Source organism: Streptomyces sp. NPDC001493 (assembly GCF_053597235.1).
Genome location: NZ_JBSFHV010000021.1, coordinates 55,608 through 143,200 on the forward strand (window position 1 = coordinate 55,608; position 87,593 = coordinate 143,200).

Sequence of the window (87,593 nt, forward strand, 5' to 3'; positions counted from 1 at the left end):
CCGGCCGCACCGATGGTCAGCGCACAGGAGTCCTGACCGGCCTCGTCCTGGAGGGGCTCGTAGGAGAGGACGTCCGCCAGACCGCGTGCGGCGAGCGAGTAGGCGAGCAGTTCGCGCAGCCATTCCACCAGCGCGGAGCGGCTGTCGGCCTCGCCGCAGAGCGCGTGGGCGCGCTCGCACAGGTCGTGGACGCGCTGCTTGAAGACGGCTTCGAGGAGGGCTTTGCGGGTGGGGAAGTGGCGCCGCACGGTCGCCGATCCGACACCTGCCGTACGGGCGATCTGCTCCAGCGACGCCTGGGCCCCCCGGGCCGCCACCTCGGCCTCGGCCACGGCCAGGATGTGCGCGTAGTTGCGGCGGGCGTCCGAACGCTGGCCGGTCATGGTCTCCCCAACAGTGGCGTTGATGTGCGGCGTTGATGTGCGGCATTGATAAGTGGCGGGCCCCGCCGTATTCTAACGGCCACGAAACGGCGGGCCCCGCCGTTTCGGTGTGCGTGACCGCTGAGGAGTTGTACACATGACCACTGCCGCAGCACCGGTTCTCGTCACGGGTGCCACTGGCCGCCAGGGCGGCGCCACCGCCCGCGCCCTGCTCGCGCAGGGAACGCCGGTACGCGCCCTGGTGCGCGACCCGGACACACCGCGCGCACGGGCCGTCGAAGCACTCGGCGCGCGCCTTTTCGTGGGTGATCTCACCGCCCCCGCGACTCTCGGGGCGGCCGTGGACGGTGTGCGGGCCGTCTTCTCCGTGCAGATGCCCGCGTACACCGGGCAGGGGTTCGACTTCGCGGGCGAGGTCAGCCAGGCGGACAACCTCATGACGGCCGCGCGGGCCGCCGGTGTGGAGCAGTTCGTCCAGTCCTCCACCAGCGGCGTGGGGCAGCACGTCGAGGCCCCGGGCTGGGCCGAAGGACGGTGGGCGGTGATGGAAGCCCCGCTCGGCACGAAGGCCGCGATCCAGGACCGGCTGCGCGAACTCGACTTCCCCTACTGGACGTTGCTCAAGCCGTCGTTCTTCATGGAGAACTTCGAGCCGTCCATGCGGTTCTACTTCCCCCGCGGCATCGAAGGGGGTCTGGTCACCGTCGTCCGACCGGGCACGCACCTGGCACTTGTGGCGGCCAAGGACGTCGGTCGGGCGGCGGCGGCTGCCGTGTCCGCCCCCGCCGTCTTCCACCGCGTGGAACTGGAGCTCGCCGGCGACTACCTGACCATGACCGAGATCGCCGAGATCCTCTCCCGCGCCTCGGGCGTCCCGCTGACAGCCCCGGACATGACCGAGGAACAGGCCCGTGCCGCCGGAATGGGAGACATGGGCGCCACGCACGAGTTCGTGGACGTCGTCGGCCAGCCGGCCCGGCCACGGTTCGCCCGTGCGCTGGGCATCGATGTGACCAGCTTCGAGGAGTGGGCGCACGAACACCTGCGGACTGCCGCCTGAGCGGGGAGGTACCGTCGGCGCGTCGCCGCGCGCCTGGCCGGCGCCGGGCGTGGCCGCCGACGCGGCGAAAGGAACGGATCATGGCCAAACGCGCAGCCTGGCTACGAGCGCTGGGTCAGGTCATCGACCGGTCGGGCGACACGAGTCCCGTCGGGTGTCCGGACTGCGGTCACCATCGCCTCGCCGTCAGGTACCTCGTCGATCCCGACAGCCGCACCGGGTACGCACTCTTCTGGTGCGACTCCTGCCTCCACGGGATCCTGGTCTCCCGCGTCCGCGCACCGGACGGGTTCCCGACCTGGCCCCTCGATGATCCGGCATCCCTCGACGGCGTACCGGAGTTCACCCGGCGCGATTCCTGACGCGCGGGCGGGGACGGGTGAACTCCGGGACGCCCCGCCCGCGCCTCCGCCCCGTCCCCGCCTCCGCCCCGCTCACATCCGCCCCCTCCTCACTCCCCCGGCAGCGGCTCCGCGCGCGCCGCGTCCAGGAGCGCGCGCTGGTCCGGGGAGAGTTCGACGTCCACCGCCTCCAAAGCCTCGTCCAGTTGCCCCGGGCTGGAGACGCCGATCACCGGCAGTGCGGCCGGGTCGCCGCCCAGCAGCCAGGCGTACACCACCTGGTTGACGGTGGCGCCGCTCTCCGCGGCCACCTCGCGCACGGCGGCCAGCTGCCGGTACGAGACGGGGTGGTCGTACGGGGCGGGGAGCGGCTTGGCCGGGTTGGAGTAGGCCCCGTCGAGCAGGGCCGTGTAGGCGAGCAGGGTCAGTTCCGGCCTCCGGCGCACTTCGGCGAGGACCGCGTCGTCCGCGTACCGCTGGACCCCGAAGTCCGTACCGGGCAGGGGGCGCAGGTACGTATGGCGCTGCTGGAGCGCGACGGCGTCGGGCAGGCCGAGTGCGGCGGCGGCCTCCTCGGTGGCGCGCAGGCGTGCGGCGGTCAGGTTGCTGACGCCCGCCATGCCGACGGCGCCGCTCCCGATCAGCTCGCCGAAGACGCCGACGGTCTCCTCCAGCGGGGTGTCCGGGTCGTCCACGTGCCGGTAGAGCAGGTCCAGGCGGTCGGTGCCGAGACGTTCGAGGCTGCCCTTGAGGGCGTCCCGTACGGCGGGGGCCGAGAGGCCCTCCAGGACATCGGCCGCACGGTCGTCCGTGACGGCCGGGCCGTCCACGGGCCGGCCGCCGAGCTTGCTCGCGAGGACGACCTCGTCCCGGTTGCCGCGCCGGGCGAACCAGCGGCCGAGTAGCGTCTCGCTCTCGTCGCCCGTACAGCCGTCGATCCAGAAGCAGTAGTTGTCCGCCGTGTCGATGAAGTTGCCGCCGCGCTCGACGAACCGGTCGAGCAGCGCGAAGGACGTCCGTTCGTCGATCCGTGCGCCGAAGGGCATCGCCCCCAGGCAGAGCACGCTGACGTCCCGGTCGCCGATGCGGTGGTAGCGCATGTGTCTCCTCGTGTGCGGGCCGGTGGGCCACGTCTGGGTGGACCCACGCTCACATCCGGAGCGCGCTCCGGATCAAGTCCCGGCGGACCGGCCCCCGTCCGCACCGGCGACAGAATGGGCCGCATGGAACCAGAACCGGCGACCGCCGCGTTGCTGACGCCCGCCGAGACCGCCGCGGAGTCCGGGTTCAGCCTGGACACCCTGCGCTACTACGACCGGATCGGCCTGCTGGGGCCGGTGGCCCGCTCGGCGAGCGGGCACCGGCGTTACTCCCCCGGCGATCTGGAGTGGCTCGCGGTGCTGCGCTGCCTCAGGGAGACGGGCATGCCGATCGCGGACATGCGGAGCTACGCCGAGCTCGCCAGGGCGGGTGACGGGACCGTGCCCGAGCGGCTGGCCGCGCTGGAGGCGCACGACCTCCAGGCCGAACAGCGGCTGGCCGAACTTCTCCGTCAACGTGCGCATCTGAAGGCGAAGATCGCGTACTACCGGTCGCTCGAAAAGGGAGCAAAGGACGTCAGGGATGTGGACGGCTGATGTCGGCGGCGACGGCGTGCAAAACCCGGCCGGACGGACGCGAAACGTCAAGTTGTCGTTACACGCCGTGTGTTGTGAGTAAAGAAACCCGCCGAGCGCCGCTATTCCTCCGGTGGAGATTGCTCCGATCACAGGATGGTCACTAAAGTCAGGGCTCGAACCTTCGCACGATCAACTACCCATCCGGGTGAAAGCGAAGACGCCGTCGTCACCGTGACGTGCCGGGAGCCAGGGATTCAGCTCCCAGCACCCCGGCGGGCGGCTCGATGAGAAGGAGCTCGCTCCGTGGCGTCCCACCGCCGTCCCAAACCGCCGAGTCGTGCCCGCGTGACCGTGCTCACCGCCACCGCGGCCGCCGCTGTCGCCCTGACCTCCCAGGCGGCCCACGCCGACCCGAAGCCGACCAAGAGCGAGGTCAAGGCGAAGGTCGACAAGCTCTACTCGGAGGCGGAGAAGGCCAGCGAGAAGTACAACGGGGCCAAGGAGCAGCAGGACAAGCTCAAGAAGGAAGTCGACGCGATCCAGGACAAGGTCGCGCGCGAGCAGGACGAGCTGAACAGCCTGCGCAGTGAGCTGGGTTCGATCGCCACCGCGCAGTACCGCTCCGGCGGCATCGACCCCTCCGTGCAGCTCTTCTTCTCCTCGGACCCGGACAGCTTCCTCGACCAGGCGTCGGCGCTGGACAGCCTCACGGCCAAGCAGGCCGAGTCGCTGGAGAAGATCCAGGCCAAGCAGCGCTCCCTCGCCCAGGAGCGCAAGGAGGCCCAGGGCAAGCTCGGCGAACTCGCCGAGGTCCGCGAGGCGCTCGGCAAGAGCAAGAAGGCGTCCCAGGCCAAGCTGGCCGCCGCCCAGCACCTGCTGAACACCCTCACCGCGGCCGAACGCGCCCAGCTCGCCGCTCAGGACCAGCGTGCCAGCCGCGGCGCGAGTGAGCGGGTCGACCTCGGCAACGAGGCGCCTGGCTCGGCCGTCGGATCCGCCGCTCTCTCGGCCGCCGCCACCCGGATCGGGATGCCGTACTCGCACTCCGTCACCACGGGCCCCAACTCGTTCGACTGCTCGGGTCTGACCCAGTGGGCGTACCACCAGGCCGGTGTCGAGATCACCCGCACCACGTACACCCAGTTCAACCAGGGCACCCACGTCTCGCAGAGCGCGCTGAAGCCCGGTGACCTGGTCTTCTTCAACGGCAACTCGCACGTCGGCCTGTACGCCGGAGGCGGCCAGGTACTGCACGCCCCCTACCCGGGTGCCTACGTCCGCTACGAGTCGATGAGCACCATCGGCAGCTTCTACGGCGCGGTCCGCATCTGATCGCGCCGGTCACGCCGGTCACGCCGCGGGATCTCGCGCCGTAGGTCCCGCACGGCACGATCTCGCACCGCAGGGCTCTCACCGCAGGATCTCTCGCACCGCGCGATCCGCCCCCAGGCCAGGGACGCGGGGTTCTCCGCGTCCCCCGCCGCATGCGGGGAACGCATACGCCGGGGGGGGGCAGACCATGTGGGGCAGAGGCTGCGGCGTCGGCGCGGTGTGCGGTCTCCTCGCCGCCGCCCTCGCCTGCGTCCTCATCGGCAGGGCCTGGACCACCTGCGACATCGGCGGGGGTTCGTACGCGAACTCGCTGACGCTGGTCGTCCTCTTCGTCCCGCTCTGGCTCGTCGGCACCCTGTGCTGGGTGCTGCCGTACGGGTTGCTGGGGCGGCGCTTCCACGGCGGGTGGGCGGTCGCGGCGGGCACGGCCGCCACCCTCTTCCTCGTCTGGTTCGCGGCCACCTGGCTGGGAATGCCGGACGACTACCCGGCGCCGTTCTGCGCGGACAACGTGCCGGGGTGGTGGCCGGTGTGGATTCCCGCGTGAGTGCGGTGCGTCCGCCCGTACGTGCCGGGTCCGCGCCGGCACGGAGTCAGCGGGTGACCTCGAAGGTGGCCGCGCGGGACACGAACTCCGTGTCGCCGTCCTTCGCCGTCGCCAGCACCGACACGTACCAGGTACCGGCCGTCAGATCGGCCACCTCACTCTTCGACACGGACCGCGTGTAGGTGCAGCGAGAGGTCTCCTCGGAGGTGCTGTCGCAGCTCGCGTCCTCCACGTACCGCAGCTCCTCCGCCGTCGGCTCCAGCTCGGAACTCTTGGGCCAGGCGATGACCTTGAGGCCTTCGACCCCCGAATCGTCGCTCACGTCGGCGGAGTAGGTGAACTTCCCGGCGACCAGCGGAGTCGGGGCGGTGTAGTGGGCCGAACCGTGCTCCACCGCGAGTTCGGTGGCGGACGAGGCCATGGCGTAACCGCCGACGGCGATCGCGCCGAGAGCGACGACACCGATGACGGACGGGACGAGAACGCGCTTGGACATGGTGATCCCCCGGATGTGGAGTGGATGAGTGGGTCGGCCGGTCGGTCGGTCGACGCGAATCGGTCGACGCGAACCGGTCGACGCGAATCGGTCGATGTGCGGGAAAGCGGGAGCCGGGGAAACCCCCGTGGTCTGCCGCTTTCTCGATGGGATCGAGCCTAGGACCGCGCCGTGGCCGCGTCCTCACGCTGCGGAACGATCGGCGCGTCGAACCAGGGGTGCGGCCTCTCCACCCCTGGGTAGAGGGCGCGGTCGTTCTCCAGCCTGAGGACGCCGCTGACCTGCGCCCATAGCCTTTGAGTTGTCATGAAACGAACCGACGAGCGGCTGCTCCCGCTCCTTCTGATCTGCGCCCAGGCCTCGGTGTGGCCAGGGGCGGCGCTGGTCCGTGGGACCGTCCCGGACGGGTCCGCCCTGCTGGTGGCGGCCCTGGTCGCCGGCCTGGTGACGGCGGCTCTCCGCTTCCGCCATGCGCGGCCGGAGGCGGCCCTCGTCGTGGTCGCCGCCGCCTGCGCGCTGGGCGCCGAACCGCTGCCCCCGGGAGCGGTCGCGGTCCTCGGTACGGCGGGTGCCGCGCTGGCCGTCTTCACCGTGGCCCGCGAACGCGACGCGTTCACCGCTCTGTTGTGCACGGTGGCGCTCGCCGCCTGGCAGTTCCTGTGGCACATCACCCTGCACGGGCTCAGCGACCGGAGCGGGCTCGACCGCGTGCTGACCACCACGCTGTACGCGGCCGCCTGCGCGGCCGGGCTGCTGGCCCGCAGGGCCCACCGGGCCCGACAGGTCGCCGAAGAGCGGCTGAAGCGTGCGGAGATCGAGCGCCACCGGCTTCCGGCGGTCGAACGACGCCGCATGGAAAGGGAGTTGCACGATGTCAGCGCCCACCACCTGACGGCCGTCGTCGTCACGGCGGGCGCGGCGCTCGGGCTGCGCGACCGCCGCCCCGACATGGTCGGCGAGGCTCTGGAGTTCGCCGCGGAGACCGGCCGCGAGGTCACCCGGGCGCTGGGCGCCGTACGGGCCCCGGCGCCCTCGCGGGACCAACTACCGTCGCCGCAGGAGCGGTTGCAAGGCCTGGTCGCCGGTTTCTCCCGCCTCGGGCAACGCGTGGAGTGCGTGATCGACCCGCTGCCGGACGGGGCCGTCGCGGACGCGGTGTACGGCATCCTCCGGGAGGCCCTGACCAATGTGGCGCGGCACGCGTCCGGAGCGCCCGCGACCGTACAGTGCCGCTACGGCGACACCCGTACCGAGCTCGTCGTCACCAGCGGGCCCTCGCCCGCCGGGGCGGCGGCGCACGGCGCGGGCCTCGGCTCGGGCCGCGGCCAGGGCTTCCTGCGCTCCCGGGCGCGGGAGGCCGGCGGCACCCTGACCAGCGGCCCGACCGCCGAGGGCGGCTGGGAGGTGCGCGCGGTGCTGCCCGGCCGGCACGCCGCCGCGTCGGCGGAGCGGTCGGCCCCGTGGAGCTACCGTCTCGCCCAGACGGCCGCCGCGGCCGGGCTCGCCCTGCAACCGCTGCTGCCGCTGCTGGTGGTCCACACGGACTACTCCGCGTCGAACAGCCAGCGCATCCCGGCGAGCGTGCTCTTCGCGCTGCTGGCCTCGGCGCAGGCGCTCGTCCTGCTCCGGCGGCACCGCGCACCCGTCACCACCCTGGCCACCGTCCTCGGCCTGGCCGCGCTCTGGCCGGTGGCGATGGTCACCGGCGCGTACACCGGCCCCGCCCTGCTGCCGCCGCTGCTGAGCATGGCCGCCACCTGTGCGGTGCTCGCCTCCGTAGCGGCCGGGGCGACCGCCGCCCGCCCGGCCGAGGGCGCGCACCCCCGCACCCCGCTGGCGAGGTACGGCCCGTTCGCGGCCGTGGTGGTGCACGCCTCGGCCGCCACCGCCGCCGTCCTGCATCGGGACACCGGAACCGGCGTCCCGGTCTGGGCGCTCGTCGCAGGGGCGACGGCCGGCCCGGCCCTCGCGGTCGGCGCGGCCTGGTGGACCGGCGTCCTGCGCGGGCGGCGGCGCCGGGCCGCGAGCAGCTCGCAGGCGACCGGCCTGGCTGCCTGGACCGAGGAAGCGGTACGGGACGCGTGGGCCGAACGCCGCCGGATCGCCGCCGGGCTGGAGACCACGGTGCTGGCCCGCACCGTCGACCTGGTCGCCCAGGCCGAGGCTGGCCGGCTCGACGCCGTCGCCGAACGCGCCCGCGAAGCCCTCACCGCGATGCGCGCCCTGCTCGACACGGTCCGGGACGCGGAGACCGCACCCGAACTCCGGCCGCAGCCCACCCTCCAGGCCCTCGACCTCCTCGCCCACCAGCTCCGGGCCACCGGACGGGACGTCGAGATACGCATGGCCGACCGCATGCCGAGACGGCTGCCCACCGATGTCGATCTTGCTGCCTACCGCGTCTGCGAGACGGTACTCGCGGCCGGCGACGACGGGCCCATGGTGGTCGCACTCGACGTGGACGGCGAAGCGCTGACGCTCTCGGCGACCGGCGTACCGGACACCGCCCGCGCCCCGCTCGGCCGCCGACTGGCCGCGCGGACCACGGTGATCGGCGGAACCTGCATCACCGACCCGCCGGGCCCGGTGCTCGTCCGACTGCCCCTGCCCGCGGCTCCCGGCCTGCCTGCCGGCAACGCCATGCAGCCCGGCAACACCACGCAGCCCGACAACGGCACGCAGCCCGACAACGGCACGAAGCCCGACGCCGCCACGAAGCCGGACGACAAGGAGGGACAACGATGAGCCTCAACGTGCTGGTCGTCGACGATCAGGGCATCGTGCGAGCGGGGTTCGCCGCGGTCATCGACGCCGAGGACGACATGACGGTCGTCGGCGAGGCCGCCGACGGCGCGGAAGCGGTGCGCCTCGCCGCCGAACTCGCCCCGGACGTGGTCCTCATGGACGTCCGTATGCCCGAACTGGACGGCATCGCCGCCACCCGGATCATCACCAGCAGCCCCGACGCGCCCCGCATCCTGGTGCTGACCACCTTCGACCTCGACTCCTACGTCTTCGACGCGCTGCGCGCCGGAGCCTCCGGCTTCCTCCTCAAGGACGTGCACCCGGACGAACTCCTCCAGGGCATCCGGGTGGTGGCCGCCCGGGAGAGCGTCCTCGCCCCCTCCGCGACCCGGAGGCTCATCAACCACTACGCGTCCGTGCCGGGCAGCGGGCTCCCCGGCGGCAACACCCCGCGCGAGCTGAGCCACCTGACCGCCCGCGAAATCGACGTCTTCACCCTGATCGCGGCCGGGCTCACCAACACGGAGATCGGCGAGCAGCTCGGCATCACCGTGGGCACCGTGAAATCCCACGTCAACGCCCTGCTCCGGAAGCTCGGACTCCGTGACCGGGTCCAGGCGACGATCCTCGCCTACGACCTCGGCCTCGCCCACCCGAACCCGCCCCACTCCCCCGCCTGAGCCCCCGCCGAAGCCCTAACCGAGCCCCACCCGAGCCCGCGTGAGCCTGGTTTGTGCCCCGCTTGAGCCCCCGGGGCCGGCCCGGCCGGACCAGATCGCCGTTACCCCCGTTACCCCGGGCCGTCACCCGTATCCCGTATCCGTACCTCTCGTCGAACAGCCGCGCCGCGGCCGTCCCCACCCAGGAGTCCACCACCATGGCCGGTCCAGGCCGCTCCCTGCTTCGCTCCGTGCGCCAGGCCCTCGGCACCCTCGCCGCCCGCGTCTACCTCGTCGGCTGCGCCCTTCTGCTCGGGTGGGCGATCGTCGCGTCCGGCGACGGGTCGATGGCGGCGGTCATCCCGCTGGGCGCCACCCTCCCCTCCAGCATCGTCCTGCTGCTCACGCTGCCCGACAGCGACGTGGTCTTCCTCCTCTCGATCGTCCTCGGCGCCCTGATCAACGCCCTGATCATCGGCTGGATCGCCCGCGCCCTGCGCCGGGGCAACCGTCCGGACCCGACCTCCTGACCCGCTCCACCCCGAACTTTCCTCACTCCGCCCGCTCACGGCGCCCGGTAAGGCGCCGCGATCCGGCACGCCCTGTTCAGGCGTCCCACCACATCGCTAGGAATTCGATGAACCGCTCCCGTCACCTCGCCAAGCTCCGCCGCGGTGCCGCGGCCACCGCCGCCCTCACCGCCGCCGCGGCCTCGCTGCTCTTCGCCGGTTCCGCCCCGGCCGGGGCGGCCGGCACCTCCGGTTCCGTCACGAACTACGTCGCCCTCGGCGACTCGTACGCCGCCGGTACGGGCGTGTCCCCGGTGACGAACGCCGCGTGCGACCGCTCCTCGGGCAGCTACCCGGGCTGGATAGCCGCGACGTACAAGCCTGCCGTGTTCAAGGACGTCACATGCTCCGGAGCGACCACGCGCTCGCTGTGGAACACGGAGGGCTCCGCCGCACCCCAGGTCAACGCCCTCACCAAGGACACCGACCTGGTGACCGTCACCCTCGGCGGCAACGACCTCGGCTTCACCGACGTGCTCACCACCTGCGTACTCTCCGGGCTGACCACGAAGGAGGGCACCCCCTGCCGCGACAGGCTGGCCGGCGGCAAGGACCTGGACGCCGACTTCGCCAAGCTGAGCCCGCGGCTGACCGACATGCTCACCGACATCGAGCGCCGCTCCCCCAAGGCCCGTGTGGTCGTGGTCGGTTACCCGAACCTCTTCCCCGCCGACGGCGGCATCTGCGGCTCCTCCGCGCCCCTGGCCAAGGGCGACATCACCTGGCTCAACCAGACCACGTACCGGCTCAACTTCATGCTGGAGATGTCGGCCCACCTCAAGGGGGCCGAATTCGTCGGCCTGACCGACCTGTTCCAGGGCCACGACATGTGCCAGTCCGCCTCGCCGTGGATCAACCCGCTGCTTCCGGTGACGCCCGGATCCGCCCACCCCAACGCCTTCGGACAGCTGGTCATCGCCGAAGAGGTGTACAACCGGATCAACAACTAGCGGTACGAACAAGCGAGTCGGCCCAAAAGCAAGCCAGTCCGGAAGCAGGTCAGTCCGGAAGCAAGCCAGCTCGGAAGCAGGTCAGTCCGGAAGCAAGTCGGTCCGGAAGCGCTTCAACTCCACCTCCACAAGCTCCTCGACGTAAGGCGAATCGCATGTCCATAGATGACTACACCGGCGGCCCGGCCAAGGGCTCGGACGTCCTGGTCGTGACCACCAACGACGTACCGGGCCACGAGGTGAAGCAGGTGATCGGCGAGGTGTTCGGCCTCACCGTGCGCTCCCGCAACATCGGCTCCCAGCTGGGTGCCGGCCTGAAGTCGGTGATCGGCGGCGAGCTGAAGGGCCTGACCAAGACCCTGGTGCAGACCCGCAACGAGGCCATGGCCCGCCTCATCGAGGCGGCCCGTGCGAGCGGCGCCAACGCCGTGCTCGCGATGCGCTTCGACGTGACGACGGCCGCGGACATCGGCACCGAGGTCTGCGCCTACGGAACGGCCGCGGTCATCGCCCCGAAGGCCTGACCCCGAGAGCGCGGACGACGGGGGGAGCCATCGCCTCCCGCCGTCCGCGGTTCACTCCCCGCGCGCACCTCGGGTCACAACTCGCGTACGAGCCAGACCAGTTCGCCCCGCCCGTCCGTCGTGGTGCGGTCACGGACGAATCCCAGCCGGTCGAGCACCCGGAACGAGGGCTCGTTCCACGGCCGGACCGTGGCCCAGATCCGGGTACGGCCGGTACCGGCCACCGCGTCGACGACGGCCCGGGCCGCCTCGGTCGCGTACCCGTTGCCGTGCGAGCGGCGGAAGAACTCGTAGGCGATCTCCGGCTCTTCGAGGCTGGAACGCCCGACGATGAGCCCGCAGTAGCCGATGAGATCCCCCTCGCCGCCTCCCCCGCCACCCGCCTCGCGCAGGCGGACCGGCAACAGCGCGATGCCGTCCGAGGGGATGCGCTCGATCATGGCGCCGATCAGCCCCCGGACGTACGCGAGCGACTCCGCCTCCGTACCCCGTTCGGCGTGCAGGGCGCGCAGGGCGGGCGCGTCCGACGGGGACCAGGGCCGCAGCGTCAGCCGCTCGGTCTCCAGGCGGGAGGGCATGGGCGGGTACGTGGTCATGGCGGCCAGCATAGGAAGACCACCGCCTGCCGGGGCCGGCCGCGCACCACTCCGGCATGGCGCCCGACCGCAATCCGAAGGCGCCAACAGCCGCCCAGGCAGCCCGCGTTCACCGGAAGCGCTTCACCTCGACGCGCGTTTGAGCAGCACATCGTCGAAGGCCTTCGAAGCTCCCGTCGAACGCGCCGTCGAACCTGCCGTCGACGCCCCGTCGAACGAAACAAACCCTGTCCGCCGTCTTGTCACCCTCTCCCGGCCGCCCCTACAGTCCCCCCGGATGGGAGCGCTCCCACGACTGCCCCACCACCTTCCCCCACTGCCCGAAGGGACATGATGCGACACCGTGCACGCACCCTCCTGACAGCTCTGACGCTGATGCTGGGTACGACCACCGCGCTGCTCACCGCCGGCCCCGCCACCCAGGCGGCCACGCAGGCCACCGGCCAGATATGCGAGCAGTACGGCTCCACCACCGTCCAGGGCCGCTACACCGTCCAGAACAACCGCTGGGGCACCAGCGCCACCCAGTGCATCAACGTCACCGACAGCGGGTTCACCGTCACCCAGGCGGACGGCTCCGTCGCCACCAACGGCGCCCCGAAGTCGTACCCGTCGATCTTCCTCGGCTGCCACTACACGAACTGCTCGCCGGGGACGAACCTGCCGAAGCGGATCGACACCATCGCGGCCGTACCGACCTCACTGACGTACGGGTACGTCAGCAACGCCACCTACGACGCGGCGTTCGACATCTGGCTGGACCCCCAGCCGAAGACCGACGGGGTCAACAAGACGGAGATCATGATCTGGTTCAACCGGGTCGGCTCCATCCAGCCCATCGGGTCCCCCACCAGCACCGCCACCATCGGCGGCAAGACCTGGGAGATCTGGACCGGGAACAACGGCGGCAACGACGTGATCTCCTTCGTCGCCCCGTCCGCGATCAACAGCTGGTCGTTCGACGTCAAGGACTTCATCGACCGGACCGTCAGCCAGGGCATGGCCGCCAGCAACTGGTACCTGACCAGCGTCCAGGCCGGCTTCGAGCCGTGGATCGGCGGGGCGGGCCTCTCGCTCTCCGCCTTCTCGTCCTCCGTCACCGACGGCCAGGACACCAACGGCAACGGCACCGGAGGCGGCACGACCGAGCCCGGCGGCGGCACCACGACTCCGCCGGCCGGACAGGCCGCCTGCCAGGTCGAGTACACGCCCAACGTGTGGCCGGGCGGGTTCACCACCAACGTCACCGTCAAGAACACCGGCACCACGGCCGTCAACGGCTGGAACCTCGCCTTCACCCTCCCCTCCGGCCAGCAGGTGACGCAGGCCTGGAACGCGACGGTCAGCCCCACCAGCGGCGCGGTCACGGCACACAACACCACGGCCAACGCCGTCATCAGCCCCGGAGCCACCCAGAACTTCGGCTTCCAGGGCACCTACACCGGGACCTACGCGGAACCCTCCGCCTTCACCCTCGGCGGAGCCGCCTGCACGGTCGTCTGACCGGGGCCGGAGCGCGGTGACGCGCCACTGGTGACCCTGCCGGGAACGCCCGCATCCGGCAGGGTCCCCAGGGGCAACCTCACCGCCGACGCTCACGACGCCCCCGCGACAGGCCTGATGCGATCCAGCGGCACGTCCCATTCGGCATGATCGGACTGGACACGGTCGAACTGGGCGTCATCCCGTTCACAGCGTCAATGGAGATCGTCCCCGCCAACGGCTTCTGAATCCTCGACGATCGCCTGGTGGTGGCGGAGGACTGGCACGCCGAACTGTGGTTGAACGACGCCGACAACATCGCCCTGTACACAAAGGTGTGGAAAACCCTTCAGACGTCGGCCGTGTACGGCACCGAGGCCCACAACGTGATCAACGCCGCCCGACGCGCGCTGGACCCGGGCCGCACCGCGACCCCCTGAGCGCTTCTCGGACGCACCCCGTCCGGCGGTAGGTTGAATGCCCCCGCACCGAGGAACAGAGGGATGCCCATGCCCACCGCACCGGACCGCTTCAAGGACACCGGGCCCGGGCGGCCCCCGCGCCGCACGGTCTTCGGCGAGGTGGCCGAGGTGTACGACCGTGGGCGTCCCGGGTACGCCGACGAGCTGGTCACCGAGGTGCTGGAGTACGCGGAGCTCGGCGACCGTACAGCCCTGGAGGTCGGGGCGGGCACCGGCAGGGCCACCGGGCTCTTCGCGGCACGCGGCGTACCGGTCGTCTGCGTCGAACCGGACGCCCGGATGGCCGAGGTGCTGCGCCGCAACACGGCCGCGTACCCCCATGTGCATGTCGAGCCGGGCGACTTCGAGGAGTGGAGCCCGTCGGGGCGCCGCTTCGGGCTGCTGTTCGCCGCCACCTCCTGGCACTGGGTGAACCCGGAACGCCGCTGGGACTTGGCCCACTCCGTCCTCGAACCCGGCGGCGCAATGGCCCTGTTCTGGAATCCGGTCGCAGTGATCGACCCCGAACTGTTCGCCGGACTCCGTGCCATCGACCGTCTCCACGGCGTGGAGGAACCCCCGCACGACGCCCTCGCCTCCCGTTACGGCCCGGAGGCGGGCACCCTCGACGGCGTGGAGGGCCCGGGCTGGCCGGTGGACGAACTGCGGCGCGACGGGCGCTTCACCGACCTGCGTACGGTGCGCTTCCGGCAGACCATGCGGTACGACACCGCCCGCTACCTCGCCTTCCTCACCTCGGTCTCCGCCTACCGCATCCTCCCCGAGCGCAGCCTCGCCCAACTCCTCGTCGACACACGCCGTTTGCTGGACTCATGGGGTGGCGAGGTCGACATGCTCCACATCAACGACCTGGTCCTCGCCCGCGCTGTCTGAGCGATGTCCGCAGCCCGGGACCGCCCGGTCGAACGCGCTGTCGCACAATGGCCGTGGCAGCGGAATCGGCAGTTCAGCAGTTCGGCGGCGGAGGGACAGGGCTCATGGACCGGAGCGAAGACGGCAGCGGGGACGGCTACGGGGACGCGCACGGCGACGACCGGACCGAGGACCAGGTGCTGGCGGAGGCGGTGAAGTGGATGGGCATCCGTTCCAAGCCCGACGGCACCTTGACCGGGCTCCGGGCCAAGCTGCTGAGGAAGACCGTGCGGGAGCTCGACCTCGTCGTCGAGCTGCCCTTCGACGACGCGGTGCGGCACGTCACCGGAGTGCTCGAAGAGGCGGGGACGCCGACCGAGCCGGCCGCCGCCGGTGGCCGGCGGGCGGTCCGCGTGGTCGCGCCCGGTGGTTCCGGCGGTCTGAATCCGGTCGTGGTCACCGCGCTGCTGACCCGGGGCCCGGGGCACCGTACGAAGGTCGGGCTCCGGGCCGTGGCGGTGGAGGGGCTGATCAACCAGCGGTCGGCCGAGAAGGCCGCCGCCGGTCTCGCGGAGCTGCTGACCGGAAGCGGAAGCGGGAGCGGGAGCCGGTAGGTGCTCAGGCGTCCGTCAGGACGACCAGCCGCTGCGTCGCCCGGGTCATCGCGACGTAGCGGTCCACGGCCCCCGCGATCCCCGTACCGAGGGACTCCGGCTCGACCAGCACGACGAGGTCGAACTCAAGTCTTTTGGCCAGCTGCGGAGTCAGCGACCGCACCCGGGGGGTCGCCCGGAACGCCGGGTCGCCGATGACGCAGGCGGTCCCGTCCGGGTGGGCGTCGAGCCAGTCGCCGAGGACCGTACGGAGGCCGGCGACGGGACCGTACGTGACGGGGATGCCGCTGCTGCGGATGGAGGTCGGCACGTTGGCGTCCGGCAGCGCGGCCCGGACGACCGGTTCGGCCTCGGTCATGATCTCTGCCGGGGTGCGGTAGTTGACGCTCAGCGAGGCCAGTTCGATCCGGTCGAGCCCGATCCGCTCCAGGCGTTCCCGCCAGGACTCCGTGAACCCGTGGCGGGCCTGGGCGCGGTCGCCGACGATGGTGAAGCTGCGGGACGGGCAGCGGAGCAGCAGCATCTGCCATTCCGCGTCGGTGAGTTCCTGGGCCTCGTCGACGACGATGTGCGCGAACGGGCCCGCGAGCAGGTCCGGGTCGCCTCCGGAGAGCGCCGACTCGTCGGTCAGGGCCTCGCGCATGTCGCCGACACGCAGCATCGTGATGACGCCCTCGCCGTCGTCGTCGGCCTCCAGCAGCGCGTCGACGGTCTGGGCCATCCGCGCGTTCTCTGCGGCGATCAGCGCCTCGCCCCGGCGTTTGCGGCGCGCGGCCCCCGGGTCGCCGAGCCGCTGCCGGGCGGCGTCCAGGAACGGCAGGTCGGAGACGGTCCACTCCTGGGCGCGGGCCTCGTCGCGGCGCAGCAGGCGCCGGTCGTCGGCGTCCAGCCAGGGGGCGCACCTGCGCAGGTAGGCGGGTACGGACCAGAGGTCGCCGACCAGGTCGGCTGCGTCGAGCAGCGGCCAGGCCCGGTCGAAGGCCGCGAGCAGCTCGTGGTTCTTCGCCAGGGACGCGGTGAGCCGGTCGGTCGGGGTGTCCTCGTCGTGCTTGTCGACGAGGAGGGCGACGAGCTCCTCCCAGACCTGTTCGCGGGCCTCGTTGTGCGGGGTGCCGGGCTCAGCGGCCGCGAAGGCCGCCGCCCACTCCTGGGCGCTCAGCCGTACGTCGGCCCAGTGGGTGGTGACGGTCATGCCCCGCGCGGGCGGCTCCTCGTAGAACCGGACGGCCGCCTCGACCGCCTCCGTCACCAGCTCCCGGGACGCCTTCAGCCGCGCCGCCTCCGGGTCCCGCTCCACGGAGGCCCGGGCGCCCTCGGCGACGAGGTCGCGCAGTACGCAGGTCTGGACGCCCTCCTCGCCGAGGCTGGGCAGGACGTCGGCGACGTAGTCCAGGTACGGGCGGTGCGGGCCGACGAAGAGCACCCCGCCCCTGCGGTGGCCGAGCCGGGGGTCGGAGTGGAGGAGGTACGCGGAACGGTGCAGCGCCACGACGGTCTTCCCGGTGCCCGGGCCGCCGTCCACCACGAGGGCGCCGCGCGAACCGGCGCGGATGATGGCGTCCTGGTCGGCCTGGATGGTGGAGAGCACGTCCCGCATCCGGGGCGAGCGGCTGGAGCCGAGGCTCGCGACGAACGCGGACTGGTCGTCGAGCGCGGCGTGCCCGTCGATCCCGTCGGCGGTGAAGACCTCGTCCCAGTAGTCGCTGATCAGGCCGTCGGTCCAGCGGTATCTGCGGCGGCTCGCCAGGCCCATCGGGTTGGCGTGGGTGGCCCCGAAGAACGGTTCGGCGGCCGGGGAGCGCCAGTCGAGCAGCAGCCTGCGGCCCGTGCTGTCGGTGAGGCCGAGCCGTCCGACGTACACCGGGTCTGCCGCTGCTCCCGTCCCCGTCCCCGCCTCTGCCTCCGCCCCCGTCCCCGCCTCGCCGACCATCCGCCCGAGGCAGAGGTCGAGGCCGAAGCGGCGCAGGGTGCGCAGGCGGGCGGTGAGACGGCGGATCTCGGTGTCCCGGTCCATCGCCTGCCGGCCCGCGCCGCCGGGCGCCCTGCGGGCGGCGTCGAGCTGTGCGGTCAGCTCGGCGACCGACTCCTCCAGGGCCCCCGCGACGGCGGCGAAGTGCTCCTCGTCGCGGGCGATCAGCCGGGGGTCGGCCTTCGCGGCGAGGCGGTCGGGCAGCGCGAACGCGGTGGTGGCCGGGGCTGCGCTCAGGGAGGCCGGGGAGGGCTGGGACGGCATGCGGGCGGCTCCGGGGTGGGGGTGGGACGCACGGAATTCCGAGGTCGGCCGCCGATTGTGCGCCACCGAGGGGGCCTTGCCGCAAGGCCCCCCTTGCGCTATATGTTGAGAGTGGAAAGAGGTGGGTACACCCTCTTCCTCCTCCCCTTCTCCCTCCAGCGGTCGCCTCGGGTCTCGCCGACGCCCCACTGCCGCGCCCACCGCAGGGATGTCGACCGGAACACCTTCCCGCGGAAATTCTGAGAAATTCTCAGGAATCCCGGATATTCACTCAGGGAATTCTCATATTCATCCCTGTGCATTCCCGTTATTTCACCTGTGCATCTCGGAGCAGAGTCAACAGGATTGTTGAAGATTTGCTGGACGATGGCATAGGTTCGAAAGCGCAGAAGCAATGCAGCACCCGCGTAGTCGTCCAGCACACGCGGCAGTTGCAAGCGATCGTTGCACGCGCGGCAGTTCCGGCTGCCGTAAAAGGAGAAATCCGTGAAGCACAGGGCAGTGAAACGCAGGACCGTCGTCGTGGGCCTCGGGTCGGTCGCAGGAGCGGCAGCCGTCGGGGGATTCGCCGCGAACGCCCAGGCGGAAAGCCGCGGCTCCTCGCAGAATGCGGGGAAGCCGGGAAATTCGGGGGCCCTGATCTTCGACCCGGGCGCGTACACCGAACTGACGACGACCATCACGACCGACGCCGGCGACAAGGAGGTGACCTACCACTTCTGGAAGGCGATCACCTACGTCTCCGCACCGGTCGACGCCGAGCACCAGAGCCTGGTGGTCAGCGTTCCCGTCAGGATCGACGGCAAGGCCGTCGATGCGACGAACGCGCCGATTCTCTTCTCCAATTCCGTGGGCGGCTATTTCCCCGCGAGCGTGGCCGCCGCCGCCGGCGTCGGTGAGGCCGCGATGGAGATGGGCGACCTCGGCGGGATGGGCGGCGGGACGGGCGCTCCCCCGGCCGGGACGGGTACGGGTACGGGTACGGGTACGGGAGCAGGCACCGGCACCCCGACAACCGGCACCGGCACCGCCGAAGCGCCCTCCGGCTCGAACGACATGCTGAACGGCATGGGCCAGATGGTCAGCCTGCCCGAGCTGGGCCTGGCGGCCGGGTACGTCGTCGTGGAGCCGGGCTGCCGGGGCCGTACCCTCACCGATGCGAGCGGTACGTACTACGGCACCGCGCCCGCCGCGATCGTGGACCTCAAGGCGGCGGTCCGGTACGTCCGTTCCAACCAGGGCCGCATCCCCGGCGACACCCGCCGCATCGTTTCCACCGGCACCAGTGCGGGCGGCGCGCTCTCGGCGCTCCTCGGCGCTTCCGGGGACAGCTCGCTCTATACCCCGTACCTCAGGGAGTTGGGTGCGGCCGAGGCGAGCGACGCGGTCTTCGCCAGCGGCGACTGGTGCCCGATCACCGACCTGGAGCACGCCGACGGCGCGTACGAGTGGAACTGGGGCACCAACACCCCGCAGAGCGGCACGCTCGACCAGCCCGTGTCCAAGGAGCTGCGGGCCCAGTTCGCCGAATACCAGGCCTCCTTGCGCCTGAAGGGCCTGAACGGGTTCGGCCCGCTCACCGCGCGCAACTACGACGAGTACCTGCTGGAGACCTACGTCCGGCCCGCCGCGACCACCCACCTCAAGGGCCTTGCCGAGGCCGACCGTTCGGCGTACCTGTCGGCCAACCCCTTCATCACGTGGAAGAACGGCCGGGCGGCCTTCACCTGGGCGGACTACCTCGCCCACGTGGGAGCGCGGAAGAAGACCGCCCCGGCCTTCGACACGTTCGACCTGTCCGGCGGCGAGAACAACGAGTTCGGCACCGGCACGACCGAGGCCCGCCACTTCACCGCGTACGGGCAGCGCCACGACACCACCGGGCTCACCGCAGGCCGCGTGGACAGCGACATCCCGGCCCTGCTGGACCTGATGAACCCGATGTACCACCTGGCGCGCCACAACCCCGGCCGTTCCAAGCACTGGTGGATACGCGTGGGCACCAAGGACACCGACACCGCGCTGACCGTCGTCGGCAACCTCGCCGCGACCCTGCACGGCCTCGGCGACGACGTGAACTCGCTGATGTACTGGGACCAGGGGCACGGCTCCAACACCGACGCCGCCGACTTCATCACCTGGGTCGCCCGGGTGACCGGCCACCGGAAGTGACCACGGCACGACGGGCCCCCGGGGCGTGCTGCCCGGGGGCCCGTCGTGTGTGCGCGTACCGCCGTGCCCTCCCCCTGACCGGTCGGGCGTTCCGGTACGGCGGGCCGGTCAGACCGGCCGGTACTGCCCCAGATCCGCACCTGCCGCGACCAGGTCGGTGACCTGTTCGCAGGTGACGAACTCGACGCCGCGCGAGGCGACTTCGTCGAGCCAGTGTTCCAGGGCAAGGAGTCGGTGGCCGCGGCCGATGACCTCGGGGTGCATGGTCACCGTGAGGACTCCGTCCTTGAAGTCCCGCACCATGTAATCGAGATCGGCGGTCCAGCTCGCGAACATCTCGCGCGGGTCGCGGAGTCCGGGCATCAGGCCGGACGCGGTCCGCAGGAACTCCAGGTACGGGAAGTCGTCCAGGGACCAGGCGACCGGGATCTCCAGCAGCCCGGCGGGCTCGCCCCAGCGGACGCCGGAGTCGTGCGGGACGTCCGGGGTGCGGCAGGGGTACGGGGCGTAGTCGTGGCCCATCAGGCTGCTGTCGTAGCGCAGTCCGTGTTCCACGAGCAGTTCGACGGAGGCGTCGGACAGGTCCCAGGCGGGCGCCCGGAAGCCGCGCGGCAGAGTACCGGTGACCTCCTCAAGGGCATCCAACGACCTCTGCAGCACGGCGCGTTCGGCCTCCGGGTCCAGGGCGGCGACGTTCTCGTGGGCGTGCCCGTGGACCGCCACCTCGTGGCCCCGGGCGATGAGCTCACGGGTCAGCTCGGGGTACGTGAGGGCGGTGTGCCCGGGTACGAACCAGGTCGCGGGGATGGACCGGGACTCCAGGATGTGCAGCAGCCGGGGTACGGCGACGGCGGCGAACTCGCCCCGGGAGAGCGGGGTCGCGGTCAGCATGCCCCGCGCCATCCAGGAGGAGATCGCGTCGAAGTCGAAGGTGACGCAGACGTATCCGCTCCGTGCGGACCGGGAAGCCGGCGTGGTTCCCGAAGCCTGCGTGGTTTCCGAGGCCGGCGTGGTTTCCGAGGCCGTCGTGGTTTCCGAAGTCATGGGTGTCGTCGCTCCGCTCAGCTCAGCGGCAGTGCGGCGTTGCCGGTGCCCGCACCGCCGTCCACGGAGAGCGAGGCGCCGGTCATCCACGAGGCGTCGGGGCCGCAGAGGAAGGCGACCGCTCCGGCGATGTCCTCGGGGACACCGGCGCGGGGCCAGGGCTGTCCGCCGCGGATCTTGCGGACGTACTCCTCGCCGAGCGGGTTCACCTCGCTGTCTACCTCGATGAAGCCCGGGGAGACGGCGTTGACGTGGATGCTGTGCTCGGCGAGCTCCAGGGCGAACGCCTTGGTGAGCATGTCCAGGCCGGCCTTGGAGGTGCAGTAGTGCGCGGCACCGCGGCGGGCGCGGGCGGAGGCACCGGAGCTGATGTTGACGATGTGGCCGCCGTGGTCCGCGTCCACCAGGCGCCGGGCGAAGGCCCGCGACAGGGAGAAGACCGCGGACAGGTTGACGTCCATGACCTGGTCCCACTGGTCGTCGCGCATCTCCAGGAGCGGGGCGCTCGGGTAGAGGCCGGCCGCGTTGACCAGGATGTCCAGGCCGCCGAACACCTCCCAGGCGCGGTCCACGAAGCCCGGCAGCGAGGCGCGGTCGGAGAGGTCGACCTCCAGCGCGGCGAACGTACCGGCGCTCCCGGAAGAAGAGGCCTCGGCGACGAGCGGGGCGAGGCGGTCGGCGCGGAGGTCCGCGAGGATCACCTTGACGCCGTCCTCGCTCAGCCGCCGCGCGACGGCCGCCCCGATGCCTCCGGCCGCTCCGGTGACCAGCGCGATCCTGGGCTCGTTCCGCGCGGGGGTGCTCTCGGGGGTGCTCACAGTTCTCCTTCTGTCCCACGCACCGTGTCGTGGGTCGTGTCGTCGTGGACCGTGTCGTCGTGGACCGGGCCGTCGTGGACCGGGCCGTCGTGGACCGGGCCGTCGTGGACCGGGCCGTCGTGGGTTCCGTCGTAGTGGGTCAGGCCGTCGAATCCGGCCCGCAGGCCGGCGTACCGGTCGGCGGCGGACCGCTCGTCCGGCTCCGCGCCGCCACGGGACGCGCGCCGGGCGAGGGTGTCGTGCGCCCCGGCGGCGCCGTCGGCCAGCAGGTCGATGACGCACCAGGCCATCAGCACGGCCGGTTCCAGGGCGGCGAGGACGTGGTCGGTGACCAGGTAGTCGACGCTGTGCGCGTCCCCGGTGGCGCCCCCCGTGAAGGGGTGCAGCACCGGCATGACCGCGCCGAGGTCCCCCATGTCGGTGGAGGCGCCGAGGTGCCGGCCGGGGACCACCGCGTCCGGCCCGTGGAGCGCGGTGCCGTTGGCCCTGGCCAGCTCGACCAGGGCCGGGTCCTGGTGGTGCGGGAGGTAGTTGAGGGTGGTCTCCACGCTCGCGCGGGCGCCGAGCGCCACCGCGCCCGCCCGGGCGGCCCGGTCGACGACGGCGCAGGCGCCGCGCAGGGCGTCCAGGGTGCGGGCCCGGATGACCACTTCGAGCTCGGCGCGGTCCGGTACGGCGGTGGGCGCGTCGCCCCCGTGCGGCAGCACGGCGTTGACGCGTACCGCGTCCTCGTCGCGGAAGGTGTCCCGCTGGGCGTCGATCGCGCTGATCGCCAGCATCGCCGCCTTCAGCGCGTTCACCCCGTGCCACGGCGACGAACCGGCGTGGCTGGACCGGCCGGTGAAGACGATCCGCTTCACCACCGACCCGTTGTGGCTGTCCCCGACGCTGAGCCGGACGGGCTGCCCGGTCGTGTGGACGAGCATCGCCATGTCCACATCGTCGAAGGCACCCCGCGCCAGCAGGTCGGCCTTGCCGACCAGGTGCTTCAGTTCACCGGCCCGTACCCGTGTCCGCCGCCACTCCAGCTCCACGCTCTCCTCGGCCGGTACGGCGAGGAACGCGACGTCCCCGTCGAGGTGCTGCCGTACGGCGGCCAGGCCGATCGCGGCGCCGATCATCGACGCCACCTGGGCGTGGTGGCCGCAGGCGTGGGCCGCGCCCGTCTCCGGGTCGGCGAGCGGGTGGCGGGGCAGCACCAGGGCGTCCAGTTCGCCGAGCACGGCGACGGTGGGACCCTGCGTGCGCCCGGACATCCGCGCCTTCACCCCGGTGAGGGAGAGGCCGCTCTCGAAGGGGAGCTGGAGCTCCGTGAACCACCGGGCCACCGTCGCGGCGGCCCGGTGCTCACGGAATCCGGTCTCCGGGTGGCGCTGGAGGTCCTCGCTGAGGTCCAGCAGGCGCTCCCGGTAGCCCTCGATCGCCGCCCGCGCCCGCTCCTTGAGCTCTGCGACGGGCACGGGGCCGGGCGCGGGGCCGGGGCCGGAGCCGGTACCGCTTCCGGGTACGGACGCCGTCACGCGGCGCCCACCGCGACGGGCTCCGGGGCGGACTCGGGCTCCGACAGCTCCAGGTGGCGGCCGAGGCCGGCCCGGAACGCCTCCGGGGTCTGCGGGGTGACCAGCGCGCCGACGATCGCCAGGACGCAGCCCGTACCGAGGAAGGAGAAGGCCACACCGTACGAGAAGTGCTCCGCGAGGAAGCCCATCACGAACGGCGAGATCGCACCGGCGAGCTGGCCGCCGAAGTTCACCATGCCGCCGCCGACACCCGCGTACTCCGGGGGCAGCATGCGCAGCGGCAGGCCGAAGATCTGCATGTACGCCAGGTACATAACGAGGGTCGCGCAGGTCTCCCAGGCGATGAACTCGCCCGCCGACCCGGCGCGCACCATCATCACCAGCAGGCCGCCGAGGACCACCATGACGGGGACGACCACGCGCCGGTGGTTGCCCTTGAGGAAGCGGTCGAAGAGGTAGCCGCCGATCATCATGCTGATCGCCGCGGCGACCCACGGGACGCCGGAGAGCAGGCCCACACCGGTGAGCGAGACGTTCTTGTTCTCGCGGAGGTAGGACGGCACCCAGGACACCAGGCCCCAGCCGATGATGTTGAACCCGCACATCATCAGGGCGAAGCGCCACATCATCGAGGACTTCAGCAGGCCCATGGCCTGGCGCAGCGACACCTGGGCGACCGGCTCCGGGGCCTCCGACTGCCCGGTCGCGGCGGCGAGCTCCTCGGTGGTCAGCGGCTTCGGCATGCCCTTCCACAGCACGATCACGATGAGCAGGCCGAGCACGGACACCGACCAGAACGCCCCGCGCCAGCCGAAGGCCACGATGAGCGGTGCGGCGACGATCGGGGCGATCGCGGAACCCAGCGGGTTGGACGCGGACATGATGCCGTTCGCGGTCAGCCGCTGCGCCGGGGTGGTGCGCTCGCTCAGCGCCTTCATGGAGGCGGCCGGGTACATGCCCTGGAAGATGCCGAAGACCGCGCGGATCACGATCATGGTCGTCAGGCCGATGGCGATCCCGCTCGCGGCGGTGAAGACCGTCCAGCCGCCGGCCGCGATCAGCATCGCGCGGCGGGCGCCCTTGGTGTCGGCGAGGATGCCGCCGGGGATCTGCATCGCCGCGTAGGTGATGAAGAAGGCCGTGAGGATCAGGCCCTGCATCGTGGTGCCGAGGCCGAACTCCTCACCGATGTCGGGCAGGGCAAGGGTGATCACAAGCCGGTCGATGTAATCGATCAGCCAGGTCATGAAAAGCACGGCGACGGCGGCCGTGGCCACTCGCTTGGCTGAGCGAACCCGGGAGCTCTTGCCCTCTGTCATCTTCCACCTCCACGCGGATACCGGTCGATCACGACCCGGAACCTGTCGTCGGATCGTGGTCAGCAGTGTGCAAACTGGACGTACTCCCACGGTTTGTGGACGACGAAGAGGTTTTCGGCATTTTCTCGTGCTCCGCGACAAACGCGTTCGGCCCGAGGGCGAAGAGCTGTACGGCGGCGTTCAGCCGCTCGTAAGGATCGCCCAGGTCGAGCCCGGTCAGCTCACGTATCCGGCCCATCCGGTAACGCAGTGTGTTCGCGTGGATGTTCAGCTCCCGGGAGGCCGCGGCGGTGTCCCCGAAGGCGTCCAGATAGGCCGCCAGGGTCTGGGTGTACGCGGTGCCGCGCCGCAGATCGTGCGCGCGCAGCCGGTGCACGGGCCCGTCCTGGAGCCGCCGGTCGGCGGTGACGGCCTCGCCCAGCACCAGCAGGTTGACGGTGCCGCGCACGTCCTCCAGGCAGGCGCTGCGGACCTCGCCGCGCCGGGCCAGGGCGCGTACCACCAGCTCCGCCTCCATCCGGCTGGCGGGCAGCTCCCCCAGGTGCGGTACGCAGAGACCGATGCCGGTACGCGGCCGGGCGCCGACCGCGTCGGCCACCGCGGCACCGACCGCGTCCGCCGCCCGCCGTATCCCGTCCGGGTCGACCGGGCCCACCAGCGCGACGACGACCCGGGACGGGCCGGTGGTGGCCAGTGCGCGCCACCGGTAACCGGCGAGGCGGCGCAGCGCCTCCTCCTTCGCCCGGTACAGGTCGGCGGCGCCGAGCCCCGGGCCGTGCGCCGACAGGTCCGCGATCAGCACGGTGACCGGAGTCCCCGGGTCGACGGCCAGATGGGAGGCGGCGAGACGCGGATCGACGTCGCCGAGCAGGGCCCGGCCGAGGAGCTCCTCGTCGAGGCGCCGCCGGGCCACCTCCTCCTGGTCAAGGCCGAGGAGCACGCTCACCGCGACCGTCGCGGCGTCCGCCAGGAGCACGGCGGCGTTCGCGGCGAGCGGTTCGCCGCCCTCGGCCACCCAGATCGAGCCGAGGTTCTCCGTACCGGCGCGCACCGCCGCCGCGAGCCGGCGCCCCGCGCCGAACTCGGGGACCGCCGCCACGTCGACCACCTCGGGGCTGGACCACAGCCGCCGGTAGACACCGAGTTCGACGAGGCGCGCCCGGTACCCGACCGGGCCGTGCTGGTCGAGTACGGCGGCCCGGCGCATCTCGTCGTCGCCGGGGCCGAGACGGGAGGCGGCGAGCAGCTCCTGACCGGGGGTGAAGATCATCACCGAGCCGTTGACCAGCCGGGAGAGGGAGTTGGCGAGGCTCACCAGGTCGTGCCGGCGCCCGAACATCGCGGCCCGCCGCGTCCCGGGCCCCACCCGTACCGCCAGCAGGGCGCGCAGCCGCCCGATCAGGTCGGTCCAGTCCTGGTCGGGCGCGAGCGCCAGGACCGCGACCCCGTGCTCCGTACCGAGGGCGCTCGCCTCGCGCAGCGCACGGTCCCCGCCGTCCTTGACGATCACGGCACCCGCCCCGGCCCCGACCGCCGCCCGGATCAGCCCGCCGGGCTCGCCCCCGGCCCCGATGCCGAGCAGGAGCGGGCTGGGGGGTGATGCGCTCGGCCGTTCGGGCCCGGCCGGTTCCGGCGCTGCCCCGGCGGGGTCCGGGCCCGGCGCGCCCTCGTGGACGGCGAGCGTACGGACGGGCACGCCGAGACCGTGCGGGGCGGCCCACACGGCGACAGTGCCGGGCCCCAGGCAGTCCACGACGGTGGCCAGCGTCACCGGGGTGTCGGCGGCGGGCTGCGGGGTGGCGTCGGCTCGCCCCGGTGAACCGGCCGGCCCGGCGGCGCCCACGTGCTCCGGGTTGTGGTCGGGCACGGCGGATCAGCTCCAAAACTTGGCGGGTCACACAAACTTTCGCATGTCGGGGCAGAGCAATCATGCAGAGGCGTATCCCCACGGAAGCCGCGCCAAAGGAGTCCCGCCGTGCCCGCATCCCAAGTCCTCGACCCGCGTGACCTGTTGCGCCGCCTCACCGAAGACACCGACGCGATGGTCACGGATCTGGAACGGCTCGTACGGGCCGAGTCCCCCTCCTCCGACGGCGACGCCCTCCGCGCATGCCGGGACGTACTGGCCGAAATCGGCACCCGCCTCCTCGGTACCGCCCCCACGGTGCTGCCGCACGACCCCGGCAACGGCCGCCCCGGCGGGCTGCTCTGGCGCCTCGGCCCGGCCGACGTACGACCCGTCCTGCTGGTCGGCCACTTCGACACCGTGTTCCCCATGGGCACGCTGAAGCGCCGGCCGTTCCTCGTCGACGGCACCCGGGCGACCGGCCCCGGCGTCTTCGACATGAAGGGCGGCCTGATCCAGGGCCTGTACGGGCTGGCCCGGCTGCGCGAGCTGACCGGCGAGTACCCCGCCGTCGCGTTCCTGATCACCGCCGACGAGGAGATCGGCTCCCCCGCGGGCGCCGAGATCGTCACCGAGTGGGCACGCAAGTCCCGCGCCGCGCTGGTCCTGGAGGGCGCGGCGGACGGCGGCGGCCTGAAGCACGCCCGCAAGGGCTGGTCGTTCTACGACATCCGCGTCAAGGGCATCGCCGCCCACGCCGGCCTGGAGCCCCACAAGGGCTCCAACGCCCTGACGGACCTGGCCAGGATCATCGTCGCGCTGGAATCCCTCGCCGCGTACGACGACCGGGTCACCGTCACACCGACGGTGGCGAGCGCGGGCACCACCCAGAACACCGTCCCCGACCGCGCCCACGTCACGGTCGACGTCCGCGTCCCCGACGTCCAGGCGCAGAAGGACATCGACGCCGAGCTCCACCGCATCGTCGCCGACGTGGCACGGCTCCCCTACGAGATCACCGGCGGACCCAACCGCCCGCCCCTCGAAGAGGCCTCCGCCACCGGCCTGCTGGAGACGGCCCGTACCGCGCTCGCCGAACTCGGCCTGGAATGGCCCGGATCGGCCGCCGTGGGCGGCATCTCCGACGGCAACCTCTGCGCCGCGGCGGGCGCCCCCACCCTGGACGGCCTCGGCGCGGTGGGCGGCGGCCCGCACGCCGACCACGAGTGGACCGACGTGACCCGCATGCCGGAGCGCGCGGCACTGCTGGCGCGGATGGTGACGCTGCTCCAGGAGGGGTGAGACCCGGGGGCCGTGGGCCGGTTCGGGGGGGGCTGGGCGCGGGGGCCGGTTCGGGGGGCCGGTTCGGGGGGCCGGGGGCCGGTTCCGTACGGGAGGTACAGGGGTCCTTCCGTACGGAACCGGGGCCGCGTTCTCTCGGCTTCAGCCCTGTTCCGCGTCCGGGCCGCCGAGCCCGGCGAACATGTCCAGCAACGACTGCGGGGCGTTCGGCGCGAAGATGGCCTCCAGCCCCTCGGCGGTCTCCAGCGCCGTCCGCTCGGCGCGCGGGAAGAGAAGCTCCTCGTACTCCGAGAGCGCCGCCTCCGTGTCCCCCGGGTGCGCGGCCAGGCAACGGCCGAGGTCCGCCCCGTCGATCAGCGCGAGGTTCGCGCCCTCCCCGGCGAACGGCGACATCAGGTGCGCCGCGTCCCCGAGCAGCGTGACGCCCGGAACCCGGGACCAGCGGTGGCCGACGGGCAGCTCGTGGATGTGCCGGGGCACCAGCGGCCCGTCCGCCTCGGCGATGAGCCCGCGCAGGCTGGGCGCCCAGTCCTCGAAGTGCTCCAGGACGGCCGCCTTCGCCGCCCCGGAGTCGGTGAAGTCGACCGTACCCAGCCAGCTTTCGTCGGTGCGCAGTGCCACGTAGACGTGCAGGCTGCCATCCGTCTCACGGTGGCCCAGCAGCGCCTTCTCGTCGCCGAGCCCGAAGAACATCCCCCCGCCGAGCAGCGCCGCGGCCTCGGGGTGACGGGTGTCCGCGTCGAACAGGTCGACCTCCACGAAGGAGACCCCGGTGTACGCGGGCACCGCGTCGGACACCAGCGGACGCACCCGCGACCAGGCGCCGTCGGCCCCGACGAGCAGATCGGTGGTGAACACCGACCCGTCGGCGAGCGTCACCTCGTACCGGCCGCCCCGGCCCCCGTCAGCGCCCGTCGCCCGGCACGCCACCACCTTGGAGTTCCAGCGGATGGTGCCCTCCGGGAGGGAGGTGAGCAGCAGGTCGCGCAGGTCGCCCCTGTCGATCTCGGGGCGCTCGCCGGAGCCGTCGTCCTCCTCCTCCCGGTGGACGAAGCCGTTCTTGTCGAGCAGCCGCATCGCCTGACCGCCCGGGTGCACCTTGGCCAGGAACGCCTCGTGCAACCGCGCCTCGCGCAGCGCCGCCTGCCCGGTCTCCTCGTGGATGTCGAGCATCCCGCCCTGCTTACGGGCGTCCGGCGAGGCGTCCAGGTCGAAGACCGGCACGTCGATGCCGTGCACGTTCAGGACCCGGGCGAGCATCAGGCCGCCGAGCCCGCCGCCGACGACGGCTATGGGGTGGTGGAGGGTGGGAGTGGATGACGTGGATGACGTGGATGACGTGGATGGAGTGGTGGTCGTCATGGCGTGGCTCCTTCTCGACGTACTTCGTACCGGCGACGGCGACGGCGCCGGATCGGATCAGTTCGGATCAGGTCAGATCAGGTCGCGCGGGGTGGTCAGCGCACCGTTGACGACCACCCGGAACATCCACCCGAGGCGCTGCGGCGGGGCCCCGGAGAACAGGTCGTCGCCGAGCGCGGCGATACGCGGATACGTGTCGGCGGACGCGGCACGCAGCGCTCCCACCAGCGCGTCGTGCTCCTCCTCGGCGGAGTCGGTCTCCGAGCGGGTGCCCTGCTCGGCAGCGGCGGCGGTCGCCAGCTGGAGCAGTACGTCCACGCCCCAGGCGGCCTGCCCCGGAGGCACCCCGCCCTCGTCGAGCAGGGCGAGGATCGCCTCCACCAGCGCCAGGTAGTTCGCCCCGGTGGGCCGCGCCACGAGCGCGGAACGCGCCAGGCTCGGGTGCTCGAAGAGCACCCCCGTGTACGACCCGAGCACCTGGACGAGCCGCTCCCGCCAGTCCTCCCGGACCTCGGCCGGGGCCTTCGCGGGGCTCAGGTCGACCGCGCCGAGGTACTCCTCCAGGATCGCGGCGTGCAGCTCGGCCGTGTTCCCGAAGTAGACGTAGAGCGAGGCCGGCCCGGTGTCCAGCTCCGTCGCCAGCCGCCGCATGGTCACGCGCTGAAGCCCTTCGGCACGCATGATCCGCACGGCGGCCTCGACGATGCCCGCATGACTGAGCGCGGGCTTGGCGGGCCGCTCGCGGCGGCTGCGGGGGGCGGGAGGTGGGGTGGCTGGTGTCATACGACGAGCGTAACGAACATGTTCGTAGCGAACAAGTACTTCACGAACATGTTCGTTATGGACTCTCGGGGGATCGATCCGACACTCCCTCGAACACCGCGCAGCACGTCACGCACCAAGGCGCGCCCACCGCGTAGCACCCTGTAGCACCCAGTAGCACCCGCCGCTAGACTGAGTCCCATGAGCGCTCAGCCCGAAATCAACCAGCGGGACCTCCGCAATCGATCCCGCGAGATCATGGACGCCATACAGGGAGGCCAGTCCTTCACCGTCACTCGTGACGGACACCCGATCGGTGAGCTGATCCCGCTGCGTCGCCGCCGCAGATTCGTCTCGCGCCACGAGTTCGCCGCCATGTCGAAAACCGCTCCGGACCTTGACCTCGACGCGTTCCGGGCCGACCAGGACGCCACGTCCGACACCTACTTGGACGACCCCTATGCCCGCTGACCGTCCGACATACCAGCAGGGACTCCTGGACACCAACGTCGTAATCCTGCGCAGGTGGGTGGCCCCCGACGAACTCCCGGACGAAGTCGCGATCACCGCCATCACGCTGGCCGAGCTGTCCGCCGGCCCGCACGAGGTGAAGCGAAACGAGGAACACAGCGGCTACGACGAGCACGCCGAGCGCGCCCGCAGGCTCGACATCCTCCAGCGCGCCGAGAACGAGTTCTCCCCCATCCCTTTCGACGCCAATGCAGCTCGCATCTACGGCCGCATCTGCGCCGCCGTCATCAGTGCGGGTCGCAAACCGCGCCGCAGGGTGGCGGATCTGATGATCGCCGCCATCGCCGTGGCAGAGGGCCTCCCCCTTTTCACCACCAACCCCGACGACTTCAAGGGGCTGGATGAGCTCCTCACGGTGGTACCAGTCACGCGCCCGGCCGCACCCCACGAGCACTGACTCCCTCGTGCTCGCGCGTCGCCAGCAGGAGACCACGCGCATACGACTGGGCGGCACAGCAGGATGACTACCGCCATCCGGCCATCACAGGGGCTGTCCCGCACGCGCGGGGAGCACTGACGCACCGAAAGCGCGCCCAGGACTACGGAGGGACCATCCCCGCACGCGCGGGGAGCACGCTGCAGCATGCCCGGGCAGGAAGATCCCGCGGGGACCATACCCGCACGCGCGGGAGCACTTCGACGTGCCGACCATGGACCTGGGGGGCCCGGGACCATCCCCGCACACGCGGGAAGCACGACCCGACGAACCCGTTGCCGCCGTACTGCCCGGGACCATCCCCGCACGCGCGGGGAGCACGCAGGCCGCACAAATGAGGGAAACCGGCCCTCGGGACCATCCCCGCACGCGCGGGGAGCACTCCGTGTCGTCGGGGAACAGCCACGCCAACGCGGGACCATCCCCGCACGCGCGGGGAGCACCCTCCCTGACCTGCGGGTTCATCTCGCCGAAGGGCCGGATTCGACCAACTTCACCGACTCGGACATTTCACCCACCCCCAACCGACACGCGCGCCGCCCCCACCACTCACCGCACCCGCCAAGTCAACAGCACCCGCCCCACAGCCCGCCGGAAAACCGGCCCTCAGTCATCCAGCTCCCCTCAACTCCCGCTCCCCTCCCTGCTGTCAGTCCCCCATGCTTGGCTCTCCCCATGGACGACGCACCCAGCACGGGCACCCAACCGCAACACAGCGAACCGCACGCACCCACCCCGACCCCCACCGCACACCCTCGCCAGGGCACCCCACCCCCTCCCCCCAACCCCGAAATCGCCGCCCTCCTCTCCTCTCTGCGCGCCCAGCGTCGGCACGTGCTCGGGATACTCGACGGACTCGACGCCGACGCCCTGCGCAGGCCCGCACTTCCCTCGGGGTGGAGTTGCCTGGGGCTGGTGCGGCATCTGGCGCTCGATGTCGAACGGTTCTGGTTCCGGGCCGTGTTCCTCGGCGACACCGACGTCATCCGGTCACTGGACGGCATCGAGGACGCCTGGCAGGTTCCGGCCGACGCCTCGTCCTCCGACGTGCTCGGCGTGTACCTCTCCGAAGCCGAGCGCGCGGACTCCGTCATCGCTGCCGCCGCCTCTGCGGACGCGCCCCTCGCCTGGTGGCCGCGTCACCTCTTCGGGGAGCCGCACCTCCACACCCTGCGGGATCTCCTGCTGCACGTCATCACCGAGACTGCCTGTCACGCCGGCCATCTCGACGCGGCCCGCGAACTCATCGACGGTCGGCGCTGGTTGGTCATCACCTGAGGGAGCGGGGGCCCCGCCTCAACTCCGGATCCCGCGCATGAGGTTACGGATCAACGCGTCCGCGAACGCCAAGTCGAGTGTCTCGTCGGGCAGCAGCAGCCGGTGGTAGCAGGCGCCCCACAGCTGGTCCACGACGACCTGCGGGTCGACGTCGGGGTGGATCTGGCCGAGGGACTGCGCGCGGGTGAGCCGTTCGACCGCGAGGAGTCGGCGCGGGTGGGTGTAGTGCTCCGCGAGGGCGGCGGCCAGGGCGGCGTCGGACTGTGCGGCGCCTACGAGTTGGGCGATCACGTGCCCCGTACGCGGATCGGTGAGCAGGCCGACGAAGGCGTGGAGCTGGGCGGTGAGATCGCGCTCGATGTCCCCGGTGTCCGCGAACGCGAGGGTGCCCTCGACCGCGCTGAAGTACGCCTCGAAGGCCAGGGCGCCCGGCGAGGGCCACCACTTGTAGAGCGTCATCTTGCTGGCGCCCGCGCGGGCCGCCACCTTCTCGAAGGTGATCCCGGCCAGCCCCGTCTCGAAGAGCATCGCGCCGGCCGCGTCCAGTACCGCTTCGCGCACCTCCGTCGCGGGGCGGCGGCCTCGGCCGCGCCTGACGGAATCCTTCGGCTCCTCGGACATCGCCACGCCCCTTCCTTCCTGCTCACCCTCGTGCACCAGGAGGCCCGGCGCGCCGCGTCGGCGGTACACCAGCCCCTGCTTGCAGTATATGGACGATCAGTCTACATTTTTAATGGACGGATAGTCCATTAATGAGCAGGCGAGCGGGAGGCTGATCCCCATGACCGACACCACCCAGCCCCGGACCGACAGCAACACCGACAGCAGCGACACCAGCGGCAACAGCACCCCTGGCACCCCCACCCGCGTCGCCATCGTCACCGGCGCTTCCGGCGGCATCGGCCGGGCCGTCGCCGAGCGGCTGGCCGCCGACGGCATGGCCGTGGTCGTGCACTACGGGCGGGACGAGGCGCGGGCTCAGGAGGTCGTGGCGGCCGTGGAGAAGCTGGGCGGGCAGGCCACCGCGGTCAGCGGTGACGTGGCGGACGAGCACGCGATGGCCGCGCTCTTCGCGGCGGCCGAGCAGGCGTACGGCGGCGTGGACGTGGTGGTGAACACGGCCGGGATCATGCTCCTCGCACCGGTGGCCGAGTTCGACCTCGACGCCTTCGACCGTATGCACCGCACCAATGTGCGCGGCACGTTCGTGGTGTCCCAACTGGCCGCCCGTACGCTCCGGTCCGGCGGCGCGCTGATCAACTTCTCCACCTCCGTGACCCGGCTCCAGCAGCCCACGTACGCCGCCTACGCGGCCACCAAGGGTGCCGTCGAGGCAATGACGCTGGTCCTCGCCCGTGAGCTGCGCGGCCGTGACGTGACGGTGAACGCGGTCGCGCCCGGCCCGACCGCCACCCCGCTCTTCCTGGACGGCAAGCCACAGCAGGTGGTGGACACCATCGCGAGCCTCTCGCCGATGGAGCGCCTCGGCACCCCCGAGGACATCGCCGAGGCCGTCGCGTTCCTGGCCGGCCCGGGCCGCTGGATCAACGGCCAGGTGCTGTACGCCAACGGCGGCGTCGCCTGACGCCCACCAGGTCACCCGGGTCGACCAGGTCGACCAGGTCGACCAGGTCATCGCCGACAGGGCCGGTCCCACCCGTCGACGCGAAATCAACTCGGCGAAGCGAATTCCACTCGGCGGGAACCTTCGGCCGGGTGCCGGACACGTACAGGGCATGGAACTGAACGACGCCGGCCCCGCCATACCGGCCGGAGGGACATCCCTGCCGGTCGGCGGCACGGCCTTACCGCTCGGAGGCCCGTCCGACCGGGAGCTCTGGGCGAGGGCCGTCGGCGGCGACCGGGAGGCCTTCGGCCGGATCTTCGACCGGCACGCGAAGACCGTCTACAACTACCTGTTCCGGCGTACGGCCGACTGGTCCGAGGCCGAGGACCTCACCTCGACCGTGTTCATGCACGCCTGGCGCCGGCGTACGGAGACGGTGCTCGACCGCGACTCGGCCCTGCCGTGGCTGCTGGGCATCGCCGACCGCCTGCTGTCGAACACCAGACGGCGGCTGAGGCGGGCCGAGGCGTTGCTGCACCGGCTCGTCTCGCACGACGAGCCGGTGGGCGACCACGCGGACCGCATCGCCGTCCTCGTCGACGACGAGCGTCGCATGTCGGAGATCCACCGGGCGCTGGCCCGGCTGCCCCGCCATGAACGCGAGGTCGTCGAGCTCTGCGTGTGGTCGGGTCTGGATCAGCAGGCGGCCGCGACAGCGCTGGGGGTGGCCGTCGGGACGGTGAAGTCCCGGCTGCACCGGGCCCGGCGCAGGCTGGGGGCCGTCCTCGTCGACGGAGCCGCGGTACCGGCGTCGTCCAGTTCGAAGAATCCCGTCAACGCGAAGGAGTTCGCACGGTGAACGACATGCCAGGCCTTCCTGCGGCTCCTTCCGAACGTGATCTGCCGAACCACCGGCGGACCCGAGAGGAACTCCTGATGAAGATCGCCCCTGAGGACAACCGCGCTTCGCTGCGACGCAGGTGGGGGGTGCCGCTGGCCGTCGCGGCGGGCGTCGCGACGATGAGCGTCACGGCCGTGGTCGTCTTCGGCGGTACGGGGGAAGCCAAGCCGACCCTCGCCTCCCCCGGGTCGAGCGCCGGAAACCCGACGGGCCCGGCCGCGTCGCCGCGTACGAGCACCACGCCCGGCACGTCGTCGACCGGCTCCACGTCGGGCGGGACCACGTCGGGCGGGACTGCCTCGGCCGGATCGTCGGCCGCCCCGGAGACGGCCACCGTCACCAGCACCGCCACGACCCCGATCGACGCCGGGACCGTGGCGAAGATCCTGGCCTCCTGCCTGGGTTCGGACGCGTCGCGGTACGACGCGGTGCTCGCGGTCCGCACCCCCCTCGCCACCGGGGACACGGACGGAGTGGTCGTCGCGGTCGACTCCGCCGGCCAGTACGTGCAGTGCCAGTCGAACGGCGACAAGGGCATCAGCGCGGACTCGCCGCCCACGTTCATCAACAACCGTCTGTGGGGCACCGGCCGCCTGATCGAGTACTTCGACTCGTTCGGCCAGAGCACGGGCAAGGGGCAGTACACGGTGCTCGGCGCCGGGCACTACGCCTCCGGCGTCGCCAAGGTCACCATCAGCTACGACGACGACCCGAAGGAGTACCCGGCGGCCATGGCGGACGGCGCGTTCGTCTACGCGGCGGCGTTCTCCACCGGTACGTCCAAGCCCGGCCCGCACTTCGCGGGCCCGAACGCCACCGTCCACGCGTACGACGCGGCCGGCAAGGAGATCTACGACCAGGCGAAGGACCCGCAGTTCTCCTCGTAGCGGCAACCCGGCGTTCCCCACCGGCCGCGCAGTGCCCTCGTCGCGGCCCCACCGCTGCCCCCGGCGACCTCGCCGGGGGCAGCGGTGTTCGATGCGGCTCCGAGGGAGCCGAGCTCCGGGGCCGAGCACCGAAAGAAGCGCGCGCCGAAGGAAGCGCGCACCGAAAGAAGCGAGCCACTGACCGGTTTGTATCCTCGGCAGGGTGCCGTCCGGCACCGAGCGGGACCCGCGAGAGGACACACCGTGACCACCGAGCTGAGCTCCGACGCCCTGGGCGCCCCCGGCGCCCCGAGCGACCTGAGCAACCTTGTCGACCGTGCCAGGCAGGACTACGAGGAGCTGGCCGGCCGCGGCCTCTCCCTCGACCTGACCCGGGGGAAGCCGGCGCCGACGCAGCTCGATCTCTCCGAGGACCTGCTGAGCCTGCCGGGCGGCCGGCACACCGCCGCCGACGGCACCGACGTGCGCAACTACGGCGGCCTCCAGGGGCTGACCGAGCTCCGGGAGATCTTCGCCGAACAGCTCCAGGTGCCGGTGGCGCAGCTGCTCGCGGCCGGCAACTCCAGCCTGGAGCTGATGCACGACTCCCTGGTGCACGCGATGCTCAGCGTGCTGCCGGGCGCCGAGTCGCGCTGGGTGGACCAGGGCCGGATCGCGTTCCTCTGCCCCGTTCCCGGTTACGACCGGCACTTCGCCCTGTGCGAGCGGTTCGGCATCGACATGATCCCCGTACCGATGACAGCGGCGGGCCCGGACATGGACGTGGTCGAGCGCCTCGTCGCGGAGAACCCGGCCGTCAAGGGCATCTGGTGCGTCCCGAAGTACAGCAACCCGGACGGCGCGGTCTACAGCGACGAGACGGTGGCCCGGCTGGCCGCGATGGAGACCGCCGCGCCCGACTTCCGCATCTTCTGGGACAACGCCTACGCCGTGCACCACCTCACCGAGGAGCGGGTGGAGATCGCCGACCTGCTCGCCGCGTGCGACGCGGCCGGGAACGCGGACCGGGTGTTCGTGTTCGGCTCCACCTCCAAGATCACCCTGGCGGGCGCGGGTGTCGCGTTCTTCGGCTCGTCCCCGGCCAACGTGAAGTGGCTGCTCGCCAACAACTCGAAGCGCTCCATCGGCCCGGACAAGGTCAACCAGCTGCGGCACGCGATGTACCTGCGCGACGCGGACGGCGTACGCGACCTGATGGACCGTCAGCGTCACGCGCTCCAGCCGAAGTTCGAGGCCGTACAGCGCATCCTCGAAGCCGAGCTGGGCGGTACGGGCCTCGCCGTCTGGACCAAGCCCAAGGGCGGCTACTTCGTGAACCTGGAGGTCGAGGAGGGCTGCGCGAAGGAGGTCGTACGGCGCGCCGGAGCGGCCGGTATCGTCCTCACCCCGGCCGGTGCCACCCACCCGTACGGCGACGACCCGAGCGACTCCGTCATCCGTATCGCGCCCAGCTACCCGACGCAGGAGGAGCTGGAAGAGGCCATCCTCGGCCTGACCGCGTGCGTGCGGGTCGTCGGGTACGAGAAGCGGCTCGCCGCGCAGTAACCCAGTGACTCCGTAACGGAGTTACGCGGTACCTCAGTACCGCAGTACCGCAGCCGGGCCGTACGTCCTCCGGGGCGTACGGCCCCCGGCGTGCCCCCGGCGCGCGCCCTCCCGAGCAGGCCCAGGGGGAAGGACCCCACGCATGACCCGCGACACGCACGTCAACGGCTCCAGGAAGTGGCTGTTCCTCGTCGGTGCGATCGCCTCCGAGGTCGCGGCGACGCTCGCCCTGCGGGCCGCGCTCGACGCCCGGCCGTGGTTCGTGCTGGTGGTCGCCGGTTACGTCGCCGCCTTCACGTTGCTGGCGCTGGTGCTGCGCGAGGGGATGCCGATCGGTGTCGCGTACGGGATCTGGGGCGCGAGCGGCGTCGCCGTCACCGCCGTCCTGGCCGCGCTCCTCTTCGGGGACCCGCTGACCTGGCTGATGGGCCTCGGCGTCGTGGCGGTCGCCGGCGGGGTCATGACCGTGGAGCTCGGCGCGCAACGCGCCGCGGCCGCCCGGGAGCAGGCCGAAGCCGCCCCCGTCTCCCGCCCAGACGCCCCCGACGCCCCCGAGGAGACCACCCCGTGAGCTGGCTCTTCCTGATGGGCGCGATCCTCTGCGAGGTCAGCGGCACCCTCGCCCTGCGCGCCTCCGAGGGCTTCCGCAAGAAGGCGTGGCTGGCGCCGGTCCTGTTCGCGTACGTCGTCTCGTTCGGCTGCCTCGCGCTGGCGCTCTCCCATGGCATGGCGATCGGCGTCGCGTACGGCATCTGGTCCGCCTGCGGGGTCGCCCTGACCGCCGTCCTCGCCCGCCGCCTCTTCGGCGAACCGCTCACCCGGCTGATGGGCCTGGGCATCGTCCTGATCGCCGGCGGCGTCCTGCTGATCGAAGCGGGCGCCCACCCGTAGAGGCCGTCCCGCACCTCCTGCCGGGTGCGCGACGACAGCCCCCGGGGCCCCGCCCGTACGCGCCGCCCGCCCCGCCCGTGCCCTACGGCGTGAACACCAGACGCCGGGCCGGGTCGGCGGGTTCGGTCCAGACGGACTCCACCTCGGACAGCGGCACCGCCCGGGTGGCGACGACGAACGTACCGGCCGCCAACTCATCAACCAGTGACGGCAGTTCGGCAACGATCCCGGCAGCGGTGAGCGATCCCTGACCGCTGCCCATGATGCGCAGGTTCGCCGCGCGCAGCACGAAGGACGGCAGCGTGATGTCCGGCCCGGCCGTGGAGCCGATCTGGATCCAGTCGAGCGGCGTGCTGCGTTCCGCGCGGCGGGTGAGCAGCGCGGGGATGGCGAGTTCGGTGGGGCGGCCCCAGGTGTAGTCGATGACCACGTCCACGTCGGCCGCCGCCTCGCCCAGCCGGTCCGCCGCCTCGGCCGCGTCCCCGGCCAGGGAGACGGTCCGGGTGGCACCGAGACCGGTCAGCCGGTCCAGGCGCTCCGGGTCCCGCCCGGCGGCGACGACCGCCTCGGCGCCGAGGTGGCGGGCGATCTGGACGGCCATCTGACCCGCGTTGCCGGTCGCGCCGAGGACCAGCACGCTCTGCCCGGGGCGGAAGGAGATCCGGCGGCGCAGCGCCACCCAGGAGGACATCGCGGGGTTCATGGCCGCCGCGACGGTGACCGGGTCGGCACCCTCCGGAAGGGGCACGGACCTGCGGGGATCGAGCACGGCCCGTTCGGCGAGGGTGCCGGGCACGTCGTCGTCGGCGACGAAGTAGACGTGCCGGCCGTCGGCCAGCCGTCCCACCCCGTCCACCCCGGGGACCAGGGGCAGCCGCCCGTCGCTGGTGTAGTGGCTGCCGTCTGCGCCCGAGCGCACCCGGGGGTGCAGCCCCGAGGCGAGTACGTCCACGAGGACCTGCCCCTCGCCCGGAACCGGGGTCGGGAACTCCTCGTAGCGGGGCGGGCTGCCGAACGACCGGACGACTGCGGCGCGCATGGCGACTCCTTCGGCTGCTTCTGAGGCTCCTCGCCCCATTAGTACGCGGCACCAACTAAATTAGTTGGTGCCGCGTACTAGGTCAAATACAATGGCCCCATGCCGCACGCCACCCCGCCCCGACCGAGCACCCCCGAGGCGCCCACCACCCCCGCCACCGCCCCTTCCTCTCCCTCCTCCCCCTCCCTGCCCGAGGACCTCGGACTGGTGGACGGACTGGCGCAGCTGAGCTTCGCGGTGCAGGCGGCGCTGGGTAAGGTCGCGGCCGCGCACGGGCTGTCGATCGTGCAACTGCGCATGTTCGGCGTACTCCGCGACCGCGAACCGGGCATGCAGGAGCTCGCCCGCTTCCTAGGGCTCGACAAGTCCTCCGCGACCGGCCTGGTCGACCGCGCCGAACGCCGGGGCCTGGTGCGCCGCTCCCCGTCCCCGCACGATCGCCGCTCCGTACAGGTCGCGTTGACCGAGCAGGGCCATCAACTGGCCCGCGAGGCAACCGTCGAGGCCGGGCAGCACATCAACGCCCTGGCCGCCCACCTCACGGACGCGCAGCGCGCACAGCTCTCCCTGCTGGCGAGCGCCACGGTGGCCGGACCGCCGCCCACCGCCTGACCCGGCCCGGACGGGCCCATCCCCGACGCGGTCCGCATCACCCGGGGCGCGGGGGCAGGAGCGAGGGCGGGAGCCGTGTCAGTCGCGTCAGCCGCAGAAACGAAACGGCTCCAACACGCCACCTCCGACGCCCGGAGGGACGCCACGAAGCTCTACAAGTCCCCCGCCGGCAACGTGTACGCGCGTGAGGGCAGCCACTGGGACGCCCTCTACTACAACTGCCGCGCCTGACCTTCGACCCCGCACCCCCTCCGGAGCCCGGGGGCCAGGCCGGGCCCCAGCCCCGGACCGAACCGACACACGCGAATTACCGTCACACACAAGGGAGTTGGAGCATCATCGCCCAGGGAGGCTGGACTCCCTGGGGGGACCAACCACTACGAACCAGAGCGTCGCGCCGGACACATCCCCGGCGAGACCCAAACACCCCTGATGTCAGTCCATTTGGCGGGAGAGCTCCCGGTAGCACGAACGCCGCCGAGCTCCTTCCGGCGTGTAGGTGAAAGAGTCACGGAAACTGCCGGCTCCCCCGACGCGCACCGCGAGCAGTACGGGCTCCGCGTACTCGGCGGCCCACCCGCTCAGGCTGTCCGGCCGAGTGCCGTTCAAGAGATGGAAGCAGACCATCGGGTCGGCCGGGTTCGCGGTGACGTAACCGAGGGTCTTCCCGAACCGGGGGTTCGACCCGCCGAACCGCACCGAGGGCGGCCCGAACTCCGCCGCCACGTCCGACCAACTCCGGTCCTCCCGCCCCACCCACTCCGGCGCCGCCGCCCGCAGCCGGGCGTACTCCCCCGCGTCCAGCACCCGTACCGCCCGGAGCCAGCCGACCCGGTGCGCGAACTCCCCGTAGAGCGAGACCACCGCGTCCGCCGGTCCGTCACCGTGCAGATGCCGCGCGAAGGCCCCCTTCGCCCCGTTCACCGACCAGGCCCCCGACACCTCCCAGGCCGTCTGCTGCTGATGCCACACCTCGGGGCGGCCCTCCACGTAGAGGAGGTCCTGACACATCACCCGAAGGATCATCTCGTCCCCCCACATCCCCGGTCGTCGCAGAACCGAGTTGAGCCGGTCGACGAAGTGGGCACGGATGTCCGGGGAGGGCACGAGGGCATCGGAAGAGATCACACGGCCAGTGTTTCGTGTCAACGTTCGACGCGCATGCGTACGAAGAATTTCTTGGGAGATTGCCCAGCCCAACAGGCCCGTTGGTCACCGGGGGAACATCCAGCCACTACGAGCAGCTACGGCGGGTGCCTTCAACTGCCTTGTCCTGGGGGTGAGCCGCCGGATGGGGTGTGCTGCGGTCCGACTCCAGCCGCTTGTTGGTGGGGTTGTCCCCGCATGGGCGGGGAGCACGCAACCGTGAGGCAGCTCTCCATGTTGCCGTCAGGACCATCCCCGCACACGCGGAGAGCACAGAGCGCCGGTCTGATACACCGGAGGTAGCTGAGGACCATCCCCGCACGCGCGGGGAGCACGCCAGCCACGCCGAAGCGCGTGCCGTACGGGACGGGACCATCCCCGCACGCGCGGGAAGCACTTTCCACTGTTGCGGAAGATCCGGACTATGCCGGGACCATCCCCGCACGCGCGGGAAGCACGCGGGGTCGGGTTCCCACCACGTCGCCCACACGGGACCATCCCCGCACGCGCGGGGAGCACGAACCCGATGCTGCGCGGGTAGGCCGGCGCGTGGGACCATCCCCGCACGCGCGGGGAGCACCTTCCTCGGCGCTGTTTTCTGCGCGTCGTCCGGGGACCATCCCCGCACGCGCGGGGAGCACTCTTCCTGACCTGCGGGTTCTTCCGGAGAAAGCGGCCCCCCGAGCCAACTTCGCCGACTCGGACCTTTCCGACAAAGCGCCCGCCACATCAGTAGTCCTCTGCTCAACCCCAGTTCATCACGCCCGAAGCCGCCCCGTCAGCCGACTCCAGGCCCTCGACGCCAGCACCGCCCCACGCGCCCGAACGGCGCCCCCGGCAGCTCCACCCCACCCAGCCACCCACCCAGCCGCCTACACCGAACCCACCACCGCCCGCTTGCCCGTGAGCGCGCAGTTCCGTTCGGCTCGTGCACAGTCCTGACGGAGCCCGCGTCCGCGCGACGCATCCCGGTACGTCCGAGCGAGGATGAACCACGGCAAAGCACGGCATCGCGCCGCGCCACAGCCACACACCCGTACACGTACGTACGGCACGCACACCCACGCACGCACGCCCCCACGCACAACCGACGACAGGAGCAACGGCAATGGTGGAGCGCACAGTCCCCCTGCTGCGGACGATGCGGGCCCGGGACCCCGGCGAGGAGCACCGGGCGTCGACTCCCCTGGAGCTGCTCTTCGACCTGACGTTCGTGGTCGCGGTCTCGCAGGCCGCCGCGCAGCTCCATCACGCGCTGGCGGAGGATCACGTGGGCTCGGGCCTGGTCGGGTACGCGGCGGTGTTCTTTGCCATCTGGTGGGCCTGGATGAACTTCACCTGGTTCGCCTCCGCGTACGACACCGACGACGTGCCGTACCGGCTGGTGACGCTGTTGCAGATGGCGGGCGTTCTGGTGCTCGCCGCCGGGGTGCCCGCCGCGTTCCAGGACGGGGACTTCACGGTCGTCGTCATCGGGTACGTCATCATGCGCGTCGCGATGATCGCGCAGTGGCTGCGGGCCGCCTCGCAGCACCCGGAGGGTCGCCGCTGCGCCCTGCGGTACGCGTCGGGCATCGCCGTGGCGCAGCTCGGCTGGGTGGCCCGGCTCTGGGTGCCGGACGCGTGGCAGGCGGCCACCTTCGTGGCGCTCGTACTGGTCGAACTCGCCGTGCCCGCGTGGGCCGAGTCCCGTGGGAACAACACCAGTTGGCACCCGGAGCACATCGCCGAGCGGTACGGCCTCTTCACCATCATCGTGCTCGGCGAGGTCATCCTCGCCTCGCTCGCGGCGGTCCAGTCCGCCGTCTCCGACCACGGTCTGACCACCGCCGTCCTGCTGATCGCGATCGGCGGGCTGGTGCTGGTCTTCGGCCTGTGGTGGATGTACTTCACCGGCGGCGAGATCGGCCTGCCCACCCTGCGTTCCGCCCTGACTTGGGGGTACGCCCATTACGGCGTCTTCGCCTCGCTGGCCGCGCTCGGCGCCGGGCTGGAGGCGGCCGTGGACGCCACCGAGCACCACGCGCACCTGCCCGAGCGGACCGCCTCGCTGGCCGTCGCCGTACCGGTGGCGATCGTTCTCGTCCTGCTCGGCGCCCTGCACCGGATGACCGGCACCGGAGGTGTCGAGCACACCGCGGTGGTGGCGACGGGCGCCCTCGTGGTCCTCGCGCTCGGCTTCGCCGGTCCCGCCCTGGGACTGGGCCTGGGCGGCGCGGTGTTCGGCATGGGCCTGGCCGTCGCCGCGACCGTCGCCGCCGACGCGGCGGTCCTACGGCGACGGGCGGCGGGAAGCCCGTAACGGGAGAGGTCCGCACCGAAGTGGCGCCGTGGCCTCAGGAGGACTGCGGGGGGGCGGGTGCTACGGGACCGTGTCGTGGTCGCGCGAGAGCTGCGGTGGCGGCGGCGTGGGCTCCGTACCGGGGGACGCGGGGCGGCGGGAAAGTACGCCGGCGGTGGCACCGGCCAGGACCAGGGAGGCCCCCAGGATTTGCAGCCACGTCAGCCCGCTGCTCAGCAGCACCGCGCTGGCGACGATGCTCACCACGGGCTCCAGCATGCTGCCGATCGAGGCACGCGTCGGACCGATCAGAGTCATCCCGAGGAAGAAGCAGAGAATCGCGACGACCGTGGAGACCAGGGCCAGGGCGAGCACCCAGAGCCAGCCCCGGAACGTGAAGTCGAACCTCAGGTCCCCCGTGGCCACCCCGTACAGCAGGAAGGAGACTGCCGCGGCCGCCGAGACGCAGCCCGTCATCACCACGGGGTGCACGCTGCCGCTCACCCGGTCGCCGTACATGATGTAGGCGGTGTAGACCCCTGCGGCACCGAGCACCTGCAGGACGCCCACGACGTTCAGCTCCGACCCGATGCGGCCCAGTACGAGTGACACCCCCGCGAAGGACGCCAGTATCGATCCGACGATGGCCAGCGAGGGCCTCTCCCGGCCCACGGCGGCGGAGACGGTGGCCACCAGGGCCGGGTACACGTACAGCAACAGGGCAGCCAGCGCGGGCGAGATGTGTTTGACGGACGAGAAGTAGAGCGCCGACTGAGCCGTGTACATCACCCCGCCCAGCACGACCAGCCTCAGCAGGTCCGCCCGTTTCGGAAGGCCGCTGCCGCGCGCGTGGCGGACCACGTACGGGAGGAAGACAGCGGCCGCGAGGGCGAAGCGGAGGAAGAGCAGCGTGACGACGGTCAGCCCGTCACGGTAGGCGAACGTGGCGAAGACGGTCATGAACCCGAAGCAGGTCGCGGAAAGCCCGATGAGCAGGTAACCCTTCAACATCCGTGAGCTTCCTTCCTGAAGGGCGAGCGTCCGCCGGCGGGCAGCGTGGAGCAACGCCGTGGGCGACAAGGGCTCGTGGGGAGGGCGGGACGAACCAGATTCAACGATGTCCCGCACGACGGCCACAAGCGCCCCCGCACATTTGGCGGCATTCACCACCTCGCGATCCGCCGCGCACCCCCTGCCGAATCCCTCACTCCGCAGGTGGGACGCGGAAGGGAACCTCAGCCACTCCTCATGTAAGGGGCGCAGGTTCCCGCCACCCCCGACATGGGTGGTCTACGGGGAGGGGCGCTCCAGCCCCGCGAGCGCCCGCTCGAAGCACTCGTACGCGTCCTCGTCGAAGAGGACGAAGCGCACCTCGGCAACCGGGAGCCGGACCTCCTCGCGGACCGTACGCAGGGCGAGACGTGCACCGTCGTCCATCGGCCAGCCGTAGATCCCGGTCGAGATCGCCGGGAACACCACGGAGTGCGCGCCCAGTTCGGCGGCCACCCGGAGGGACTCGCGGTAACACGACACCAGCAGCTCCGAACGGTCCTCCTCCCGCGACCAGACCGGGCCCACGGTGTGGATCACATGGTCCGCGTGCAACCGCCCGGCGGTCGTCGCCACCGCCTGCCCGGCCGGCAACCCCTTGCCGTACCGGGAAGCGCGCAGGTCACGGCAGGCATCCAGAATCGCGGGGCCGCCCTTGCGATGGATGGCCCCGTCCACCCCGCCACCGCCGAGCAGCGAGGAGTTGGCGGCGTTCACGAGGGCGTCGGCGTGCTGCTCGGTGATGTCGCCGAGTACGAGCTCGATGGTCGGCTGCGTCGTCATGGGGTCATCCTGGGGCGGCGGGGCGGTGGGGGCAACGCAGATGCGCGGCCACGGGCGGCGGGCGGGGGCATCCCCGCACGCGCGGGGAGCACGACGGGAGGCTGCGCGGGACAGCACTTCGGCCGGGACCATCCCCGCACGCGCGGGGAGCACTGCGTTCTCCAACTGCTCGTAGTCGTCGCAGAGGGACCATCCCCGCACGCGCGGGGAGCACAGCCTGGCCCCCGGTGAGGCGTTCGTGAACGGGGACCATCCCCGCACGCGCGGGGAGCACCCCGATGCGGTGGCGCTGACGAGTCCGACGTGGGGACCATCCCCGCACGCGCGGGGAGCACGCGAAGCGGCTCGGCCTGGACGCCGCGCCCGGGGGACCATCCCCGCACGCGCGGGGAGCACTGCCCGTGGTGCGCCATGGCGGTGTGGTACTGGGGACCACCCCCGCACGCGCGGGGAGCACTGCGTGGTGCCCATCGCCGGGGGCTGCGTCGCGGGACCATCCCCGCACGCGCGGGGAGCACGAGTACACCCGCTGGGCCCACGCCCACACCCGGGGGCCATCCCCGCACGCGCGGGGAGCACCCCTTCTCCGTGGTGACGTCGAGCGAGTGCCCGGGACCATCCCCGCACGCGCGGGGAGCACAGCTCCCAGCCCTGCGCGGTCTTCGTGTTCCCGGGACCATCCCCGCACGCGCGGGAGCACTCTTCCTGACCTGCAGGTTCTTCCGTGAGAAGTGGCCTCCTGGGCCAACTTCGCCGACTCGGACCTTACCGACATAGCGCCCGCCAGCGCCAACCCCGCTGCCATGGCATTCAGTTCACCACGCCACCGCGCCGACAACCCCCAACTCCCGCAACACCGACCACCCAGCCAGTCGCACCTCGCCCCCACCCCGACCCCCGCCCGACCCCACACCGCCTACGCTCCCCCCATGTCCGAGCCCTTCGTCAACGGCGACGTACTGCACCGCGCCTGCGGCATCTGTCCCTCGCGGCGGCTCCCCGTAGGAGAGTTCGACGTGCACGAGCGGCCCACCGCCGCCTGCCCGTTCCGGCCGGCCGACGGCCACCGGTACAGCGCCGACGGCACCCCCGTGTGCGTCCACCCCGAGAAGGTGGGGCTTCCCCCGGCGCGGTACAAGAGCGAGGGAGCACCCCTGCGTGCCGAACTCCTGCTCCCCGCGCAGGAATCCGAGGTCGTTCCCTACCTCCGCTCGCTGCTCTACGGCGCGGCCCCGGTCTTACTCGAAGAACTCCTCGAACGGGCCGGGTCCGAGATCGGCCGGCGCTTCCCGCACCTCGACGTGGTGGCGACCCTGCGCCGCGCCCTCAGCGAGAGCTGACACAGGCCCCTCAGTCCCCCAACTCCCGCTGGAGGAAGACCGACCGGTGCGTCGGTACGTAGCCGAGGGCGTCGTTCACCGCGCGCATCGGGGCGTTGCCGTCGGCCGTGTCGGTCACCAGGCCGGTGAGGGCGGGGTGTGCGGCCAGGGCGGTACGGATCGACTCGGCCTTCATCCAGCGGGCCAGGCCGCGTCCGCGGTGGGCGGGCAGGACGCCGGTTCCGTAGTGCAGGCCCTCACCCGTACCGCCGCCGGGGACGACCAGTTCGGTGAAGCCGACGATCGTGCCGTCCGCCTCGCTGACGGCGGCGACCGTGTGCAGGAGTTCGCCGCGCTGTTCGACGGCGCGGGCGACGGCTCGTACCCGGTCCACGTCCCAGGTCTCCTTGCCGTGGTCCATCTCGTCCATCGGCATGTCGTCCATCGCCCACCGTGAACCGGCGAACGTCTCGGCCAGCTCGTCGGGGACGGTTCCGCTCCAGGCGGTCAGCCGGTAGCCCGGGTGGGGCTCGGCGGCCAAGGCGGCAAGGGCAACCGGGTCGGCGTCGGCTGTCGCCAGGCGGGCGAAGGCCAGGGTGAGGACCACCCGGAAGCCTCGGCCCGTCAGGAACTCCACCGCCACACCGCCGTCACCACCCTCCTGCCCGCCCGCCAGCGCCACCTGGGCGGTCACCGTGCGCCGGCCCTCGGCCCGGGCGCCCGCGAGGGCCGCGTCCAGCAGGCGGGTTCCGATGCCGGTGCGGCGGGCGGCCGGGTGCACGGCGAGGTCCAGTTCGGCGAGGTGGTCCCGGCCGGCTGCGGTGGAGAGCCGCAGGTACGCCGATCCCACCGGGTACGCGGGGGGATCGATGGCCGCCGGGCCGCCACCACCGCCGGGCACCTCCTCCGCGAGCCAGACGAGGCGGTACGAGGACGGGCCGGGGGACGAGTCCGCCGACGGGCCCGCCGACGGGCCATGGCCAGGCTCGGCGAGCGGGGGCTCGGCGAGCGGGGTGATGCGCAGGGGCAAGGGAGTCTCCGTCGAACGGCTGGGTGGCCCGGGCGGGCCGGAGGACCGTAAACCGGGTGCGCGAACGCCCGCAACGGCATTACCGCAGGACCGCGTTACCGGAGGACAAAAGTCCGCAGAACCGCGTTACCGCAGCAGGAACCCCGTCAGGTATCCCAGCGCGTTGGTCGCCCAGTGCAGGCCCATCGGGGGGAGCAGGCTGCCGCTGCGTCGGCGCAGCTCGCAGAAGAGGACACCGGAGGCCCCGGTGAACAGCACCGCGCCGATGTCGGCGACGACCGCCGCGATCACCGTTCCGGCGGAGGAGGTGCCGAAGAACCCGGCGAGCGCGGGTTTGTCGGTGGCCAGGTGCAGCGACGGGAGGATGTGCCACATCCCGAAGAGGGCGGAGGAGACGACGGTGGCGGTGACCGTGCCCCGGGCGCGTACGAGGAGCCCGTACAGCACCCCGCGGAACGCGACCTCCTCCAGCAGCACGGTGCCGATGGGGACCTGGATCAGCATGCGCCAGGCGACCTCGGCGCCGGAGAGGCCGCTGTTGCGCTGGTCCTCGAAGAGGTCGCGGGTGGCGGGGAGCAGCGCGCCGACCAGGTAGACGAGTCCGACCAGGCCGATGAGTACGGCAGCCCAGCGGGCGCCGCGCGCCCAGGTGCCGCGCCCAAGACCGGCCTCGGGCCAGGTGCCGCCGGACCACTTCCACACGCCGAGCAGGATCGCGGTGACGACCAGGGAGACGACCAGGCCCCAGCCGTGGAGGAAGACGTGGTTGACGAGGTTGGTGGCGACCAGGATGGCGATGGTCAGCGCGATCGCCCCGTTCAAGGGAAGCCTCGGGGGCAGCCGCCGCCCCTCGGTCATGTCGCCTCCCGCACCTTCGCCCACTCCCGCTCCCTCCCTCTCCCGCTCCCTCTCCTCACGTGGGTCCACTCTCGGCGCCGCCCCCTGCCCGGGCAACTCGTGCACGAGCCGCACGGGCACCCCACCCCACCGCTCGCCCCCGCGCCCGCCCGCCCACCCACGGATCGTCACCGTCACAGGGTGTCGCCGACCGGTGGCGTACCGTTCCGCCTAGCGTGCCTCTGGAGCGGCCGGGTGACTGCGGCCGAAGCGACCCGGGAGGCCCCATGACCGACAGTGGCGGATCGACCGGCCCGAACGAACCGCCCGGACAGCACGAACCATCCGAGCCATCCGGCCCGACCGAACCCGCCGGATCGACCAGATCGCCCCGCGAGGGCGACCGCCCCCGCCGCGCCGCGCGTCTCGTCCGGCGCCCGGTGGTGCGGCGGCGGCCCGGCTGGGCGGGGGTCCTGGTGGCGGTGCTCTTCTACGCCGCCTCGTTCACGCCCTCGCTCATCCCCCGCTCGTGGCTGGTCCAGTCGCTGGCGGCCGGGGTCACCGCGGCGGCCGGTTACGGCGTGGGGGCGGTCCTGGGGTGGTTCGCGCGGCGCTGCGGGGTGCGGCCGGGCGGGGCGACGCGCCGGTGGGCGTGGCTGATGCTCGTACCGCTGGGGGTCGCGGCGGTCGTCGCGGTGACCGCGCGGAGCGTGCACTGGCAGGGCGACGCGCGGCGGGCGGTCGACATGGAGCCGGGGGTGGTGTGGTGGCAGTGGGCGCTGGTGCCCTTCGTGGCGCTGCTGCTCTGCGGGCTGCTGGTGGCGCTGGCCCGGTCCGTGCGGCTGGGTACGCGGACCCTGGCGCGTCCGCTGGAGCGGCTGGTGCCCCGGCCGTGGGCGCTGATGGTGGCGGCCTCGGTGGCGGTGGTCGTGGTGGTGGGGGTGGTCCAGGGCTTCCTGCTGCGCGGGCTGGTCGACCTCGTGGAGAGCAGCGCGTCGCTGACGAACGGGTCGACCAGCAAGGGCATCGCCCGGCCGCTGCTGCCGACGCTCTCGGGCAGCCCGTCCTCGTTGGAGAGCTGGTCCTCGCTGGGGAAGAACGGCCGGGACTTCGTCGGCCACGCGTCCACCCGGGCGGAGATCTCCGCGTTCACCGGCGCCCCGGCGACGGACCCGGTCCGGGTGTACGTCGGGCTGGAGTCCTCGGCGACCCTGGAGGGACGCGCGGATCTCGCCGTACGGGAGCTGGAGCGGACCGGCGCGTTCCGCCGGAAGGTGCTGGTGGTGTTCGGTACGACGGGGAGCGGCTGGGTCAACGAGAGTCTCGCCAAGCCGCTGGAGTACATGTACGGCGGGGACAGCGCGGAGGTCGCCCTCCAGTACTCGTACCTGCCGAGCTGGCTCTCGTTCCTCACCGAGAGCGAGGCCGCCGTGGCCGGTTCCGCGCTCTTCGACGCCGTGTACGACCACTGGTCGGCGCTGCCCCCGGGCGAACGCCCCCGGCTGCTGGTGTCCGGCGAGTCCCTCGGTTCGTACGCCACCGAGGGTGCGTTCGACGGCGAACTCGCGCGGATGACCGCCCGCAGCGACGGCGCCCTGCTGGTCGGGCCGACGCTGCGGAACCCGATGTGGGAGAAGCTCGGCAAGGCCCGTGACCGGGGAAGTCCGCTCTGGCTGCCGGTCTACCGGGACGGGCGCACCGTGCGGTACGCCCGCCGCGAGCCCGATTTCGACCGGCCGGCCGACGCCGCCTGGGACGCGCCCCGGATCGTGTACCTCCAGAACGGTTCCGACCCGGTGACGTGGTGGTCCCCCGATCTGCTGACATCTCGGCCGCAGTGGCTCGTGGGACCGAAGGCGCCCGACGTCTCCCCCGGGATGCGGTGGTACCCGCTCGTCACCTTCTGGCAGGTGACCTGCGACCTCGCGGTGTCCGACTCCGTCCCGGTGGGGTACGGGCACCGGTTCGGCACCCTCCCCGTCGCGGCCTGGGCCGCCGTGACCCGGCCGCCCGGGTGGACCGGGGAGGACACCGCCCGCCTCGAAGAGACGCTGGAACGGAAACAGGAGGAGCAGGAGGAGCAGGGCGAACAGAAGGAACAGGAGAAGGAGAAGGAGAACGAGGAGGGGTGAGGGCGGGCGGGTCGATGCCCCCACTCGATGCCCCCACCACCCACCGAAGCGTGACAGAACCGCAAGTCGGTGGGCACGATCAGGCACTGACGGACCGTCTACCCTGTTGCTTCCATGTAGTGCACAGGGGGTCGCATGCACAGCGAGGGAACGGCCGACGAGCCGGAACGAGGCTTCGACGGCGATCCCGCAGACGCCCATTCCGGAGAGGCACATCCCGGAGGCGCCCATTCCGGAGACGCGCACCCCGGAGACGCGCACCCCGGAGGCGCCCATTCCGGAGGTACGCACCCCGGAGACGCGCATTCCGGAGGCACGCGCCCCGGAGACACACGCCCAGGAGACCCGCACCCCGCGGACGCCCACGCCGGAGGCGCCCACCCCGCGGACCCGCACCCGGCGGACGGCCACCCCGCAGGCGCGGCGCCCGAGCCTCTCGGGGGCGCCACCGAGTCGGAGCCCGAGCTCCGGCCGCACATGGTGATCGCCGACCGTTACGAGCTCCAACGCCAGCTGGGCCGGGGCGGGATGGGTGTCGTCTGGGAGGCGCTGGACCGGCGTCTGGGGCGGCGGGTGGCGGTCAAGGGGCTGCTCTACCGGGGGGCCGTGGAGCCCGACACGCAGGCGCAGTGGGTCGAGCGGGCGCGGCGCGAGGCGCAGGCCATCGCCCGGATCGGGCACCAGAACGTGGTGGCCGTGCACGACGTGATCGAGGCCGGCAACCAGGTCTGGATCGTGATGGAGCTGCTCAACGCCCGTTCCCTGGCGGACCTGTTGCGCGAGCAGCGCCGGCTGCCGGTGGCCCAGGCGGCCCGGATCGCCCTCCAGGTGCTGCGCGGGCTGCGCGCGGTGCACGAGGCGGGGGTGCTGCACCGGGACGTCAAGCCGCACAACATCCTCTTCCGGCCCAACGGCCGTGCCCTGCTGATGGACTTCGGGATCGCCACCTTCGAGGGTGCCGTCCAGCTGACCAAGTCGCAGGAGATCATCGGCACGCCGAAGTACCTCGCGCCCGAGCTGGTCCACCGGGGCGGCGAGGCGCTGCCGAAGCCGGGCACCTCGGCGTCCGACCTGTGGTCGCTGGGGGTGACGCTCTTCGAGATGGTCGAGGGCCGCGCCCCCTTCAACGGCCTCAGCTCGTACGAGGTGTTCATCGCCGTGTACGAGCAGCCGCTGCCCGCGATGGAGCACGCGGGCCCGCTCGCCCCCGTGATCCGGGCGCTGCTGCGGAAGGACCCGAAGGACCGGCCGTCCGCCCGGGAGACCGAGGCGATGCTGATGGCCGTCACCAGCGATCCCCCGGCGCTCGACCCGCCGACCCACCGCCGGAACCAGCCCCTCCGCCTCCCCCCGCACGACGGCGACGGCAATGGCGCCGGAGACTCCGAGGAGGGCGACGGTCGGGCGCCGAAGCCCCGCCGCCGGCGCACCGTGCTCGGTGTGGCGGCGGTCGGCTGCGCGGTGCTGCTGGCCGGTGGCGGCTGGCTGGCCTGGCAGCACGGGGGCACGCCCGCGCCCACGTACAAGCAGGGGCACGTCGAGCTGAAGATCGGTGTCAAGGACGACCAGCCCGGACTGAGCCAGCGGCAGCCGGACGGTTCGTACGCCGGGTACGACATAGACCTCGCCACCCGGATCGCACGGCGCATGGGCTACGCGATGAAGGACATCCGCTTCGTGCCGGTGAACAGCGAGAACCGGGCGTCGATGCTCTCCGCGGGGCGTGTCGATCTGGTGATAGCGAGCTACAGCATCACCCCGGAACGCAAGCAGCAGGGGATCGTCTTCGCGGGGCCGTACTACACGGCGCTGCGCAGCTTCCTCGTACGCAAGGACAAGAAGCCGGCGTACACCGACGCCGCCGACCTGATCAGCGACAAGGCCCAGGTCTGTACGGTGCGGGGCTCGACGTACGAGGGGTGGCTGGTGGAGGCCGGGTACAACCTCACGAAGCGGCAGAGTTCGTACCAGCTTTGCGTGGACTACCTGTTGGACGACAAGAGCGGGATCTCCGCCGTGTCCACCGACGACATCATCCTCGCCGGTTACGTCGGGCAGGACCCGGACAAGCTCCAGCAGATCAGCAACGCGGGCGGCGCCGAGGGGTACGGCGTGGCGATGGTGCCGGGCGAGCCCGAGCTGAAGAAGGAGGTGTGCGCGGCGCTGCGGGAAATCGTGAACGGCCAGGAGTGGGAGGACCTGTACACCGAGCACCTGGCGAAGCTGATGGCCAACGAGTCCGCGCCGAACCGGCCGAAGCTGACCGAGTGCGAGGACGCCTGAACCACCCGCCGGTGAGAGCGGATTCCGTGCTCAGCACCCGCCGAGCCGCTCCCCGCACTCGGCGCAGAACTTCGGCGCCCGCCCCTCCGGCCCCTCAGCGAGTCGTCCGCACTCCGGGCAGACCCGGTCGAGCGCGCACGGGGCCTCGCCGCCCTCGGGCTCGTTCCGGGAGAGCGCGGGCGGTGCGGGCGCGATCGCGAGGCCGGGGCGGCGGCGGTGGACGGTGAGGTACGCCAGGCCCTCGGGTCCGGACCGGACGGCGCGGCGGGAGGTGCGGGGCAGCCAGGTGACCGTGGTCGGAGTGAGCGGCAGCGCGGTGTCCCCGGTGCCGACCGTCCCGCTGCCCCCGGTGACGATCACCCCACTGCCCCCGGTACCGATTACCCCGCTGCCCCCGGTGACGATCACCCCACTGCCCCCGGTACCGATTACCCCGCTGCCCCCGGTGACGATCGTCCCGCTGCCCGCGAGGACCACGAGGAGCACGTCGAGGGTGTCCTCCTGGTGCTCGCCGACCTCCGCGTCCGGCGGCAGCCGTACCAGATTGGCGTCCAACTCCCGCCCCTGCTCGGCGAGTCGCCAGAGCGCGCCCCGGCCGTCCGGGCCCGCCTGGGCGAGGGCGTCGGCGAGTACGACGAGGTTCCGGGGTACGACGTTCACGCCTCCGAGCGTACGCGGCCCGGGTCGCGCACCGCCCCGATCCCCCTCGTAGGCTGACCCCTTCCCGGCCGCCCAGGAGGAACCGCATGCACCGCGAACCCGGCGCGGGTTACCCGCCCGTCGAGCCGTACGACCACGGCCTGCTCGACGTCGGCGACGGCAACCTCGTCCACTGGGAGGTCTGCGGCAACCCCGACGGGAAGCCCGCGCTCGTCGTGCACGGCGGCCCCGGCTCCGGCTGCAAGCCGTGGGCCCGGCAGCGCTTCGATCCGGAGCTGTACCGGGTGGTCCTCTTCGACCAGCGCGGCTGCGGCCGCTCCCTCCCGCACGCCGCCGACCCGGCGACCGGCCTGCGGCACAACACCACCGCCCACCTGATCGCCGACATGGAGCGGCTCCGCGTCCACCTCGGCATCGAGGCGTGGCTGCTGTTCGGCTGGTCCTGGGGGGCGACGCTCTCCCTGGCGTACGCCGAGGCGCACCCGGAACGCGTCACGGAGATCGTGCTCTCGGCCGTCACCACGACCCGCCCCAGCGAGATCGACTGGCTCTACCGGGGCGTCGGCCGGATCTTCCCCGAGGCCTGGGACCGCTTCCGGGCGGGCGTCCCCGAGGTGACGGACCCCCGGCCGTCGGCCGCCGCGCTGGTCGCCGCGTACGCCCGGCGGACGGAGAGCGCCGACCCGGCCGTACGGGAACGGGCGACGGCCGACTGGTGCGCCTGGGAGGACGCGGTGCTGTCGACGGAGGGGCAGCCGCCCGCGTACACCGGCAGGCCGCCGAGGGACCGGCTGGGGTTCGTCCGGATCTGCGCGCACTACTTCGCGCACGCCGCCTGGCTGGAGGACGGGCAGCTCATCCGGGACGCGGGACGGCTCGCGGGCATCCCGGGGGCGCTGATCCACGGCCGGTTCGACCTGGGCGGCCCGCTGACGACCGCGTGGGAGCTGGCCCGCGCCTGGCCGGACGCGGAGCTGACCGTCATCGGCGACGCCGGACACCTGGGCGGCGCGGCCACCACCCACGCCGAACTCGCGGCGCTGGACCGGTTCGCGGGCATTTCGCCGGCAAGACGAGTAGGGCCTCGAAGGACCACCAAAGCCACCGACAGACTCGATCCACCACAGTTCACCCCTTAAATATGAATAAATCGGACGCATGCCGCACTGGGCGAGCGACTTCAACACCCGTCAGCAAGGCAATTGCTGCCAAACCGCCACAGCAACTGACCGGACACCGGAGCCCACCGCATGCCATCAATCCCAGCGCTTTCACCCCTATACCCCGACGCGCAGGCGCCTTAAGCTAAGGAACGGATCATTGGACCACTCCCCTTGAAAAGCCAGGAACAGAATGAGCAATGCGCGCATTTCGAAAACGATCCGTCCACTCACTAGCGATTGGAACATGGATCGCTATTCAGAAAAGGGGTGGCCACAATTCCTGGATGCAGTCACCATAAGCGGGCTCCGCGGATGGACAGGAGAAACGGTTGAATTTAGGTTCCCCGTAACTGCAATTGCGGGTGAGAACGGCGCCGGCAAGAGCACCGTGCTCAAGACTGCCGCAGCCGCGTACCGCGCCCCGGACAAACTTCCCGCAATGAGAACTTTCTATCCGGATGACTTCTTCCCCAACACTCCATGGGAAGTTGTCGAAAAGGTTAACCTTCACTACCAGTTTCACCTCGGAGTATCTGGAGATTCATACGACCTGCGCAAGCCGAGCAAGCGATGGCGCGGAATGCCAGAGCGAAAGAGCCGCCCAGTATTCTTCCTCGACATCAGCCGAATTCAGCCGATTGACACTCTCATCGGCTACGGAAAAATCGCAAAACAGGCGACATTCCGCGGGGACGAAACCGAGTTTTCAGACACCGACAGGAATATGCTTGCGAGAATCATGAACAAGTCGTACACGGCCGGCAAAATGGCCAAGTACGAACAGAAGCAGATCGGAATCCTCTCGACAGCCGAAGGAGAGTATTCTAATTTCCATCAGGGCGCTGGAGAGGACGCAACCACAGACCTTGTGAATCTACTACGAACGGCGCCGCGAAACTCGCTTGTGATAATTGATGAGATCGAGTCATCTCTCCACCCAAGAGCACAGCGCCGCCTCATGGCTGAATTGTTCTCCATAGCCCACAAACAAAGAATTCAATTCATCCTCTCTACACATTCGCCATATATCCTAGAACAGCTACCCACCGAGGCAAGAGTATATATCCAAGTCGAACGGCACGGTAACCGTGACATCATCTACGGCGTTACTCCAGATTTTGCCATGTCCCTCATGGACGACGTGGATCACACCGAATTGACCCTTTACTGTGAAGACAAAGAAGCGGCAGTCATGATCGACGCGCTCATATCAAATGAGAGCCCCGATCTACGGCGGCGGGTTTCTATCACCCCAGTAGGCCCCGCCAGTACAGTAAAGACTCTCGGGCAGCTCGCAGATGAGGAAAAATTGCCCGGGAAATCGATTGGAGTACTTGACGCCGATCAAGACCTCACGATCGGATGCATAAAAATACCTGGAATTTCTGCGCCCGAGCGAGAGGTATTCGAGAATACGGATGAAAACTATTGGGATATCGTCGCACTTAGGCTCGGCGTCCGAACCGGAAACTTGCTGGACGCAGTCGAGGACGCCAAACGACTTGAAAATCATCACGCATGGTCTAGACGTGTCGCCGAGAATCTAGGGCCGCGCGTCCGCACCGATCGAGTTTGGGAGGATGCGGCTGCCGTATGGGCTCAGGAAGTCGTAGAGTCTGCCGATCGAGCGCAATTCGTAAATGAAATACTCGGGCACCTCGATGGTTAATCGATCCAGCCCGAGTCGGGCGCGATCGCCCATAAGGACTAACTCACAGGCCGCACCGTCTGGCCTTTGAGCGGCGCAACCTCCCGGGCAGCGTGGGCGACTCGCTGTCACTCGCCAGCAAGAACTGAGGAGCGGGGCTCCATCGCCGCCTGCCGCTCGTGGACAGCGACGACGACCGGCAGGCGGTGCCCCTTGCTTCGAGCGCACTCGAAGGCGTTGGGTGGGGAGTCATGAAGTACACGCAGCTCGGACGCACGGGCCTCAAGGTCAGCCGCCTCGTTCTCGGGACGATGAACTTCGGCCCGCAGACCAACGAATCCGACAGTCACTCGCTCATGGACGCCGCACTCGACGCGGGCGTCAACTTCTTCGACACCGCGAACGTCTACGGCTGGGGCGAGAACAAGGGCCGCACCGAGGAGATCCTCGGCACCTGGTTCGCGCAGGGCGGCGACCGCCGCGACAAGGTCGTCCTCGCCACCAAGGTCTACGGGAACATGGGCCCGGACGGCGAGGCGTGGCCCAACCACGACAAGCTCTCCGCGCTCAACATCCGCCGGGCCGTCGACGCCAGCCTGAAGCGGCTCCAGACGGACCACATCGACCTGTACCAGTTCCACCACGTCGACCGGTCCACCCCTGCCGAGGAGATCTGGCAGGCCATCGACGTACTGATCCAGCAGGGCAAGATCCTGTACGCGGGCTCGTCCAACTTCGCCGGCTACAAGATCGCCCAGGCCAACGAGACGGCCAAGCGCCTCGGCTCGTTCGGCCTGGTCAGCGAGCAGTGCCTGTACAACCTGATGGCCCGCGACGCCGAGATGGAGGTCATCCCGGCCGCCCAGGAGTACGGCCTCGGCGTCATCCCCTGGTCGCCGCTGCAGGGCGGGCTGCTCGGCGGCGCGCTGCGCAAGGAGCGCGAGGGCGGCGGTGCCCGGTCCACCACCGGCCGCTCCGCCGAGGGCCTCGCGGACCCGAAGGTGCGCGCCCAGCTCCAGGCGTACGAGGACCTGCTCGACAAGCACGGCCTCGAACCCGGCGAGGTCGGCCTGGCCTGGCTGCTGACCCGCCCGGGCATCACCGGCCCGATCTCGGGCCCGCGCACCCGCGAGCAGCTCGACTCCGCGCTGCGCGCGGTGGAGCTGGAGCTGTCCGAGGAGGTGCTGGCCTCGCTGGAGGAGATCTTCCCCGGCCCGGGCCCGTCCCCGGAGAGCTTCGCCTGGTAGACCGGCGGACCCGGTGAGCGGTTCCCGGTCGGCGGTCAGCCGTCGGCCGGGACGCCCGGGGCGTCGCCGGGGAGGGCGGTCGTCAGTTGCCCACGGCCGCCGCCACGGCGACGACGACGAACATCAGCACGAGAACGGTGGCCATGATGCGGTTTCTGGTCTTCGGATCCACCCGACGAGGTTAACCGCCCCACCGGCCTCCCCCGTCACCCGCCCCGGTCGCTCCCTCCGCCCGCCCGTCCCGCCCCGGTCGCCCTCCCCGCCCGCCGGCCCCGCTCACCGCCCCAGCGGCCAGGCGCGCACCACCTCGTACCGCGGCTGCTCCCCCGGCACTCCGGAGACCGGCAGGTTGCTGCGGACCAGGCTCAGCGTGTCCGCCTCCCACGCCACCCCCTCGAATCCCTCCAGCGCGCCGGTGAACGGGTGCAGGTCCACGTCCGTACGGCTGCGCGCGAGCGTGAGGTGGGGCGCGTAGCGGTGGTGCTCCTCCATAGGGACACCCGCCCGGCGGGCGGCGGCGTGGGCGCGCTCCGCGAGCAGCCGCAGCGCGTCGAGCCCGCCCGCCGCCCCGGCCCACAGCACCCGCCCGTCGAACCGGCCGCCGCCGTGCACCCGGAGCGGGAACGGCTCGCTCCGGTGGGCTGCGCGCTCCAGCCGCGCGTACAGGTCCGGCAGCAGCGCCTCGTCCACCTCCCCGAAGAAGGCGAGCGTGAAGTGCCACCCCGCCGTCCCGCTCCACCGCAGAGCCCGCGCCCCGGGCAGGTCGTGCAGCGGGGCGACGGCGTTCCGCAGCTCCTCGACGGCGGGGGCGGGCGGCAGGACGGCGGCGAAGAGGCGCTGGTGCGCACTGCCGGTGTCGGCTTGCTGGCTGCTCATGCGGGCGAGTCTCGCAGTTGCCCGCGTGCCCGGGAGGCCGTACGTATCGTTGTACGGCGTGGCTGCCCCGACGCAGGAGGCTGCCGGGGAGGAGTGCCACGATGACCGTCGCGGAGACCGACAGGATCGAGATGGCCGAAGAGACCGACGAGCGGACCTTGGACGCCATGTTCGAGTGGCTCGACAGGATGCCCTTCCCCGAGGGAATCAAGACCGAGATCGTCGGGGGAAACATCTGCAGGTCGCCTCAGCGCAACAACCACTGGGACATCATCGCCGATCTCTTCGAACAGCTCCGGGCGACCTACCCACGCACGCGCCTCAAGTCCGACGTACGCGTCGACTTCCCCGGTCATCTCAACGGCTTCGCGGCCGACGTGCTGGCGCTGAAGGAGGGTGCGGCGCGCGACGCGAAGGGGAACTGGCTCTTCACCGGGGTCGAGTTCGTGGCCGAGGTGATCTCCAAGGACACCGCGCGCAACGACTACGGCCCGAAGAAGGACGCGTACGCCGCCGCCGGCGTCCCGGTGTACCTCATCGCCGACCCGTACGACGGGAAGTGCCACGTCTTCCGGGAGCCGCGCGAGGGTACGTACGGCAGCGAGCTGACGGTCGTCTTCGGGACGCCGATCGACCTCACCGCCACCCCCGTCGGCGTGGTCCTGAGCACGGACGAGTTCCCCCGCGACTGAGCGGCGCAAGGACGACCCGCAGAGGCCCGGGCGCGGAAGCCCGACCCGCAGAAGCCCGACCGCACAAAACCGTTCCGCCCTCCTTCCCCCGCGCGCGGGAAGGAGGGCGGAACGGTGTCAGCGATCGCTCGGTCTACGCCGCCGTCGCCAGCTGTTCGCGCGGGACGAAGCGGACGTGAGGGCGCCCCGGGCGGAGGTCCACCTTCACCCTCAGGCCGCCGAGGCGGGCCAGGACGAAGCCGATGACCAGGGCGGCGAGCAGGGATATGCCGCCGCCGAACGCGAAGCCGATGCGGGGGCCGTACGTGTCGCTGATCCAGCCGACGATCGGGGCCCCGACGGGCGTACCGCCGGCGAAGACCATCATGTACAGGCTCATCACCCGGCCGCGCATGGCCGGGTCGGCGGCCATCTGGACGCTGGTGTTGGCGCTGATGTTGGTCGTCATGCCGAGCATCCCGATCGGCACCAGCAGGATCGCGAAGATCCAGACGGCCGGCGAGAGCGAGGCGGCGACCTCCAGCAGCCCGAAGAGGGTGCCCGCCGCGACGACCATCCGCAGCCGTGAGGAGCGGCGCCGGGCGGCCAGCAGGGCTCCTATGAGGGAGCCGCAGGCCATCAGGATGTTGAAGAAGGAGTACATGCCGGCGCCACCGTGGAAGACCTCGTCGGCGTAGGCGGTGAGCCAGATCGGGAAGTTGAATCCGAAGGTTCCGACGAAGCCGACCAGGGCGATGGGCCAGATCAGCTCCGGCCGCCCCTTCACGTACCGCAGGCCCTCGCGGAGCTGGCCCTTGGCGCGGGGGACGATCACCGTCTGGTGGAGCTCACTCGTCCGCATCATCAGCAGGCCGACGAGGGGTGCCATGAAGGACAGGCCGTTGAACATGAAGGCCCAGCCGCTGCCGACCGTGGTGATCAGGACACCCGCGATGGCGGGGCCGATGAGGCGGGCGGACTGGAAGTTCGCGGAGTTCAGGCTGACGGCGTTGCGGAGCTGCTTCGGTCCGACCATCTCGGAGACGAAGGACTGGCGGGCCGGGTTGTCCACGACCGTGACCATGCCGAGCAGGAACGCGATCAGATAGACGTGCCAGACCTGTACGAGACCCGCGAGGGTCAGGGTGGCCAGGGACACGCCGCAGAGGCCGAGCAGGGTCTGGCTGACGAGCAGGAGCTTGCGCTTCGGGAAGCGGTCGGCGACCACGCCGCCGTACAGGCCGAAGAGCAGCATCGGGAGGAACTGGAGGGCCGTGGTGATACCCACGGCCGCGGCGGACCCGGTGAGGCTGAGGACCAGCCAGTCCTGCGTGATGCGGGACATCCAGGTACCGGTGTTGGAGATCACGGCGCCCGTGGCGAACAGGCGGTAGTTGCGGATCTTCAGCGACGAGAAGGTCCCGCCGGTCGAGCTGTCGTGGGTGGCGGTCGGTGCGGGGGCGGAGTCTGCTCCGGATCCCGTACTCAAAAGGGTTCATCTCCTCGGCGTGGGTGAATGCTGGCAGGTGACGAGGGAACGGCGACGTCGAGCGCGGCGGCTGTGGTCCGTCCGGCCCGGGGCGTCACAGGTGGGCGAGCTTCTCGAGCACGGGTGCGGCGACCCTGAGCTTCTCCCACTCGTCCTCGTCCAGGCCCTCGGCGAGTCCGGCCAGCCAGGCGTTCCGCTTCGTGCGGCTCTCACTGAGCATGGCCTCGGCCTGCTCAGTCCGGCTGACCCTCTTCTGACGACGGTCATCGGGGTGCGGTTCGAGACTGACCAGTCCCTTGGCCTCCAGCAACGCGACGATGCGAGTCATCGACGGGGGCTGGACGTGCTCCCTGCGGGCCAGCTCACCGGGGGTGGCCGAGCCGCAGCGGGCGAGGGTGCCGAGCACCGACATCTCGGTGGGGCTCAGCGACTCGTCGACACGCTGGTGCTTGAGGCGTCGGCCGAGCAGCATCACGGCGGAGCGGAGGGAGCTCACGGCGGCGGCACTGTCGCCGTCGTGGATCAGGTCAGGCATGGTCCTTAGGGTATCTCATTACTTTAACTAAAGACCAATCGGTGGTACGCGCGAGAATCTCCTCACCCGAACGAGTGAGTCAGGCGCGGAAAGTCACACCAAAAGCGCGCCGGGGCGGCGACCCTGCTTGGCATGGGATCGACAGTACTCAGCCTGCGGATCGACGGTGAGCTGCTCGACCGGCTCCGGCAGCACGCCGCAAAACGCGGAATGAGCGTCCAGGACTACGTGGTCCGGACGCTCGTTCGCGACGACTTCGACGAACGCTTCAAGTCGGCGGTCGACGAGACGGAGAAGTTCTACGGGCCCCAGGGCCGGCAGGACCCGGTGGACCGGATCACGTGACCGGGCGCCGGGGCGGAAGGCGGGCGGCGGGTCGGGCGATCCGGTCGGCCGGGCCCTCACGCAAGCGGCCCCGCACTCGTTCGTGAGTGCGGGGCCACCGTCGTGGGCAGGGTCGGATCAGGTGAGGCCGAGGGCCGGCATCGCGTAGTAGAAGACGAAGACGGCCGACACCACGTACATGGCCACCGGCACCTCACGGCCCCGGCCCGCCGCCAGCCGCATCGCGCTGAAGGCGATGAAGCCGATGCCGATGCCGTTGGTGATGGAGTAGGTGAACGGCATCATCACCATGGCGAGGAACGCCGGGATGGCGAGGGTGAAGTCGCTCCAGTCGACGCCCCGGACCGAGCTCGCGACGATCAGGAACCCGACCGCGACCAGCGCCGGGGTGGCGGCCTGCGAGGGGACCATGGTCGCCAGGGGGGTCAGGAACAGGGCCACCGTGAAGAGCAGGCCGCTGACCACGCTCGCGAGACCGGTACGCGCCCCTTCGCCGACGCCCGCGGTGGACTCCACGAAGCAGGTGGAGGCCGAGGAGGAGGTCGCGCCGCCCGCGGCGACGGCGATGCCGTCGACGAACAGCACCTTGTTGATGCCGGGGAAGTTGCCGTTCTTGTCGGTCAGCTTCGCCTCGTCGCCGACGCCGAGGATGGTGCCCATCGCGTCGAAGAAGCAGGACAGCAGCACGGTGAAGACGAAGAGGATGCCGGTCAGCACGCCGACCTTGGAGAAGCCGCCGAAGAGGCTGAAGTGGCCGAGCAGCCCGAAGTCGGGCGAGGCGACCGGGTTGCCGGGCCACTCCGGGACGGTGAGGCCCCAGGCGCCGGCCGGCAGGTCCACGGCCGCGTTGATGATCAGCGCGAGGATCGTCATGGCGACGATCGAGATCAGGATGGCGCCCGGCACCTTGCGGACGATGAGCCCGAGGGTGAGCAGCACGCCCAGCACGAAGATGAGGACCGGCCAGCCGTGCAGGTGACCGTCGCCGCCGAGCTGGAGCGGGACGGTGGTCTGGGCGAGGTCCGGGATGCGGGAGACGAAGCCGGAGTCCACCAGGCCGACGAGCAGGACGAAGAGTCCGATACCCATCGAGATGCCCTTGCGGAGCGAGGTGGGCACGGCGTTCATCACGCGTTCCCGGAGCCCGGTGGCGACGAGCAGCATCACCACGATGCCCGCGAGGACGACCATGCCCATCGCGTCCGCCCAGCTCATGCGGGGGGCGAGCTGGAGGGCGACGACGGTGTTGACGCCGAGACCGGCGGCGAGGGCGATCGGCACGTTGCCGATGACGCCCATCAGCAGCGTGGAGAACGCGGCGGTGAGCACGGTGGCGGTGACCAGCTGGCCGCCGTCGAGCTGGTGGCCGTACATGTCCTTGGCGCTGCCGAGGATGATCGGGTTGAGCACGATGATGTAGGCCATCGCGAAGAACGTGGCGAATCCGCCGCGGATCTCACGGGCGACCGTGGAACCCCGCTCGGAGATCTTGAAGAACTGGTCGATCCCGCCCTTGGGCGGGCTGGGGTCGACCTCTGCGGTGGCCGTGCCGGACATGTATGACCTCAGACGTACGTAGGAGCCATGAACAAGGTGGGGGGAAAGCTGGCCGTCTTTGGACTTTTACACGAACAAATCACGCCATTCCCGAACGGATTAAGTATGAATACATAAGGCGAAGATCGCTATCTCCGCGCGTAGACCCTTGCGCCGCTTGGGATCGGGGCACTTATGTACACAGCCCCTACCACCGCCCCGGCCTGCGTCACGGCACCCGTCCGGGTGGCCCATAGACTGGGGCCATGGAGAAGTGGACACCCAAGCACGAGGCGCCCGAGCCCCTGGAGGGTCCCGTCGTCGCCACCATCACCGGCGGCACGATCCTCTGGTTCGTCCTCTTCCTCGTGCAGCTCCCCTTCTACGGCTGGTTCGACGACCACGGCCACCTCTGGTGGGTGTGGACCTGCCTCGCCGGGGCCGGACTCGGACTGATCGGCATCTGGTACGTACGCGGCCGGGACGCCGCCATCAAGCGCCACGCCGCCGCCCGCGAGGCCGAGGCCGCAGCGGCGGCGCGCGACGCCGACCCGGACGCGCCGGGCACCACCGGCTGACCGCACCGGCTGACCGCTTCCTCGGCACACCCGCCGGAGCCCCCTGTACAGCCCCGTTCCACCGGGCTGGCCCGGCGTTCCGCCCGTACCGTCTGAACCATGACGCAGCGGGCCATCGACACCTCCGGGGGGCAGCCCCCCGATCGCTCACCCTCCGCAGAGGCCGCGCCCCCGCCGTACGACCCCCGGGGGCTCTCCACCGCCGAGGTGGCGGAGCGGGTCGCGCGGGGCGAGGTCAACGACGTGCCCGTCCGCTCCTCGCGCTCGGTCACCGAGATCGTCCGCGCCAACGTCTTCACCCGGTTCAACCTGATCATCGGCGTGCTCTGGGTGATCATGCTGGCCGTCGCGCCGATCCAGGACAGCCTCTTCGGGTTCGTGATCATCGCCAACACCGGCATCGGCATCGTCCAGGAGTGGCGGGCCAAGAAGACCCTGGACGGCCTCGCCGTCATCGGCGAGGCGAAACCCACCGTGCGGCGCGACGGGACCGCCGCCGAGATCTCCACCTCCGCGATCGTCCTCGGCGACCTGATCGAGCTGGGTCCCGGCGACAAGGTCGTGGTGGACGGCACGGTCGGCGAGGCCGACAACCTGGAGATCGACGAGTCCCTCCTCACCGGCGAGGCCGACCCCGTGCTCAAGCGCGCGGGCGACCCCGTGATGTCGGGCAGCTTCGTCGTGGCGGGCGGCGGGGCGTTCACCGCGACGAAGGTCGGGCGCGAGGCGTACGCGGCCCAGCTCGCGGAGGAGGCGTCCCGGTTCACCCTCGTCCAGTCCGAGCTGCGCAGCGGCATCTCCACGATCCTGAAGTACGTGACCTGGATGATGATCCCGACCGCGATCGGGCTCGTCATCAGCCAGCTGGTCGTCAAGGAGAACGACTTCAAGGAGTCGGTGGCCCGGAGCGCCGGCGGCATCGTGCCGATGATCCCCGAGGGGCTGGTGCTGCTGACCTCGGTCGCCTTCGCGATCGGCGTCATCCGGCTCGGCCGCAAGCAGTGCCTCGTCCAGGAGCTGCCCGCCATCGAGGGGCTGGCCCGGGTCGACGTCGTCTGCCTCGACAAGACCGGCACCCTCACCGAGGGCGGCATGGACGTGACCGAGGTCCGGCCGCTGGGCTCCGCCGACGAGGCGTACGTGTCCCGGGTGCTCGGCGCCCTCGGCGGCTCGGACCCCCGGCCGAACGCCAGCCTCCGGGCGATCGTGGACGCCCACCCCGACCCGGGCGGCTGGCGGGTGACGGACACCCTGCCGTTCTCCTCGGCCCGCAAGTACAGCGGCGCCGCCTTCCGCGAGGACGGCTCGGCCGACGCCGCCGAAGGCACGGACGGCTCGGCCGGGTCCGACGGCACGGCCGACTCAGTCTGGCTGCTGGGCGCCCCCGACGTGCTGCTCCCCGACGGCGACCCCGAGCTCGCCTCGATCGAGGAGCTGAACCGGCAGGGGCTGCGGGTGCTGCTGCTCTCCCGGGCGCGGGGCGGCCTGGACGGTCCGGACGCCGCCGCCGGGTCCGTACCCACCGCGCTCGTCGTGCTGGAGCAGCGGCTGCGGCCGGACGCCGGGGACACCTTGCGGTACTTCGCGGACCAGCGGGTCGCGGCGAAGGTGATCTCCGGGGACAACGCCGTCTCGGTGGGGGCGGTGGCCGGAAAGCTCGGGCTGCCGGGCGCCGAGCACACGCTGGACGCCCGGCGGCTGCCGGAGGACCAGGACGCGATGGCGACCGCGATGGAGAAGAACACGGTCTTCGGCCGGGTCACCCCGAGGCAGAAGCGGAACATGGTCGCGGCGCTCCAGTCGCGCGGCCACACGGTCGCGATGACCGGCGACGGCGTCAACGACGTGCTCGCGCTGAAGGACGCCGACATCGGGGTCTCGATGGGCTCGGGGTCGGAGGCGACCCGGGCGGTGGCGCAGATCGTGCTGCTGGACAACAGCTTCGCGACCCTGCCGTCGGTGGTCGCCGAGGGCCGCCGGGTGATCGGCAACATCACCCGGGTCGCCACCCTGTTCCTGACGAAGACGGTCTACTCGGTGCTCCTGGCGATCCTGGTGGTCTGCTTCCAGGTGGAGTACCCGTTCCTCCCCCGGCACCTGACGCTGCTCTCGACGCTGACGATCGGTGTCCCCGCGTTCTTCCTGGCGCTCGCGCCGAACAAGGAACGGGCCCAGCCGTACTTCGTCCGCCGGGTGATGCGGTACGCGATCCCGTCCGGGGTCATCGCGGGGGCGGCGACCTTCCTCACGTACATGCTGGCGGGGAGCCACTACTCCGGCCCCGGGGCCCTCGACGCGGAGACCAGCGCGGCGACGCTGACGCTGTTCCTGGTGTCGATGTGGGTGCTGGCGATCATCGCCCGCCCGTACACCTGGTGGCGGATCCTGCTGGTCGCCTCGATGGGGGTGGCGTTCCTGATCGTCCTCGCGGTGCCGTGGCTCCAGCACTTCTTCGCGCTGAAACTGGTGGGCACCACCATGCCGTGGGCGGCGGTGGCCATCGCGGCGGCGGCCTCGGTGCTGCTGGAGTACGTCTGGCGCCTGGTGGGCCGCCGCTTCGGGGCGTGAGGCCGTCCGGGGTGCCGGTGGCTCGATCCCGTCCCGCGAGAGGCCGGGAAACGGCGTAGCCCCGGCCCATGACGGACGGCTAAGGTCGCTCGGGTGACTACCGGGTCGGCCTTGGGCCATGCACGAGTGGGGCTCCCGGCCTCGGCGTGAGCCCGAGGCGGGCCGAGGTCCGCCGGACACCCCCGAGAGGCCCGCCCCCGTTCTCCGCGTCTTCGCTCCCGGCGCCCGTCCTGCGGCGCCCCCTTCCAGCGGACTCACGAGACTCGGGGACACCACTGATGTCGTACGACCAGCAGCACCCGCACGTATCCGGGCTGTCGGCGACCGCCGTCCAGCTGAACCACACGGCGGTCTACGCCACGGACCGGCACCTGTCGGCGGAGTTCATCGCCGCGATCCTGGGGCTGGAGGTCGGTGCCCCGTTCGGGCCGTTCCTCCCCGTCGACCTCGGCAACGGCGTGACGCTCGACTACTACGCGAAGACCGACGAACCGATCCAGTCGCAGCACTACGCGTTCCTCGTTCCGGACGCGCGGTTCGACGCCATGATCGCCCGTCTGGAGGCGGTCGGCGTCACCTACTGGGCCGACCCCCGCCATACCGAACCGGGCCGGACCAACACCCTGTTCGGCGGTCGCGGCGCGTACTTCGAGGACCCGGACGGCCACCACATGGAGATCATGACCCGGCCCTACGTCCGCCCCTGACGGGCCACCCGGCGGCGGTCCGCGGGGCGCTCGTCGCCCGGTGGGCCGCCGCTCCGGGGCGTGAGCGGCGGTGGGGGGGATCCGCCCGTTCCCGGCGTCGCGCGAGCGCGCCGAGGCGGCCGGGAACGGAGAGCCCCGCCGGGGAACTACGTCCAGGCGACGGCGACGACGGCCGCGCCCGCCGTGAACGTCCCCACGGCGTAGAAGGCCCACTGCTGCTTGTTGCGCATGCCTGCCAGGGCTGCCACGGCCACCAGGACGTCCAGGCCCAGCTTCACTCCCATCTTCGCGTCGTCCACCGGGAGGTCCAGGGACGTTCTCGTCCATATGAGTCCCGCGCCGGTGACCAGCTGGACGACCGCACTGGTCACCATGTACATGCCGGTCACCGGGTCCTTCCCCCGCAACTGGAAGAAGATGCCGCCCAGGAGCGCGGCGAAACCGAAGAGGTGGAAGACGAGGAACACGTACCGAATGATTTCCATGACAGTGACCTTCCCTATGACATCGGCGAGTTGGCGGGCCATCGAACAGAACTCCGTCATCCAGGACCTGTGTTCACCCGACGAAGGGCGTGGGCCCGAAGCGGCCCCGGGGGGAAGGCCGCGATGGACGACATCAGCCCCTTGGACGAGACAGCCCTCCGTCCTGTGACACCACCGCGCGAGGAATCGCGGAGACGTGGGTCACAGCGCACCCGGCGGCGCGCCACCCGCCGAACGGACGCGCCTCAGGCAGGACTTCAGGGCGACCGTCAGTTCCGCCGAACCGCTCCTCTCCGGAGCGGGGAGTGCCATGATCGATGACGGCCGGACGGTGCGTGTGGGTGCCGCCGCCGGGTCGTGCACCAGGGATCCTCGATGGCGCCTCGTCGGCGTGGGTCCGGCCGGGCGCCCGGGACCGCAGGGGGGGCTCCGCATGGGCAAGGCCGAGGAGTTCGAGGAGTTCCGGCCGCTGCTGTTCTCGATCGCCTACCGGATCCTGGGCAGCGTGAGCGAGGCGGAGGACGCCGTGCAGGAGAGCTGGCTCCGTTACGACGCCTCGTCCACCCGGCCGGCGTCGGTCAAGGCGTTCCTGTCCACCACCGTGACCCGGGTCTCGATCGACGTCCTGCGCTCAGCTCGGCTACGGCGCGAGCAGTACGCCGGACCGTGGCTGCCCGAACCCCTCCTCGACGACCCGTACGGAGACCCGGCCCGCGCCGCGGAGCTGGCCGACTCTGTCTCGATGGCGGCACTGCTGCTCCTGGAGCGCCTCAGCCCGCTGGAACGTTCGGTGTTCGTGCTGCGGGACGTGTTCGCGTTCGGCTACGACGAGATCGCCTCGGCGGTCGGCCGCTCGGAGGCGGCATGCCGTCAGCTGCTCGTACGGGCACGGCGCCACATGCGCGAGGGACGGCCCCGGTACGACGCCGACAGCCGGAGCCAACGGGAGCTGGCGGAACGATTCTTCCGGGCGCTCTCACAGGGTGACGTGAGCGGACTGCAGAGCCTGCTCTCCTCCGACGTCCAGCTCGTCGGGGACAGCGGCGGCAAGGCCCCGCGGCAGGCCAGGGGCGCCACCGGCGCCCAGAACGTGGCCCGTCTGCTCACCACTGTCCATCCCCTGATGGCACTGACCGGCATCACGTGCGAACCGCGGACCGTCAACGGCGGCCCGGGCGCGCTCTTCCGCGACCGCGACGGCAGCATCCTGCACGTCTTCGCCCTCGACATGGCCGCCGGAAGCATCCGGACCATCCACTCGGTCATCAACCCCGAGAAGCTCGCTCACCTCGGCCCGGTCGCCGATGCCTGGGCCGTGGACCGCGCGGTGAAGCAGGCCCGCAGACGCACGGTGTGACCTCTGCCCCCGGCCGTCGGGAGAAGGCCGGGACCGCACGGGGCCCGCCCCGCCCGCGGGGAGGGCGGACGAACGGACCCCGGTCACCCGCCGGCAGACGGCCGCCCGGCGGTGTCCGGCAGGCGGTTTCGGCAGGCGGTGAGGGGCCGGCCGTACCGGCGGCTCAGTCGAACCAGCGGTCCCGGGCCAGCTCCGCCGTACGGGACGGGTCCTCCAGGAGGGCGGCGACCTCGAAGCGGCGGGGCCACTGGCCCGCCGCCCAGGCGAGTCCGGCCGCCACCCCTTCCAGGGTCGAGGCGTGCACGGTGCCGTCGGGGGCGCGGCGCCAGTCCAGTTCGGCGCCTCCCGCGTGGAGTTCCTCGTGCTCGATGTAGGTCCCGGGCGTACGGTCGCCGAGCAGGACGCGGACGGACTCGGGCACCTCGTGCTCCTCGCCCTCGGTCTCCACCTCCGCCTCGATCGTCTCGCCGAGCCCGCGGACCTGGAAGAGCTCCGCGAGTTCGGCGGCGCGTGCCGGGGCGACCGGCAGCAGCGGCAGTCCTTCGGCGAGCGGGAGTACGTCGGGGGCGTCGGCGACGACGGCGTCCGCCGCGTCGACCACCTCCACCTCGCCGTCCACGACGGCCCGCAACGCGTCGGGCAGGGTGACCTGTTCGGGGTCGAGGTCGGCCAGCGCGGTGTAGAGCGCGTGCAGTTGTACGGCGGTCACCGGCCGGTCCTCGTCGGCGAGACGGCCCAGCAGTTCGGCGGCGCCGCCCGGCTCGTCGAGGAGGGCGTCGACCGTGGTGCGCACCCCGAGGGCGCGGAGCACCTGGGCGTCGTCGAATCCGGTGGCGTCCACCGCGTCGTAGAGGCCGGCCAGCAGCGGGTCGCCGCCCGCCGCGCGGACACCGGCCGGGCGGCGGCCCTCCAGTACGGGGTGGTCGCGCAGCCACCAGGCGGTGTACGGGCGCACCGAGCGGGTCGTACCGTCCGGGAGCAGCACCCGGACGGGCTGGGTCAGGGCGTCGCGGAGCGGCGGCCGGGAGAGCATGGCGAGCGCCTGCGGCCAGGCGTCGTCGGCGACGAGGTCGAGGTCGCGCACGGCGACGATCTCGGTGGCCACCGGCGGTACCGGGGTGTCGGGGAGCTGGTCGAGCAGGTCCTCGCACCAGACGTCGACGGCGTCCAGCAGTCCGGCGTCGTCGGGTTCGGCGAAGTCGCCGTCCCGGGGCTCCAGTTCGTCCGGATCGAGCACCACGTCGGTGGTGCGCACGAGCGCGAAGGTGGCGAGGACCCCGCAGGCGGTGAGCGGCTGCTCGCCCCAGCGGTCGGCCAACTCCTGGTCGCAGAAGGCGAGTTCACCCTCGCGCATGATCCCGGCGAACTCACTTCCAGGCAGCACGAGTTCACCGGCGGGCGCGGTCTCGCCGTCCTCGTCGGGCAGCGCGAGGGCGCCGAGCCAGGGTTCGTCGCCGGGGTTCAGTTCGGCTTCGCGTACGAGGGTGAGCACGGTCTCGACGAGTTCGTCGCCGTCCAGCGCGTCCTCGTCCCAGATCTCGCCCGCGTCCAGCGATCCCGCGACCGCCGCCCGAACCTGAGGGGTGGTCAGTACGGCGCGCGGGGTGGCGGGCAGTGCGCCGAGCTTCTCCAGGAGCGGGTGTGCGGCGTCCGGGTGGGCGACCTTCAGGCCGAGCCGGGCGAGGCGGGCGAGCACCGGGCCGGTCAGCGCGTCGGGCAGCGGCAGCAGCACCTGGCGGGGGCCGATGGTGGTGCGGGGCGGCTGCCCCTCGGGGGCGTCGGGCGCCCCGGCCAGCGGGACGGGCAGCCCGGAGAGGCGGTCCGGGTCGACCCCGGCGAGGCTGTCGTAGAACCGCCGCCACCAGTGCGGTTCGCGCTCCAGACCGGCGAGCCGGTCGATCGCCTCGGTCAGCGGGACCCGGCCCACGCCCAGGGTGCGCAGCTCGGTGCGGCGCTCCAGCCCGGCGGGGAGCAGGCACGGCAGGACCTCGGCGAGCACCCGTACGGTTTCGGCCCCGGCGCCCTCCACGATCTCGGCCTCCACGGGCCGCAGCGCGGCGGAGTCCCGGTGGCGTACGGCGTCCGGGGCTTCCGGATCCGCCCAGTCCTCGGCGGCCCAGTCCTCGGCGGCCCAGCGCTCGGTGACCGCGGCGGCCGGGTCGGCGGGCGCGGCCGGGGCCAGGAAGGCGACCCGGGGCAGCCGCTGGAGGATCGCCCCGCGCAGCGCTCCGTCCAGCGCGCCCTGGCCGAGCGGTCCGGGCACCAGGTCGAGGGTGCCGGTGGAGACGGGGTGCCAGTCGGCGAGGAGCTCGGCGTAGGCGTCGGCGGCGCGCTCCACCAGGAAGTCGGTGAGCGGGCCGGGCGCGGGGTGCCGGCGGGTGGGGTCCAGCGGCAGCGAGGCGATGAGCAGGGCGGGCACGCCGAGCGGTTCGTCGGTGGGCGTCGGGGCGTGCACCACGGGGGCGGTGGCGGGACGGCGGGGCGAGCCGTCCTCGTTCACCGGGACCGCCCAGGTGACCGACCAGTGTGGGCGCAGCCGCTCCTCGACCGGCCGGTCGGCGAGCAGCGCGGGCTCGACGGGCCCGTGATGGAAGACGGTGCGCCAGCGGTTGACGCCGTGCGCGGAGTCCTCGACGTGGATGTACGGGCCCTGCGCGGAGCGCCTCAACGTCCGTACGCCCGACGGGGTTTCGACGACGATCTCGTCGAGTCCGGTCAGGGTGAGGAGGAGTGCGTCGTCGATGGAGCCGAGCAGCCGCTCCACCAGGTCCTCGGCCGTGCCGTCGCGCAACGGCAGCACCACCACGGTGTCGTACCCCTCGGGCGCGGCGCCCTCGGCGGGCAGCGGGAGGCGCAGCAGCGGTACGTGGCCGTCGCGGCGCCGGAGTTCGTCGCCGAGGCCGGGGCTGCCGACGGCCGCGCCCTCCGCGAGGAGGCGGGCCTCGGCGAGGGACCAGCGGACTCCGCCGTGGCGGCCGAGGACGGCGGGCTCGTCGCTCACCGCGAGCACGGCGGCGAAGCCGACGCCGAAGCGGCCGACGGACGTGTCGTGGCCCTCGCGCTTGGCGGAGGCGCGCAGGGTGGAGAGGGATTCGACGCCGGCGGCGTCGAGCGGGGCGCCGGTGTTGGCGGCGGCCAGCACGGTGGGGACGCCGTCCCCGCCGGGGTGCAGGGTGAGACGGAGCCGGCCGGGCACCCCGGCGCGGGCGGCGGCGTCGGCCGCGTTCTGCGCGAGCTCCACGACGAGGCGGTCGCGGTACCCGCCGAGCGCGAGGTCCTCCTCGGCGTTGGCGTCCTCGCGGAACCGGGCGGGCCCGGCACCCCAGGCGTCGAGCACGCCGCGCCGCAGCCGTGCCGTCCCGAACGGATCGGCCCCCTCGGTCGCCTTCATGCTCACGCTTCGACTCCGCTCTGTTCCGCTGACCCGTCGGCCGTTGCCGCCCAGTGTGCGCCCGAACGTACCGCGCGGGGACGACAGCGCGGTCCACGGGAGCGGGAACAGCCGGTGGAACGGGGTGGAGCAGCCCTCAGTGGGGTCGATCGGCCTGGACCGGGCCGGGGCGGGCGCGCGGCACCGCGCGGTGGTCCCGGGCCGGCCGGGGTCCGCCGTGCGGTGCCGTTGCGTCAGGAGTGGCCGAGGTCGTCCGCGTGCGCGTCGGCCTCGTCGGGGACGGAGCCGCCGTCCCGCTCGGGGTGCAGCTGGTACGTGTCCACCCGCATGGTGTCGAGCGCGTGCGGGGCGGGCGTCGGCGGCTTCGGCATCACGGCCGCCTCGGAGTGGCCGCCGCAGCCGTACGCCAGCGAGACGACGTGGCCGTCGGCGGGGCCGAACTCGTTGGCGCAGACGCCGAAGGCCTGCCGCAGCGATCCGGTCAGCGGGACCAGGAACGCGCAGCTCACACAGGTCGCGGGGGCGGCCTGGGCCATCGGCGTCTTGGGGCCGAACTCCTCGTCCCAGCGGTCGGCCGCGGCGTGCAGGCCGTACCGGGACAGCACCCGCGCACGCCGCATGCCGAGCTCTTCGGCGACCGAGGCGATGGAGCCCCGGCCGATCGCGGCGGGCCGCCGGCCCGTCAGCTCGGCGTCCTCGGTGTCCGCGAGGGCGGCCAGCTCCTCGGAGACCTCGGGCGGTTCCGTCTCGTCGACGGTCTCGCCGGTCCAGCCGGGCTCCAGGCGGAGATCCTCGGCCTCGGTGGGCAGCAGGTCGCCGGGGCCCATGTCGCCGGGGCGCAGCCGCTCGCTCCAGGGCACCCACTCCGGGGCGAGGAGGGCGTCCGAGCCGGGCAGCAGCACCGTTTCGTCGAGCGTGACGTTCTTGGCGCGGGAGGCCCGGGCGACGGTCACCGCCCAGCGCCACCCCCGGTACCCGAACATCTCGCACTCGAAGTAGTGCGTGACGACCCGGTCCCCTTCGGCCACCACGGCCACGTGCTCGCCGACCTCGCCGGGGGCAGCGGCCTCCTCGGCCGCGGCGCGCGCGAGATCTACCGCTTCGGCACAGAGCCGGTCGGGAACAGGGGTACGGGCCGTACGGCTTCGCGTCGTCGCAGCACTCACAGGTCTCGCTTCTCTCCTACGCAGTCTCACGAGCGCGCCGATGGCTCCATCGATGTCCGATTTCAGCCATGACGGCTGTGGGCGGAGCGGACCTGGGGACCGCGTCGACGTCCACACCCGTTGTTGCCTGCCTCGGGCGTGCTTCTCGTAACCCATTCTGCGGGATCGCGGAGAGGCGCGCGGCCAAGAACAACCGCCGGTGGCGCGTAACGCACGCTACCCTCTCCGTCGCCCCGCGCCCACCTGCCCGTCCCAAACGCGACCTTTCCGATGCGTGACCCGGTGGATTCTCCGGGGCTCACGGCCGGGAAATTCCCGGCTTCCCTCCGGCTCACCCGCCCCCGGAACCCGTTCCGTACCGCCGTCCGCGCCCCGGTCCACGGACGCCCCGTGCCGTCATCGGTTCGCCGGAGGGAAGCTGGGGCAGGATGACGAAGTGGCTTCCGTCCGGTCGCACGACGTCTCCGGCCCCCTCCGCAGGGCGGGCCGGTCGATGCGGCGCGCGCTGCACTCGGGCTTCTTCGGCACCGGCCGGTCCATCCGCAAGGTGACGCACGCCCACGGTGCCGGTGAGTCCGGGCTCGGCAAGCTGATCGAGCTGCACGCCGTCAACGGCGCGGGCGATGTGATGATCACCGTGGCGCTGGCCTCCACGGTGTTCTTCTCCGTCCCGACCGACGAGGCCCGGGGCCGCGTCGCGCTCTACCTGGCGATCACCATGGCGCCGTTCACCCTGCTCGCCCCGGTGATCGGCCCGCTGCTCGACCGGCTGCCGCACGGCCGCCGGGCGGCGATGGCGGGCGCGATGCTGGTCCGCGCGGTGCTCGCGATCGCCATGTCCAGCGCGGTCGCCACCGGCGGCCTGGAGCTGTACCCGGCGGCGCTGGGGGTGCTCGTCTGCTCGAAGGCGTACGGAGTGGTGCGCAGCGCTGTCGTACCGCGTCTGCTGCCGCCGCGGTTCTCGCTGGTGAAGGCGAACTCGCGGGTCACCCTGGCCGGGCTGCTGGCGACCGGGATCGCGGCTCCGATCGGCGCCGCGCTCCAGATGGCCGGATCGGCGTGGCCGCTCGTCGGCGCCTGTGTGATCTTCCTCGGCGGCACCGTCCTCGCCTTCACCCTGCCGCCCAAGGTGGACTCCGCGAAGGGCGAGCGGCGGGCCCGCCTCGCCGAGGAGCACCGCACGGCCGCGGTGGCCGGCGGGGCTGCCCCCGCCGCCCGTGCCCGGGGTGCCAGGACCGGTTCGACCCTGCTCCGTACCGGGCGTTCCCGGACCAGGCCCCGGCGGCTCCGGGAGAAGCGGGAGCGGCGGGAGCGGCGGCCGGGGCTGCGGTCGGTGGGCGGTTCCGTGCTGCACGGGCTCCAGGCGAACGCGGCGCACCGCGCGCTCTCCGGCTTCCTCATCTTCTTCCTCGCGTTCCTGCTGCGGGACGAGCCGCTGTCGGGGCAGAGTGCCGCCGTCTCGCTCGGCATCGTCGGTGTCGCGGCGGGCGCGGGCAACGCCTGCGGTACGGCGGTGGGCTCGCTGCTCCGGGCGCGCGGCCCGGAGGTGATCGTCGCGACGGTGCTGGGGATCGCGCTGGGAGCGGCGGTGCTGGCCGCGCTGTTCTTCTCGACGGTGTTCGTCGCGGTGCTCGGTGCGGTCGCCGGCTTCACCCAGGCGCTGTCGAAGCTGTCGCTGGACGCGATGATCCAGCGCGACGTGCCGGAGGAGGTGCGGACCTCCGCCTTCGCACGGTCGGAGACGATCCTTCAGATGGCGTGGGTGGTCGGCGGCGGCATCGGGATCGCGCTGCCGCTCAATGGAGTACTGGGCATGTCGGTCGCCGCCGGAATCCTCGCGCTGGGTGCCGCAACGTCCGTACGGGGTCTCCTGACCTCCGCGCGGCGCGGCTCACCGCACCCCCGCGTGGCGTGAAGCGGAGCGACCGATAGCCTTCGGCCCATGACCGTTGCGTTCTTCTCAGGTAAGAGCCGTCGAATCGGCGTCGCTCTTGGTGCCGTGTCCGCGGGACTCCTCGTCCTGTCCGCCTGCGACAAGCCGACGCCGCTCGCCACCGTGACGGTCGGCACGACCTCGGTGTCGACCGAGGCCGCCTGCTACAACGACGGCGATCCCATCAAGGAATCGCTGATCCAGGGCTGCCTGAACAAGAAGGCCGACAAGTCGATCGACGTCGCGATGGACGACCGGGTCCGCTTCGGCGTCGACCCGGAGGTCGCGGACAACGGCTGGACGCTCTTCATCGACGGCCAGCAGGCCGAGCAGGAGCCGTACAAGAAGACCTACCGGTCCATCACCGGCAGCGCGTTCTTCTCCAGCCAGACCGGCGAGACGAGCAACGAGACCCAGGTCAGCGTCGTCGAGACCGACGGTTCGAAGCTCGTCGGCATCTGGCACTTCAAGCTGAAGAAGACCGACTAGTCGGCCTTCCGGCCCCTGTTCCGCCCTCTCACCCCGGACGTCCTCTCGTGCGTGTGCTCGTCGTGACCGCTGTTCCCGCCGAACGGGACGCGGTCACACGCGCGTCCGGGGAGGCTCCGGAGGTGCGCCGGACGCCCGGCGTCGAACTGCACCGCACCGGCCCGCTGGACGTGCTGGCGGGCGGGGTCGGCCCGGCCGCCGCCGCCGCGGCCACCGCGTTCGCCCTGGCCTCCGGCCCGTACGACCTCGTCGTGTCGGCCGGGATCGGCGGCGGGTTCGCGCCCGCCGCACCCGTCGGCTCCCTCGTCGTCGCGAGCGGCATCACCGCCGCCGACCTGGGCGCCGAGACCCCCGAGGGCTTCGTCCCCGTCACCGGCCTCGGCTTCGGCCGGGTGCTCCACGTGCCGCCGCGCTCGCTGGTACGGGAGGTGGCCGCCGCCACCGGCGCGGCGGCCGGCACCGTGCTGACGGTGTCCACCGTGACCGGCAGCGCGGAGCGCGCCGCCGCCCTGCGGGCCGCCCACCCCGGCGCCCTCGCCGAGGCGATGGAGGGGTTCGGGGTCGCCGAGGCGGCCACCGCGCTCGGGCTGCCGGTGCTGGAGATCCGGGCCGTGTCGAACCCGGTCGGCCCCCGCGACCGGGACGCCTGGCGCATCGGCGACGCCCTGGCCGCGCTCACCGGAGCCTTCGGGAAGCTCATCCCCGTACTGGAAGGTTGGACCCACCATGACCGCAACGACTGACGGCGCCGCCGCTACCGGCACGGACGCCGCACTGAAGATCTCCTTCTCCCCCTGCCCCAACGACACCTTCGTCTTCGAGGCGCTGGCGCACGGCCGGGTCCCCGGCGCCACCCCGCTCGACGTCACCTTCGCCGACATCGACATCACCAACGGCCTCGCCGAGCGCGGCGAGGGCGACGTGCTGAAGGTCAGTTACGCGGTGCTGCCGTGGGTCCTCGACGAGTACGCCCTGCTGCCGTGCGGCGGGGCGCTGGGGCGCGGCTGCGGCCCGCTCGTCCTCACCCGTGAGCCGGGCACCGACCTGACCGGCAAGACGGTCGCCGTACCGAGCGAGCGCTCCACCGCCTACCTGCTCTTCCGCCTCTGGGCCGCGGAGACCCTGCCGGGCGGGGTCGGCGAGATCGTCGTCATGCCGTTCGACGAGATCATGCCCGCGGTGCGCGACGGGAAGGTCGACGGCGGACTCGTCATCCACGAGGCCCGCTTCACGTACCAGAACTACGGGCTGCACAACCTCGCCGACATGGGGCAGCACTGGGAGTCCACCACCGGGCTGCCGATCCCGCTGGGCGCCATCATCGCCAAGCGCTCGCTGGGCGCGGAGAAGCTGCACGCGCTGGCCGACTCCATCCGCACCTCGGTCCGGATGGCCTGGGACGACCCGGAGGCCTCCCGCGGTTACGTCCTGGAGCACGCCCAGGAGATGGACCCGGCCGTCGCCGACCAGCACATCGGGCTGTACGTCAACGAGTTCACGGCCGACCTCGGCGAGGACGGGTACGCGGCGATCCGCGGACTGCTGACCCGCGCGGCGGCGGAGGGGCTCGTCCCGGCCCTCGCACCGGACGCGCTGGCCTTCCCCGAAACCGCCTGAAGGGCTGGCGTACGGGGTCGCCTGAAGGGCTGCGTACGGGGTCGCCTGACGGCGCGTCGCCCGGGCCGTGCCCGGGGTTGAGGCGGTTTCCGGCCAGACGTACGAGGACGGCGGTCCCGGGAAGGGACCGCCGTCGTCGGCGTACCGGGTACGTGGCGTACCGGATGCCGTCCGGCTACACGTCGAGCTGGTCGGCGACCGCGCGGAGCAGTCCGGCGATCTTCGTGCCGGACGCCTTGTCGGGGTAGCGGCCCCGCTCCAGCTGCGGCGTGATGTTCTCCAGGACCGTCGTCAGGTCCTGGACGATCGAGGCCAGCTCGTCCGGCTTGCGGCGCTGGGCCGCCGCGACGGACGGGGTCGGATCGAGGATCGTGACGGAAAGCGCCTGGTCACCGCGTTGTCCGGCGACCACACCGAACTCGACGCGCTGGCCGGGCTTGAGCCCGTCGACTCCGTCGGGCAGGACCGACGAGTGCACGAACACGTCCGCGCCGTCGTCACGGGAGAGGAAGCCGAAGCCCTTCTCGTTGTTGAACCACTTGACTTTGCCGGTGGGCACTTCGTCCTCGTCCTCGTCGCTCGTCGATGCGCGGGGAGCCGGTGAACGGCTCCGGATAGCAGGAGAGCGGGCCGCCAGGACCCGCCGATCTTCAGGCTAGTGGCCCCTGAGCCCGGGACAAGACGTCGCCGGGCCATTGTCTGTCAGCGGGAACTACCCTTGCCGGGTGAGCACTACTCCTTCAGGCGCGGGCGACCGACTGGTCCGGATCGGCGCCATCGTCTTCTTCGTCGGCGCACTGGCCACCCTGGTCACGGTGGCCCCACTGTTCCTCGGCACCGACCCCTTCCCGTCGATCGCGTACGCGGTCTGCATGCTCATGGGGGTCGGTTTCCTGATCGCCGCCGCGGGCGTCGTCCGCTCGGTGTGGGCGAACGCGCCGAAGCGGGCGGCGAGCCGCTCGTAGGGCACTCGTAGAGCGTGCGTAGGGCACTCGTGGAGCGCGCGTGGGGCATCGTGGAGCGCGCGCAGGGCACGGAAAAGGGCGGCGAGCCGCTCGTGGAGCCGCTCTCCGCCCCCGTGCGAGGCATGCTCGTTACGACGTGAGCGCGGCGCGCCCGGCCTCGTACCCCTGGAGCCAGTCCGGGAAGGCCGTGAGGTCGGCGAGGACCACGTTCGCGCCCGCCGCCCGCAGCTCGTCGGCGTCGCACGGGCCCGTCGTGACACCGACCGACACCGCCCCGGCGACCTTGGCGCCGCGTACGTCGCCGATGTGGTCGCCGACGTAGACCTGCGCGCCCTCCGCCAGCAGCGCCTCGCCCTTCCCCTCCGCCCAGAGGTTGCCGATCACCAGGTCGGGGGTGAGGCCGAGGTGGGTGAGGTGGAGCTCGGCGTTCGGCTGGTGCTTCGCGGTGACGACGATCGCCCGGCCGCCCAGCGCCTGCACCGCCTCGATCGCGGCCCGCGCCCCGGCCAGCGCCGTGGTGGGGGTGATCGCGTGGCGCGGGTAGTTCTCCCGGTAGTGGTCGGCGGTGGCGGCCACCCGGTCCGCCGGGAACCAGTTCGCCAGCTCGTCCTCGACGGGCGGCCCCAGCCGGCTGACGACCAGGTCGGCGTCGATGGGCACCCCGGTCTCCGCCGAGAGGGCCACGTAGGCGGCCTTGATGCCGGGCCGGGAGTCGATGAGCGTCATGTCGAGGTCGAAGCCGACCGTCAGCGTGTGCGAAACCATGTGCGAAGCCATGCCGTCCATTGTGCCGACCCGCCCGGCCTCGGTGCCGGGGCGGGCCCGGCGGCGGTACTCGGGGGTACGGGGCGGCGGTACGGGGGGGTACGGGCGGGCGGCGTACGGGCGTGCGCCTCGGGGAGGTACTCGCTCCTCAGCCCCGGGCCCGGCGTGCCCGCCACACCAGGTACAGCGCCGAGGCCACCGCCGCCGTGCGGAGCACCACCGGCCAGAGGCCCGTCAGCGCGTCGCCCATGGCGCCCTCGGCGATCGGTTCGCCCCAGCGCCCGCGCACCCGGCCCCAGACCCACACCACCGCCCCGGCCGCGACGGTGCCGGGCAGCCCCAGGGCGACCCACTTCGCCTCGGCCCGGGAGAGCGCGCGGGAGCTGTAGGCGAGGAGCCAGCCGCCCGCGAGGGCCAGCCAGGAGCCGATCACCGCACCGGCCACCAGCAGCGCGGCGGCGACGAGCAGCAGGGGGTGGCCGAGCCGGCGCCCGGCCGGGGCTGCGGGCGCGGCGGGAGCGGGAGCCGGTGCACGCCGGCGCATCCGGGGCAGCGGCAGGCGCCGGCGGGCGGGAGCGGCCGGGGCGTCCTCGGCCGCGCCGTCCTGATCGCCGTCCCTGCCGTCCCTGCCGTCCTCGCTCTTCTTGCCGTCCCTGCCGTCCTGATCGCCGTTCTCGCCGTCCTCGCCGTCCTCGCGGGGGCGGGGCGGGGGCTTCAGCAGGGCGGGGATCTCCACCCCGCCGACGAACCCCGGCACCCGTACCCCGTCGCCGAACTCGCCGAACGGCCCCGGTTCGACCCGCCACCAGTCGCGCTCGCCCACGGTCTCGCCGAGCCGGTCCAGGCCGATCACGTGCGGGGCGGAGGGGTCGGGCCAGTAACCGGAGTCGCTCGTCTCCGCCGCCCAGTCCACTCCGGACGAGCCGGACGCCTCATGCGCCGGGTGCGCCGCGTCCGGCCGGTGTGCGCCGTCCGTATCTCCCGCGTCTCCCGCAGCGTCCGTACCCCGCTCGCCGCCTCCCCTCTTCTTCCGGAACGGCGACGCGCCGCGCCGGGGCCCCGGTACCGGACCTGTCGGGGTGTCACCGGGTCCGGACGCCGTCTCCCGCGCGGAGGTCTCCGTACGCGGCGGCGGCAGCGGGGCAGAGGGCGGGGCGGCGGGCGGGGCGGGTTCGCCGGGGGCCGACTCGGCGGCGGCGGCGACCAGTTCGCCGGGATCGCCGAGGCGCCCGATGATCCGCCGCACGGCGGCGGGCGAGTCCGCCCCGGCCTTCCCGCGCTGTTTCTCGATCTCGTCGCGCACCTGGCCGACGAGCCTCATCCGGGCTCCTGAGGACAGTTGTTGTCGCTGCGCCAGGTCTCCGACACGGCTGAGAAACTCGTAGACGAGCTGGTCGCTCTCGATCCCCACGTGGCCCGTCCCCTCGGTTCCCTCCGGCTGACCTGCTCCGACCGTAGCGTTCCAGGGGCTACCGTGGGACGGATGGGGACGACCACACCACCGCGCACGCTCGCCGAAGCTCTGCGTGCCCGCGGCGACGAAGCGCTGGCCGGGCTGCTGCGCGCCCGTCCCGACCTGCTCACGCCGGTACCGGGCGACATCACCCAGCTCGCGACCCGGGCGGGCACCCGGGCCTCCGTGGTGCGCGCGCTGGAGCACCTCGACCGGTTCGCGCTGCAGACCGCCGAAGCCCTCGCGGTGGCCCCCGACCCGGCCCCGTACGAGACGCTGCTGCGGCTGCTGACCGGCGACGGGCAGGACGACGGCGCCCACCACGACGACGCCGGGGCCGCGATCACCGCGGCGCTGCCTGGCGCCCTGGACACCCTGCGCGAACAGGCCCTGGTCTGGGGCGAGGACGAGCGGCTGCACCTGGTGCGCACCGCGCGGGAGCTGCTCGCACCGTCCCCGCAGCACCCCTCCCCCACCGGTCTCGGGCCGACCGTCTCGGAGGCCACCGCCGGGATGTCGCCGGGCCGGCTCCAGGAGATCCTGACCGCCGCCGGGCTCCCCGCGACCTACGATCCGGTCTCCGCCGTGGCCGCGCTGACCGGCCTCTTCACCGACCGCACGCGCATGGCGGAGCTCCTGGACTCCGCGCCCGTGGAGGCGCTGTCGGTGCTGGACCGGCTGGTGTGGGGCCCGCCGTACGGCGAGATCACGCCGAACCCGACCCCGCCGGTCCGCTGGCTGCGCGACCGGGGGCTGCTGCTCCCGGTGTCGGCGCGCACCGTCGTACTGCCCCGCGAGGCGGCCCTGCACCTGCGGGCCGGGCGTGCCCACCGCGTACCGGAGCCGCTGCCCCCGGTCGTCGAGCCGGTCGCCGAACGTGATCCCCAGGCTGTGGACAGGGCGGCGGCCGGGCAGGCGTTCCTCGCGCTCTCCACCGTCGAGGACCTGCTGAAGCTCTGGAACGGCGGCGGTCCCGCCGTGCTGCGTTCCGGCGGGCTGAGCGTGCGCGAGCTGAAGCGGGTCGCGAGCGCCCTCGACACGACCGAGCCGGTCGCCGCGTTCTGGGTCGAACTCGCCTACGCCACCGGGCTGCTCGCCGCCGACGGCGAGACCGACGAACGGTACGGCGCCACCCCCGCGTACGACGACTGGCTCGAACTCCCCGCCGCCCAGCGGTGGACGCGCCTCGCGCTCGCCTGGCTGGCGGCCACCCGTACCGCCGGACTCGTCGGCGGCCAGGACGCCAAGGGCCGCGCGCTCTCCGCGCTCGGCCCCGAACTGGACCGCTCCGCCGCCCCCGACGTACGCCGCCGGGTGCTCGCCCTCTTCGCCGCGCTGCCGCCCGGCACCGCGCCCGACCCCGCGACCCTGCTCACCCGGCTGCGCTGGGAGCGCCCGCTGCGCGGCGGATCGCGCGGCGACGTCCATCCCCGGCCGGAGGGGACGGGCTCCAGTGCCCCCGGCGACACCTCGGACCTGCGGTCGCGCATCGCGCTGTGGACGGTCAACGAGGCCGAACTCCTCGGCATCACCGGCCGCGGCGCGCTCTCCTCCCAGGCCCGCGCCCTGCTCCCGCGCTCCCCGGAGGACTCCGCCCGCGCCGCTGCGCTGCTCGCCCCGCTGCTGCCGGAACCCCTCGACCACGTACTCCTCCAGGCCGACCTGACGGCCGTCGCCCCCGGGCCGCTGGAACGCCCGCTCGCCGACGTCCTGCACGTCCTCGCCGACGTCGAGTCCAAGGGCGGCGCGACGGTCTACCGCTTCACCCCCGGCTCGGTGCGCCGGGCGCTGGACGCCGGGCAGAGCGCCTCCGACCTGCACGCCTTCCTCGCCGCGCACAGCCGCACCCCGGTGCCGCAGCCGCTGACCTACCTCATCGACGACGTGGCCCGGCGCCACGGCCACCTCCGGATCGGCGCCGCGTCCTCGTACGTACGCTGCGACGACGAGTCCGTACTCAACGAGATCCTGGCCGACAAGCGCGCGGCCGTCCTGCGGCTGCGCCGCCTCGCGCCGACCGTCCTCGCCTCGCAGACCGACCCCGCGTCCCTCCTCGAAGGGCTGCGCGACCTCGGCTACGCCCCCGCCGCCGAATCCGCCGAGGGGGACGTCCTGATCACCCGCGCCGGTGCCCGCCGCACCCCGCCGCGTACCGCCCCCGTGCCCGTGCCCGAGGGCCCGCCGGTCCCTGACGACACCCTGCTCGGCGCGGCGGTACGGGCGATCCGGGCCGGTGACACGGCCGCCACGGTCGTCCGCAAGGAGCCCGCCGCCGACGAGGCCGGCACCCCGTCCGGCACGCTCCCGCGCACCACCCCGGCGGACACCCTCGCCACCGTCCAGGCCGCCGCCATGACGGGGTCCACGCTCTGGATCGGCTACGTCAACGCGGAGGGCGCCGCCAGCCAGCGCGTGATCGCCCCGGTACGGGTGGAGGGCGGCTTCGTCACCGCGTACGACCACACCGCCGACGAGGTCCGCACGTATCCGCTGCACCGCATCACGGGGGTCGCGGAGCTCGCGGAGGAGTAGGGGCTGCCGCCGGCCTCTGCCGGGTGGCCGGAATCCTCACCGCGCTGTTCCCAGGTGGCCGCTTCCGGCGTTGACTCGCCCGGAAGGATGCCGGTTCCGCCCCGGTCCCGGCGCCCGTGCGACCGCGCCCGAGACCGGCGCGGGGCCGCCGGGACGCTCGGGAGGGACGCCTGATGAGTTCTGCGAGTTCTGCGAATTCCGCACAGTCGGCCGACGCCATGACCCCGTTCGACGACACCTACGACCAGCCCGACCCGCGGGCGTTCTTCCGGGGGCTGGGGCCCTGGGGCTACCAGACGCCGCACCACGCCCAGAGCGTCTTCCGCCGCCTGCTCACCGCCCTCGCCCCCGGACCCGGCGGAGCCGATCCGTCCGCCACCACGGTGCTGGACCTCTGCTGCTCGTACGGCATCAACGCCGCCCTGCTCAACCACCACCTCACCCTGAGCGACCTCTACACCCACTACACCTCCGAGGAGGCCGCCGGGCTGACCACCGCCGGGCTCGTCGAGCGGGACAAGGAGTTCTACGCCGCCCACCGGCGCCCCGACGCGGTCCGCGTCCTCGGCCTCGACGCCGCCCCCAACGCCATCGCCTACGCCCGGGCCGTGGGCCTGCTCGACGACGGCTTCGCCGAGAACCTGGAGACCGCGCCCCCGAGCCCGGCCCTGCTGCGGGCCGCGCGGGACGTGCGCCTCATCACCGTCACCGGCGGCGTCAGCTTCCTCTCCCCCCGCACCTTCGGGCCGCTGCTCGGCGGCGCGGACGCCCCGGTGTGGGTGGCCGCGTTCGTGCTGCGCACCGGCAGCTACCGGCCGATCGCCGACTGCCTGGACGCGCACGGCCTGACCACGGAGAAGCACACCGCGCAGACCTACCCGCAACGCCGCTTCACCGGCGAGCAGGAGCAGCGGTACGCCGTCGCCGCCACCCTCGCCGCGGGCGAGGACCCGCTCGGCAAGGAGAGCGAGGGCTCCTTCCACACCGCGCTGTACGTGTCCCGCCCGGCGGCGGAGGCGGCGGGGAGCCCGCTGGGGTCGGTGCTGCATCCGTGAGGTGATCGGGGCGCGGGCGGCACCGCGCTACCCCGTGCGGCCCCTGGAAACCTTGAGCACCTCCACCAGCCGGTCCACGTCGGTCCACGGGTTCTCGGTGTGCCCGCTCGCCGCCCGCTCCCGGAGCAGTTCGGCTCGGCCCCTGGCATGGCCGTGGCCGGGCACCAGCGTCGGGTACTCCAGGTGCTTACGGGTGCTGGAGTAGCCGCATGCGCCGAGCTTCTCCAGCGCGAGCTGTGCCTGCTTCGACGTCAGGTATCCGGAGGCGTCCTGAAAGTGCAGCAGGAGCCACAGTTCGAAGCAGGGGTTGGACAGCGCGACCTCGATGCCGTTGCGCCGGGCCAGCAGAAGCGCCTCCGGCAAGGCCGGGTGCGGGACGGGTGCCTCCACGTCGATGACGCACCAGACCTCGTCGTACGGCGTGCAGCGGTCCGCCGGTGACCGGGCGGCGCGCTCCTTGTGCGCGATCGCGTCACGGACCAGGGACTTGGGCTCGCCGTACCCGCCGCCCAGTTGAATGGTGACCGGCAGGGCACGGAGTTCGGCCTTCAGACCCTTGAAGTACTGGTCCTCCGTGCGCTCCCCCTCGCAGTAGATGAGGAACCTACGCTGCTCCTCGCGTACGCCCTTCGTCCGCCTCAGCGGTTTTCCCCGCTTCACGCCCACCCCCGTGCCGGAAGGCTGCGGCCATCTCCCGCAGCAGGTCGTCCTCCAGATGCGGAACCGCGCCGTACCGGCCGCCCAGGTACCGCTTCTCCACGTTGTCGCCGCGCTCCCTGCCGGAGTCCCGCACGACGAATTCGGTGAGCGGGAACAGCCTGGTGGACAGGGAGTCCGGGTCCTTCTCGGTGAACCAGATCTGGTCCCGGAAGAGTTCCGTCCGCACGTTGCGCCCGAGCAGCGCGGCCTCGTGGGTGCTGAAGACGAGCTGCGCGCCCGCGGTGTTGGTACCGGGCGACTGGAACAGGCCGACCAGCGCGTCGACGAGGTACGGGTGCAGGCGCGCGTCGAGCTCGTCGACGCAGAGCACACCTCCCCCGGTCAGCGCCGTGATGACGGGCCCGATCAGGCCGATCCAGGTGCGCGTGCCGCTCGACTCGTGGGCGAGATCGAGGGAGAAGACCCCCTCGGCCGTACGGTGCTCGATCCGTACCTGCCTACGGGCCGTCTCCTGCACGTGGAAACTGTCCCCCAGCGCCTCACGGACAGCCTGCGCGACCCGTTTGCCGTTCTCCAGGACCTCCGGATCCCACTCCTTGATCTCCAGCCCCGACACCCCGAGGTCGGCGTAGCGGAGCAGCGTCGACATCGGCCCGTCCACGGCCCGTTCCTGATCCGACAGGCACAGGTCCACGGTCTGGTCCAGCCGCAGCGAGAAGTCCTCGTCCGTGGCCATCCGCAGTCCCGTACGGAACCAGTCGAAGACCTCGCCCAGTTGATCGTGGCCCTGGGCGGCGGCGACGGAGAGGTACAGGCTGTTCGGCCGGAGCAATTCGGCGATGACCTTGCGGCGGCCGGTCAGCCAGCGCCCGAAGGAGACCTCCGCATGGGCGTCGCGCTCGTAGAGCCGCCGCTGCCTGCCCTCGGGGTAGTAGTAGAGCCACTCCTCGGTGACCCGCTGGGAATCGACCGAGAAGCCGAACTGGTGGCGGACACCCTTCAGCACGAAGTCCACCGCGAAGGAACTCGGGTGCGCGGCGGTGTCCGCGCGGAGGGCGAACGGCCGACGAGGGACTCCGCCGCGCGGATCCCAGGTGCGGAACGAGGACAGGACCGCGTCCCGCATCCAGCCGATCGCGTCGATGACGTTCGACTTGCCCGACGCGTTGGTGCCGTAGACCGCCAGGACGGGCACCGCTCGCAGGTCACCGGGGGCGGTGGCCTCGGCCCGCTCGGTCCGCTCGTCCGAAACGACGAGCGACAGCTCCTGCTCCTCCCTGAGGGAGGCGTGATTCATCACCTGGAACCGCAGCAGCATGGCAGCTCCTCAACGCAATCGGCATTGTCGTTCAGAACTCTTTCTCGTCGTTTTTCGACGATACAGGCGGTCCAACGGCACTGACCAGACCTTTCACCCGGACGTGATCGGGCAACGCCGGGTGAGGCGGCCCGCCAGCCGCGACACCGGGCCGTGCGGCGTACGGCGCTCAGGTCCGGGGCAGCGGCTGAGGCGAAGGCGTACGGCGTTCAGGTCCGGGCCGGCGGCGGAGGCGTACGGGATTCCCCCGCCGCCGCCCCGCACCCGAGCACCGCCACGCGACGCCCCGCGCATTCCCGCACCGCACGCCCCGCACCTCACACCCGCCGCCACCCCCGCCGGGGGCGGGGATGCGGCACACTGGACGTTTGGCCGCATGGGCGGCCGTACCCCGGAGAAAGGGCCGCAGCGCGTGACCGGACCCCTCATCGTCCAGAGCGACAAGACACTTCTGCTGGAAGTCGACCACGAGCTGGCGGACGCGTGCCGCAGGGTGATCGCGCCCTTCGCCGAGCTGGAGCGCGCACCCGAGCACATCCACACCTACCGCGTGACGCCGCTCGGGCTGTGGAACGCCCGGGCCGCCGGGCACGACGCCGAACAGGTCGTCGACGCGCTGGTGGAGTACTCCCGCTACCCCGTGCCGCACGCACTGCTCGTCGACATCGCCGAGACGATGGCGCGGTACGGCCGTCTCACCCTGTCCAAGCACCCGGTGCACGGTCTCGTGCTGACCAGCACCGACCGGCCGGTCCTCGAAGAGGTGCTGCGGTCGAAGAAGATCACCCCGCTGGTCGGGGCGCGGATCGACCCGGACACGGTCGCCGTGCACCCCTCGGAGCGCGGGCAGATCAAGCAGACGCTGCTGAAGCTCGGCTGGCCCGCCGAGGACCTCGCCGGGTACGTCGACGGTGAGGCCCACCCGATCGATCTGGCGCAGGACGGCTGGTCGCTGCGGCCGTACCAGAAGCAGGCCGTCGAGGGGTTCTGGCACGGTGGTTCCGGGGTCGTCGTGCTCCCCTGTGGTGCCGGAAAGACGCTGGTCGGAGCCGGTGCGATGGCGGAGGCGAAGGCCACCACGCTGATTCTGGTGACCAACACCGTCTCGGCCCGCCAGTGGAAGCACGAGCTGATCAAGCGCACCTCGCTGACCGAGGAGGAGATCGGCGAGTACAGCGGTACGCGCAAGGAGATCCGCCCGGTCACCATCGCCACGTACCAGGTGCTCACCACGCGCCGTAAGGGCATCTACCCGCACCTGGAGCTCTTCGACTCCCGTGACTGGGGTCTGGTGATCTACGACGAGGTGCACCTGCTGCCCGCGCCCGTCTTCAAGTTCACCGCCGACCTCCAGGCCCGCCGCCGGCTCGGCCTCACCGCCACGCTGGTCCGTGAGGACGGGCGGGAGTCGGACGTGTTCTCGCTCATCGGCCCGAAGCGGTTCGACGCCCCGTGGAAGGAGATCGAGGCGCAGGGCTACATCGCGCCCGCCGACTGCGTGGAGGTACGGGTCAACCTCACCGACCACGAGCGGCTCTCGTACGCCACGGCCGAACCCGAGGAGAAGTACCGGTTCTGCGCGACCACCGTCACCAAGCGGAAGGTCACGGAGGCGCTGGTCCGCAAGCACGCGGGCGAGCAGACCCTCGTCATCGGGCAGTACATCGACCAGCTCGACGAGCTGGGCGAGCACCTGAACGCGCCCGTCATCAAGGGTGAGACGCCGAACTCGCAGCGCGAGAAGCTCTTCGAGTCGTTCCGGCAGGGCGAGATCAACGTCCTGGTCGTGTCGAAGGTCGCTAACTTCTCGATCGACCTGCCGGAGGCCACCGTCGCCATCCAGGTGTCGGGTACGTTCGGCTCCCGCCAGGAGGAGGCGCAGCGGCTCGGCCGGGTGCTGCGGCCGAAGGCGGACGGGCACGAGGCCCGCTTCTACTCGGTGGTCGCCCGCGACACCATCGACCAGGACTTCGCCGCGCACCGGCAGCGGTTCCTGGCCGAGCAGGGGTACGCGTACCGGATCGTCGACGCGGACGAGCTGCTGACGGAGAACACCGAGAACCCGGAGAGCTGAGGGTGGGCCGCGGGCGCCCTTACCCACCGGGGGGGTAAGGGGAACGACGACAGCACCGCGGCCCCCGTCGTCGCCCCCTCCGGAGCCACCGGCAAGGACGACCTCGCCATCCCGGTGGGAGCGAGCGACGCCC

General features: G+C 72.0%; 82 protein-coding genes, 1 pseudogene and 2 CRISPR repeat arrays (1 of these 85 only partly in view). Of the genes and pseudogenes, 48 read left to right on the forward strand and 35 right to left on the reverse strand.

Going from position 1 to position 87,593, the window contains the following annotated elements:
- Positions 1–383, reverse strand: partial view of a TetR/AcrR family transcriptional regulator gene (locus ACWCWD_RS26925; protein WP_450776498.1) — the 5' portion only. The gene continues 196 nt to the left of window position 1, outside the view; only the first 383 of its 579 coding nucleotides appear in the window; the start codon lies at positions 381–383; its stop codon lies beyond the left edge, outside the window.
- Positions 384–519: 136 nt separating this feature from the next.
- Between ACWCWD_RS26925 and ACWCWD_RS26930 the strand changes: the two genes are divergently transcribed.
- Both ACWCWD_RS26930 and ACWCWD_RS26935 read left to right on the forward strand, forming a co-directional pair.
- Positions 520–1,443 carry an NmrA family NAD(P)-binding protein gene (locus tag ACWCWD_RS26930; protein WP_450776500.1) on the forward strand — a complete coding sequence of 308 codons (924 nt, stop codon included), beginning with the start codon at positions 520–522 and terminating at the stop codon, positions 1,441–1,443.
- An 80-nt stretch (positions 1,444–1,523) separates the two neighbouring features.
- Positions 1,524–1,805 carry a hypothetical protein gene (locus ACWCWD_RS26935; protein ID WP_450776502.1) on the forward strand — a complete coding sequence of 94 codons (282 nt, stop codon included), beginning with the start codon at positions 1,524–1,526 and terminating at the stop codon, positions 1,803–1,805.
- Positions 1,806–1,894: 89 nt separating this feature from the next.
- On the opposite strand, the gene ACWCWD_RS26940 is transcribed toward ACWCWD_RS26935, so the two are convergent.
- The gene (locus ACWCWD_RS26940; protein WP_450776504.1) at positions 1,895–2,884 is read right to left on the reverse strand and encodes an aldo/keto reductase; all 990 of its coding nucleotides are present in this window, start codon (positions 2,882–2,884) and stop codon (positions 1,895–1,897) included.
- 123 nt (positions 2,885–3,007) lie between these two features.
- Between ACWCWD_RS26940 and ACWCWD_RS26945 the strand changes: the two genes are divergently transcribed.
- The 3 genes from ACWCWD_RS26945 to ACWCWD_RS26955 all read left to right on the forward strand — a co-directional run bounded on the left by ACWCWD_RS26945 (position 3,008) and on the right by ACWCWD_RS26955 (position 5,282).
- Positions 3,008–3,421, forward strand: a complete 414-nt coding sequence (locus tag ACWCWD_RS26945) for a MerR family transcriptional regulator (protein ID WP_450776506.1) — start codon at positions 3,008–3,010, stop codon at positions 3,419–3,421.
- A 285-nt stretch (positions 3,422–3,706) separates the two neighbouring features.
- A complete protein-coding gene (locus tag ACWCWD_RS26950; protein WP_450776507.1) occupies positions 3,707–4,735 on the forward strand; it encodes an NlpC/P60 family protein in 1,029 nt (342 codons plus the stop codon).
- A gap of 187 nt (positions 4,736–4,922) precedes the next feature.
- Positions 4,923–5,282, forward strand: coding sequence for a hypothetical protein (locus ACWCWD_RS26955; RefSeq protein WP_450776509.1), 360 nt, complete (start codon positions 4,923–4,925; stop codon positions 5,280–5,282).
- 46 nt (positions 5,283–5,328) lie between these two features.
- On the opposite strand, the gene ACWCWD_RS26960 is transcribed toward ACWCWD_RS26955, so the two are convergent.
- Both ACWCWD_RS26960 and ACWCWD_RS26965 read right to left on the reverse strand, forming a co-directional pair.
- Positions 5,329–5,778, reverse strand: a complete 450-nt coding sequence (locus ACWCWD_RS26960; RefSeq protein ID WP_450776511.1) for a DUF5707 domain-containing protein — start codon at positions 5,776–5,778, stop codon at positions 5,329–5,331.
- 158 nt (positions 5,779–5,936) lie between these two features.
- Positions 5,937–6,086, reverse strand: coding sequence for a hypothetical protein (locus tag ACWCWD_RS26965; RefSeq protein WP_450776513.1), 150 nt, complete (start codon positions 6,084–6,086; stop codon positions 5,937–5,939).
- Here ACWCWD_RS26965 and ACWCWD_RS26970 point away from each other — a divergent pair.
- The 5 genes from ACWCWD_RS26970 to ACWCWD_RS26990 all read left to right on the forward strand — a co-directional run bounded on the left by ACWCWD_RS26970 (position 6,085) and on the right by ACWCWD_RS26990 (position 11,225).
- Positions 6,085–8,523, forward strand: coding sequence for a histidine kinase (locus ACWCWD_RS26970; protein ID WP_450776515.1), 2,439 nt, complete (start codon positions 6,085–6,087; stop codon positions 8,521–8,523). The genes ACWCWD_RS26965 and ACWCWD_RS26970 overlap by 2 nt on opposite strands.
- The gene (locus tag ACWCWD_RS26975; RefSeq protein ID WP_450776517.1) at positions 8,520–9,203 is read left to right on the forward strand and encodes a response regulator; all 684 of its coding nucleotides are present in this window, start codon (positions 8,520–8,522) and stop codon (positions 9,201–9,203) included. The genes ACWCWD_RS26970 and ACWCWD_RS26975 overlap by 4 nt, the downstream gene beginning before the upstream one ends.
- Positions 9,204–9,400: 197 nt before the next feature.
- Positions 9,401–9,712, forward strand: coding sequence for an SCO4225 family membrane protein (locus ACWCWD_RS26980; protein WP_450776519.1), 312 nt, complete (start codon positions 9,401–9,403; stop codon positions 9,710–9,712).
- Positions 9,713–9,819: 107 nt separating this feature from the next.
- Positions 9,820–10,701 (forward strand): SGNH/GDSL hydrolase family protein, encoded by an 882-nt coding sequence (locus ACWCWD_RS26985; RefSeq protein ID WP_450776520.1) that lies wholly within the window; start codon positions 9,820–9,822, stop codon positions 10,699–10,701.
- A 155-nt stretch (positions 10,702–10,856) separates the two neighbouring features.
- Entirely contained in the window at positions 10,857–11,225 is a 369-nt protein-coding gene (locus ACWCWD_RS26990; RefSeq protein ID WP_450776521.1) for a YbjQ family protein, read from the forward strand.
- Between the two features lie 74 nt (positions 11,226–11,299).
- Here ACWCWD_RS26990 and ACWCWD_RS26995 read toward each other — a convergent pair whose 3' ends face one another.
- Positions 11,300–11,821 carry a GNAT family N-acetyltransferase gene (locus ACWCWD_RS26995; RefSeq protein ID WP_450776523.1) on the reverse strand — a complete coding sequence of 174 codons (522 nt, stop codon included), beginning with the start codon at positions 11,819–11,821 and terminating at the stop codon, positions 11,300–11,302.
- 333 nt (positions 11,822–12,154) lie between these two features.
- On the opposite strand from ACWCWD_RS26995, the gene ACWCWD_RS27000 reads away from it, so the two are divergent.
- The 4 genes and pseudogenes from ACWCWD_RS27000 to ACWCWD_RS27015 all read left to right on the forward strand — a co-directional run bounded on the left by ACWCWD_RS27000 (position 12,155) and on the right by ACWCWD_RS27015 (position 15,251).
- A complete protein-coding gene (locus tag ACWCWD_RS27000; protein WP_450776663.1) occupies positions 12,155–13,324 on the forward strand; it encodes a GH12 family glycosyl hydrolase domain-containing protein in 1,170 nt (389 codons plus the stop codon).
- 143 nt (positions 13,325–13,467) lie between these two features.
- A pseudogene (locus ACWCWD_RS27005) lies at positions 13,468–13,743 on the forward strand (Scr1 family TA system antitoxin-like transcriptional regulator); the annotation flags it as partial.
- A 63-nt stretch (positions 13,744–13,806) separates the two neighbouring features.
- Positions 13,807–14,658, forward strand: a complete 852-nt coding sequence (locus tag ACWCWD_RS27010; RefSeq protein ID WP_450776525.1) for a class I SAM-dependent methyltransferase — start codon at positions 13,807–13,809, stop codon at positions 14,656–14,658.
- A 104-nt stretch (positions 14,659–14,762) separates the two neighbouring features.
- Positions 14,763–15,251 carry a hypothetical protein gene (locus tag ACWCWD_RS27015; RefSeq protein ID WP_450776527.1) on the forward strand — a complete coding sequence of 163 codons (489 nt, stop codon included), beginning with the start codon at positions 14,763–14,765 and terminating at the stop codon, positions 15,249–15,251.
- A gap of 4 nt (positions 15,252–15,255) precedes the next feature.
- Here ACWCWD_RS27015 and helR read toward each other — a convergent pair whose 3' ends face one another.
- The gene (helR, locus tag ACWCWD_RS27020; RefSeq protein ID WP_450776529.1) at positions 15,256–17,484 is read right to left on the reverse strand and encodes an RNA polymerase recycling motor ATPase HelR; all 2,229 of its coding nucleotides are present in this window, start codon (positions 17,482–17,484) and stop codon (positions 15,256–15,258) included.
- Between the two features lie 98 nt (positions 17,485–17,582).
- Complete coding sequence (locus ACWCWD_RS27025) at positions 17,583–17,906, reverse strand: hypothetical protein (protein ID WP_450776531.1); 324 nt, start codon at positions 17,904–17,906, stop codon at positions 17,583–17,585.
- A gap of 64 nt (positions 17,907–17,970) precedes the next feature.
- On the opposite strand from ACWCWD_RS27025, the gene ACWCWD_RS27030 reads away from it, so the two are divergent.
- Positions 17,971–19,656, forward strand: coding sequence for a subtype B tannase (locus ACWCWD_RS27030; RefSeq protein ID WP_450776533.1), 1,686 nt, complete (start codon positions 17,971–17,973; stop codon positions 19,654–19,656).
- Between the two features lie 108 nt (positions 19,657–19,764).
- Here ACWCWD_RS27030 and ACWCWD_RS27035 read toward each other — a convergent pair whose 3' ends face one another.
- The 5 genes from ACWCWD_RS27035 to ACWCWD_RS27055 are packed head-to-tail and all read right to left on the reverse strand — an operon-like array spanning position 19,765 to position 26,224.
- Complete coding sequence (locus tag ACWCWD_RS27035; protein WP_450776535.1) at positions 19,765–20,700, reverse strand: polysaccharide deacetylase family protein; 936 nt, start codon at positions 20,698–20,700, stop codon at positions 19,765–19,767.
- 17 nt (positions 20,701–20,717) lie between these two features.
- Positions 20,718–21,518 carry an SDR family NAD(P)-dependent oxidoreductase gene (locus ACWCWD_RS27040; protein WP_450776537.1) on the reverse strand — a complete coding sequence of 267 codons (801 nt, stop codon included), beginning with the start codon at positions 21,516–21,518 and terminating at the stop codon, positions 20,718–20,720.
- Positions 21,515–23,038: an amidohydrolase gene (locus ACWCWD_RS27045; RefSeq protein WP_450776539.1), complete on the reverse strand. Its 1,524-nt coding sequence runs from the start codon at positions 23,036–23,038 to the stop codon at positions 21,515–21,517. Before ACWCWD_RS27045 ends, ACWCWD_RS27040 begins: the two co-directional genes overlap by 4 nt.
- A complete protein-coding gene (locus tag ACWCWD_RS27050; protein ID WP_450776541.1) occupies positions 23,035–24,357 on the reverse strand; it encodes an MFS transporter in 1,323 nt (440 codons plus the stop codon). Before ACWCWD_RS27050 ends, ACWCWD_RS27045 begins: the two co-directional genes overlap by 4 nt.
- A gap of 28 nt (positions 24,358–24,385) precedes the next feature.
- Positions 24,386–26,224 (reverse strand): PucR family transcriptional regulator, encoded by a 1,839-nt coding sequence (locus tag ACWCWD_RS27055; protein WP_450776543.1) that lies wholly within the window; start codon positions 26,222–26,224, stop codon positions 24,386–24,388.
- 108 nt (positions 26,225–26,332) lie between these two features.
- Between ACWCWD_RS27055 and ACWCWD_RS27060 the strand changes: the two genes are divergently transcribed.
- Positions 26,333–27,505, forward strand: a complete 1,173-nt coding sequence (locus ACWCWD_RS27060; RefSeq protein WP_450776545.1) for a M20 family metallopeptidase — start codon at positions 26,333–26,335, stop codon at positions 27,503–27,505.
- A 141-nt stretch (positions 27,506–27,646) separates the two neighbouring features.
- Here the strand turns inward: ACWCWD_RS27060 and ACWCWD_RS27065 are convergent, their stop codons facing one another.
- Both ACWCWD_RS27065 and ACWCWD_RS27070 read right to left on the reverse strand, forming a co-directional pair.
- Positions 27,647–28,867 (reverse strand): FAD-dependent oxidoreductase, encoded by a 1,221-nt coding sequence (locus ACWCWD_RS27065; protein WP_450776547.1) that lies wholly within the window; start codon positions 28,865–28,867, stop codon positions 27,647–27,649.
- 72 nt (positions 28,868–28,939) lie between these two features.
- Complete coding sequence (locus ACWCWD_RS27070; RefSeq protein WP_450776549.1) at positions 28,940–29,650, reverse strand: TetR/AcrR family transcriptional regulator; 711 nt, start codon at positions 29,648–29,650, stop codon at positions 28,940–28,942.
- 180 nt (positions 29,651–29,830) lie between these two features.
- Between ACWCWD_RS27070 and ACWCWD_RS27075 the strand changes: the two genes are divergently transcribed.
- The 3 genes from ACWCWD_RS27075 to ACWCWD_RS27085 all read left to right on the forward strand — a co-directional run bounded on the left by ACWCWD_RS27075 (position 29,831) and on the right by ACWCWD_RS27085 (position 31,874).
- Positions 29,831–30,100: a type II toxin-antitoxin system Phd/YefM family antitoxin gene (locus ACWCWD_RS27075; protein ID WP_450776551.1), complete on the forward strand. Its 270-nt coding sequence runs from the start codon at positions 29,831–29,833 to the stop codon at positions 30,098–30,100.
- A complete protein-coding gene (locus ACWCWD_RS27080) occupies positions 30,090–30,557 on the forward strand; it encodes a PIN domain-containing protein (RefSeq protein WP_450776553.1) in 468 nt (155 codons plus the stop codon). The genes ACWCWD_RS27075 and ACWCWD_RS27080 overlap by 11 nt, the downstream gene beginning before the upstream one ends.
- Positions 30,558–31,271: 714 nt before the next feature.
- Complete coding sequence (locus ACWCWD_RS27085) at positions 31,272–31,874, forward strand: mycothiol transferase (RefSeq protein WP_450776555.1); 603 nt, start codon at positions 31,272–31,274, stop codon at positions 31,872–31,874.
- A gap of 18 nt (positions 31,875–31,892) precedes the next feature.
- Here ACWCWD_RS27085 and ACWCWD_RS27090 read toward each other — a convergent pair whose 3' ends face one another.
- Positions 31,893–32,495, reverse strand: a complete 603-nt coding sequence (locus tag ACWCWD_RS27090; RefSeq protein WP_450776665.1) for a TetR/AcrR family transcriptional regulator C-terminal ligand-binding domain-containing protein — start codon at positions 32,493–32,495, stop codon at positions 31,893–31,895.
- A gap of 160 nt (positions 32,496–32,655) precedes the next feature.
- On the opposite strand from ACWCWD_RS27090, the gene ACWCWD_RS27095 reads away from it, so the two are divergent.
- The 6 genes from ACWCWD_RS27095 (at position 32,656) to ACWCWD_RS27120 (ending at position 37,665) form a co-directional block, all read left to right on the forward strand.
- Positions 32,656–33,459 (forward strand): SDR family oxidoreductase, encoded by an 804-nt coding sequence (locus tag ACWCWD_RS27095; protein ID WP_450776557.1) that lies wholly within the window; start codon positions 32,656–32,658, stop codon positions 33,457–33,459.
- 151 nt (positions 33,460–33,610) lie between these two features.
- Entirely contained in the window at positions 33,611–34,300 is a 690-nt protein-coding gene (locus ACWCWD_RS27100; protein WP_450776559.1) for an RNA polymerase sigma factor, read from the forward strand.
- 77 nt (positions 34,301–34,377) lie between these two features.
- Positions 34,378–35,229 carry a hypothetical protein gene (locus ACWCWD_RS27105; protein ID WP_450776561.1) on the forward strand — a complete coding sequence of 284 codons (852 nt, stop codon included), beginning with the start codon at positions 34,378–34,380 and terminating at the stop codon, positions 35,227–35,229.
- A 243-nt stretch (positions 35,230–35,472) separates the two neighbouring features.
- The gene (locus ACWCWD_RS27110) at positions 35,473–36,774 is read left to right on the forward strand and encodes an aminotransferase class I/II-fold pyridoxal phosphate-dependent enzyme (protein ID WP_450776563.1); all 1,302 of its coding nucleotides are present in this window, start codon (positions 35,473–35,475) and stop codon (positions 36,772–36,774) included.
- Positions 36,775–36,916: 142 nt separating this feature from the next.
- On the forward strand, positions 36,917–37,345 hold the full coding sequence (locus tag ACWCWD_RS27115) for a DMT family transporter (protein ID WP_450776565.1): 429 nt from the start codon (positions 36,917–36,919) through the stop codon (positions 37,343–37,345).
- The gene (locus ACWCWD_RS27120) at positions 37,342–37,665 is read left to right on the forward strand and encodes a DMT family transporter (RefSeq protein ID WP_450776567.1); all 324 of its coding nucleotides are present in this window, start codon (positions 37,342–37,344) and stop codon (positions 37,663–37,665) included. The genes ACWCWD_RS27115 and ACWCWD_RS27120 overlap by 4 nt, the downstream gene beginning before the upstream one ends.
- 82 nt (positions 37,666–37,747) lie before the next feature.
- On the opposite strand, the gene ACWCWD_RS27125 is transcribed toward ACWCWD_RS27120, so the two are convergent.
- On the reverse strand, positions 37,748–38,704 hold the full coding sequence (locus tag ACWCWD_RS27125) for a quinone oxidoreductase family protein (protein ID WP_450776569.1): 957 nt from the start codon (positions 38,702–38,704) through the stop codon (positions 37,748–37,750).
- A gap of 99 nt (positions 38,705–38,803) precedes the next feature.
- Between ACWCWD_RS27125 and ACWCWD_RS27130 the strand changes: the two genes are divergently transcribed.
- Both ACWCWD_RS27130 and ACWCWD_RS27135 read left to right on the forward strand, forming a co-directional pair.
- Positions 38,804–39,316 (forward strand): MarR family winged helix-turn-helix transcriptional regulator, encoded by a 513-nt coding sequence (locus ACWCWD_RS27130; RefSeq protein WP_450776571.1) that lies wholly within the window; start codon positions 38,804–38,806, stop codon positions 39,314–39,316.
- Between the two features lie 75 nt (positions 39,317–39,391).
- Positions 39,392–39,547, forward strand: a complete 156-nt coding sequence (locus ACWCWD_RS27135; RefSeq protein WP_450776573.1) for a hypothetical protein — start codon at positions 39,392–39,394, stop codon at positions 39,545–39,547.
- 204 nt (positions 39,548–39,751) lie between these two features.
- On the opposite strand, the gene ACWCWD_RS27140 is transcribed toward ACWCWD_RS27135, so the two are convergent.
- Positions 39,752–40,444 (reverse strand): hypothetical protein, encoded by a 693-nt coding sequence (locus ACWCWD_RS27140; RefSeq protein ID WP_450776575.1) that lies wholly within the window; start codon positions 40,442–40,444, stop codon positions 39,752–39,754.
- 263 nt (positions 40,445–40,707) lie between these two features.
- Positions 40,708–41,103: direct repeats of the CRISPR family, unit length 29 nt; unit sequence GGGACCATCCCCGCACGCGCGGGGAGCAC.
- Between the two features lie 467 nt (positions 41,104–41,570).
- On the opposite strand from ACWCWD_RS27140, the gene ACWCWD_RS27145 reads away from it, so the two are divergent.
- Entirely contained in the window at positions 41,571–42,764 is a 1,194-nt protein-coding gene (locus ACWCWD_RS27145; protein WP_450776577.1) for a low temperature requirement protein A, read from the forward strand.
- 60 nt (positions 42,765–42,824) lie between these two features.
- On the opposite strand, the gene ACWCWD_RS27150 is transcribed toward ACWCWD_RS27145, so the two are convergent.
- Both ACWCWD_RS27150 and ACWCWD_RS27155 read right to left on the reverse strand, forming a co-directional pair.
- A complete protein-coding gene (locus ACWCWD_RS27150; protein WP_450776579.1) occupies positions 42,825–43,754 on the reverse strand; it encodes a DMT family transporter in 930 nt (309 codons plus the stop codon).
- 279 nt (positions 43,755–44,033) lie between these two features.
- Positions 44,034–44,576 carry an O-acetyl-ADP-ribose deacetylase gene (locus ACWCWD_RS27155; RefSeq protein ID WP_450776581.1) on the reverse strand — a complete coding sequence of 181 codons (543 nt, stop codon included), beginning with the start codon at positions 44,574–44,576 and terminating at the stop codon, positions 44,034–44,036.
- Between the two features lie 63 nt (positions 44,577–44,639).
- A CRISPR array of direct repeats spans positions 44,640–45,216; the repeat unit is 29 nt; unit sequence GGGACCATCCCCGCACGCGCGGGGAGCAC.
- A 289-nt stretch (positions 45,217–45,505) separates the two neighbouring features.
- On the opposite strand from ACWCWD_RS27155, the gene ACWCWD_RS27160 reads away from it, so the two are divergent.
- The gene (locus ACWCWD_RS27160; RefSeq protein WP_450776583.1) at positions 45,506–45,916 is read left to right on the forward strand and encodes a hypothetical protein; all 411 of its coding nucleotides are present in this window, start codon (positions 45,506–45,508) and stop codon (positions 45,914–45,916) included.
- A 10-nt stretch (positions 45,917–45,926) separates the two neighbouring features.
- Here ACWCWD_RS27160 and ACWCWD_RS27165 read toward each other — a convergent pair whose 3' ends face one another.
- Both ACWCWD_RS27165 and ACWCWD_RS27170 read right to left on the reverse strand, forming a co-directional pair.
- Positions 45,927–46,925, reverse strand: coding sequence for an N-acetyltransferase family protein (locus tag ACWCWD_RS27165; RefSeq protein ID WP_450776585.1), 999 nt, complete (start codon positions 46,923–46,925; stop codon positions 45,927–45,929).
- Between the two features lie 126 nt (positions 46,926–47,051).
- Positions 47,052–47,783, reverse strand: a complete 732-nt coding sequence (locus tag ACWCWD_RS27170; protein WP_450776587.1) for a CPBP family intramembrane glutamic endopeptidase — start codon at positions 47,781–47,783, stop codon at positions 47,052–47,054.
- Positions 47,784–48,049: 266 nt separating this feature from the next.
- Here ACWCWD_RS27170 and ACWCWD_RS27175 point away from each other — a divergent pair, with 266 nt between their 5' ends.
- Entirely contained in the window at positions 48,050–49,894 is a 1,845-nt protein-coding gene (locus tag ACWCWD_RS27175; RefSeq protein WP_450776589.1) for an alpha/beta hydrolase, read from the forward strand.
- A 79-nt stretch (positions 49,895–49,973) separates the two neighbouring features.
- Here ACWCWD_RS27175 and ACWCWD_RS27180 read toward each other — a convergent pair whose 3' ends face one another.
- Entirely contained in the window at positions 49,974–50,228 is a 255-nt protein-coding gene (locus ACWCWD_RS27180; RefSeq protein ID WP_450776591.1) for a pentapeptide repeat-containing protein, read from the reverse strand.
- 143 nt (positions 50,229–50,371) lie between these two features.
- Between ACWCWD_RS27180 and ACWCWD_RS27185 the strand changes: the two genes are divergently transcribed.
- The gene (locus ACWCWD_RS27185; RefSeq protein WP_450776593.1) at positions 50,372–52,177 is read left to right on the forward strand and encodes a protein kinase domain-containing protein; all 1,806 of its coding nucleotides are present in this window, start codon (positions 50,372–50,374) and stop codon (positions 52,175–52,177) included.
- Between the two features lie 30 nt (positions 52,178–52,207).
- Here the strand turns inward: ACWCWD_RS27185 and ACWCWD_RS27190 are convergent, their stop codons facing one another.
- The gene (locus ACWCWD_RS27190) at positions 52,208–52,837 is read right to left on the reverse strand and encodes a hypothetical protein (protein WP_450776595.1); all 630 of its coding nucleotides are present in this window, start codon (positions 52,835–52,837) and stop codon (positions 52,208–52,210) included.
- A gap of 86 nt (positions 52,838–52,923) precedes the next feature.
- Between ACWCWD_RS27190 and pip the strand changes: the two genes are divergently transcribed.
- From pip to ACWCWD_RS27205, 3 genes are all read left to right on the forward strand, one after another.
- A complete protein-coding gene (pip, locus tag ACWCWD_RS27195) occupies positions 52,924–53,976 on the forward strand; it encodes a prolyl aminopeptidase (RefSeq protein ID WP_450776597.1) in 1,053 nt (350 codons plus the stop codon).
- Between the two features lie 268 nt (positions 53,977–54,244).
- Entirely contained in the window at positions 54,245–55,669 is a 1,425-nt protein-coding gene (locus ACWCWD_RS27200; protein ID WP_450776599.1) for an ATP-dependent nuclease, read from the forward strand.
- A gap of 230 nt (positions 55,670–55,899) precedes the next feature.
- The gene (locus ACWCWD_RS27205; protein ID WP_450776601.1) at positions 55,900–56,895 is read left to right on the forward strand and encodes an aldo/keto reductase; all 996 of its coding nucleotides are present in this window, start codon (positions 55,900–55,902) and stop codon (positions 56,893–56,895) included.
- Between the two features lie 276 nt (positions 56,896–57,171).
- On the opposite strand, the gene thpR is transcribed toward ACWCWD_RS27205, so the two are convergent.
- A complete protein-coding gene (gene thpR / locus ACWCWD_RS27210; RefSeq protein WP_450776603.1) occupies positions 57,172–57,771 on the reverse strand; it encodes an RNA 2',3'-cyclic phosphodiesterase in 600 nt (199 codons plus the stop codon).
- A gap of 101 nt (positions 57,772–57,872) precedes the next feature.
- Here thpR and ACWCWD_RS27215 point away from each other — a divergent pair, with 101 nt between their 5' ends.
- Positions 57,873–58,463: a Uma2 family endonuclease gene (locus ACWCWD_RS27215; protein WP_450776605.1), complete on the forward strand. Its 591-nt coding sequence runs from the start codon at positions 57,873–57,875 to the stop codon at positions 58,461–58,463.
- 133 nt (positions 58,464–58,596) lie between these two features.
- Here the strand turns inward: ACWCWD_RS27215 and ACWCWD_RS27220 are convergent, their stop codons facing one another.
- Positions 58,597–59,931: an MFS transporter gene (locus ACWCWD_RS27220; RefSeq protein ID WP_450776607.1), complete on the reverse strand. Its 1,335-nt coding sequence runs from the start codon at positions 59,929–59,931 to the stop codon at positions 58,597–58,599.
- Positions 59,932–60,025: 94 nt separating this feature from the next.
- Positions 60,026–60,466 carry a MarR family winged helix-turn-helix transcriptional regulator gene (locus ACWCWD_RS27225; RefSeq protein WP_450776609.1) on the reverse strand — a complete coding sequence of 147 codons (441 nt, stop codon included), beginning with the start codon at positions 60,464–60,466 and terminating at the stop codon, positions 60,026–60,028.
- Positions 60,467–60,598: 132 nt separating this feature from the next.
- Between ACWCWD_RS27225 and ACWCWD_RS27230 the strand changes: the two genes are divergently transcribed.
- On the forward strand, positions 60,599–60,811 hold the full coding sequence (locus tag ACWCWD_RS27230) for a ribbon-helix-helix protein, CopG family (protein WP_450776611.1): 213 nt from the start codon (positions 60,599–60,601) through the stop codon (positions 60,809–60,811).
- Between the two features lie 117 nt (positions 60,812–60,928).
- On the opposite strand, the gene ACWCWD_RS27235 is transcribed toward ACWCWD_RS27230, so the two are convergent.
- Complete coding sequence (locus tag ACWCWD_RS27235) at positions 60,929–62,368, reverse strand: NCS2 family permease (protein ID WP_450776613.1); 1,440 nt, start codon at positions 62,366–62,368, stop codon at positions 60,929–60,931.
- 245 nt (positions 62,369–62,613) lie between these two features.
- On the opposite strand from ACWCWD_RS27235, the gene ACWCWD_RS27240 reads away from it, so the two are divergent.
- From ACWCWD_RS27240 to ACWCWD_RS27250, 3 genes are all read left to right on the forward strand, one after another.
- A complete protein-coding gene (locus ACWCWD_RS27240; RefSeq protein ID WP_450776615.1) occupies positions 62,614–62,925 on the forward strand; it encodes a DUF2530 domain-containing protein in 312 nt (103 codons plus the stop codon).
- 99 nt (positions 62,926–63,024) lie between these two features.
- The gene (locus tag ACWCWD_RS27245; protein ID WP_450776617.1) at positions 63,025–65,493 is read left to right on the forward strand and encodes an HAD-IC family P-type ATPase; all 2,469 of its coding nucleotides are present in this window, start codon (positions 63,025–63,027) and stop codon (positions 65,491–65,493) included.
- Positions 65,494–65,771: 278 nt separating this feature from the next.
- Entirely contained in the window at positions 65,772–66,200 is a 429-nt protein-coding gene (locus ACWCWD_RS27250) for a VOC family protein (RefSeq protein ID WP_450776619.1), read from the forward strand.
- Positions 66,201–66,346: 146 nt separating this feature from the next.
- On the opposite strand, the gene ACWCWD_RS27255 is transcribed toward ACWCWD_RS27250, so the two are convergent.
- Entirely contained in the window at positions 66,347–66,685 is a 339-nt protein-coding gene (locus tag ACWCWD_RS27255; protein ID WP_450776621.1) for a hypothetical protein, read from the reverse strand.
- Between the two features lie 433 nt (positions 66,686–67,118).
- On the opposite strand from ACWCWD_RS27255, the gene ACWCWD_RS27260 reads away from it, so the two are divergent.
- Positions 67,119–68,042: an RNA polymerase sigma-70 factor gene (locus ACWCWD_RS27260; protein WP_450776623.1), complete on the forward strand. Its 924-nt coding sequence runs from the start codon at positions 67,119–67,121 to the stop codon at positions 68,040–68,042.
- 163 nt (positions 68,043–68,205) lie between these two features.
- Here the strand turns inward: ACWCWD_RS27260 and ACWCWD_RS27265 are convergent, their stop codons facing one another.
- The gene (locus tag ACWCWD_RS27265) at positions 68,206–71,433 is read right to left on the reverse strand and encodes a sacsin N-terminal ATP-binding-like domain-containing protein (RefSeq protein WP_450776667.1); all 3,228 of its coding nucleotides are present in this window, start codon (positions 71,431–71,433) and stop codon (positions 68,206–68,208) included.
- A 233-nt stretch (positions 71,434–71,666) separates the two neighbouring features.
- Positions 71,667–72,599, reverse strand: a complete 933-nt coding sequence (locus tag ACWCWD_RS27270; RefSeq protein WP_450776625.1) for a DUF3027 domain-containing protein — start codon at positions 72,597–72,599, stop codon at positions 71,667–71,669.
- Positions 72,600–73,035: 436 nt separating this feature from the next.
- On the opposite strand from ACWCWD_RS27270, the gene ACWCWD_RS27275 reads away from it, so the two are divergent.
- The 4 genes from ACWCWD_RS27275 to ACWCWD_RS27290 are packed head-to-tail and all read left to right on the forward strand — an operon-like array spanning position 73,036 to position 76,638.
- A complete protein-coding gene (locus tag ACWCWD_RS27275; RefSeq protein ID WP_450776627.1) occupies positions 73,036–74,514 on the forward strand; it encodes an MFS transporter in 1,479 nt (492 codons plus the stop codon).
- A gap of 27 nt (positions 74,515–74,541) precedes the next feature.
- A complete protein-coding gene (locus ACWCWD_RS27280; protein ID WP_450776629.1) occupies positions 74,542–75,021 on the forward strand; it encodes a DUF2771 domain-containing protein in 480 nt (159 codons plus the stop codon).
- A gap of 47 nt (positions 75,022–75,068) precedes the next feature.
- Entirely contained in the window at positions 75,069–75,764 is a 696-nt protein-coding gene (locus tag ACWCWD_RS27285; protein ID WP_450776631.1) for a futalosine hydrolase, read from the forward strand.
- The gene (locus tag ACWCWD_RS27290) at positions 75,748–76,638 is read left to right on the forward strand and encodes a 1,4-dihydroxy-6-naphthoate synthase (RefSeq protein ID WP_450776633.1); all 891 of its coding nucleotides are present in this window, start codon (positions 75,748–75,750) and stop codon (positions 76,636–76,638) included. Before ACWCWD_RS27285 ends, ACWCWD_RS27290 begins: the two co-directional genes overlap by 17 nt.
- Before the next feature lie 175 nt (positions 76,639–76,813).
- On the opposite strand, the gene ACWCWD_RS27295 is transcribed toward ACWCWD_RS27290, so the two are convergent.
- Entirely contained in the window at positions 76,814–77,197 is a 384-nt protein-coding gene (locus ACWCWD_RS27295) for a cold-shock protein (protein WP_450776635.1), read from the reverse strand.
- Between the two features lie 166 nt (positions 77,198–77,363).
- On the opposite strand from ACWCWD_RS27295, the gene ACWCWD_RS27300 reads away from it, so the two are divergent.
- Positions 77,364–77,603 (forward strand): hypothetical protein, encoded by a 240-nt coding sequence (locus ACWCWD_RS27300; protein WP_327176416.1) that lies wholly within the window; start codon positions 77,364–77,366, stop codon positions 77,601–77,603.
- Positions 77,604–77,732: 129 nt separating this feature from the next.
- Here ACWCWD_RS27300 and ACWCWD_RS27305 read toward each other — a convergent pair whose 3' ends face one another.
- On the reverse strand, positions 77,733–78,389 hold the full coding sequence (locus ACWCWD_RS27305; protein ID WP_450776637.1) for an HAD family hydrolase: 657 nt from the start codon (positions 78,387–78,389) through the stop codon (positions 77,733–77,735).
- Positions 78,390–78,516: 127 nt separating this feature from the next.
- Entirely contained in the window at positions 78,517–79,779 is a 1,263-nt protein-coding gene (locus tag ACWCWD_RS27310) for a hypothetical protein (protein ID WP_450776639.1), read from the reverse strand.
- Between the two features lie 72 nt (positions 79,780–79,851).
- Here ACWCWD_RS27310 and ACWCWD_RS27315 point away from each other — a divergent pair, with 72 nt between their 5' ends.
- Both ACWCWD_RS27315 and ACWCWD_RS27320 read left to right on the forward strand, forming a co-directional pair.
- Complete coding sequence (locus tag ACWCWD_RS27315; protein WP_450776641.1) at positions 79,852–82,353, forward strand: helicase C-terminal domain-containing protein; 2,502 nt, start codon at positions 79,852–79,854, stop codon at positions 82,351–82,353.
- Positions 82,354–82,526: 173 nt separating this feature from the next.
- Positions 82,527–83,408 carry a hypothetical protein gene (locus ACWCWD_RS27320; protein WP_450776643.1) on the forward strand — a complete coding sequence of 294 codons (882 nt, stop codon included), beginning with the start codon at positions 82,527–82,529 and terminating at the stop codon, positions 83,406–83,408.
- A gap of 27 nt (positions 83,409–83,435) precedes the next feature.
- Here ACWCWD_RS27320 and ACWCWD_RS27325 read toward each other — a convergent pair whose 3' ends face one another.
- Together ACWCWD_RS27325 and ACWCWD_RS27330 are read right to left on the reverse strand one after the other, a co-directional pair.
- A complete protein-coding gene (locus tag ACWCWD_RS27325) occupies positions 83,436–84,068 on the reverse strand; it encodes an RloB family protein (RefSeq protein WP_450776645.1) in 633 nt (210 codons plus the stop codon).
- Positions 84,013–85,386, reverse strand: a complete 1,374-nt coding sequence (locus ACWCWD_RS27330) for an AAA family ATPase (RefSeq protein WP_450776647.1) — start codon at positions 85,384–85,386, stop codon at positions 84,013–84,015. Before ACWCWD_RS27330 ends, ACWCWD_RS27325 begins: the two co-directional genes overlap by 56 nt.
- Before the next feature lie 412 nt (positions 85,387–85,798).
- Between ACWCWD_RS27330 and ACWCWD_RS27335 the strand changes: the two genes are divergently transcribed.
- A complete protein-coding gene (locus tag ACWCWD_RS27335) occupies positions 85,799–87,460 on the forward strand; it encodes a DNA repair helicase XPB (protein ID WP_450776649.1) in 1,662 nt (553 codons plus the stop codon).
- Positions 87,461–87,593: the final 133 nt, after the last annotated feature.

What these genes read in the sequence shown, in the direction of transcription:
- ACWCWD_RS26985 (WP_450776520.1), top strand. Translation starts at nt 9,820, where the DNA reads ATGAACCGCTCCCGTCACCTCGCCAAGCTCCGCCGCGGTGCCGCGGCC.
- ACWCWD_RS27215 (WP_450776605.1), top strand. Translation starts at nt 57,873, where the DNA reads ATGACCGTCGCGGAGACCGACAGGATCGAGATGGCCGAAGAGACCGAC.
- ACWCWD_RS27315 (WP_450776641.1), top strand. Translation starts at nt 79,852, where the DNA reads ATGGGGACGACCACACCACCGCGCACGCTCGCCGAAGCTCTGCGTGCC.
- ACWCWD_RS27230 (WP_450776611.1), top strand. Translation starts at nt 60,599, where the DNA reads ATGGGATCGACAGTACTCAGCCTGCGGATCGACGGTGAGCTGCTCGAC.
- ACWCWD_RS26935 (WP_450776502.1), top strand. Translation starts at nt 1,524, where the DNA reads ATGGCCAAACGCGCAGCCTGGCTACGAGCGCTGGGTCAGGTCATCGAC.
- thpR (WP_450776603.1), bottom strand. Translation starts at nt 57,771, where the DNA reads ATGAGCAGCCAGCAAGCCGACACCGGCAGTGCGCACCAGCGCCTCTTC.
- helR (WP_450776529.1), bottom strand. Translation starts at nt 17,484, where the DNA reads ATGCCGTCCCAGCCCTCCCCGGCCTCCCTGAGCGCAGCCCCGGCCACC.
- ACWCWD_RS26990 (WP_450776521.1), top strand. Translation starts at nt 10,857, where the DNA reads ATGTCCATAGATGACTACACCGGCGGCCCGGCCAAGGGCTCGGACGTC.
- ACWCWD_RS27010 (WP_450776525.1), top strand. Translation starts at nt 13,807, where the DNA reads ATGCCCATGCCCACCGCACCGGACCGCTTCAAGGACACCGGGCCCGGG.
- ACWCWD_RS26975 (WP_450776517.1), top strand. Translation starts at nt 8,520, where the DNA reads ATGAGCCTCAACGTGCTGGTCGTCGACGATCAGGGCATCGTGCGAGCG.
- ACWCWD_RS27105 (WP_450776561.1), top strand. Translation starts at nt 34,378, where the DNA reads ATGAAGATCGCCCCTGAGGACAACCGCGCTTCGCTGCGACGCAGGTGG.
- ACWCWD_RS27225 (WP_450776609.1), bottom strand. Translation starts at nt 60,466, where the DNA reads ATGCCTGACCTGATCCACGACGGCGACAGTGCCGCCGCCGTGAGCTCC.
- ACWCWD_RS27075 (WP_450776551.1), top strand. Translation starts at nt 29,831, where the DNA reads ATGAGCGCTCAGCCCGAAATCAACCAGCGGGACCTCCGCAATCGATCC.
- ACWCWD_RS27250 (WP_450776619.1), top strand. Translation starts at nt 65,772, where the DNA reads ATGTCGTACGACCAGCAGCACCCGCACGTATCCGGGCTGTCGGCGACC.
- ACWCWD_RS26945 (WP_450776506.1), top strand. Translation starts at nt 3,008, where the DNA reads ATGGAACCAGAACCGGCGACCGCCGCGTTGCTGACGCCCGCCGAGACC.
- ACWCWD_RS27095 (WP_450776557.1), top strand. Translation starts at nt 32,656, where the DNA reads ATGACCGACACCACCCAGCCCCGGACCGACAGCAACACCGACAGCAGC.
- ACWCWD_RS27065 (WP_450776547.1), bottom strand. Translation starts at nt 28,867, where the DNA reads ATGACGACCACCACTCCATCCACGTCATCCACGTCATCCACGTCATCC.
- ACWCWD_RS26965 (WP_450776513.1), bottom strand. Translation starts at nt 6,086, where the DNA reads ATGACAACTCAAAGGCTATGGGCGCAGGTCAGCGGCGTCCTCAGGCTG.
- ACWCWD_RS27085 (WP_450776555.1), top strand. Translation starts at nt 31,272, where the DNA reads ATGGACGACGCACCCAGCACGGGCACCCAACCGCAACACAGCGAACCG.
- ACWCWD_RS27125 (WP_450776569.1), bottom strand. Translation starts at nt 38,704, where the DNA reads ATGCGCGCCGCAGTCGTCCGGTCGTTCGGCAGCCCGCCCCGCTACGAG.
- ACWCWD_RS27260 (WP_450776623.1), top strand. Translation starts at nt 67,119, where the DNA reads ATGGGCAAGGCCGAGGAGTTCGAGGAGTTCCGGCCGCTGCTGTTCTCG.
- ACWCWD_RS27050 (WP_450776541.1), bottom strand. Translation starts at nt 24,357, where the DNA reads ATGACAGAGGGCAAGAGCTCCCGGGTTCGCTCAGCCAAGCGAGTGGCC.
- ACWCWD_RS26960 (WP_450776511.1), bottom strand. Translation starts at nt 5,778, where the DNA reads ATGTCCAAGCGCGTTCTCGTCCCGTCCGTCATCGGTGTCGTCGCTCTC.
- ACWCWD_RS27170 (WP_450776587.1), bottom strand. Translation starts at nt 47,783, where the DNA reads ATGACCGAGGGGCGGCGGCTGCCCCCGAGGCTTCCCTTGAACGGGGCG.
- ACWCWD_RS27115 (WP_450776565.1), top strand. Translation starts at nt 36,917, where the DNA reads ATGACCCGCGACACGCACGTCAACGGCTCCAGGAAGTGGCTGTTCCTC.
- ACWCWD_RS27330 (WP_450776647.1), bottom strand. Translation starts at nt 85,386, where the DNA reads ATGCTGCTGCGGTTCCAGGTGATGAATCACGCCTCCCTCAGGGAGGAG.
- ACWCWD_RS26930 (WP_450776500.1), top strand. Translation starts at nt 520, where the DNA reads ATGACCACTGCCGCAGCACCGGTTCTCGTCACGGGTGCCACTGGCCGC.
- ACWCWD_RS27240 (WP_450776615.1), top strand. Translation starts at nt 62,614, where the DNA reads ATGGAGAAGTGGACACCCAAGCACGAGGCGCCCGAGCCCCTGGAGGGT.
- ACWCWD_RS27205 (WP_450776601.1), top strand. Translation starts at nt 55,900, where the DNA reads ATGAAGTACACGCAGCTCGGACGCACGGGCCTCAAGGTCAGCCGCCTC.
- ACWCWD_RS27320 (WP_450776643.1), top strand. Translation starts at nt 82,527, where the DNA reads ATGAGTTCTGCGAGTTCTGCGAATTCCGCACAGTCGGCCGACGCCATG.
- ACWCWD_RS27070 (WP_450776549.1), bottom strand. Translation starts at nt 29,650, where the DNA reads ATGACACCAGCCACCCCACCTCCCGCCCCCCGCAGCCGCCGCGAGCGG.
- ACWCWD_RS27235 (WP_450776613.1), bottom strand. Translation starts at nt 62,368, where the DNA reads ATGTCCGGCACGGCCACCGCAGAGGTCGACCCCAGCCCGCCCAAGGGC.
- ACWCWD_RS27160 (WP_450776583.1), top strand. Translation starts at nt 45,506, where the DNA reads ATGTCCGAGCCCTTCGTCAACGGCGACGTACTGCACCGCGCCTGCGGC.
- ACWCWD_RS27100 (WP_450776559.1), top strand. Translation starts at nt 33,611, where the DNA reads ATGGAACTGAACGACGCCGGCCCCGCCATACCGGCCGGAGGGACATCC.
- ACWCWD_RS26955 (WP_450776509.1), top strand. Translation starts at nt 4,923, where the DNA reads ATGTGGGGCAGAGGCTGCGGCGTCGGCGCGGTGTGCGGTCTCCTCGCC.
- ACWCWD_RS27305 (WP_450776637.1), bottom strand. Translation starts at nt 78,389, where the DNA reads ATGGACGGCATGGCTTCGCACATGGTTTCGCACACGCTGACGGTCGGC.
- ACWCWD_RS27145 (WP_450776577.1), top strand. Translation starts at nt 41,571, where the DNA reads ATGGTGGAGCGCACAGTCCCCCTGCTGCGGACGATGCGGGCCCGGGAC.
- ACWCWD_RS27245 (WP_450776617.1), top strand. Translation starts at nt 63,025, where the DNA reads ATGACGCAGCGGGCCATCGACACCTCCGGGGGGCAGCCCCCCGATCGC.
- ACWCWD_RS27280 (WP_450776629.1), top strand. Translation starts at nt 74,542, where the DNA reads ATGACCGTTGCGTTCTTCTCAGGTAAGAGCCGTCGAATCGGCGTCGCT.
- ACWCWD_RS27200 (WP_450776599.1), top strand. Translation starts at nt 54,245, where the DNA reads ATGGATCGCTATTCAGAAAAGGGGTGGCCACAATTCCTGGATGCAGTC.
- ACWCWD_RS27290 (WP_450776633.1), top strand. Translation starts at nt 75,748, where the DNA reads ATGACCGCAACGACTGACGGCGCCGCCGCTACCGGCACGGACGCCGCA.
- ACWCWD_RS27130 (WP_450776571.1), top strand. Translation starts at nt 38,804, where the DNA reads ATGCCGCACGCCACCCCGCCCCGACCGAGCACCCCCGAGGCGCCCACC.
- ACWCWD_RS26970 (WP_450776515.1), top strand. Translation starts at nt 6,085, where the DNA reads ATGAAACGAACCGACGAGCGGCTGCTCCCGCTCCTTCTGATCTGCGCC.
- ACWCWD_RS27150 (WP_450776579.1), bottom strand. Translation starts at nt 43,754, where the DNA reads ATGTTGAAGGGTTACCTGCTCATCGGGCTTTCCGCGACCTGCTTCGGG.
- ACWCWD_RS26940 (WP_450776504.1), bottom strand. Translation starts at nt 2,884, where the DNA reads ATGCGCTACCACCGCATCGGCGACCGGGACGTCAGCGTGCTCTGCCTG.
- ACWCWD_RS27265 (WP_450776667.1), bottom strand. Translation starts at nt 71,433, where the DNA reads ATGAAGGCGACCGAGGGGGCCGATCCGTTCGGGACGGCACGGCTGCGG.
- ACWCWD_RS27255 (WP_450776621.1), bottom strand. Translation starts at nt 66,685, where the DNA reads ATGGAAATCATTCGGTACGTGTTCCTCGTCTTCCACCTCTTCGGTTTC.
- ACWCWD_RS27185 (WP_450776593.1), top strand. Translation starts at nt 50,372, where the DNA reads ATGGTGATCGCCGACCGTTACGAGCTCCAACGCCAGCTGGGCCGGGGC.
- ACWCWD_RS26980 (WP_450776519.1), top strand. Translation starts at nt 9,401, where the DNA reads ATGGCCGGTCCAGGCCGCTCCCTGCTTCGCTCCGTGCGCCAGGCCCTC.
- ACWCWD_RS27035 (WP_450776535.1), bottom strand. Translation starts at nt 20,700, where the DNA reads ATGACTTCGGAAACCACGACGGCCTCGGAAACCACGCCGGCCTCGGAA.
- ACWCWD_RS27175 (WP_450776589.1), top strand. Translation starts at nt 48,050, where the DNA reads ATGACCGACAGTGGCGGATCGACCGGCCCGAACGAACCGCCCGGACAG.
- ACWCWD_RS27015 (WP_450776527.1), top strand. Translation starts at nt 14,763, where the DNA reads ATGGACCGGAGCGAAGACGGCAGCGGGGACGGCTACGGGGACGCGCAC.
- ACWCWD_RS27080 (WP_450776553.1), top strand. Translation starts at nt 30,090, where the DNA reads ATGCCCGCTGACCGTCCGACATACCAGCAGGGACTCCTGGACACCAAC.
- ACWCWD_RS27090 (WP_450776665.1), bottom strand. Translation starts at nt 32,495, where the DNA reads ATGTCCGAGGAGCCGAAGGATTCCGTCAGGCGCGGCCGAGGCCGCCGC.
- pip (WP_450776597.1), top strand. Translation starts at nt 52,924, where the DNA reads ATGCACCGCGAACCCGGCGCGGGTTACCCGCCCGTCGAGCCGTACGAC.
- ACWCWD_RS27155 (WP_450776581.1), bottom strand. Translation starts at nt 44,576, where the DNA reads ATGACGACGCAGCCGACCATCGAGCTCGTACTCGGCGACATCACCGAG.
- ACWCWD_RS27000 (WP_450776663.1), top strand. Translation starts at nt 12,155, where the DNA reads ATGCGACACCGTGCACGCACCCTCCTGACAGCTCTGACGCTGATGCTG.
- ACWCWD_RS26995 (WP_450776523.1), bottom strand. Translation starts at nt 11,821, where the DNA reads ATGACCACGTACCCGCCCATGCCCTCCCGCCTGGAGACCGAGCGGCTG.